This window comes from Chitinophagales bacterium (assembly GCA_013816805.1).
In the GTDB taxonomy this organism is placed as follows: domain Bacteria; phylum Bacteroidota; class Bacteroidia; order Chitinophagales; family UBA10324; genus MGR-bin340.
The window spans coordinates 258,015-373,357 of sequence record JACDDS010000001.1; the positions used below are offsets into that span (position 1 = coordinate 258,015).

Sequence of the window (115,343 nt, forward strand, 5' to 3'; positions counted from 1 at the left end):
GCACTATAACCTGGAAGTGTCCATCATTTGGGTTTGGATAAACGGCCACATTAAGGTCACCATTTTCCTTATTTTCAATTTCTTCACGACTATTGATCAGCGGAGATTCGAAACTCCATACCGGACCCAGCGGGGAACCTCCATAATAAATAGTGCCATCAGAAGGGCTGGGTAAATATTTCGATTTATCATAAATAACAGAACCTCCCCCTTCGTTAAAATGATATATGGCTACTGTTTTTGTATCCGGTCCGAATTCCACAGGAATTGGGGTGAAGTTGATATTGTAGCGAAGGTTTTTACAGATTCTCATTTCATCTATATATCCGTTGTAAGAAGGAAAGTTAGGCCCCACATCACTTTTGTTTGCGCCAATTACGAGATAGGGATCCGTTTCAGGGTAATCGGTTAGCCTGCGGTCACGGTATCCTATTTTACCTTTTGGCCCCATTCCCATTGCCTCCACGGTTCCGTTTACATATAATTTCACGATTCCAGTTGCAGCATTTCGCGTTACGGCAATATGGTGCCACTGATTATCTGCCACATTCGATTTGCCAATAACCGTAACACCCTGTTCACCCTGTGCTATGCCAAAAGCAATAACACGAGTTACTTCTGATCCCCCAGCATATGAACCAATTGACAAACCGTAGTCTCCATAATCGCCGGCCCCATGAACATTCCGATCTACAATAGTATTGCCCATAGCCCAATCTCCACCATTAGAAGCAGACGCTTTAACTTTTCCATTGTTATCCCGGTAATCGGCTTTCATCCAGAATTCTATCGTAAAATTTTTACTTACATCCACCGCATGGCTGGGATTATCGAGAGGTATCTTAATACGATCTGCCCCGGGTGCCTGGTATCCGTTTCCATAAAAACGTAAAGAATATTGCTGCGCAGAAGTAGAATGATTACCGCTCAATAAAAGACTAATTATCAAAAAAAAGGGAAGTGAGAATAGGTTTTTCATTGTGAATATTTAAAGATGAAATTACAATCTTTATTCGGGCTGCTAAAATGTTTTAAAGCACGAAAGTAATGTTTAGCGAAGCGGTGATTATAAAATTTTTTCACCGTATTGAATCCTTATTGAGGAGGATTATTTATTTGATTATGAATAGGAGGAATCTGCATCAGATATGCAAATACCGCCTTAACCTCAGTTTCAGAAAGTTGAGGGTAAGGAATCATCGGGTAACGAACCGGATGACCATCTGGTTTTTGTCCGAACCGTAAAGCGTTGATAAATTGTTCTTCCGTCCAACCCCCGATGCCCGTCTGCCTATCGGGTGTAAGGTTTGCCGAATACATTTTTTGCTTTTCATTATTTAATCCGACCATATTTCCACCGCCCATAAATCCGACGCTTTTTTCCGGTTCAGGAATGTTCATCGTTTTAAAATCCGCTGAATGACAGGGATAGCAATCGAGCATTCCGGTAACAATATAACGGCCCAGGACTACTTTATCAGACGTATCTGGTTTTGGGATAGCCACTGATGGATAGGGAAGTGGTTTGAAAACGGAGTTGGTAAGGAACTTTGCAAGCAAGGATGGTGCGCTGGCCGTATCCTGAACAGAAGCTGCCTGTACCCAGGGATCGTTTGAATGCAAAAAAGCGATAATGCTTTCTACATCATAATCGCTCATGTGCGGAAGCTTTGGCATCCACGGTGGAGCATAACCCCCATTGCGCTTTATGCCTGTGCGTAACAGCCACATCAGCTGTCCATCAGTCCAGCTACCAATGCCATAGTCCTTATCCTGCGTAATGTTTGCAGAATAAATGGTTCCAAACTGTTCTATACCTTCCGTCATATTTTTTCCGGAAAATTTATCTGTAACATCGTTGTAATGGCATTGCCTGCAAAGCATTTCTGACAGTCTTTTACCATTAGCAATTTTTGCCGAATCGCTTTGAACCTTTATACCCGGGTCTTTGGCTTCATAAGATGGAATGCCTTTTACTTCCAGATAACTTATAAAGGCAATAACCACAATCACTATAATAAAAAGTATGATTCCAAAAACTTTTAAAAACTTTTTCATGGCAGTTATTAATTATAATAAAATCAGTTGGTTTAAGTATGTCGCGAAAAATAGAAATATTTTTGTTTTGAAAGCAATAATTTATACAGTCAATTTGCAGGGTAGCACTTTTTTAAAATGGAAAATTCCCTGGAACAAAGTCCCGAAAAAAGAAAACTGTCGATCAGCATATTTATCCCGCTGATGTTTGTAGTGCTGCTGTGGCTTGTTTTTATTATTCAATGGAGTACCAGAGCTGATTTTTATAAGTATGGCATTTTACCCCGCCATGTGTCCGGTCTTGCAGGTATTGTTTTCACTCCTTTTATTCACGGCAGCTGGGATCATCTGTTTTCGAACTCTATACCACTTCTTATACTCGGCTCGGTGATGATTTATTTTTACAGAGATATTGCTTACAAGGTTTTCCTATGGATTTGGCTTGCAGATGGACTTGGTGTCTGGCTGTTTGCCCGTGAAGAATATCATATTGGCGCAAGCGGTTTGGTTTACGGAATGGTAGGTTTTGTTTTTTTTAGTGGAATTCTGCGGAGAAACCGGAAGCTGTTGGCATTATCGCTGGTTATTATTTTTTTATATGGCAGTATTATCTGGGGAATATTGCCCTTTCTTATTGATATTTCATGGGAAGCGCATCTATTCGGACTTCTGGCAGGAATATTTTTTTCTGTTTATTATTTGCACAGGGGACCTTCTGATGATCCCGTTCCGGAATGGATGGAAGAAGTTGATGAAGACCATGACCAGGAACATCCGCCCGATACTATTCAAATGAATACAGATTTTTTACCTGAAAAAGAAGAGAAAGATAATGAATTGTGATTTGAATAGCTCTGACAAGTTCAAACATTAAGTAATTTACAGACTGCTTACCATTTGAAGTATTACCACTGAATAAGATTGAGCAGCAGATATTATTGCTGTTCATCAATGTAGTCTACTGCGATTAATGTCTTTCTTGCACCAAAAAAGAATTTTATTTTTGCGCCACGCAAACTTTAGATGTTATCCCTTTCTCTTCTTATACCGCTACTGCCATTCATCGGCTTCCTTGTAAATGGGTTGGGTTTTAGAAGAATTTCTAAAGGCTTAGTCGCCAGCATTGGATGTGGCTCCATACTGGCATCCTTCATTATTGTTGCCGTTTTATTTGCTCAAACGTATTCATCTCCCGAAGTACAGAAAATTGATCTTTTCAACTGGATTGCAACAAGCAGCATAAATGTTTCTTTCTCATTCTGGATCGATCATCTGTCGCTCATTATGATGTTAATCATTACTGGTGTGGGCTTTCTTATCCATCTGTACTCTATAGGATATATGCACGAAGATGAAGGATACGGGAAATTCTTTTCTTACATGAACCTATTTATTTTTTTTATGCTGCTGCTTGTAATGGGAGCTAATTATGTAATCATGTTTATCGGCTGGGAAGGAGTTGGTTTATGTTCCTATTTGCTGATTGGGTTTTGGTGGAAAGATAAAAATTTTTCAGCGGCAGCAAATAAGGCATTTATTATGAACCGTATCGGTGACCTGGGCTTTATACTCGGCATTTTTTTAATGTTTAAGACTTTTGGTTCTTCGGATTTTGATATAATTTTTTCCTCGGTTGCCCCTTTCAGCTTAAATGATCCGGTAATAGTGTCGATTACCCTCTTATTGTTTGTGGGAGCCATTGGAAAAAGTGCGCAAATTCCACTATTCACATGGCTTCCTGATGCCATGGCGGGTCCTACACCCGTGAGTGCACTTATTCATGCAGCTACCATGGTAACGGCTGGAGTTTATATGGTGGTACGCTCCAATATTTTATATTCATTGGCACCATTCACTTTGGAAATAGTTTCAATTACCGGATTGCTGACTGCAATTCTAGGAGCTTTGATAGCTCTCACACAAAACGATATTAAAAAAGTACTGGCTTATTCTACGGTAAGCCAGCTGGGATATATGTTTGTAGCGCTTGGATCATCTGCATATTCTTCCGGTATTTTTCATGTGATGACTCATGCATTCTTTAAGGCATTATTATTTCTTGGCGCTGGAAGTGTGATTCATGCTTTGGGCGGAGAGCAAAATATTCGAAACATGGGTGGCTTAAAGAAATACCTTCCGGTTACTTCAGTAACATTTTTTATAGCCACTCTTGCCATTTCAGGATTTCCGCCGTTCTCAGGTTTTTTTTCGAAAGATGAAATCATCTTAATGTCTTATGCTAACAACCCTGTATTTTTTTATCTGCTTGTACTCACCAGCATTCTAACAGGAATTTATATGTTTCGTTTATATTTCCTGGTGTTTTGGGGAACATTCAGAGGTACCCCCCATCAGCACGATCATCTCCATGAATCGCCGCTTTCAATAATTGTTCCTTTAATGATTTTATCTTTTTTTTCAGTTTTTGCTGGGCTCCTGGGTTTACCGGAATTTATCACTGATCACCATTGGCTGAATACCTACCTCACTCCAGTTTTTTCTAACAATACTTATCTGATTAAAGAAGTACCCACTTCCACACTGGAATTCTTAACGATAATTTTTCTTGTATTGGCATTACTGTTAACCATCGCTGCTACTTACAATTTATATGTGAAGAAGAGGGTTGAAAGCTTGAATGAATCTCATTCTTTTTTTTACAAGCTTTCCTATAATAAGTTTTACGTAGATGAACTCTACCATGTTTTATTTGTACATCCTTTGCTTTCATTTTCAAAATTCTTCAGGAATTACATAGAAAATAATATTATTGATGGTTCTGTAAACGGAGCAGGAAATCTAACGGTTTATTTAAGCACGTGGATGAGAAAAATTCAAACAGGAAATATTGGACTATATGTAATAATGATGGTAGCAGGTATTGTGGCCATTCTGGTTTTCGGATTGTCTAAACTGTTTGCATTCTGATTCCATGACAGCTCTGTTAATTCTTGTCGCCCCCTTCATTTTGCTTCTGTCCATTTTGCTTGCTCCCGTATCTAAGAGCAGCCGCATTGCATTGATAGGATCATTAGTAATTCTAGCACTTATCATTCTGGCTTTAGTAGAATTCTATAAAAGTGACTTTTTATCGCTTTCTAAAGATGTAACCTGGATTCCATCACTTGGAATTTCCTTTAACATAGGCATAGACGGAATCAGCCTGATATTGGTATTGCTTACCGGAATATTATATCCATTCATAATTGCAACAACTTTAGGAAATAAAGTTAAAGACCCAAAGGCATTTTATTCTCTGATGATTCTTATGCAATTTGGATTGGTAGGCGTTTTTATTTCCAAAGATGCTTTTCTTTTTTATGTTTTTTATGAATTAACACTCGTTCCCATTTATTTTATTTGTGCAATATGGGGAGCAAAAAACAGCATTCCGGTTACACTAAAATTTTTTATTTACACCCTTGCCGGCAGTCTGTTGATGCTTGTCGCAATTCTTTACCTCTATTTTAAGACACCGGGTACTCACACATTTGATATAGCGTCTTTTTATACCCTGCAACTTTCTTCGACTGAGCAAAGCTGGATTTTCTGGGCGTTTTTTATAGCCTTTGCAATTAAAATTCCTGTATTTCCTTTTCACACATGGCAGCCGGATACCTACACGGTGTCACCCGCCGCAGGCACTATGCTCCTGGCAGGCATCATGTTGAAAATGGGTATTTACGGGCTTATACGTTTTGTACTTCCCATTGTACCAAATGCTGTTTTAGAATGGAGTAATCTATCAATAGCGCTTTGTATCATCGGTATTATATATGCATCTGTCATTGCTCTGCGACAAAACGACCTTAAAACATTAATTGCCTATTCTTCCATTGCCCATGTGGGCCTCATTACCGCCGGCGTGTTATCGGTTAATGTAAATGGAGTACAGGGTGCAATGATTCAAATGTTTAACCATGGGGTGAATGTGATTGCTTTACTTTTTATGGTAGACCTGATAGAACAAAAATATGGAACTCGATTGCTGAGTGAATTAAGTGGAGTAGCAGGTCAAATGAAAAAGGTGAGTGTTTTTTTTATAATTGTTCTTCTGGGGAGTGTGGGTTTACCACTTACCAACGGATTCATCGGAGAATTCCTTTTGCTTATGGGCATTTATTTTTATAATCCATGGGCTGCCGCTTTTGCAGGTCTCACACTCATACTCAGTGCTTGTTACATGTTACGCTTATATAAAAATGTTTTTCTTGGCGAAGTTGCTCCTGCATCAGGCACTTACCAGGATTTTTCAGTTATGAACGGCTGGATATTGGTTTCGCTGTGTTTACTTGTGATAGCAACAGGAATTTATCCTGCAATGCTCTTGAGTGTTTCAAGCACAGCAGTTCAGCATATTCTGGAAGTATTTGCAACCCATCAATCAGCATTAAGTACATTATGAATGTATTGATAGCGCTTACCGTTTTAGGGTTGTTATCCATGTTTAGTGGAGTCTTCAAAATCCGCCTTATAATATTACCTGTTACTGTTGTTGGATTAATAATTTCATTGGTGCTCAATGTTATTATGTGGAACACTAATCACTCGTATTTCAATAATATGATGTTAGTGGACAATTATGCTATTGCATTTAATGCTATTACCATAGTAACCGTTCTATTTATTGTACTGTTTTATCATCAGTTTCATTATAAAGAAGAAGTTCACTATTCAGAAGTTTTCGCAATAATTCTCTTTACTGCAGTGGGTGCGGTAATAATGTATTCATTTACCAATTTACTGATGCTATTTCTGGGTGTTGAAATATTATCCCTCAGCTTTTATGTACTTGCCGGATCGAAAAAAAGAGATCTGTTGTCCAACGAGGCATCGCTCAAATATTTTTTAATGGGCACATTTTCCACCGGTTTTTTATTGTTCGGTATCGCTATGCTGTATGGAGCTTCCGGTTCTTTTTCTCTGAATGAAATTGCCGCTTATGGAAAAGATGCCGCCGTTAAACCAAATACTTTTTTAATAGCCGGAATCTTACTGATAATGACAGGATTGCTTTTTAAAGTAGCAGCTGCACCTTTTCAATTCTGGACTCCTGATGTATACCAGGGTGCGCCCACACTGGTCACAGGCTACATGGCTACTACCGGCAAAATTGCTGCAGTAGCGGCCTTTCTTAGATTATTTGAATTAACCTTTCCTTCCCTTAAAGAAAATTATCAGGAGGTATTGTGGGCAATATCAGTGTTAACTATGCTGGTCGGAAATTTCATTGCTATTTATCAAAGGAATGTAAAGAGGATGCTTGCATATTCCAGTATTTCACACGCCGGATATATGCTTATTGCTTTAGTTACTCTTAATGCCAGCTCTAACAGTGCTATTCTTTTTTATTCCGTTTCCTATACACTTGCTTCACTTACAGCCTTTGTGATCATAAAGGTTATGGAGCAGAATAAAATGGGCGAAACTTATGATGCATTTAATGGCTTATCACGCTCTAATCCTTTGCTTTTATTTATCCTTGCCATAGCAATGCTCTCACTTGCGGGCATACCATTTACAGCCGGCTTTTTCGGTAAATTTTATATTTTTTATTCCGCAATCTCAGGAGGATGGATGTGGCTTGTTATAGTTGCAGTTATTAACTCTTTTATAAGTGTGTATTATTATTTCCGCCCTATACTGGCGGGGATTAAATTTCAGGAACCGGGCAAGCCTGTAATCATTTCGCCAACAATTAAAATTCTTTTGCTTACGCTTACATTTCTTACTCTTCTGTTTGGATTATTACCTGGGTTAATTTCAGGTATTATTTAATGTCTGTTGCTGCATTGTCTTAAGCTTGTAATTATAGATAGAAACTTTTTCTTCTTTTAAAATTATTACTATTTTGCTCTTTCACTAAATTTTGTGAGGCATCATTATATGGCAAACGGATTATTCGCACGTAAATCGATAAGTAAGATAATGGCGCAATCAGAAGGCAGCGCAAATGATTTTAAGCGTACGCTTGGCGTGGGTCATCTGGTTTTATTGGGAATAGGAGCCATTATTGGCGCAGGATTATTTGTGCGGACTGCAGCAGCAGCAGCAGAGCATGCCGGACCTGCAGTTACTTATTCTTATATAATTGCAGCAGTAGGCTGTTTGTTTGCAGGATTATGTTATGCAGAATTTGCTTCCACCATTCCCATTGCAGGTAGCGCTTATACCTATTCGTATGCGACACTAGGCGAATTTGTTGCCTGGATTATTGGATGGGAATTAATCCTGGAATACGGCCTTGGTGCGGCAACGGTTTCCATTGCATGGTCAGAATATCTAAATAAGTTTCTTGCAAATTTTGATATGAGGGTTCCTTATCAATGGTGCCATTCTCCATTTCTTATTTCTAATCTCAAAGCAGATGGAATTGAAGGAGTTCACGGGATAGCCAATCTGCCTTCGCTTGCAATCTTATTACTGTTAACAATGCTTCTCATTCGTGGAACACATGGCTCTGCCATAGTGAATGCATTGATAGTCATCCTTAAGGTTTCTATCGTTTGCCTTTTCATTTTGTTTGGATGGTCATTCATTAATTCCGCCAACCATACACCGTTTATTCCGCCTGCCGGCACTTACACTGATCCGCAGGGATCCTCGCATGCATTTGGAGGATTTATGGGAATTTTAGCAGGAGCGGGAACAGTGTTCTTCGCCTTCATCGGTTTCGACGCTGTGTCCACTGCGGCGCAGGAAGCAAAAAATCCAAAACGGGATATGCCAATGGGTATTCTTTTATCACTTGCAATATGCACTGTACTCTACATATTATTTTCCTTTGTACTCACAGGTGTTGCAACCACTGAAGATTTTAGAACTGCCGGAAAGGAAGCCTCAGTTACCTATGCAATTCAAACCTACATGCAGGGTTACGGATGGCTTGCAAATTTTGTTACTGTTGCGATTCTCGCCGGATTTTCTTCAGTGATCCTGGTGATGCTGCTTGGACAGTCAAGAGTTTTCTACTCTATGTCGCGTGATGGCCTGGTCCCGAAAATTTTTTCCGATGTACATCCGAAATACAAAACACCTTACAAATCAAACTGGATTTTCCTTTTATTCTGTGGATTGTTTGCTGCCTTCATTCCCGGTTCTCTCACCGGCGATCTTACGAGCATCGGCACCCTTTCAGCATTTCTGCTTGTTAGTGCAGGAGTATGGATTATGCGCGTTAGGCAACCTGAATTAAAACGTGCGTTCACAACACCCTTAGTTCCATTTGTTCCTATAATGGGAATCCTTGTTTGTGCCGCCATGATGTATGGGCTTGACAAACAAACCTGGGAGGGTTTTCTGGCGTGGACTGCAATTGGATTGGTGATCTATTTCTTATACAGCAGGCACCATAGCTTAGTGAGGAAAGACTTGATGAATGATAAATTATCATAAATGATCGCAGAATTTTTTTAGTTAGAGGAAATTTTATATTTGCAATTCACCAATATTAACCCCTTAAACCAATCACAATGCAGAAGACATCTAATAACTCCGGTTTATTTACCGGGATTGTTCTCGTAGGATCGTTTATAATAGCATGGCTCGTTTACGTTTTTGTATTAGGAAATCCTAATAATTTTATAGATAATAATCCTAATAACGCTCCTAAGGAAGGGAACTTTTTGGGGATAGTTTACAAGGGAGGTTTCATCGTTCCGTTTCTTATTACGATGCTACTGATGGTAATAACGGTATCCATCGAACGGTTTCTTACTATTGGAAAGGCAAAAGGTACAGGTAATGTAAATCAATTTGTGAAAAAGGTACAATACAATCTGTCAAATAACGATGTTGATGCGGCTGAAAAGGAATGCGATCGTCAAAAGGGTTCGGTTGCAAATGTGATTAAATCCGGTCTTAAAAAATACAGGGAAATGATGGGTGAGCGTACCATGGCTAAAGACCAGCGGTTATTGGCCATCCAGAAAGATGTGGAAGAAAGCACTGCATTGGAATTGCCTATGCTAGAAAGAAATTTACCTGTAATAGCTACTCTTGCTCCTCTTGGAACATTGACAGGTTTATTGGGAACTGTGTTTGGGATGATCCGGGCATTTGCTGCGCTGGCGCACGCTGGTGCTCCGGATGCTGTTCAGCTTTCTACCGGTATTTCTGAAGCGCTTATTAATACTGCTTTGGGTATTTTGACATCCAGCTTGGCAATAATAATGTATAATGTGTTTACCACTCGTATTGATAGCTTAACTTACGGAATTGATGAGGCCGGTTACAGCCTGCAACAAAATTTTGCATCTAAAAACAGTTAAGATAATTTACTATGCCTAAAGTTAAAGTTCCAAGAAAGAGCACCACAATTGATATGACACCTATGGTTGACATGGCATTTCTGCTGGTAACTTTTTTCATGCTTACTACTCAAATGCGACCGGAAGAACCTGTTACAATAAAAAAACCCTCTTCTATATCTACCATTATCATTCCTTCCAAGGATATAATGACAATTACGGTGAGCAGTGAAGGAAAGGCATTTTTCGATCTTTCCGGAAAATACTTCAGACAGACATTAATCCAAAAAATGGCGGAGGAATATAACACCTCCTTCACACAGGACGAGATTAATACTTTTGCAGTGCTTACCACTGTTGGCGTTCCTATGGCGCAGATGAAACAGTTTCTTGATCTTCGTCCGGAAGACCGAAAAAAAATAAAGCAGAGCGGTATTCCGATAGATTCAATGGGGGGCGAGTTGAGATACTGGATCGGCAATGCCAGAGCTGTTGACGCCAATGCAATCATCACCATACAAGGCGATCAGGATGCCAACGTTAAAGCTGTAAAGCAGGTAATTGCTACTCTTCAAAACCAGGATGTAAATCGCTTCAGTCTTATTACAGATAAAGAAACTCCTCCCACAGGATATATTGCTGACACAAAAAAAACTAAATAAAGCTATGGCAGAATTAGAAGGCAAATCGGAAAGTCATGGTAAAAAGAAAGGGGGCGCCAGAAGTAAGAAAATGTCCACTCGCATTGACATGACCCCTATGGTTGATCTTGCGTTTTTGCTGGTGACCTTTTTTATGCTTACAACTACTTTCAGTAAACCTACGGCTATGGAAGTGGTGATGCCGGACAAAAAAAAACCACAGGATACCTCGGAAACCAAAGTGAGGGAGTCAGAAGCAATGACCGTTATTATGGACAAAAACAACCGGATTTACTATTACTTCGGTATTACTAATCCACAGGTTCAAACTTCAAATTATTCGGCTAAGGGCATACGCCAGGCCTTGTTAGATAAAGATGCAGAAGTGCGGCAGGAGCAGGCCCATGTGGGCCGGGATCAGAATGGCGTGGTGGTGCTCATAAAGCCTACTAACCAGGCACGTTATCAAAACCTGGTAGACATTTTAGATGAAATGAAAATTGCGCACATAAAAAGATATGCTATTGTGGACGTAACTCCCGATGAGTTAACCATGCTTCCACAATCGCAATAAGTGTGGTACTTATGGAAAACCCTGATTATAGTCATCTAAACACTAAATAAAGAAGAATGGAATCCAGCAAAATATTAACCGCCGACCTTGATGATATTATTTTTGAAAACCGGAATAAAAATTACGGCGCTTATTTTTTAAGGAAAATATATAACCGCCACATCATGGTGGCAGGTATGACCACTCTTGCTGCCTTTATAATTGCCTTCAGCATTCCTTATATAAAAGCATTGCTTCATAAAGATGTGGTAGTAAAAAAACCAGTTACCACAGTAACAGAGCTGAGCGCGCCACCCCCTTTGGATAAAACAGAACCGCCACCACCTCCCCCAGATCTTCCTCCACCGCCTCCGAAAACTATTAAGTTTACACCCCCGGTTATTAAACCTGATGAACAAGTACCGCCCGACCAGGAGCCGCCACCTGTGGAAGAATTAAAGGAAGCAGAGCCTGCAGCTACAACCGTAGACCCTAATGCCAATGTAGATTTCAGCGCTGCTCCTCCTGAACAACAGGTTGTAGAAGAAAAGAAACCTGAGATTTTTATGTATGTTGAACAGATGCCGGAATTTCCCGGAGGTGTTCAGGAGCTGCAAAAATATCTTTCAAAAAACATCCGGTACCCTGCCGCCGCCCGTGAAAACGGGATTGAAGGGAAAGTTGTACTTCAGTTTGTGGTAAATGAGTCAGGAAATATTTCAGACATTCAAGTAGTAAGGGATATAGGGGGTGGCTGTGCAGATGAGGCTATAAGAGTAGTAAAGAACATGCCACCATGGAAAGCCGGGAAGCAAAACGGTAACCCTGTAAAAGTTTATTTTAAACTTCCTGTTACATTTAAACTTGGCACGGAATAAGTCAATCGAAGCATTCTATTGAACAATAAAATTCTTTTTGCCTTCCATCTCTTTATGGTGTTATTCTACATCGGGGTGGGAGGCATTTTTGTCTTTACCGATCTTTTCCCCGGCATCGCTTCTTTACCGAGGTATATTTTTGGAGGCCTCCTGCTTTTTTACGGATGCTATAGATTTTACCTGGTTTATAACCGGTATTACCGGCAAAACAACGGAGAATAAAATGAATATCTCACAACCTGTTGCTCATTGCTTATATCTTTTAGCAGTAATAATTCTACTTGCTTCCTGTAACAGGAATTCAAAAAACAGCCCAACGGATACACCTACGTCGGGTGAAATTTCTATCTCAGCAGATGAAACCTTTGAGCCGATTATTAGAAATGTAATAACAAACTTTCAAAGAGTTTATACCAATGCTAAAATAATCGCATCCTACAAGGCGGAAACGGAGGTAATCAATGATTTATTAAATGATAAATCCAGGGTAATTGTTATAGCCCGCCCTCTTAACAGTGATGAAATGAATTATTTCCATCAGCGTCAGTTTGAGCCTCGCCAAAACAAAATTGCTACGGATGCCGTATGTTTCATTATCAATACAAATAATCCTGATACCAACCTTAGCCAAAGTAAAGTGAGGGATATTATGAGCGGGAAGCAACGTTTATGGAGCGAAATAGATCCTAATTCTAGCCTAAAAGATATCAGTATTGTGTTTGACAATAATAGTTCGAGCATTGTGAGATATATTAAAGATTCGATCAACGGTAGTGGTCAACTCCCTTTAAACACATATGCAGCTGCTTCCAATGCTGCTGTTGTGGATTATGTTGAGAAAAACCCGGCTGCAATAGGAGTAATCGGAGTGAACTGGATAAGTCAAGGTGATGACAGCATTGCAAATAATTTTCTTCGACGCATAAAACCTGTTGCGATTGGATCCGCCAATCCATCAGATACCAATTTTTATAAACCATTTCAATATTATATAATGCAGCATCAATATCCTTTTTTGAGGGACGTTTATGTCATAAGCGGTGAACCAAGGATGGGGCTTGGAACAGGGTTTGCAAGTTATCTTGCATCAGATGAGGGCCAACGCATTATTCTTCGTTCAGGGTTAATGCCGGCAACACAACCTGTGAGAGTAATAGAATTAAGAAAAGGGTTTTAATTGATTACTAAATTATCAGAGAGATGAAAACATTTAAAGGGGGGGTCCTGATATTTCTGCTTGCTGTTTCCGCAGTTAAAGCACAAAGCCTGACAGATGGCATAAAAGCTATTGACTATGAAAATTATGCATCTGCCCGAAATATTTTTAAAAAGCTTATTGCACAGCAGCCATCGGAAGGAAAAAATTACTATTACCTGGGTCAGGCATATGATAATTTAGGAAAGCGAGATTCAGCACGTATGGCATATGATGCAGGAACAAAGGCTGATCCTAAATCTTTTTACAATTTTATAGGAATGGGAAGAACTTATCTGGATGATAACAATGTTCAAAAGGCAACTGAGTTTTTTGACAAAGCGAAGGGATTGTCTTCTTCCAAGGACCCTCTTTATTATACGCTCGTAGCCGACGCTTACGTCAATAGCGAGCATCCTAATAAGCAGGAGGGAATTAACCAGCTTAATAAGGCCATTGGCTATAATGATAAGGTTGCTGAAGTGTATTGGCAATTGGGACAGGCATATGAATCCCTGAACAGGGGAGGAGAAGCAGTATCTGCTTATGAACGAGCAGCCGAATTGAATCCTTCTTATGCCAAGGCCCATACCCGGATAGGTGTGATATGGAGACTTGCAAGAAATTATAACCAGTCGCTTGCAAGTCTTGAGAAAGCATTGCAGATAGATCCTAACTTTCCCCCGGCATACCGTCAATTAGCCGAATTATACTATAACACTGCTCAGTATGATAAGGCAAAAACTGCCTTCGAGAAATATCGTGATCTTGCTGATAAAGATGACAATACTCAATATCAATACGCACAATATCTTTTCCTGAGTAAAGACTATAAAGGTGCCATTTCCATACTGGATGAGTTGCGTAAACGCATTAATACTCCTGTTAGCTGGCGCTTATCTGCCTACTCAAATTATGAGTTGCAAAATTATGATATAGGTAAAAATCAACTGGATACATTTTTCAGGAAAACAGACACCTCAAAAATTCTTTCTCTGGATTATGAGTATTATGGAAAATTACTTGGTAAAACCGGAAATGATTCCCTTGCAATGCTAAACTTGAAAAAGGCAATAAGCATGGACACTTCCAAGTATGCGCTATATAATGAGATCGGAAACATCCTGTTGCAAAGTAAACAATATCACGAGGCGGCAGTTGCGTACCAAAGCAAAATTTCTGCATCGCCTAAAGATGCCACGCTTCAGGATTTCTTTAACGTAGGAAAATCGTACTATCTATCTAAAGAATTTCCACTGTCTGATACGGCTTTTGTAGGCATGACCAAATTAAATAAGGCCTGGCCTATAGGTTATGTGTGGCAGGCCCGGGTTATGACAAACTTAGATAACCCCGATTCAACTAAAGGACTGGCAGCACCTTTTTACCATATGACTATTGCCAAAACCATGCAATTGCCAGATACAAGTAAGTACAATAAAGAACTTCAGGAAGCATATAATTATCTTGCTCAGATTAATGCCGTTAAAGAAAATTATGGAGTATCGCTGTATTACTACCAAAATTATCTGAAGTATAATCCTTCAGATAGTTCTGATGCCGCAAAAAATATTGAAATAATAAAGAAGCAAATAAAAACCGCAACCAGCAGCTCTTCTCTTCCCATTGGTAAAAATGGTGATAGTACTGCAATTGAGGTTACCGTTAATGGAAGTAGTTTGGATTTTAGCTTTAATCCGGGTGCACCTGGTATTGTGGTTAATAATGAAGGGTATTTAAAATTATTTTCTTCAGCACCAGAAAGCGGAGCAGTTAGTAAAAGTATTTCAGCCAAAATAGGCGATCATTCTGCAAAGAAGATTGTAGTAACCGTCGATGCCTCGCAGTTGCAACCGCTCGTTATAGGGGCCTGGGCACTTAACCAATTTAATATTGTCCCTGATTATAAAGCAAAAATACTTATGCTGAGATAAGTTAAAAGCAGAATAACTAGTTTAAAAAGAGCCAAAAGTTTTCTTAATAATATCAGCACATTCCATAATCTGCTCTTCATTGATAACAAGAGGGGGGGCAAAGCGTATCTTATCGCCATGAGTAGGCTTGGCAAGTAATCCATTCTCTTTTAATGCGAGACAAAAATCCCAGGCATCTTTATCCTTTTTTGGCTTCACAACAATTGCATTTAGCAAACCTTTTCCGCGTACAGAAATAATGGTATCATTCTCGAAATTATTTAATTCCTCCCGGAATATATTTCCGAGGTAAAAGGCATTTTCGGAAAGCTTTTCATCTTTTAAGACCTCCAATGCTGCTATTGCAACCCTGCAAGCCAGAGGATTGCCCCCGTAGGTGGATCCATGCTCGCCAGGCTTGATGGTGAGCATGATTTCATCATCAGCCAGTACAGCAGAAATGGGAATGGTTCCACCTGATAATGCTTTTCCTAATATTAAAATATCTGGGCGAATGTCCTCATAGTCGCAGCATAACATCTTACCTGTACGTGCCAGGCCGGTTTGAATTTCATCTGCTATAAACAGCACATTCTTTTCCTTACATAAATTAAATGCATTTTGAAGATAGCCCTCATTGGGCACAATCACTCCTGCCTCACCCTGGATTGGCTCTACCAGAAACCCCGCAATGTTGGGATTCTCCAAAGCATTTTGAAGGGTATCTAAATCATTATACGGAATAATTATATAACCGGGCATATAGGGTCCAAAGCCTTCTGTAGACTGTCTATCTGTAGAAAAGGATATTACACCTGAGGTTCTGCCATGGAAATTATCAGCACATACAATAATTTTTGCCTCGTTGGAGGCAATGCCCTTGACCTGATATGCCCATTTTCTTGTTAGTTTTAAGGCAGTTTCCACCGCCTCAACACCAGTATTTATGGGTAAAACCTTATCGTAGCTGAACATGCGTGTAATGTACTGCTCATATTCACCCAATTGATTATTGTAAAAAGCCCGTGAAGTAAGAGTAAGTATTTGTGCCTGATCTGTTAATGCTTCTATAATTCGCGGGTGGCAGTGACCCTGATTTACTGCAGAATAGGCGGAAAGGAAATCATAATATCGCCTGCCTTCTGTATCCCAGACAAAAACGCCCTTTCCTTTTGATAACACCACTGGAAGCGGATGGTAATTGTGGGCTCCATATTTTTCTTCGAGCCCTATGTGATTTAAATGCTGGGTACTGATCATACAATCTCTTTTAGCTAAGTTAACTAACAAACTGCGCTTCACAGAACCCAATCAGTTATGAATGATTAGTATTTGTTAGATCATTGTTTCCAAAATAGAGGGGAAGCAGATCTTTAACTGAAAAAATCCAGTAGATTTTTCCCGATTCTCCCTGCAAAATTATTTCAATATTTCTATTGAAACGCTCTTCATATTCCAAAATGGTTTGCCGGCAAATTCCACAAGGGGCTACCGGTTTATCTATATGACTATTAATCCCACATGCTGTAACTGCAAGGGCCACTACTGCATTATTTGAATGTAAAGCAGAAGCAGCAGAAAGAGTGACCCTTTCGGCACAAAGGCCAACGGGATAGGAAGCATTTTCCTGATTACCTCCACTTACGATAGTTCCATTTTCCAGCAATACTGATGCCCCTACCTTAAAGCCAGAATAAGGTGCATACGCGTTACTAACGGCATTCTTTGATTGTACAAGCAACTCCTGAAGAGCATGGGGTAGCTCGGTAATATCGTCTATTTCCCTAAATGAAAAATGAAATTCCTTATCCTGAATCATGGTTAACTTAATACTTTTTATCGAATGTTATAAGCTTTTCAGTATCGTATTTTAAGTTAAAAACCATAAAACACTTTTCGTAACGGTTCAAAGTTATAGATAAGTAGTACATGTTATATACCGGTATACATTACCGAAGGCAGTTTCCTGCTACATTTGCACGAAATTTTTGTATGAAAAATATTCTCGTGCTGGGAGCCGGTCGTTCCTCGACCGTGCTAATTACCTACCTGCTTGACCATTCAATGGAATGGAATGCGAAAATTACGGTAGGAGATCTGTCATTGAAGTTAGCAGCATCTAAGGTAGGTAATCATCCAAACGGTAATGCCATTTATTTTAATGCTAATGACGAGAAGGGGAGAAAGGACATTATTCAAAACAAGGATATTATCGTATCACTGCTTCCCCCTGCTTTGCATTTAGCCGTTGCAAAAGATTGTATTGAGTTCAAAAAACAAATGGTTACAGCATCATATGTTACTCCGGAAATGCAAATGCTGGATAGTGCAGCAAAGGAGAATGGATTGTTATTTATGTGTGAAATGGGTCTTGATCCGGGCATTGATCATATGAGTGCTATGAAAATGATCCATAAGGTAAAAGATAATGAAGGAATTATTTCATCTTTTAAATCAGGAACAGGTGGATTGGTAGCGCCGGAATCCGATAATAATCCATGGCATTATAAAATCACATGGAACCCGCAAAATGTGGTGATGGCAGGAAAAGGTACAGCGCAATATCTTGAAAACGGAAAAAAGAAATTGGTACCCTATCATCGATTATTTACAGAAACAGGGAAATTTAAAATTAAAAATTATGGAAAATTTGAGTCGTATCCCAACCGTGATTCCCTGGCTTATATTTCTAAATATGAGTTAAATGGAATTAAAACACTGCTCAGAACTACGTTGCGTAAGCAAGGCTATAGTGCCGCATGGAATGCAGTAGTGCAATTAGGTTTAACGGATGACAGCTATAGTCTTCATGATCTGAATACTATCTCCTATGGAGAATGGCTATCAGGTTATCTTCCCGAAAACACAAAATGGAAAGATGCTCCATTGCAGGAACGGACAGCAAAATTTTTAGGTGTTAAGCAAGAAGGGAGAATTATAAAAAGGCTGAAATGGCTCGGATTATTCAGCCGTGAGAAAATACCTTTAAGTGAGGCTACTCCGGCCAAGGTGATGGAGGATTTAATCATTAAAAAATGGGCAATGCTGGACGATGAGAACGATATGATAGTGATGCGGCATGAATTGAAGTATTATTTACAGAAAAAAGAACATGAGCTGGTGAGTACAATGATTTTACCAGGTGAGAACTCCCACCGCACAGCGATGGCAAAAACAGTGGGATTGCCTCTTGGCATTATGGTTAAGCTTCTCATACAGCAGAAGATTGTATTAACCGGTGTTCACATTCCTGTAATGGCGGAAATTTATGAGCCTGTTTTGCAGGAATTGCAGGAATATGGAATAGAGTTTACTGAGAAGGAAACTTATTAAATACCTATTCAACTGCAAATTTAATTTACTTCCAGTTGTATCTATTGAAAACAACTTCTTAAATAATTTATTGAGATATGTTGTGCAGATGCCGCATTCGCCTGATTGTAATGAGGGTTTGAAGGATTGGCAAAAGCATGATCTTCATTGTATTCTTTAACAGTAAGTTTTTTACCTGCGGCCTGCATATTCTTTACAAATTCATCTTTCACTTTTTCATTGATCCACTGATCTTTATCAGCCCAGATAAATAGAACATCACTATTAAGTGTTTTCAACTTATTCACGTCATTGTCAGGCATTCCATAAAACATAATACATCCAGCTTCATGCCTGCCAGCAGCAAGAGCGCCCTGGAGGCTCCATCCTCCTCCCATACACCAGCCAATAGTTGCAATCTTTGAATCCTTGCCGGCATATAAAATTGCACCATCAATAATTGCCTTTACACGATTTTCATTTAGTCCATTCATTAGTTTTCCAGCTTCTTCGGCATCCGTTGCAACCTTACCGTCGTAAAGGTCAAGGGCTATTATATTCACATTTTTTAGAGAGTCTGAATATAAATCACTCATGCGCTTCACATAATCATTCAGTCCCCACCATTCATGAAAAACAAATAGATAACTATTGCTGGTGTTGCTTATGGCGGAAACAAGATAAGCATTGCCTGTTTTTCCATCGGGCGTAGAAAAGGTTATCATTCTTCCCCTGGCATTATAATCGAGTGGTATTGGTGATTCATGCGCACTTAAAAATTTCTGATCAGAACCGAACGATGCAAAACGCGAAGTAGCAGCAGGCAGGCTGCAACAGGATTTTTGCTGTGCATAACCGCTAACTGATACTAAAAAACTTACCGTAAACGCAATCCAGATTTGATACATAGGTTAAATGATTTAGTTAATATAGGGATATCATGTAAAAACATTGTTACATGTGGAACGCAAAAAAAAGCCAGCCTTAACAGTGGCTGGCTTTAAAATTATTAAAATAAATTTTAGTTCTTAATAATTCCGGAAGTTTGAATTCCTTCATTTGTAATTAATTTAATAAAATACATTCCAGGTGTTAAACTTCTTTCACCGGTACCTTTACCATTCCATAAAAAGTTATGGCTTCCTGCTGTATATGATCCTTTGTTTTGTGAAAACACTTCTTCCCCCATTATATTAACAACCGAAAATTTAACATCCGAAGTATTAGTGATATTAAATTGAATGGTTGTGACCTCGCTGAAAGGGTTTGGAGAAGCAATAATATTAAAACGAGAGGTAGAATTTACGCTGGAAACACCGGTAGCGATATCCGCAATGTGCAAAATTTCTCCGGTTATTAAAGAGGTGACATAAAATCCACCTTCACCATCAGTTACCATTCCGGCAGAGGGACCAAAGCCCTGTACAATAGTGTGGTTACCGCCACTATCAATACGGATAATTTGAGCGGAACCTGGTATCGGGTTAAAACTGGTATCATATAATCCAAATTGAAGAACGTACACTTTACCAGTAATAGAATCAACCTGCATGTCCACTACTTGGGTCAGGTTGCTCGCATACGTTGAAGTATCTCCATTTTCATTTAAATTAACTACACTCGCTATGCCGGGTACGAAAGGGAATCCTGTTAAATAACTCAGATAAAAGCCTCCGGCCGGATTCCATTTAATAACGGTTGGAACCGGATCAATAAAAGGAGGAAACGGAGTATAATTATTAGGAATAGGGTCAAACACTGCAACAACAGAAATGGAATCATTTTGATCCACTTTCAGAACAGCATTTGCTGCTGCATCAGAAACAAATATATTCCCGGCAGAATCCCAGGCAACATCAAAAGGATTCGTATCTGTAAATCCATTCTTAATTAAAAATTCACCAATATGAATTACACTGCGTGCATCCGCTACTGTTTTTGGTGAGTCAACACCGGGAGTCCATCCTTTAAAATCGAAATATAACAGGGATGCGGCGTTTACATCATTACCCCCGCCAGACACTACTAATACCCGGCCGTCCGGTAAAAAATAGCTGCGCCAGGTGCCATCTGTTTCTCCTACTGCAGTATCCTTAAATGAGGGTAAACCAGTAATGGCGGTAAAGACTTTCCCGCTTGTTTTTACGAGGGAAACCCTGCTATCATTGTTCCCTGTACCAGGTTCGTTTATCCAAAGGTTACCTTTTAAATCTCTTGTAATGCCAATAGGGGAATTGAACCCCGAAGCAAGTGTGGTAATTGTTTGAGCCTTTGTATCATTAAATGAAACTGAGGCAATTAGAGCAAAAACTATAATTGTAAAAAAATTTGTTTTCATAGAATTGAGTTTGTTAAAAGAATGATTCCGTATGCAAATATGGGGCTAAAGAAAAATCATCCAATCATTTATTGCTATTTTTTTTATCACCTTAACTTTTAATTTTTGGGTAAATAGTCCAATTGTATTCTTTTACCGCAAACTGCCTTTGTGCATTAATAATTACGGAATCATTGAACAGTTGCATTGGAAACAAACAAACAGCAATATTTCAAATGACGAACTTTTAGCTATATAAGCCTGGCTTATTATGAAAAGAAAAAAGAAAATAATAGTAGCACCATTAAATTGGGGATTAGGCCATGCATCACGCTGTATACCTGTTATTCGCGAATTGCTAAAGCAGGAAGTGAATGTTCTAATAGCCGGAAATGGCGGTTCATTGCTTTTGTTACAGAAAGAATTCCCATCACTAAGGTGTATTTTATTACCAGGACATACCACCCGGTATCCTGTTACTGGTCATTTAGTGTGGAACCTAATTTTTCAGCTTCCTCAAATTATTTTGTCTGGGATACGTGAACATCGTGCGATAAAAAGAATAATAAGAGACGAAGATATTGATGCCATAATTTCCGATAATCGCTATGGTTTATATTCCGATAAAATTCCGTGCATCTTAATAATTCACCAGGTTTTTTTAATGGCTCCCAAAGGTTTTAAATGGCTTGGAAAACCTGCAAACCGAATTAACCAATACCTTATTAATAAATTTTACTGCTGCTGGATTCCTGATTATGAGGGAGAAGAAAATCTTTCCGGAGATCTTGGTCATAGTAGTTTTCTACCAAAGAGTACTAATTATATAGGACCTATAAGCCGTCTGAGTTTTTACCAGACAAAAAAGAAACGGGACGTGCTTATTTTGCTCTCCGGCCCCGAGCCGCAACGATCCTTTATCGAAAAAATACTTACCCAAAAAATTCTGGAATTGATAAATAATTCATCCGGAATCACCTTTAAATTCCTTATGGTAAGGGGGATACCTGAAAGGAATGAAACCATTGAATTGCATCCAAATTTCAGCAAAGTGGATTTTATGAATTCAGGATTATTGAATGAGGCCATTCTTTCTTCAGAGGTTGTAATAACGCGCCCTGGATACAGCACTGTTATGGATATAGCTGCATTACAGAAAAAAGCAATTTTTATTCCCACGCCGGATCAAGCAGAACAGGAATATTTATCCGAATATTATTTTCAGAAAAAATTATATTATTCTGAATCTCAGAGTGAGATTGACCTGAAGAGAGCTTTGGAGAATTATAATAATTTCTCCGGTTTTAAAAAGGTTAATGATAAACCACTGCTTAAGAATCAAATACAATGGCTACTGGAGCAGCTTGATTAATCTATAGATCTGGTTTATGGCTCTCAGAGATGATCAATCCCGAACAGGAGCGTGTTCCAGATGAATTTTTTCCTGAAAAAAAACTTTTGTTGTTTGCTCAAAGGAATCTGTGAAATCCGATACAAAAAAACGGTGTGAACCTTTGTTTCTGTTACTTAATAAGTCCTTTTCTTCTAATAACCTTTTTATGTTTTCCGCCACCAAAACGGTTGACTCAAATATTTTTATCCGGTGGTTAAAGAATGAAGAAACCTCTTTTTCTATTAAAGGGTAGTGCGTACAAGCTAATACCATTGCCTGGATATTACTGAAGTCAGGATACGCGAGATAAGAATTAATAATTGCCTGGCTGATGCTGTTATTATAAAAGCCGGCTTCAATCATAGAAGCCAGAAGGGCAGTTGCAAGAGGTACAACCTCCAGGTCTGGTCGTGAAATCTTTAGCTTCTGTTCATACACCCCGGATTTAATAGTCCCTTTAGTACCTATAATCCCCACTTTTGTTAACGATTTATCTGCCGTAATGGATTCCACCACGGGATCAATAACATTCAATACGGGCACCCTCTCACCAACATGGGATTTTACTGCATCAAATGCGGCAGCAGAAGCAGTGTTACAGGCGATCAGGATGACTTTGCAGTTTTGTTCCAGTAAAAAATCACTGATACGGGTGGAGTAGTGCTGTATGGCTTCGGAAGATTTATCTCCATAGGGCAGATGTGCAGTATCACCGAAATAAATGATCTGCTCTCCGGGCAACTGCTTTAAAACAGCATTGGCGACCGTTAAGCCGCCAATGCCAGAATCAAATATTCCAATTGGATTAGAGTTCAAATGAACGTTTGCATTTTACTATCACCTGATCTAATTATTTTAAACCTAATTTTTTCTTAACCAGAGTCATTAAATCATCCGTATCCGGAAAATAGACTACCGCACCCGCACTGGTATCAAACACATAGCTGTAATTATTGTCTTTAGCCACCTGTTTAATAGTGTCTTCAGCCTTTTTCAATATAGGTGCATAGATTTCCTGCTTTTTGGTTTGCAGTTTGTCCTGAGCGGTCTGTTGAAAATCCTGGATGCGACCTTGAAGATCCTGAATCTCGGATTGCTTTACCTCCTTAACTGCATCAGTCCATGATTGCCCGCTTTTTTGAAAATCCTGAACCTTTTGCTGATATTCAGTTAACATGGTTTGATTCTGGTCTTCCAGGGTTTTCTGATACCCTTGCAAAGAAGAATCTGCTTTTTTTACTTCCGGCATTGCAGCTAATAAGTCAGCCGAATTAATATGTCCCAGTTTTGGCGTTTGAGCCTGGCAAGAGATAGCTCCTGACAGAAGCATTGCCATAAAAAGATAAGAAAGAAACTTCATTTTTTTTCAGATTTGATTTTATAGGTTAAAAGAACTTCCCTGATACTCACTCATTTAAAGTGCGCAAAAATATAATTTTTTAATTACTCATCTCAATTCCCCTTCGGTGGTGTGTTTTTTGGAGGTGGATTTTTCGGTGGGGTTGGATTGGTAGTATTATTTTGGGGGGTAGTTTGTGGAAGAGTATTGTTTTGATCTGTTGCAGATGGGTTATAAGAAGGATTGCCATTTACAGGCGTACCTGACGGATTAACAGTTGAATTAATCTGATCGGTATTTTCGTTAACTGGGGTCGGTTGCGTTTCCTTTGTACCTGGTTTGCCGGTTGATTTGGTATTGCTTTCGTTGGAAGTATTGTGCTTATCTCCTCTATTATTCGCTGAATAGCCTAATGACTGAAGTACCTGATCACTGATGTTCAATTTTGAACTGGCAAAAAGAACCACAGTACCACTTGATTTATCAAGAACAAAATCATAAGATTTAGTATTGGCAATTTTTTGAATGGCATCATAAACTCTATCCTGAACGGGTTGAATAAGCTCCTGTCTTTTTTTAAAAAGATCACCCTGGTATCCGAAACGATGTCTTTGCAGATCTTTCGCTGCTTTTTCCTTATTATCGATTTCTTTTTGCCGCTCCTGTTTCATATCATCGGTGAGTAAAACTTCTTCTGCCTGCAATGATTTGTACAGCTTATCGATCTCTATGTACTTGTCATCAATCTCTTTCTGCCAGACGCCTGCAATATCATCGAGTTGCTTCTGAGCATTACTGTATTCAGGAATATTTTTCAAAACATAATCAATATCAACATAAGCAAGACGTTGCGCAAAGAGGGAGCAGGCACTAAGCAACAGTATCAGGCATATTGACAAAATTTTTTTCATAATATCTCAGTTAACGGTTGGATAGTCAATTTTGTATCCAAAAAGAATAAATTTTAGCTGTTAAATATTATTCCGGTTCGAATCCAAGAACGATATTAAAGGCCCCCTTTATCGGATTACCCGGCCCTGGATCTAATCCCCATCCATAATCAAATCCAACAATCCCAAAAATCGGAAGAAACACACGTACTCCAAATCCTGCAGCGCGCCGTAAATTAAACGGATCATAAGATCGAAAGTTGTACCAGCCATTTCCTGCCTCAAGCCATAAGGTTCCATAAATAAATGCGCTTGGGTTAGTGCTGAAAGGATACCTGAGTTCCAGCGTGTATTTATTATATATGGCAGCATTGCTTATGTATGCGTTATCGTACCCGCGCTGGCCGATAACATCGATGCCCGTGAACGTGTTTTCGGGAATCCCGTTTCCTCCAATTTTAAACCGCTCAAAGCTGGTGAGCCCTATTTGTGAATTATAATAGCCCAGATAGCCACCTTTAGCCTGGGCCCTTAATACGAACTTACCAAACGGATTATTGTACCATTCCGCCTGGAAATTCCATTTGTGAAACTCCACCCAGCGGTATTTTTCCTCGACATTAACGGTTGAATAATTTTTATTGCTGAAAAGAGAATAAGGAGGAGTTACTGCAAGGCTTATGTTAAAGTTTGATCCCCATTTTGGAAAAGTAAAATCGGGGCCTTCACTATTCCTTCCAAACGTTTCCTTTAGATAGATCTCATGAGCATTTCCGGTATTAAAGGCAAAGTCGAACTGCGTATAATTCTTTAAGTTATAATTCTGAGCAGTAAGCGTAGATACCAGTGTAAAGTAATCATCAGGCCAATGCAATTGCTTCCCTAAACCCAGGCTGCCGCCTATGGCTACAATCTGACCGTAGCGAATGTCTTCTCTCGAATAACCATTCGTATACCTTTCACCGAAAATTCCAACGTTAAATGAATTCGGTTTTTTACCACCCAGCCACGGTTCCGTAAAGCTCACGCTTAAGGACTGCGATGTTTTTCCGGTTGATTGAGCGCGTATCGAAAAGACCTGGCCATCGCCGGAAGGTAGTGGCCTCCAGGCATCTGGTTTAAATATACTTCCGATGGAGAAGTTCGTAAACCGGATGCCGATAGATCCGATTACGCCATAACCCGGACTGAAGCCAGCCGATAATTCTACCTGGTCTGATGGTTTTTCCTGAACCGAATAGACCATATCTACCGTTCCTGATTCCGGATGAGGTAAGGGATTAATTCCAATTTTTTCAGGATCAAAAAATCCAAGTGTAGCAATTTCGCGCTGGGTTCGAATTACATCTGCACGGCTGAATTTTTCACCGGGAACTGTTCTGATTACTCTTCGTACTACATGCTCATGTGTTTTCGTATTTCCTTCAATGGTAACATTATCGATGGTAGCCTGAGGGCCTTCATAAATACGCATTTCAAGATCAATAGAATCGCCTGTAACTCCCACTTCAACCGGGTTAACCTGGAAAAAAAGATATCCATCGTCCTGGTATAAGGAGGATACATCGCTTCCATTGGGATCTCCATTGAGGCGTTTTTGGAGGTAACTTTCATCATAAACATCTCCTTTATGCACGCGCAGCACAGAGTCAAGACGTGAGGCCGCATACTTGGTATTACCACTCCATGTGATATTGTGGAAATAATATTTGTTCCCTTCAAACAAATTGATTTCTATTTTTAAATTCCCGGTAGAGGGGTTTTCATATACGGTGTCTGACACAATGTGCGCATCCCGGTAACCCTTTGAAGCATAATAGGTCAGAATTTTTTCTTTATCAGTTTCGTATTCTTTAGCCTTATACTTTGAGACGGTGAAAATCGAATACCATGGATTTTCTTTTGTTTTTTTCATTAAGCGATGCAACTTCCCGGTACTAACCGCCTTATTGCCGGTGAAATCAATATTATCAATTTTTACACGGTTTCCCTTATCAATGAAAATGACAAAAAGCATACTGTTCTGTTGAGAGCTATCGGGCACCGCTTCTACTGTTACCTTCGAATGCAAAAAACCTTTATCGTTATAAAAGCCTTTGATCGTATTAATGGTGTTTACCTTTACATTATCTGTCAGGACTTTCCCCTTATTTAATTTTATTTTATCCCTGAGATCATCCTGTTCAGATTTCTTTATTCCCCTGAATGTAAAGCCAGAAAGCCTTGGACGCTCCTCAAGCTTAATGTTGATATAGATATTACTTCCTTCGAATCTTTCAGCAAAAATTTTTACATCGGCAAAAAGATCTTGCTTCCATAAATTTTGAATGGCTTTGCTTATTTGTGAACCCGGGATATCTATTTTATCACCCACCTTTAAACCGGATAATGCTATTAAAATATCTTTGTCAAGGTATTGAGTGCCCGTAACAGTAATACCTGCAAGAGTGTATTCTTTTGGGTTCGAATAATCGACTGTTACGGAATCACCGGTTGCCGGATGAGTGAGTGGAGAATCAATTCCTGCAGTATTTATAGCGGGAGAATCAACTGCTGAAGAATTAAGTGGTAAAGAATCAACAGGATTGGTTTGAGCAGAAACGGTCAAACCAATATTGGTTAAAAATGCAAGTAATATTAATCTTAAAAATAGCATCATTTTAGTTGTACCTGTTCACCTGTTTTTCCAAAACGGCGTTCCCTTTTTTGAAATTCAATCAGTGCCTCATGTAAATCTTCTTTCCTGAAATCGGGCCATAAAACGGGCGTAAAATATAGTTCTGAATATGCTAATTGCCATAGCAGATAATTGCTTAAACGCTGCTCCCCGCTTGTACGTATCATTAATTCCGGATCCGGAAAATCTTTTGTATCCAAATAATGGATTACAGTTTCTTCATTTATGGTTTCAGGGTGAACTTTCCCAAGCTTCACATCAAATGCAATTTTCTTCATTGCCTGAGTTATCTCCCACCTTGAACTATAGTTAAGGGCAATGATCAGGGTGAGACCTGAATTATTTTTTGATTCTTCCATTGCCAGGTTCAATTCATTATAACATTTCTGAGGAAGAGAATCAATATCACCAATAGTCTTCAACCGAACATTGTTATTCATTAAGGTATTAATCTCTTTGGAAATGGTTTCCACCATCAGCTCCATTAATGCATCAACTTCATATTTTGGCCGTGCCCAATTTTCTGTCGAAAAAGCATATAGAGTTAAATATTGTATGCCCATCTCTGCACTGCCTTCCGTGGCTGCGCGTACGGCTTCGACTCCATGCTGATGCCCAAAGATGCGTTGCTCCCCGTGCCGTTTAGCCCAGCGTCCATTACCATCCATAATTATGGCAACGTGTTTTGGTAAACGTTCTTTATCAATGTACTCAATCAGCGACATGAGGGCTAAATATTCAGGGTGCAAGTTAGCAAGTATCAAAGATTTTAATGGCAGAATCTTACTAACGACCCTCGGGAGACGGACATTTCGAGGGATTAAGTGTATAAAAAATTCCAATACCTATAAATAAATAATTATCATTCTTTGAGACATCGCCTCTCATTTTTCCTGGGACTCCAATAGGGTTATCAATCACTTCTACTGAAGGGTCTGCAAGATGGGCCGCTACAGGGCCTCCTTCATGCAAAAGTACCGCCGGATCAGCGTAGACACCGCTTACATCATCAAGGTAATCTGTGGAAGTTTTTCTCACGGCGGCTTCTAATTGCAAACCTAAGGAATGCTGCAAGCGGTACTTAAAGCCACCACCTACAATAAAAGTGCTGCTGACACGGTGGTAAGGTGTAATAGCCGGGTATTCAGGGTACCCTTGTCCTTCCGTACCTAAATTTTGCAGGTGATACACAACACCCTGATATTTTACGGATGGATTAAAGTAAAATCCACCAAAGCCAGCCATAACGTAAGGCGTAAAAGGATGCCTGTAATCATTGGTGTTAAATTGCAGAAAATTGAATTCGAAACCAGCACTGGTCTCCAGAATGGGGGAGAAAAAGCTCAAATTCCTGTTACGCTCATAATAATTTTCAGAATAATTATCACTGGCCCATATTCTGCCCCCTCCAAGATTTGCTCTTACGGAGATACGGTCATCAATATTATAACGATAAAAAATTCCTCCTGCAGGATTTATAAACCGAAAATTGGTAGAAGTATTTAAATCGCCAAAATAATTTGCACTACCTATCCATGCTCCGAGATCCTGTTGCTGAGCCAACAATTTATACGAAAAAACCAAAAGAAAGCAGCAGGTAATTAAAATAATTTTATTCAATTGCACAGTGAAGATGTGAGGATGAAATAGTTAAATGGAAATATGGACCGATAACGCACGAACCGTGCATTTATTTTTAATCAGGATAGCAATTATCAGGGTAGTAGAACAGCAGCAAACCTATTTTCTTGCATCGGCGCCCCACATTAATTTTCTGCGGATAGTGTCAAGAAACGGATGATCACTTAAACGAACAAGAGAGATGATATGGTCGCTTTTTTTAACTGCAAGCTGATAAGAGCTGTCAATAGGCTCCGTTCGGGAATCGAGAGTGCAAAGAAATTTTTCAAAGCGACCTTCAATTTCAAAAGAGATGACACTGGAATCAGATACTACCATAGGCCGCACATTCAGGTTATGTGGTGCTATGGGAGTGATTACAAAGTTTTCAGAAGTAGGCATTATAATAGGTCCTCCGCAGCTTAGGGAGTAAGCGGTCGATCCCGTTGGAGTGGAAATAATTAAACCGTCTGCCCAATATGAATTCAGCAGCTCACCATTTATATAGGTATGAATGGTGATCATGGCAGAGGTATCCTTTTTATGAATGGTGATATCATTCAGGGCATAGGGCACATCACTAAAAAGTGGCTTGTTTGATTCCAGCTCTACCATTGTTCTTTTATCAAGCACATACGATCCTTTTTCTATGGCATCTATTGCAGCTTCAATATTTTCTTTGCCAATATTGGCCAGAAAACCGAGGCGACCAATGTTTATCCCCATTACAGGTATCATATGGTGCCTGACAAAACATATCGTGTCAAGCAAAGTACCATCACCACCGAGGGAAAACATGTAATCAACAGTATTCTCAATATCCTCATGCGATGAAAAAGTGCTTATACCCGACCTGGTCTTTATTTGTTTCCAGACACTCTCAAAAAAATCTTTATAAATAAAGACGCCGATTTTTCTTTTGGATAGTGTGTCCAGAATTTTCTGCAGCACAGGCATATCCGCCTCCTTGATGTTACGGCAATAAAGCGCGATGTTCATTTTATATTGAAAAAATTAACAATTCTAAATTCTTTTTTTATACAAGATATATTATCAATTTTTTTAAAATTCCAACCCTGAGTTTATGGCTTTAGAAAAAAGAATAGGCATGCAGAAACAAACCCTTCTCGCCAAGTCCATTAACCGAATATTCTACACGTAAGGTAGTATCATAAATAAAATGAAAGTCTAACCCTATTCCTCCACTAAAAAGTAAGGTATTGTTTAATTTATTTTCACCATTCAGAAACTTATTTCTCACATATCCTGCATTAAGAAATGCACGCGTATAAATGGTAAGCGGAATTTCGGAATTGTTATAAAAAATACTCTTTCCGGGAACAGGCAAATTGATCTTAAATAGTTGATTTTTCAGATCCAACTTGGTGTAACCATACTGAGGGCCGTCTATTACATAGTATTCATACCCTGGTAAATATTCACTTTTATATCCAATTCCGCGCTCTAAATTGAGCGGCTGCAAACCGGGAAATGAAATTTTTAATTTATTGTGGGATGACATATACCATTTTTTACCCAGTGGAAAGTATTTGTTATAGATTCCGGTAACTGAAAATATATTCACATCATCGAGAAGCCCCAAGCCGAATTTCTCTAATGAAACTTCAGAATAACTTCCTGAAAGAGGGTAGGCTACAATATCCCGAAAATCCCGGATAAATGTGGCTCTGGCATAGAGGTATTGTTGGCCGGATCGCGCTCCCAGGAAATAGTCAGGATTTAGATGCGTGATGGTGTCATTTATTGAATTATTGAAATAGCCTAGTGAAAAAATGGATTTATAGTTAAAACGTGGATTATGAAATAGATCAACCTGCAGCTTTAACGATCTTCGCTGAAACAGGTCTATATTTTCATAGATCAGTTCTCTGTTTGCAGAATCCTGGTAAGTAATATTCCGGGTTTGATTAAAAGCGCCTACAAATCGAAAACCATTTTTTTGCTTTTGGTCAAAATAAGGAACATTGTATTGCAGATCAAATGTGCGGGCAAACCCGAAAAGGGCAGTTAGGGAGAGATCTTCATCTCTGCCCCGAAAATTTTGCTGCAGGAACTTTACGCCAAGCTGCAGCCACTTTAGCTGGTGATCATGATCCACCCACCACACATTAAAATTCCGGTCGTATAAATGAATAACTGGTACAGGAAAAATATACCACCGCTCGGTTACAATTACTACGATATCAGCTGTTTGATCTTTCCAATTTTTTATATTCAGAACCACTGTATTAAACAATCCTATATTCAGCAAGTGGTTTTTACTTATCTCCATTTCTTTCATTAATCCGTCAAACTGTATGGTATCACCTTGCCTGAATGTTAATTGCCTTTCTATAACCTGGGGTTTAGTCCGGTGATTTCCTTCAATCAATATCTGATTGATAATAAGATAATTTCCGGCAATAGAATCTGTAGTATTTCCAGGACTGATCTGAGCAGCAGCTACAGCTATATTAAAAACAAAGAGGACGCAGATTAAAAATTGGTTGTAAAATACACTGAGTAAACAGGCGGGAAAAAATCGTTGCCGCAGCAAATCAATCCATCTTTTATAGGTTAAGAAACATCAGATATTAAGATAGTTCATAAGTGCATCATAGCGGTCTTTGATGTTATCGAAGTATTCAGGTTCCTGGAAGGTCTCCTTTACTTTGTAGTTATGACGGTTAAATGAAGCTATAAGCGGCTGCAGATCGGTCTGATTGACTTTAAGGGTTAATTCCATTTTGTTGGAATCAAAATTTGATCCTGCAAATACACTGAGAATTTTAATATGGTCCGATTCTACAATACGCGCAATTTCGGCTAATGAATAATCTTTAATATTTAATTCGAGCACGATGATGCCTCCCGGTTCGAGGATATCCGTCTCGGTCGCTATACAGTCAAGCAGCATCTCACGGGTTATGGATCCAAGATAATTTTCTTCACTATCTATAACAGGTACTGCTGAAAGCTTAAATTCCGTTGCCACTTTAAGCACTTCGAATAAATGCTCATGATCCCGAATAAAAGGGCGAATAAAGGAGAGTGGTAAGCTCCCTATTGGAGCATCCTCTCCATGTACATTTAAAATATCATCTTCGGAGATTAAGCCCAAAAGCTGCTGTTCATTAACTATAGGAAGGTGCATTATGTGCAGCTCGCTCATGATACGCAAAGCTTTTGAACCGTTATCCGACGTTTTCAGCGGGGGAATGGTATTGGATAAAAGATCAATAGCTTTCATCAGGCAACAACATTTAATTTTTGAAGAAACTCATCCAGTAGTAGATTAAACTCTTCGGGTTTTTCCATCATTGGTGCATGTCCGCATTCATCCACCATTATAAATTCAGAGTTTGACAAAAGCTTATGAAATTCTTCGCCTACAAAGGGTGGCGTGATCTGGTCCTGTTTTCCCCAAATTAATAAAACAGGCATGATAAGTTTATGCAGCTGACCTCCTAAATTTTCCCGCATTGCAGACTTGGCCATGGAAATAACTCTTATAGCTTTCAGCCTGTTATTGCAAATGTCATATACTTCATCCACCAATTCTTTAGATGCTGTTTTTGGATTATAGAAGGTATACTCAGTTTTATTTTTTATATACTCATAGTCACCTCGTTTAGGAAAGGAGCCACCCAGGGAATTTTCAAATAAACCGGAACTTCCTGTTAAAACCATTGCTTTAACTTTATCAGGTTCTTCAAGTGCGTATAACTGTGCAATATGCCCCCCTAAAGAATTTCCCAGTATTATCATTGACTCGTAATCACGGTAGTTAACAAACCGTTCTACATGACGAACCAAACCCTTTACGGTTGCATCAAGGATAGGCATTTCATAAATTGGCAATAATGGAATTACTACTTTATACCTGGTATGGAACTGTTGAAGTATACCTTTAAAATTACTTAAGGCACCAAACAAGCCATGTAACAGCATGAGCACTTCCCCTTCCCCTTCCTCAATAAATTTGAACTTTCCGTCCTCTTTTACTGTAACTTCCATGCTTGAAAGTGTGAAATATGATGATGCTAAAATAAGTTTTTTATTCAGAAATGCTTGTCGATTGTCTTGGTGAAAAGGCCTTTATTTTATTCCGGTTATAGTTCCGAAGCATTTGAAATATGCGTTTAATGCAGCCAAACATAACTGTTAAAGAACTCAGGAATTGCAGAATTTTATAGTAAAAATTAAATCAGAGACTTATTATTTCGGAATACTTTCAAAAAATTTTTGGAGGTTATACAGCAGGTCTTTAATTGCAGGAAGCATTAAAGATATTTGATCCAATACAAGCGGAGCAACGGGCGCTGCAGAAGCATATACTTTTGATTGCATTTTTACTGAAGGTGAAATCCATCCTGCCTGATTTATAAACCAGATAAGTATACTGAATATAAAAGTGTAAACCAATAACTTTAAAATCACGCCACAGATTTTGTTTATCAGGCCCATATGAGCGATTTCTATAATTTTTTCAAGCATTTTTCCTATAAGGTTTATTATTAGCGCAATCAGAATAAAGACCAATAAGAAGGAAACAATTGGAACGAATTCACTATTCCATTTAAACTGCTGATGCAAATATTCAGAGGCGATACCACTGAATTTTAAAGCTCCAATTACCCCCAAAATCCAGGCTAATAAACTAAAAATGGAAATAATTAATCCTTGTGTCCATCCTTTGTAAATAGCCCAAAGCACAAAAAATAAATAAACGATATCAATCCACATCAGTCAGTTTGAAAGAGGCTTTTTAAAATTTAAACGGAAAGCTTGCGGCAGCAGTATCTGGCTAATATGTTATGCACCTATTCAGTAAGTAATTGTTTTACAATTACCGATATGGTTTTGCCGTCAGCTTTCCCTGCCAGTTCCTTATTGGCTATCCCCATTACTTTCCCTATATCCCGTGATGTTTTTGCTTCTGCAACAGCTATAATTTTTTTCAAAATAATTGTCAGTTCCTCATTGTTAATTTGCTGCGGAAGATAACGTTCGATTACTTCAATTTCCTCGCTTTCTTTTTTTGCAAGATCTTCCCGCTTTTCTCTGTCATAAATTTCAAGCGAATCTTTACGTTGCTTCACCAGCTTCTGAAGCAATTTAATTCCTGTTTCTTCATTTATTTCTTTAGAGCTGTCTTTCTCAGTTTTCGCCAGTAAAATGGCTGATTTTATGGCACGTACTCCCCTAAGAGCAGCTTCATCCTTTTTTAGCATGGCCTGCCTGAGATCGTTGTTAATTCTCTCTTCCAGATTCATAGCATCATTTTTTGGCAAATATAAAATTGAGAATCTTTAAATGCAGGATAAGGACTGATTATACCGGAAGCAATGGTGTGAATTATCAATTACCTGATAGTATCTTCTTATCGGAACAGTTGCAGCTATTTGATTTCTTCGTAATCAATGTATTTTCCTTCATTCTTCCCAAATTGTGAAGGTTTGCTTTCGACATTTTCGGCCGGATTGTCCGCTTTGGGTTTTTGTTTGGAAAAGGATGAAGTTCCGGATTTTCTTCGAATGCCGAATAATCCTGGCCATACGAAACGAATAGCTAAAAGAATAAGTAAAATATCGATAAAGGGAATATCAAAAATTCGAAACATCGGGGATAAAATTGATGTTCCAAAATTAGATAAATTGTAATAAACGTCTTTTCAATTGCTGCTATAATACTTTGGGGTTGTACTATCTGCTTAAATACATGCTTTTTTCTTTATACATGGTTCTGAAAAAAGGATCATAAAGATCCTTAATAAAACGGATGGCTTCCCCTGTGGACTTCATCTCTGGTCCCAGCTCTTTATTAACATTTGGAAATTTATCGAAAGAAAATACGGGTTCTTTAATGGCGTAGCCTGTGAGCTTGCGATCGAACTTGAAGTCTTTTAATTTCTTTACACCAATCATAATTTTAGTAGCTATATTCAGATAAGGTATCTGGTAGGCTTTCGCTATGAACGGTGTAGTGCGCGATGCCCGGGGGTTTGCTTCGATAACGTACACTTTCCCTTTTTTAATAGCATATTGTATATTAATCAGGCCCCGGATATTGAGCGCAAAGGCAATTTTTTCAGCATGCTCCAGCATTTTATCGATAATCTCATAGGTAAGGTTAAAAGGTGGCAACACGGCACTGGAATCACCAGAGTGAATTCCGGCAGGTTCAATGTGTTCCATTACGCCCATGATATGCACCTGCTCGCCATCACAAATGGCATCGATCTCTGCTTCTTCAGCGCGATCAAGGAAGTGATCTATCAGGATTTTATTACCCGGCATGTGCTTCAATAATTTTAATACTGCCGATTCCAGCTCTTCATCGTTAATTACGATTCTCATTCGCTGGCCTCCCAAAACATAAGAGGGACGAACCAGTACCGGGTACCCGACACGGTGAGCTACTTCAACTGCTTGATCCACAGTAAGTGCCACTCCGTATTCCGGATAAGGAATTTCCAGTCTTTTTAAAAGATCAGAAAATAACCCACGGTCTTCAGCGATATCCATATCCGGAAAATCGGTTCCGATAATTTTTATTCCTTTTTCATACAGCCGCTTCGCCAGCTTCAGAGCAGTTTGCCCGCCAAGCTGAACAATTACTCCTTCCGGTTTTTCATGCTGAATAATTTCCCACAAGTGCTCCCAAAAAACAGGCTCGAAATAAAGCTTATCAGCAATGTCGAAATCAGTGGAAACAGTTTCCGGATTGCAGTTGATCATAATGGATTCATATCCCATTTCCCGTATGGCCAGAAGGCCGTGTACGCAGCAATAATCGAATTCGATTCCCTGACCAATCCTATTAGGCCCGGAACCAAGTACAATTATTTTTTTTCTGTCTGAAACCACACTTTCGTTTTCCAGATCAAACGATGAATAATAATAAGGGGTCTGTGCGCCGAATTCTGCCGCACAGGTGTCTACCAGCTTATAGCTGCGTATCACCCCTAACTTTTCTCGGGCTTCCCGCACTTCCTCCTCAGTTACATTGCCCAACAAATAGGCGAGCTGAGCATCTGAATACCCTTTTTGTTTTAATTCAAGCATAAATTCCCCTGGAATATTTTCCAGGGTATATTTTCTAATCCTCTTTTCAGTTTCAACCAGTTCCTGGATTTGCTCTAAAAACCATGGATCTATCCTGGTCCACTTATATATAGTTTTTATAGAAACCCCTAATGTAAGCGCGTCTTTTATACGGAATATACGATCCCACGATGCATGCTTCAGCTTGTCCAGTATTTCCTCACTACGCTTCCAGTATTTTCCATCCGCACCCAAACCAATAGAATCATTTTCCAATGATTGACACGCTTTCTGAAGTGCTTCAATAAATGTTCTTCCTATACCCATCACTTCGCCAACAGATTTCATCTGTAAGCCCAAAGTCTCATCGGCACCCTGAAACTTATCAAAATTCCACCGCGGAATTTTAACAATCACATAATCGAGGGCAGGTTCAAAGTATGCAGAGGTTGTTCCTGTAATTTGATTTCTCAATTCATCGAGATGATAGCCAATTGCCAGCTTAGCCGCAATTTTTGCTATCGGATAGCCGGTTGCCTTAGAGGCAAGGGCGGAAGACCTTGATACACGTGGATTTATTTCTACGGCAATGATCTCTTCTGTTTCCGGGTTCTGAGCAAACTGCACGTTACAACCACCGGCAAAATTCCCAAGAGAGCGCATCATTTGCATTGCCATATTCCTCATTCGCTGAAAACCCGTGTCACTCAACGTCATTGCCGGGGCAACCGTTATAGAGTCTCCGGTATGAATACCCATCGGATCTACGTTTTCCACCGTACAAATGATAGCGACATTATCTGCTGCATCACGAAGTAATTCCAGTTCAAATTCTTTCCATCCTATAACTGCCTTTTCAATTAACACTTCATGAACCGGAGAAGCAATTAATCCTCTTTCAAGAAGGTCTTCAAAATCTTCTTTGCGGTGAACAATTGCGGCACCAGTACCTCCAAGGGTATAAGAGGGACGAATTACTAATGGAAATCCTATTCCCTGGGCAATTTCTTTTCCTTCCAGCAATGAATTAGCCACTTTAGACGGGGCCACGCTTATATTAATTTCATTCATCAGCTGCCGAAAGATCTCCCTGTTTTCTGCCCGGTCAATGGCAACTATGTCAACGCCTATCATCTGCACTCCAAATTGAGCCCAGATGCCTAATTCATCCGCTTCTTTCGCAAGGTTCAGGGCAGTTTGACCACCCATGGTTGGAAGCACGGCATTCACTTTCCTCCCTGCTTCCATTTGTTCTTCCAGAATTTGAACTATTGAGTGTACATTCAGCGGTAACAAATACACGTAATCCGCTGTAATGGGATCCGTCATAATGGTTGCTGGGTTCGAATTAATCAGCGAAATGGTAATTCCTTCTTCCCGCAGTGAGCGTGCCGCCTGCGACCCTGAATAGTCGAACTCACAGGCCTGACCGATTATAATAGGCCCGGAGCCAATGATTAATACGTGTTGAATAGAATTATCGCGTGGCATCTATACAGTAGAGCAGTGTTCGGTGTAAATGACCTTTACAAGGTAAAAAGAAGCCGCCATTGCTTTTGGCGCCGGCGGCCGAATGCAAAAATAACAAACCAATAAAAAGAATTCAGTCGCAGTGCGCAATTTATTTGGATCACTATAAAATGGTTTAGATAAAAGTTAGGTCAGTTCTTTGTAAATCATTTGTGATAAATATGTTAAAATTTTGAAATCGGAACAGTGTTTGTATTTTTACATTAAAATTATTTCGTTTGCGATGAAAACTTTTACAATCCTATTTTTTTTGGTTCTGTCAATACTTGGATTACATGCTCAATCTGTCCTTAGCATAGAACCTAATTCATTCAATCTTGAAATTGCGCTCGATAATAGAAGCACAGCCTCTTCTTATGTTTTTAATAATTCTTCTGTCACCAGAACTCTCCGCTGGGTAAGAATAGTAGAAGGTGCACCCTTAGCCTGGTCCTCTTATGTTTGTGATAAAAATAATTGTTACCTGGACAGCACTAATACTCAAACTTTTGAATTAAGCGGAAATGGCCGTGGGTTGCTGGAGTTAACTGTTACTCCAAATGGAACAGAAGGTACAGGAAATTACCGGGTGCTTGTTTATGATATTAAGGATAGCGCAGCAGTAAATGCGATTCTAACAGTTGGAGCAGTTTCTAATAATACCACCGGAATAAATAATCCCAAGACTAAAGGAATATCCATTTTTCCGATACCTGCAAAGGATGTCTTAAATGTTTCATTTGATGTAGCTTATAATGTAAGCAGTATCCAGGTTTATAATATGGTAGGGCAAAAACTTAAAACCGTTGCTGTATCTTCCTCCAGCAAAACAGTTGCTATTCCTGTAAGTGCTTTAAATAAAGGGATGTATTTTATCCATATTTTAAGTAATGGGAAGGATATTGCTACTCAAACTTTCACAAAAGAATAATTGGATTGTAAGTAAATAAAACCAAGCATTCATTATTCTTCCCGATCTCTATTCTATTTCGAAAGTTCTTTAAGTTTATTTTCGAGCTCATATTCATCTCCGTCTACATATCCGGAATGTTCGTAAACAATATTTCCTTCCTTATCGGCAATCACTGTAAAAGGAACATTTTGAAAGCTTAAAGCTCGGCGGAGGTCCTGGTTAACATCCAATAAAACCGGGTAATCCCACCCCGAGCCATTTACAGTCGGTTTTACTTTAGTAGTATTGCGGGCATCATCGATAGAAACTGCTACCAGCACCATGTTGTATTTCTTTTGCCAATCAGAATACACCTTGCTGATGTTTGTTAATTCTTTTTTACACGGAACACACCAGGTAGCCCAAAAGTCAAATACTACAATTTTCCCATCCTTCGTGAACTCGCTTATGTCTACTTTATTTCCATCCAGATCAGAGAGCCTCAGAGCAGGAAGTCTTTTATTTTGTGAAAACAGAAAAATAACCTGTAGCATAAGAACAGAAAACAGAGCAATTCTTTTGAGGTTCAGCATTAATTTTTATTAGTTTAATTTTTATTGAGTTCAAATAAAATTTTCAAGCTGCAGTAATCATTCCACAACAGGATCCATCTTTATCATTTCTTTTGTTAGCAATATCTTTAACCAAATTTCCACGGATGAAAAGAAGATTTACACTTCTTTTTTACTTAATATTATTTTCTGCAGAAGCCTTCTCTCAAGGGACACTTAGCGGTGACCTTCAAACCAATCTGAATATTTTTCAACGCGATTCCTCTATCGGCGCTTTTAATACGCCTCAATATGATAATTATTTTACAGGATTAGAAACTTGGTTGAATGTCAATTATAATATATTGGGCTTTACCACGGGAGTGCGTTTGGATATTTATCACAACTCAAATTTGATAGATCCGAACAAAGCCTATTCCGGCGCTGGTATTGGATATTTTTACCTTCAGAAGAGTATAGGAGATTTGACCATTACCGGCGGATATTTTTATGAGCAATTCGGAAGCGGCATTGTTTATCGCGCCTATGAAGAACGGGGCCTGGGAATAGATTATGCAACATTTGGACTTAACCTTCGATACCGTATTAATGACCGCTGGACATTGAAAGGTATTGCAGGGCAGGAGAAAAATTTATTCTCCCGGTATAATCCTGTAATCAAGGGAATAGACGGGGAAGGTGAAATCGATTTCAGTAATCACATTAAGCTGTATCCCGGTGTATCTTTTTTAAACAGAACTATGGATCAGCAATCCATTGATTTTGTAGTGAATACAATTAACAGCTACGATTCCTCTGATCGTTTTATTCCGAAATACAATGCATATGCTTTTTCGGGATACTTTACACTTAATATCAACGATTTCAGCTGGTATGCCGAAGTAGCAGCGAAGACACATGAGGCTATTCTTGATGCAGGCAACATGCTCACTGACAAGTCAGGCAATGTGGAATATTCTTCTATTTCATTTTCCCGAAAAGGCATTGGCTTAACAGGCCAGTTCAAGCGAACCAAAAATTATGTGTTGCGTACCTCACCAAATGAGATTCAAAATAATGGAGTTCTGAATTTTATTCCTCCTATGTCGCGCCAAAATTCCTTACGATTGCCTGCGCGTTATTCACCTCAAACACAATATCTCGGAGAGCTTGCCTTCCAGCTTGATGCAACCGTTACTCCCAGAAAGGGGTACCTGTTCGAGCTAAATTATTCAGATATAAGAGGCTTAGACGGGAAGAATTTCTGGAAAGAACTTATTCTGCAGCTGGACAATTCCCACCCTGAAAAAATAGAATATGTTGCAGGTATCCAGTATGTGTTTTACAACTGGCAAATTTACCGCAGTGAGCCCAAGCCTAACCTTAACGCTATTTGTCCCTTTATAGAATTTACTTATAAAATTGACCAAAAAAGATCCATCCGGACTGAATTACAATACCAAAATACCAGGCAAGATTTTGGATCCTGGTTGTATGCATTGCTGGAATATAACATTGCGTCTAAGTGGTCGATCTCAGCTTCGGACATGTACAACATAGATCCTAATAGAGAGGAAACTAATCAGAAAAACCATTACTATAATTTTTTTGCTTCTTACACAAGAAATGCGAATAGGTTTTCATTGTCGTATGTAAGACAGGTGGCAGGAATTAATTGTACCGGCGGAGTTTGCCGCTACGAGCCGGCATTCAGCGGAATTAAGTTTGCACTAACATCAAGCTTTTAAAAAGAAATCTATGTGCCGTATTCACGGGATAATTGGAGTCCTGATCAGCATTTTTATTCTTTCATGTCAGGAAATAGGACCTGGTATAAATATTGAAAATTCAAATAATAATGCTGATTCCACCGAAAAAAAGGTACTGATTGAAAATTTTACAGGAGTGCAATGTGTAAATTGTCCACAAGGCGATACATTAATAGAAAACCTGATTCAACAGTATCCGGGTCGTGTAGAGGTAATAGATATTCACGCGGGACCTTTGGCAGAGCCTGTTATCTTATCTGATCCCGATCTCCGGACACCGTACAGCGATCTTCTCAACACGCTCATTGGCCCTTTTCCATTTCAACCGGCGGCATCTATTGATAGAAAGCTGTTTGAAATTTCTCCCGGTGATTTTGAAAGAATTATAAGCAGGAATTACTGGGCACCTTTTGTGCAACAGGAATTGGACAGTGTAGCGCAGGTTAGTATAGATGTTGTTCCGCATTTCGATACCATATCCAGGCTGCTAACTGTTACCCTGAATGTTAAATTTTTAAATGAGGTTCCTGATAATATTAATGCATCAGTTTCAATTACTGAAAGCAAAGTGATAACATCTCAATTGAATCAGCAGCAGGTGATTCCAGATTACATTCACAACAATGTATTGCGTACTATGTTAACACCCTATAATGGAGAAATTATTGATGGAACTAAAACAGCCGGCACCATATGGTCAAAACAATTTTCAATTATTTTGCCGGATGTTTGGAACGCAGACAATTGCCGTCTCATTGCTTTCGTTTCCAAATCAGCAGGAGTCTACGATGTATTACAGGTAAACGGCATGTTAATTAAGTAAACCAAATATATGAACAGAGCGGAATTTTTAAAGCAGTTGGGATTAGCTTCTTCGGCTATCGTATTCCTTAATCAAATAGGAGGTTGTAAAAAAACGGATACAACCATTCCGGTAGTTGATTTTACCATCGATCTTACAGATCCTCAATATTCAGCATTACAGAATTTAGGAGGTTTTATTTACAGAGATAATGTTATAGTTGCACATACTCCTATTAATGGTTATGTTGCCTTATCACAGATTTGCACTCATGAAGCGTGTACGGTTCAGTTCGAAGTTGCCCAAAATGATTTTCTGTGTCCTTGCCATGACAGCCATTTTGATTTAATAGGAAATGTAACATCAGGTCCTGCACCATTGCCTTTATTTAAATTTAATACGCAGCTTACCGGTACCTTATTAAGGGTTTATTCTGTGTGAGCTGAGAATGAGATTAAGAACCAATTACAGTGCCTTTTCGGATTTGTATTTCAGATCCCGTTGCAAGAAAAGCTGATACTGGTTTTTCTTTGGTCAAAAATTCAAATTCATCACCGTATAATAATTTAAAATCACAATAAACGGAGTAGCGACTAATGCAATGGATTCTCCATCCGGGATGTTCGACCTGGTATTCTGTAGTCTTTTTTTCATTCAATCGATTGTAACCCCAGTAATGTTCGCTAATAAATTCTTCTTCGCTTCCGGAAACAACGTCACAAGCAGCAGATTCACTTTCCGCCTCCAGGTGATTCCAATGCCGCGGAATTTCCACTCTTACCGGATATTCATATTATTACCAGCTTCAACTATATGCCTCATAGGTAAAAAAATATAATTTTCCCCGTAAATCATATTAGCTGCAATAGCAATGGCAGCTTTAGGAACAATTTCCTTAGCAAACACAACCCCGCGTTTCCATTGATCATTTTTTTTTCGGCGTACATAAAAGCGAAGATTTACTTCATCAAAATTTACGTGAAAAGGAATTTTAAAACCCATAACCCGTGTTTGTAGAAATTGAAATCCTACGATACTTACATAACATTGATCTTTCCAAAAATCCAGTTCAGTACCGGCTGGCACGTATTTCTTTAATGCAAAAGGATTAATTAAATAATTTGCAAAAATCAGATTTTTCCATGCTGCCTGCAGAAAAAGTTTTTGCGGAATCATATTTTTAAGTTGATCCGTAAAACAAAAAAGCAAAACAATAGTTGCATTGATTTATCTTCTATGCTTTTTCAATTCTAATTATTTCGTGGCTGGTAATCTGTTTAAAGGAAATTTTTATCTTTAATTAAGAAATAGAAAAGTATCATGAATTACATAGAATTTCTTTTTAAAGCGATATTATTAATGGTGATTATTAATCTTTCATGCGGCTGTTTTGTTTTTAAAAAAAAGTGCGCTACTTGTCCTTCATTTTCATACAAAACAGTAATCGAAGACACTGTGCATTATAAAAGTTACCGCAATTTTCCATAGGTAAACAATAAACACGATTTAGCGTATTTGTAAAATTGGTAACTTGCGCTGTTGTAATAATTAAACAAAAATCTAACCTTGCCCGACCTTATTCCTTTGAGCAGGCTTAAAGAAGGAGACGTTGGCATCGTAGTGTCCCTGAGCGGGGGTGATCTTTCATTAAAATTAATGGAGATGGGATTTTTACCCGGAGAATTAATTAGCATAGATAAAATTGCACCGTTAGGTGATCCTCTTTCCGTTAAAATCGGCACTTACAGGCTCAGTTTGAGAAAAGAGGAAGCAAAGGAGGTGATGGTTAGAAGAATGACCTCCCTATGAGGAGAATACAGGTGTGAAGAAACCAATAAAAATTGCTTTAGTTGGGAATCCGAACAGCGGAAAATCGTCGTTGTTTAATGCTCTTACAGGCCTGCGCCAAAAGGTTGGAAATTTCGCCGGTGTAACTGTAGATAAAAAAACCGGCATACTTCGCATAAGCAAAGATTTGGTTGCAGAAGTAATTGATCTTCCTGGAACTTACAGCTTATATCCCCGGCGGATCGATGAATTTATTACCTTCGATGTACTACTGAACTCCGATAATGAATCGCATCCCGATATCATTCTTATTGTAGCGGATGCTTCTAACTTGAAGCGTAATTTACTTTTCTGCTCCCAGATCACCGATCTCAACATTCCTACCATTGTAGCGCTCAATATGATGGATGTTGCAAAAAAAAATGGGTTGGTGATTGATGTAAATGAGTTGTCGACATCCCTTGGCGTGCCAATAATACCGGTAAATGCAAGGGAAAATAAGGGTATTCAGGAATTAAAGCGTGCCCTGCAATTGCCCATTCCAGCACCCAGGCAAAACTTTATTGATATACATAGTCAATGTCCTGAAATTATTGACGGGATAAAGATGATAACAGCGGCCAGCAGCGATTATATGGCGTTTCAGATTGCCTGTCATTATATAAACATTTTTTGTTTTAATGCAGAACAGAAGGGCAAGATTAAGTACCTGCTGGAGAATAAACATTTCTCCGCCGCCAAAATCCAGGGAGAAGAGATACTTAACCGGTACGAAAAGATAAACCCTATAATTGAAAAAAGCATATCGCAGGATAAAAGCAAACAACAAGCTATTGACCGGACTTCAAGAATTGACAATATATTATTGCATCCTGTTTTTGGATATCTTATTTTTTTATTAATATTTTTTATAGTCTTTCAGGCCATTTTTTCGTGGGCGCAATATCCCATGGATGCTATAGATACTGCTTTCAGCGGATTACGTAACCTGGTACATCAGATCCTGCCCGATAATTTTTTAACCAGTCTTATTTCTGATGGTATCCTGGCGGGAATAGGAGGGATTGTCGTCTTCGTTCCGCAGATCATGCTGTTGTTTGGATTTATATCCATTTTGGAAGATTCCGGATATATGGCGCGAGTAAGCTTTTTAATGGATCGCATGATGCGGAAAGTAGGCTTAAATGGAAAGTCTACCGTGCCTCTTATGAGTGGAATGGCATGTGCAGTGCCGGCTATCATGTCCACCAGGAATATTGATAACTGGAAAGACCGGATTATTACTATTATGGTAACTCCCTTAATGAGTTGTTCGGCCCGCCTTCCTGTTTACACCTTACTGATAGGCTTCATTGTTCCTGATCATAAATTATGGGGTATTATGAATATGAAAGGTATTGCAATGCTTGGCTTATATGTGCTCGGCTGGGTTATGGCAATTCTTGCCGCATGGGTGATGAAGCTAATTATTAAAGCAAGAGAGAAGAGCTATTACCTTATGGAGTTGCCCATTTACCGCTGGCCACGCTGGGGAAATGTAGGCATCACCATGTTTGATAAAGCAAAAGTGTTTGTAACGGATGCAGGAAAAGTCATAATTACCATTTCTATTATACTTTGGTTTCTGGCCTCTTTCGGTCCGGGGAATTCCATGAAAGAGGTCGACAAAAAATATGCAGATATACAATTACAATCAAAGCCTGCGCAGTATAGAGATGATGATAAACAGGCGGAAAAACTTTCTGTATCGTTTGCCGGCCGTATAGGGAAGTTTATAGAACCTGCGATTCGTCCATTGGGTTTTGACTGGAAAATAGGCATCTCATTAATAACCTCTTTTGCTGCAAGAGAAGTTTTTGTTGGAACCATGTCAACCATTTATAGCGTGGGGTCTGATAAAGGTGCAAACTTTGAAACTATTAGAGAGCGAATGCGTGATGAAGTAGACCCAAAGACAGGAAGGCATGTGTATACCGCCGCTACAGCCTTTTCATTAATGATCTTTTTCGCTTTTGCTATGCAATGCATGAGCACAGTGGCTGTAGTGAAACGCGAAACCATGTCGTGGAAATGGCCTATCATTCAAATCGTATATATGACGGGTCTGGCTTACATTTCAAGCCTGGTGGTATACCAGGTTTTTAAGTAAAATATTTCGCAAAAAGAATAAATGCTGAACATTTATTGATCCAGGTTTCATTTTTTATCCAAAGGTTTTAATTCGTTGGGTATAATTTAAAATGGAAGCGGAAGAAAAGCTCTCCCGCTTCATGGTGTCATAGTATTATACTATAGGGCTTAGTCGCTTGCCTTTCTTAATCCTTAATTTGTATTTATTTTTTAAATCTTAACGTATGGATAATATTATTGGCAATAGTTTTTCCTTGTGTAATACCTACATCTATAGAGGGTTGATAATGGATGCCTGCATACAACCTTGAATTAGCTGCATCTTCTGCTAATGCTCTGAAAGAAGTGAATGCTCTGGGGGCGTAACCTAAATAATCATAGGTGTGATCCGTAAAGCTGTAATTATCACCAAAGATTTGTGTAAGCACAACTGCATTTGCAACCGATAAAACCGCATGTGCAGAGGAATATTCCGGATGCGCAGGTGTAGTGAGAAGAGGAAGCCAGGTGGTATGCCCCAATACGGTTGTAATATAGGTAATAGGGCGAACCAGGTTAAAATTATATTTGGTTTGCCAGCAACTGATAGCTGCATCAAACACACTAATGCTGCAAAGCGCATAGGCAGCAGCAGCCTTATCAAGAGCAGGTTTTTCGGTTACAAACAGCTGTTCCAGAATACTTAAGTAATGGCCAGGAGTAGTAACACCGGGACCCACATCTCTCCAATACAAAGCCTGATCTGTCTGTGCAGCTGTAAGGGTCTGAGAGACGTCGTAAACCTGTTTTACCATGTTATAAAAAGCAGAATTCGGATCTTCCGAATAAGGAATCGGAGCACCAGGTTGTGCGTTATCACCACTGCCGGAAACCATAACACGCAGGTTGCCCCAGTATGGCTCGCTTGCTGGGGCAAAAGACGGTGCTGTTGGAACCCATAAACCAGGCCCAACCGGGGGAGTATAAGGATCAGCGGCATGTAAATAACCATCCGTTTCCGACCAGTCGAAAACTGCTTGGGCAACGGATCTTCCAAATGCGATAGAGCGATTAATCGTGGCCGTATCTTCGGCTGCGCTGTACTCTATGCTTAACACATTTTCCAGGGAATCAATAGAAGTGATGTTTTGAGCACTGGTAGCTGGATACATTTTTTTAAGAATGGAAGCCATAGCAGCATTCGCTGAACTGGGCCAGTAGTATTTTAAGCTGGAAATTGCTTCTGGCATAGCCGGCATATTCGTCAGCTGACCAACAAATGATTTGTAAAAAGGCATACCAGGTAAAACTGACTGGTACAATGTGATGCCGCTATAGGCATATGGACGGCAAAATGCTACATTGGCTATGCCGGTAGCTGTTTTCATAATCTGCAGTTGCATATTCATCCAGGAAATGGCAACATCTGCAGGGTATTTGTCAGTATGTGAGCCCTGAGCCATTTTTGACTCAGTTACGGTTGATGAAGGAGCAATAACATCTCCTTCTTTTTTACATCCTGTTAGGATGACCAATGTTACTCCAATAAGGAACAACGATGCACTCCAAAGGATTTTCATATTGTTTTTTGGTATTTGAGAGTATGGAAATATTTCCGGACATAAAGATCGTATCCCAGTGAAGCCTTGTCAATAACATAAACATGTGGTATTTACTTTAGATGGAAAAAAAAACTAACCTGTTTATGTGGGTGGAATATTCTAGTTGATTTTACAGGCAAGAAAAACATAGAAGAATTTATTTCATAACCGACAGCCGAATTGTTTCACTGTCATTCGCTGTCTGCGTTTTCAACAAGTAAATCCCTGCATTTACTTCATTTCCGTTTTGATCTGTTGTATCCCATTGCAGTTGATGAGTGCCTGCTTGCATGATTTCATTCACGAGTGTTTTCACTAATCTTCCTGTGACATCATAAATTTTCAGAGAGACATTTTCAGATTTACTGATAGTGCAAAAGATGGAAGTTGCATTTGAAAACGGATTGGGATAAATCTTCAATAATTCATTTTGAGTTGCTGCTTCACCCGGTTCACCCAATTTGCAGTTAACCGTTACTTTTATTTTTGATGAAGTGTCGGAGCAACTATTCAGATTGTCAGTCACGATTACTTTATAGCTACCTTCTTTGGTTGCTGTGTAAGAGGAAGCTGTGGCACCCGAAACATTCTTCTTGCCCTTCTTCCATTGATAAGATAAGTCAGTTCCGGAGTTAGCAGAAGAAAGAACGACACTTCCACTCTGGCAAAAAGTGGTGGGACCATTTGCAGTAATCACAGCTTGTGGCGGACAGGTTTGTCCGGCAAGAATGGATTGATTGGGAATGCTATTATAGGCGTAATCTTTAATCGTAAAAGAAGTACCGGTAACAAGATTCACACTCAAACTTGCCCAACCAAAGAAATTTTGATTACCAATTATCAGTTTCAAACCTAAATACCTGTCTGAAGTCGTACTCCAATTTCCATAATAGGTGTAGCCAGTCACATTTTGGAAGTCAGCTTCACGTAATGTTGAACCTGTGTTCCAATATGGAACAGAAAAGGGCGAGATACTGTCGTTATGTTGCATCGCTAACGGGTATTTTTTATCGCACGCAACTGCATTACTAAATGGAGTTATTTCTACCAAAGACGTTGTATTTCTGCCACCTCCCTGTGAAGACCAAGAGCCAATGATTTTAAAATCATTAATACCATCATTATTTAAATCCAGGAGAAAAGAATCACTGCAATCAATAGTTTGAAAATTTGCGCAAGTTTAGTTGCATCCGGATTCACATCGGTATAAACAATTTGTGCTTTTGATAACTGAGATAAAGTGCTAACCGCAATGATCAAAATACCGTTGAGAAATCGTGTTGAGGTTTTCATTTTGTTTAAGTTTTTAGTATTAGATATTAAGAAGTCAGAAGCAAGTAGAAAATTTTCTTCTGAATGTTGACTACTGACTACTTTTTTTTATTTTACCACACTCAACCGAATCGTTTCATTTTCATTCCCTGTCTGCATTCTTAATAAATAAATTCCTGCAGGTTCAATATTTCCATTTTGATCAGTTGAATTCCATTCCAGTTCATGCTTGCCTGTATTTATAATTTCATCAGCAAGAACTTTTACAACTCTTCCGCTTAGATCATAAATATTCAATGAGATTTTCTCTGCCTGGGAAAGCGTGAAAGAAATGGTTGTTGATTGAGAAAAAGGATTTGGAAATACTTGAACTATTGATTTACTCTCAACACTTTCATTGAGGTTACGGAATTGTAAATCAGGATTGAAAAGTTGTGCAATCCAATTAATGCTGAGAGGTGTCGTACTTCCATATTGTCCAATGAGCCAACACTCGCCCGGATTATTGTACCTCCTGCAAATTCCGGAGTAGTCACCCCAGTAAGAATTTATAGTATCGTTACCTGCTTTTACTAGTTTCAAAGGACTTGTCTTGAAGTTGCTGTTCATGTAAATTGAGGCAGTGCCTGGAAAAATATGCTTGCCTGTATATGGAACATTCATGATAAGACTATTGTCTCCCATACCTTTACCCGCATACGCGATGGAAGGAAATGAAAGAAATAAGTTGCTGTAACCAATGGTTTGCGCAGTTACAATCGTGGCAGCAGGTGATCGGGAAATGCGGCCAAGATAAATTCCTGCTTTGCCATTTACATTGGTATTCTGGCAAAATTGAATCAAGCCATTTTCATAAAAGGCACTCATTACAAAGTCATCGTACTCTGCATTAACGTCGGTCAGGTAGAGATTCCCCGGTTGCTTTGAAAAACCGGCGGGTAGATAATCAAGGTTAGAATGAAAAGCGCCGTAAGTCTTTAATATTGCACTTCCTGAAGCAATCGTGTTACTGACTTCCAGCACAAAAAATGAATCTGCCTCATTGCCGGTTTCGTCAGCCATCATAAAATACATTTTAGGTCCATAAGTAGTCGAGCCGCCGGAGGCTGGCACAACACTTCCCAATGTAATTCCGGTAAGCGGCACATTAAATATTTGGGAGGTTATTGTAGACGCACCAGCGTAGCCTGCATTCTTATCTTCCTGCAGAATTAAAGAGTGAGTTAGATTTCCATCCTGGTCAAAACGCAACATAGTAACAAACGCTTCATCATTGGTCATTCCCAGTTGAGGATAATCCACTGTTGAGCCATCATTTAATAATGAGTCAGGGAAGTAATAAAAATTCCAACCGTCTATAGGATCATTTGATTTTGAAAACGCTGTTAATGTTCCAAGAGTGTAAATTGAAGTATCGAGATCCCAGTATCCATACATAGCAATGAAAACAAAACGGTCTTGTTTCGGATCATACATTACGCGCACATCAATTAATCCTAAACAGAAATTGTATAATGAGTCATAAAAATTAGAGCACCTGTTTCATCGAAATAGTAGATCCAACTGTTGGATATAGCAACAATTTTTCCACCATTGGAAGTGGCAATATTTCCCTCCGCTGTCCGAAAGAATGGGAATTGTTTATTCGCGTCAAAGTTGGTACCAAGAACAGGTCGAGGTGGCTGATTCATTAATCTTTCATCCGGATTATCATCCTCATTATAACAAGCATCGCTGTTAATAGCTGCGGAGTTTCGTTGAATATGATTTGTTCTTCTTTCATTGAGCGTTTCAAACCCTTTATTTTGTTTCGTTGGATGATTGGCGATGCGATTTCGAACATCATTGATATCGGCCTTCGGAATTTGAAAGGTTGCAGAAGGATAAATGGTGGTGGTTTGTGCGTTCGCAAATTGATTGAAGACCCCCAAATGAAGAAAGAATATACTTAGCGCAAGGATTAAGATGCAATTAAGTGTCAAAAAATTTGTTCTCATTATTGTTGTTTGATTGTGTGAAAAAATAAGTAGAATAATTAAGTGTCCAAGGTCGGTTGGTAATAGGTGTTTGTCAATAACGTAAACATGTTGTTTTCAATCAAATTTTAGATTAAAATCACCTGTTTATGCTGATGCAAGGGATAGCTGGAAGAAGTACCTTTGAAAATGAATGAAGAGAAAAATTACGTCGTTTTTTAAGGCCCCCTTTTGCACTCTATACTTCTGCTGCACGGTATTGACTTTCCCCGCAGGCGCACAAAGGGACAGCTTCCCTTTTAAGCACATTGAGAACATTACAACTGAAAATGGGCTGTTATCTAACCATGCTTACAGCGTCATTCAGGATAGGAAAGAATTTCTATGGTTTCTTACCTTCAACGGACTTCAGCGTTATGATGGTTATACTTTCAAGTCGTATCCTTATCAGATCTCAGACTCCAATTCAATCGTGTCTGATTGGTTCAATGGAGCGGCAATACTGAAGGACGACATCATATGGATACCTTCCGCCTCACACGGGTTCTATGCCTTTGACATTGATATAGAAAAATATACACGCTATCACCATCAACCTAATAACTCCAATTCTCTCATTGTTGATCAAACATCAGATCTTGCAGTTGACAGAAACGGAAGAGTTTGGATAGCTACCTCGGGCGGATTGAATTGTTTTGATCCATCCACAAAGAAGTTCACCGCTTATATGCATCGCGATAGAGATGGTCAAACCATCAGTAATAATAATGTAAAGAGTATTTGTCTTGATGATTCCAATCACTTGTGGATTATTACGGCATCAGCCGATGTGGACTTGTTCGACCCCATCACTAATAAGATAATCCGGCATTTTAATATTGAAACAAAAGCTATGACAGAAGATGGACTTAGTATTGCACGCAAAGGCAGAAATGGAAACGTGTGGATTGGAACATTTGATAATGGCTTCTACGGCTATAACATTTACACGGGACGGGTGCTTCATTACACTCACAACCTTTCTGATCCTTTTTCACTCAGCTTCGATCGGGTTTACAATGTATTCGAAGATCATTCAGGGAATTTGTGGATTGGTTCGAATGTCGGCAACGGATTAAATTATTATGATCTTGTTTCGGGAAAATTTTACCGTACAAATTTTTCTTCAAAACTTTCAAATTCATCATTGTTTGTGAACTCCGTCAGCGAAGACAATAGTGGAAGAATCTGGTTAACAACGGGAGGCAAAGGAATTTTTGCAATTGATCTGCGATACAAAAAATTTCACCTCATTCAGCATGATGCGCTCAATAAGAATTCACTTCCATCGAATTTCGCAACTGCGCTCTTACAGATCAATGATACCATCATCCTTCTTGCCGCTGAGCAAGGTGTAATTTCATTCAATACCAAAACAAAATCTACAGTCCAATTTGAAGTTATAGAGAATGGAATGAATATTCTTCGTGTAGTTCCAGATATTTGGTCAATGTATCAAGACACCAGGAAAACAATTTGGTTTTGCACTAATGATGGGTTGATCTCTTATGATCCAAAAACAAGAATTCATCATTGGTATAAGAATATTGCGAATGATTCCACCTCCTTGAGCTTTAATTCCTGTTCATCAATTATCGAAGATGATAAGGGCAGATACTGGTGCAGTACAGATGGAGGAGGACTCGATGCCTTTGATCCTGCTTCGGGAAAATTCCGTGCATTCAAAGTTCATCCCTCTGTAAACTCTATCAGCACAAATAATGTCCAGCAAGTGAATAAAGGTCCATCCGGCGCTCTTTATCTGCAGAGTTGGGGAGGAGGATTTATGATTTTCAATCCGGACAGCGAAACATTCAAAATCTATCGGCACAATGCAAATGATTCCACAACAATCAGCAATGATATGGTTCAGGGCTATTTTCACACCCAATATGGTTATTTGTTGATTCCAACCTTCGGAGGAGGACTCAATGCATTTGATGAGTCTACAGCTAAGTTCAGGGCGTTCACTGTAAAAGATGGGCTTCCGAGTAATGTGGTTGGAAATCTTGTGATGGATGATAACGGAAAAGTGTGGCTTACTTCTGATCACGGCATAAGCAGTTTCACACTACCTGAAAATCCATTCGATCCCCAGTGTAAAATCAATTTTCGTAACTATGATGCAAGCGATGGAATCACAAGCAATTCCATGATCTTATTCTCGCCATTCAAAGACACTCAGGGGAGAATTTATTTTCCTAAAACTGATGCCGGATTTTTCTATTTCGATCCGCAGGAACTCAAAGACAATCTTCATATCCCACCGGTTTACATCACTGACTTCAAACTCTTTAATCACTCCCTAACACGAGGTGACAACACGCATCTTTTGTCACAAGCCATAGAGAACACAAGAGAAATTAATCTCACTTACAAACAGAATGTAATTGCCTTTAGCTTCGCTGCACTCAACTACATTCATCCTGAAAAAAATCAGTACGCCTATAAACTCAATGGCTTCGATAAGGATTGGATTTACTCCTATGCTTCAGAACGCTTTATTAACTACACAAATCTGGATCCCGGTTCTTACACGTTTGAAGTAAAAGGAAGTAATAATGACGGTGTTTGGAATCCAACACCCGCATTGATTCAGATTATCATTACGCCACCGTTCTGGAAAACTATTTGGTTCAGAACCTTGATGGGGATCGGCGGTGCAAGTTTGATTTACGGAATCTATCGTTATCGGCTTCAGGAAGTGATTCGTGTTCAAAACATCCGCAATAAAATTGCAAGTGACCTTCATGATGAGATTGGCTCTACACTCAACAGCATTTCTATTTACAGTGAAGTGGTTAAGAAAAAAACAGGACAGGAAATTCCGGAGTTGAATCTGATTGGTGAGAGTGCCCGCAAAGTAATTGATGCTATGAGCGATATTGTATGGACGATTAACCCTGAGAATGATTCATTCGAAAAAATCATCTTTCGCATGCGTTCACTTACACATTCGCTTATGAAAGCTAGGAGGATTGAGTACACCTTCAGGGCGGATGAAAACTTAAATGAATTGAAGCTGCCAATGATAACCAGAAAAAATTTTTACCTCATATTTAAGGAAGCAATTAATAACCTGGTAAAATATTCAGAAGCCAGTCGTGCTTCTATTATTCTGAGCGCTTTAGATCATGAAATAGAGCTGTTGATTCGCGATAATGGAATCGGATTCGATGTAAATAATCCGGCACGTGGAAACGGATTAATGAACATGGATCGGCGCGCGAATGAAATCAAAGCTTCTTTGAATGTTGAATCAACCCCAACAAAAGGAACAACTATCCAGTTACTACTTCATAAAAAATTACAAGCATGAGCATTCGTGTAACTCTATTCGATGACAATAAAAGTCTGTGCGACAGTTTGTTTCAATTAATCAATGGTTCGCCAGGATTCAGGTGTGCGGGTGCATTTCCAAACTGCAATGAATTACTGAACGATATAAGGAAATCAAAACCGGACGTGGTGCTGATGGATATTGAAATGCCAGGCATGTCAGGCATTGAGGCAGTAAAGCTGATAAAAGAAAATTTTCCCGAGATAAAAATTTTAATGGAAACTATTTTCGAAGATGATGAAAAAATATTTGCGTCCGTTTGCAGCGGAGCAGAAGGCTATATATTGAAGAATACACCTCCGGCGGAAATTCTTGATGCAATTCAGGAAGTGTACGCAGGTGGCGCTCCGATGACACCAAGTATTGCTACTAAAGTATTGAAAATGTTTAAATCGCAAAATGTTTTAAAAAAGAGTGTGCCCTCCGACCTTTCCCATAGGGAAAAAGAAATCCTCACCTGCCTGGTGGAAGGAATGAGCTACAAAATGATCGGGGATCATTGCTCTATCAGCATTGATACGGTCGGCGGTCATATTCGAAATATCTACAAAAAACTTCAGGTGCATTCAAAATCGGAGGCTGTAGTGAAAGCTATTAGAGGAAAGATCGTGTGACAAAAAATAACCTTACAGGTTGGAGAAGCTGTAAGATTAATGCTTAGAAAATTATTTGGTTACACTTAGCCGAATCGTTTCGCTTTGATTTGCTGTCTGCATTTTCAAAAAATAAATCCAGAAGGTACTTGATGTCCACTTTCATCTGTTGCATTCCATTGCAATTGATGAGTACCCGCAGTCATGATTTCATTAGCAAGGATTTTAATGGTTGTTTCTGATACATTATAAATGATGATAGAAGTTTTTTCCGTTTGAGAAAGCGAAAATGAAACAGTGGCCAGATTTTGAATAACATTTGGGGGAACAACTACCGAAGCAAATCTCTCTACGTACTGAATACCTGTTGCAAGCGAGATGGTGTCTCCTGCGAGAATAGATTGATTGGGAATAGTGTTATAGGCAAAACCAGTAGATGAACAAGAAGCAGATAATGGAATTGTAGCTGCTGATACATACAATTGAATCCATCCATAGTAGGATTGATTAGCGAGAACTATTTTAAGAGGTAAGTAATGTTCAACTTCATTTACCCAGCCAATACAGTCGCTACCGTTGCAACGTCTTAAATCCGTCAGCTCTTTCTGCCAAGGTAAATCGCCATTAATTATACTGTCAGGTGTTGAAAGGGTATCAAAAGAAAAAAAAGATCCATGTTTTCCCGACGCAGTCACATAGGCGAAAGGAGGAATCTCGTAATGGGCAATGACGTGACCGGGTATAGTTGAAATATCAATTGTCAGATCAGAAACTCCATCCTTATTTACATCTATGTTAACATGTTGATTGCAGTAACCACTACAAGATATGCTGAATCCATCTTGGTGATAAATAATCTGGGCATCTGTAACAGACAAGAAAAACATTCCAATCACAATCGGAATGAAAGCGATTTGCTCTTTGAGTAATTGTTGGTTCATTTTATTAAGGTTTAAAAATTTAAAAAAGAAAAATCTGTTCATCACAATTCATGGTAATAAAGAGTCCTAAAGGTTATTATATTACGGACACCCGAATGGTTTTAGCCTGATCTGCAGTTTTCACACGGAACAAGTAAATTCCGGCGCTCAATGCATTTCCACTTTCATCTGTTGCATCCCATGGCAATTGGTGAGTGCCGGCAGTCATGATTTCATTAGCAAGGGTTGTCACTAGTCTTCCTGTTACATCATAAATCTTCAGAGAAACATTTTGTGATTGAAGGAGCGAAAATGAAATAATAGTCGATTGAGAAAAAGGGTTTGGATAAATGGTTAATGATAGTGGACTTGCATTTGCCACCACCGATGTTACTGATACCGGAGAAAGTTTAACCACCCATACTTGAGCATTACTGTCATTATCCTGATTAAATCCTTCTCCGGTATAATTGGTTGAATCAGTCATGCCAGCTATAGTCAGACTTCCATTCCGGTTCATTACAGCAGCAGATAAGTTTTGATAACCTATTCCACCAAAGAAGTTAGAACCGGAAATATTTCCGTCGCTATCCATTTTCACCATCCATAGGTCCGTTGGATTGATAGAATCTATCGTACTGCCTATACAATCGTAATCGACTGACCGGGTTCCGCTGGTTATGATTAAATCTCCGTTCGCCTGTTCAAACGCTGCATTGTGGATTGCCTCATCTCCAGTGCCTCCGTAGGTGCGCGACCAAATCAGATTTCCCGCCGTGCTTATTTTAGCAATCCACCAATCATACGTGTCAGTAATTCCATCAAATCCATAGACATGTGGAATATCTCCACCAGCCATTGTAGTTAAACCTGCGCCTATATAATCGCCACTGCTTAACTGCATAATGTTTTCAAAACCATCGTAGCCCGGACCTCCAAAAGCCTTTTCCCACTGAATGTTTCCGTCAATATCAAGTTTTACTAACCATGCATCACCATATCCATCATTTACTGTTCCGTGATATCCCGTTACCTCGCCATCATCTGACTCAGTGTAGGTAGAAAGCATATAGCCACCTTCCAAACTTTGAATAATGCTGGTGAGGTGATAATCGTTTTCACCAGATGAACCACCGTAACATTTTTGCCAGATGATATTTCCGTTTTGATCCAACTTGACAACCCAGGCATCGGCGCCACCGTGACCTCCGCTTACATCTCCATCATTCGCCCCGACAGTTCCTGCAATAACATAATTACCATATTGATCCTGAATGAAGGTTCCTAAATCGTCGTAACTACTGCTGCCTAAAGTTTTTTCCCATTCAATATTTCCTGCACCATCCAATTTAAAAATGTCAATGTCACCATTTCCATGATTGCCACTAATATCTCCATCGTTAGATTCTGTATAGCCACCAACCAAAACACCACCGTCTGCAGTAGCAATTATATTTTTGCCAAAGTCATCAGCACTTCCTCCTAAACATTTTTGCCATTGAAGATTTCCGGTGGCGTCAATCTTTGCCACCCACATGTCAGTGCCATTGCCACCATGATATCCTGACACATCACCATCGTTGCTATAAGTCATTGCAGTAAAAACATAACCGCCATCCTGTGTCGCGGCGATGGTGTTACCCATATAATCGTTGTACTCAACTGCGGAACCACCATATTCTTTCTGCCATTCAATGCTGAACGGTTGAGTTTGCGCGGTTGCAAATTGAATGTAGCAATTGATTACGATTATTGAAATGCAGTTCAGTAATTTGATTTTGCTTTTCATCTTGTTTTGGGTTTAGAAGAAAATTTAACGAAACAAAGATCGCTTCGCGAATAGCCTGTGTCAATAGCTGAATCAGGTTGAATTACACAACCACAAACAACCAATTTGAGGGGTATAAGAATTTTAAAACAACCTCTATCTTCGTTTAATGAAAGGGGTTGTAAGACAAATATCCGCGTTGCCCTCTGACTCCCTAAAGGGAAAACCTCTCACAACAATTGCAGAGGGGTTCCTCCTTCAGGAGGTCAGGAGGCTGCAAGAGCAAGTTGCTACTACGGATCTTTTTCGTACGCCAATGAAATGGAATACTGAAGTGCAAATATTTTTCAGAGCGCTCATTTATATCGTAATGCTTCTGCATTTTTCAAAATCATTCGCACAGCCATCAACTTTTCCATTTCAGCATATAGATCATCTTACAAGGCAAAATGGGCTTTCAAACAATAATGTATTTAAGATCATTCAGGATAAAAATGGGTTTATGTGGTTTCTCACCTATGATGGCTTAAACCGTTACGACGGCTATACCTTCAAAATATATCGCTACAGTCCTGAGCATGCCGATTACATCATGCAGGGCTGGTTCTCCGACATGGTGCAGGATAGCAGTGGCATCATCTGGATGGATGACACCAATGCGGGAGTGTATGCTTTTGATCCTATAAAAGAAAAATTTATTCATTACGTGCACAATCCGAAAGATGAAAATTCGCTTTGTGATGACATTAATTTTGGACTAACAGAAGTGCGAAATGGACGCATCTGGATTCCAACAGAAAATGGATTGGATGAACTTAGCACTCGAACCGGAATATTCAAACATTATCATCACATTGCCGCAGATTCTTCTTCCATCAGCAGCAATTTCGTAAGCAGCACCTGCATGGATGAAGACGGAAACTTGTGGGTGGTTACTGCAGCCGCGGGTATTGATTATTTTAATCCTGCAACGGGAAAGGTGACGCAGCACTTTAATTATGGATCCAATACCCTAATGATACCAGATGCAAATGCTGAAATTTACAGAGTTAACACAGGCAGAAACGGAAACATCTGGATCAATAGCCGCAACAACGGAATTTTTTACTACAACACCCGAACAAAATCAGTAAAACATTTGGCGGTGAACCAAAAAAATGCCGACTGGAACACCGGTGCGGGCATAGTTAATACTTATGAAGACAGTAATAGCAATCTTTGGATGGTTAATCCTAACGGAGGAATTATGTATTATGAAAGCATCAACAGAAAATACTTTCATCTCGATTCTGTTCCGGCGCTTTCAACTCAGATCGGAAGAGTAAATTGTTTTTATGAAGACCGAAGTGGAAGAATCTGGATCGGTTCAGACAATGGAGCATTTGCCCTGGATGCAAAAGGGAAAAAATTCAATCATTATTTTCATGATGCTGATAATAGAAATTCTATAGCTGACAATTATGTTTTTTCAATCTATCGTGATAGTCGGGGACAGCTTTACGTTGGGGGAGGTGGTCTCAATTTAATGGATGACAAATTTAGAAAATTCAGGCATTTGCAATTGCTTGAAAATGGGAAAAGCATTTTCGAGAATAATATGGTATGGCAGATTCGCGAAGACAGCAAAGGAATATTATGGTTTGCAACCGGAAACGGTTTGGTAAAATATGATCCGGCTACGGGAAAACATATCCGGTACTCTTACAATGTTAACGACAGCACCTCAGTGAGTGCGCAATCAGTCACGGGGATTATTGAGGATCGCAAAGGAAGATATTGGTGTACCACTTTCGGTGGTGGCTTTGATGCATTCGATCCTGCAACCGGCAAATTCAGAGCGTTTGAAGAGGGTACAGGAAAAAAAATTGTGAGTACGAATAGTTTGGGAAACTTGTTTGAGGACTCCCATGGCATCCTCTACATGGGTAGTTGGAATGGTGGCTTAGTCACCTTTAATCCGGACAGTGAAACATTTAAGATTTACCGGCATGATTTTAAAAATCCATCGTCACTCAGTTGTGATATTGTTTTTGATTTTCTGGAATCGAGAAATGGAATAGTTTGGGTTTGCACCCTTGGCGGAGGTTTGAATGCCTTCAACCCATCCAATGGAAAATGCAGATCTTTTACTACAAAAGATGGTCTTGCTGATAATGCCGTGAACAATATTGTTGAAGACGGTAATGGGAATTTCTGGCTTGGCACTGCGAATGGAATCAGTTGCTTTACGCCGCCGGCAAATCCTTTTGATTCATCCAATAAATTTCACATTCGCAATTATGATGAAAGTGACGGACTGCCGGAGAAACAAATGAATGGCTTCGATTCATTCAAAGATGATGACGGAACGATTTACATCGGAACAGAAACGGCGGGATTGATCAGCTTTAAACCCGATGAGTTAGAAAACAATGATTTTGTACCACCGGTTTACATCACTGATTTGAAACTTTTCAACAAAACGGTTTTGCCAAAAGCTGCTGATTCTGTTTTAAAGTCCCCTGCTGAATTCACCAACGAGATTAAACTTTCGTACAAACAGAACGTAATCTCCTTCGAGTTTGCTGCACTCAATTATTTCCATCCTGAAAAAAATCAATACGCATACAAGCTTGATGGCTTTGATAAGGATTGGATTTACACCGATGCTTCGAAACGTTTTGCCGATTATACCAGCCTGGATGCAGGTGAATATATTTTCGAGGTAAAGGGAAGCAACAACGATGGCGTTTGGAATAACTCTCCTGCAATGATGCAACTCATCATCACACCACCCTACTGGCAAACGTGGTGGTTCAGAGCGGGGATGGTCGTCGTCATCGCGATTGCAATCTACGGCTTGTATCGTTTTCGCTTGAGCCAGGTGATTCGATTACAACAAATCAGGAATAGGATTGCTCATGATTTACACGATGACATCGGTTCTACGCTGAACAGCATTTCTGTTTACAGCGAGTTAATTAAGAAAGACCCATTACAGCAGACTTATGCGCTAAATATGATCGGAGCAAGCTCGCGAAAAGTGATCGATGCCATGGGCGACATTGTGTGGGCTATCAATCCCGAAAACGACAGCATCGATAAAATCATTCTGCGTATGCGGGCGCTGTCGTATAACCTGCTGCGCGCGAAAAAAATTGAATACACGTTCCGCGCTGATGAAGAAATGGGTAATGTAAAGCTCTCCATGGAAAAGCGGCGGAACTTGTTTCTCATATTTAAGGAAGTGCTCAACAACGTGATCAAATATTCAGAGGCAAAGCGGTCTGAAATTCGCTTAACACATAATAATGGGACACTGAGGTTGCTTATCAGGGATGATGGCATCGGTTTCGATCCGGCAGTCAAATACAATGGTAACGGATTGAACAGCATCAGAAAAAGAGCACAGGAAATGCATGCGAAGCTAAACATTCAATCCGGTGAGGGTATCGGGACGAGTGTGGAATTAATTGTGAAGGCATGAAGTTGTCTTCGCTGCCTCCTAACCTCATAAAGGAGGAACCACTCCCGCTGCCGGATGTGCGCAGGGGTTCTCCCTTCAGGGAGTTAGAGGGTAACGTAGGCGAGCGAGAGAATAATTTGAAAAATGCCATGAAAGAGATTAGAGTCGCCATATTCGAAGATAATCAGAACTTGCGGGAGGGATTATTCAATCTCATCAAAGCAAGCGAGGGATTCACGTGTGCAGGAGCATTCGCCAATTGCGAGCGTGTGATCGAGAACATTGAAGAGACATTGCCTGATGTGGTACTGATGGATATTCAGCTTCCGGGGATCAGCGGTATCGATGCTGTGAAGATGATCAGGGAAAAATTTCCCGATATCAGGATACTGATGGAAACCATTTTTGAAGAAGATGAAAAAATTTTCCAGTCCATCTGCAATGGCGCCCAGGGATATATTTTGAAAAATACTCCACCTGATGATATACTGGCTTCCATAAAAGAAATTCATGAAGGCGGTGCACCGATGACGCCGATCATTGCGAGCAAAGTGCTGAAGATGTTTAAATACAATTTAGCAGGAGAAACGCAGGATGAATTCAATCTTACTTCCCGCGAGAAGGAAATGTTAAAATGCCTTGTTGACGGTATGAGCTACAAGTTGATTGCAGACAGCTGCTTCATCAGCATTGACACCGTGAACGGACACCTCAAGAATATCTACAAAAAACTTCAGGTGCATTCAAAATCGGAGGCTGTAGTGAAAGCAATTAGAGGGAAGATTGTGTGACAAAAAATAACTTTACAGGTTGGAGAAGCTGTAAGGTTATTGCTTAGAAAATTATTTGGTTACACTTAACCGAATCGTTTCGCTTTGATCTGCTGTTTGCATTTTCAAAAAATAAATTCCCGCACTTACTGGATTTCCGTTTTCATCAGTTGTATTCCATTGCAGTTGATGATTTGTTATCCTTATTGTTTTAGAAATTTATCTTCAAAATTTTGGTCTGAAGTTTTCACTGTTATAAGATACATCCCCATAGGCAATTGGCTCACATCAACTGGAGTATTGAGGCGAGAGTCTTGGGCATTGAGTTTTTCCGAATAAACTATTTGACCAAGAAGATTTGTGATTTGTAATTCCGCTTTTTCTTTCAATGAAAATGAAAGTGTGATTTTATCGAAAGCAGGATTAGGGCTAAGCTTCATAAAATTTGAAAATGCGTTTTCAGAAATGCCCAATAGTAATACACTATAGCAAATAGAAGTATCCGTGCATCCGTTTTGAATGATTTGTACTGCATAACTTCCGCTTTGTGTTGCTGTAAAGCTTTGATCGGTTGCTCCTGGAATCGGAAGCATCGTGTTACAATCAATCCATTGATAGGAAGCATTCGTTGCATTGGCTTTTATGGTGTTGTCCTGAAGAGTTACCGAAATGATAACTGTTTTGACAGTAACCGGTACAGTAGCATACTCACTACAACTATTTGCGGTATCACGAATCTCAACCGTATAGTTTGTGAGTTGCGTCGGACTTACAACAATGCTTGCCGTAGTTTCGCCTGTGTTCCATAAATACGAAATTCCACCCGTAGCAGTAAGGGTTGTGCTATCACCAGCACAAACAGAGCTATTTCCATCAATACTTATAGGAAAACTACAGGTAGTTTCTCCCGCAAGAATGGATGAATCAGGAACGCTATTAAATGCATAATCCTTTACTGTGAAATTAATTGCATTAGTACCGATATCTAAGCGAATCCATCCGTAAAACACTTGTGAGCCGGCATGAAGCCTCAGAGCAATATATTTATTGGTTCTACCATGATGCCAATGACCCGAATAGGTGGACACCCACAAATAAAAACCCAGGTAATGATTATAAGTGCAAAAAGTAGCTTCTGATGTTGCTATATTTTGGTTCGCATTGATTTTCCAGAGGTATGCCCTGTTATCGATTAACGAAGCCGGGTAAACAACAGCAGGTAATTCATCGGTAAAATCACATCCCACTTCATTTGAATTAAAGGATGTAATTCTTATATAACGATTTATACCATAAAATAGCCCGCATTTGGTATTTGTTTGGGACGTTGTGTAAGTGAGATCAAAATCATTGATGCCATCATTATTCAAATCCAAATGATACAATGAACCATTCGTATTAAATGTTTGGTCCGGATTCACATCTGTATAAACAATCTGCGCATTTGCAAACTGAAAGAAGCAACTGAGTGCGAGAATCAGAATGCTGTTGATTAAAAGTGTATTTGTTTTCATAGGTTAGAATTTGTATTAAGAAGGCAGTAGTCAGTGTCTCTTATTCTGACTACTGGCTACTCTTTTTTATTTTACCACCGACAATTGAATCGTTTCCGTTTGATTCGCTGTATGCATTTTCAAAAAATAAATTCCGGCACTTACTGCATTTCCATTTACATCAATTGCATCCCATTGTAGTTGATGAGTGCCTTCATTTATAATTTTATTGGCAAGAATTTTTATCACTCTTCCAGTTACATCATAAATAATGATCGAAGTTTTTTCAGTTGCGGGAAGAGAAAAGGAAATAATAGTAGAGTTAAAGAACGGATTAGGATAAGTTAGGATTTCCGACTGTTGAGTATAGTTAAATATACCTGTCGATTTGCCACAACTATCTCCTGCATGTATTGGCATATTGGCCACACTATTGTAAGCATAATCCTTGATTGTAACACTCGAACCATTAAATCCAAGGCTAAAGCGTACCCATCCGTATAAAGTATCATTGCCCGATTTTATTCTTATTCCAAAATATTTATCTGTGACCCCATAGTAAGAACCATAGTATGAAACCATGCAGGTGGGACTTGGTAAGCCGCCGCAAATATAGGCAGCGCTTGCAAATATCTGCTCCGTACTTTCATTCCAATTGACAGAACCATCATTGATAGGCTCACCAGAGTCAATTACTCTTACATTCAAGCTTTGCGGTATACCCTCAATCGCATTGCCAACTTCCGGACTAATTATAGAAGTATAGTTGGTATCTCCCAAACAGCATGAACCTGCTATAGTTTCATTATGACTAAGAAGGAAGTCAGTAACCCCATCATTGTTCAAATCAAGCTTGTAAGTTTCACCGTTATTGTTCAGGTTCACATCAGGATCAACATCAGTGCAAACAATTTGCAGATCGCTTGGGGGGATGAAATAAACAGCTTTACTAACTGAACTGCATTGGAATGAATCGGTTGCAATCACCGTGTAATAACCTACTTGAGGAGGAGTATAACATTGATTCGTTGCTCCAAGAATATTAACATCATTGAGTTGCCATTGATAGACCAGGTTAGCCGAAGTGCATAATTCATTAGCGCTCACTGAAACAGTAGGAAAAGAACATGCTCCGAGCTTGACTACCCAGTAATCATACGTTCCGTGATTCCCGCTTACATCATCATCATTTGAGAAAGACGCTCCTGCTATGGAGTAGCCATTATCACTCGTTTGAATAATTGAGAAACATTCGTCAGTAGTTGTTCCACCAATACATTTTTGCCATTGTATATTCCCAATAGAATCAATCTTCACAAACCAATAATCATCATCTCCATGATTGCCGGATACATTATCATTATTGGACTGCGTATATCCTCCAACGGCATATCCTCCTTCTGACGTTTTAATTAATGAATTTGCAACATCATACCCACTCCCTCCAAAGTTTTTCTGCCATAGGAGGTCTCCGATACTATCAAGTTCTACAACCCAATAATCGCTTGCACCATAATTAGCCGTTACATTACCGTCATTCGAATTAGTTGTTCCTGCAACAATGTAATTTCCATTGTTAATTACAATTGATGTTGCGTAATCACCAGAACTTCCTCCAAGTGATTTCTGCCATTGAATATTCCCAATGTTATCAATCTTCACAATCCAGTAGTCTATGTCTCCATTATTGCCGGTCACATCACCATCGCTGGATGAGGAAGAGCCGGTGAAAATATAACCATAATCATTCGTTTGTATAATTGAATTTGCAAAATCGTCCTCACTTCCTCCAAAACATTTTTGCCACTCGATTTCTCCCACGCTGTCTATCCTCACGATCCAGCAATCTGCGTTACTGCCATCATAGCCGTGAAGTCCAGTTACATCTCCATCATTCGATTCAGTTCCACCTGCTATTATAAACCCACCGTCGCTAGTCTGAATAACAGATTGAGCAAAATCACTGTAACTTCCACCGAGCGACTTCTGCCATTGAATATTGCCCGTAGAATCCAACTTCACAATCCAATAATCTTCCGATCCGTACGATCCATGATTGCCAGTTACATCTCCATCATTTGATGAGGAAGTACCCGCGACAATATAACCACCATCCGTTGTTTGCCGAAGGGAAGAAGCATGTTCATCGCCACTCCCACCAAGGCATTTCTGCCACTGAATAGCTCCGTAGTTATCTAACTTCACAATCCAATAATCGCCGGAGTAAGATCCGCCATGGTTGCCCGTCACATTTCCATCATAAGAATTTGAATTTCCTGCTACGGCATATCCACCATCTGTTGTCTGTATAATTGAATAGGCCCAATCATAACCATAACCACCCAGAGATTTCTCCCATTGTATTGTTGGCACTTGTGCATTGGCAAATCGGATAAAGCAGCTAAGGACAATAATAAAAATACTGAGAGGTAATCTTGTTGAACTTTTCATCGTAATAATTTTTTGTAGTTAAAGGTTTTAGCATTAAAAGATAGTAGCCTGTAGTCTTTTTGTGCCACTGCTGGCTTCTGACTACTTTTTTATTTCATCACACTTAATTGGATCGTTTCGCTTTGATCCGCTGTTTGCATTTTCAAAAAATAAATTCCATCACTTACTGTGTTCCCATTTACATCGATTGCATTCCATTGCAATTGATGAGCACCTTCATCCATTATTTCATTAACAAGTGTTGTTACTAATCTTCCCGTTACGTCATAAATTTTCAGCGAGACGTTTTCTGATTGAGCAAGTGTAAATGAAATGGTAGTTGAATTTGAAAATGGATTCGGATAAATTTTCAGTGATTTGCTTTGAGCAACTGTTTCAACAGGGTCCGTTAAGCGGCAATCAACGGTTACTTTTATTTTTGATGAAGTAGCTGAGCAAAGATTGAAATCATCACTCACAATTACTTTGTAGCTGCCGGCTTTGTGTGCAGTGTAAGATGATGTTGTAGCTCCTGAAATATTTTTCTTTCCCTTTTGCCATTGATACGATAGGCCGGTTCCCGTATTAGCAGAAGAAAGAACAACACTTCCACCCTTACAAAAAGTAGTAGAACCATTTGCAGTGATAGCAGCTTGTGGCGGACAGGTTTGTCCGGTGAGAATCGATTGTTTCGGAACAGCGTTGTAAGCATAATCCATAATAAAGAAATATCCAGCAACGATATCAACCCTCAAACTTGCCCAACCATAATATGTTGAAGAGTTGACCTTAACTTTCAGACCTAAATACTTATCCGTGTTACCTGAACCCCAATCCCCAGTTAAAATGCCGGCAGCAAAGCACTTACCAAAGGAGCAAAGTGCTGTTACAGAGTATTGACCCATCGTGTCCTTCTGGCTCGACCACGACAGTGACTTTGAATCTATTAATGTGCCCAAGTCAAGTGCGGAACTACCAACGTTAGAGCCGACTTGATTGTTTGAAAGCGGCTGAATTGACAGGATATGAGTTGTTCCTGTTGCACTGCCACAAGTACCGCAAGAGACTGTTTTTGTGCTTGAGGTCCATGTAATTGTGAAATCATTAATGCCATCGTTGTTCAAATCGAGATTGTAAGTTCCGGTTATAATTGAATCAGGATTTACATTGCTGTAAACAATTTGTGCTTTTGCAAACTGTCCGAAGGACTCCGACAGGAGAAAAATTGCGCTGAGAGCAAGAATCAAAATGCTATTCGGTAAAAATGTTTTCATTCTATTGCGGTTTATTTATTAGTCGTTAAAAAATAGCTTCTATTAGCATGTGTGATGACCGGGCTTATAACAAGTTGCCTGACCATGAACTTTATGACAAGTAGTACGTGTGGCTAGACAGGTAAATAATGTTTGGCAGCCCTGGCCGCATTAAGGAGTTTCTGAAAGTACTGTTCCTCCAACCTGTCGATTCATTTCCGATGAAGTAAGATTGGATATGGACATTTTGTTAAGCTGCAATTTTTTGATTTGCTTTTTCATTGTTTTTAGTTTTTAAATATTAAGAAGTCAGTATTCAGAAGACAGTTCTCAGTTGGAAAATCTCTTCTGACTTCTGTCTCCTGACTATTTTTTATTTCACCACCATCAACTTTTCTGTCTGTGAAAAATCTTGTGATTGAATTTTTAGGAGGTATATCCCTGCGCTCACCGCATCTCCGTTTTCATCACGCGCATCCCAGGTGAAAGTATATGTGCCCCCGCTCATTGCATCTTGCGCAAGTGTGCGAATTAATCTTCCGTCCACATCAAAAATTTTCAGCGAAACATTTTCTGATTGCGGAAGAGAAAATGAAATAGTAGTTGATTGGGTGAATGGGTTCGGTGAATTATTCAGTGCGGTTATTAACGTGACGTCGTTTTTGCTCTTTTTCATTTCAACACACGGCGCAAATTTTACCAGCCAGGTATCATAATCACCATGGTTATTTTCTACATCACCGTCTGTGGAAGCTGTCACGCAGTCAATAATCAGTTTACCATTCCCAATTTCAACGCCTGAAAGTGCATCGTCCTCATCACTGCCGCCAAAGATGGTTTGCCATTGCTTGGCTCCATTAAGATCCATTTTAATAGCTATAGCATCGAGAGTTGGATTTACATAGGACGTTCCGGTAGTCCCTAATGCTACTACGCCTTCGTCAGAAGTTGCAAATATTCCGTATGCCGTTACCTCTGGATTTCCCGTAAAACTTTTATTCCAGATAATACTGCCGGTACCGGAATTAATTTTCACTATCCAGGCAACGAATAAACCATTGTTTCCGGTTACGTCGCCATCATCAGAATTGCTTCCATTGGCAATCACTATATTTCCATCCTGAGTCCGTGCTAATGCATTTTGAAATTCATCACCTGAACCGCCCAGCGATTCAGACCATTGAATATTCCCGTTCTTATCCAGTTTCACTACCCATGAATCCTGCCCGCCATGGTTATGGCTTACATCACCATCACTGCTTAATGTAGTACCGGAGAAGATATAGCCTCCGCTAACAAGTGCCAAGCCGGAAGCATCATCATAGGCGCTGCCACCATAAGTGTGCTGCGAGAAAATTTTTCCAACGGATGAAATTTTCACAATCCATGCATCGTAATCACCATGATTGTTCGTGACTTCGCCATCAGTGGAGTTAGTGAATGCAGAAAAAATATACCCGCCCACTGAATTTTGAAGGATAGCTCCTCCGGAACCGTTATCATCTCCGCTGCCACCGTAGCATTTCTGCCATTGTATGGTACCTGAAGCATCTACCTTAATAACCAGGACATCCTGGCCCCCGTGATTGCCGCTGATATCTCCATCGTTGCTATAGGTATACCCTTTAGCAATAAAGCCACCGTCGTCAGTTTCCAGCACACTGAAAAATTCATCTTCGGCAGTTCCTCCATACGTATGTTTCCATATGATTGCCCCCGATAAGCTGTATTTAACAAGAAAGGCATCAGAACCATTGCCAGGCGGAACATTAAAATCACCATCGGTAGAATTGGTAATCCCGCAAAGAACGTAACCATCAGACACTTTAATCATGTTATCAGATTCATCATAGCCGCTGCCACCGAGTGTTCTCTGTTTAGTGAGGCAAGTTGCTTGTGCATCTGCAAATTGGAAGCAGCAACTTAGCGTGATAAACAAAATGCTGTTGAGTAAAAATTTTTGTGTTTTCATACTGATTGTTTTTTAAGTGAAAAAATAGATTGCAGTTTACGATGACAAAGGTCCCTCCATTACACACTGCTTCGCAATAGCATACTTGTGTTGAAGTGAGCCCGTTTATTGATTGATGAAGAAGGAATACCACATACTTGTGTGGGTACAAGGCTATATGAATGGGCTTATCTTTGATTGATCTAATTGGTCAATGTGAGAAGGTTAAAACCATGGGTAAAGAGGATCTCTGCTTTCATCCTGATAGCTATCGTAATGAACGAGATGGCAAACCTTTGCCAATCGCAAAGTGTAAATATCCCCCCGCTTAAATTTGATCACATCACCACGGAATCAGGGCTCTCTAATAATGCCGTGTTCAGGATCATACAAGACAAAAATGGATTTTTGTGGTTCCTTACCTTCAATGGCCTCGATCGCTATGATGGCTGCTCGTTTAAGAATTACAGTTACTCTCCCGAACACTCGGATTATATCATGCCGGGTTGGTTTATCAGCATGGAAGAAGATAGTAGCGGTATGTTCTGGATTGGCGACGGCAATGCAGGCATATATTCTTTCAATCCCATTGCTGAAAAATTCACGCGCTACATTCATCAGCCGGGCAATGAGAATTCTTTGAGCGATGATCAGATTCTTAGTATTGTGATCAGGAAAAACGGCCATATCTGGATACCCACCATACAGGGCCTCGATGAATTAAACCCTCACACCGGAATTTTCAAACATTACTTACACAAGCAAGGTGATTCCACTTCCATCAGTAATAACTGTGTGGTCAGCATTTGTGAAGATGAAGAAAATAATTTGTGGTTGATGACGGCATCGCCAGGCGTAGATTATTTCAATCCCGGGACTGGTAAGGTGATGAATCATTTTATTTACGGTTCCGCTTCTTTAGTCACCAGTGATCTTAATTCAGGAACATTCGCAATCAATCAAGGTAAAAACGGAAACATTTGGATTGGAAGCCGCGACAACGGCCTTTTTTGTTATAATACGCGTACAAAAAATGTGAATCATTTTTTACATCATGAAAATGATTCATTCTCGATTTCCGACAATGCTGTTTCGAATACGTTTGAAGACAAGGAAGGAAACTATTGGATTGGAATGTTTAATGGTGGTCTGGATTATTACGATCACACGTCGGAAAAATTTTCTCACTTCAATGAAATAAAATATCTTTCGTCGTCTCTTGGCGGAGTGCACCAGGTTCTTGAAGATCCCAGTCATAAAATATGGATTGCATGCGATAATGGAATTTTTACTGTTGATCCTCAGAATAAAAAATTTCAACGTTATCAACATTCAGATGACGATTCGTATTCTCTATCTAATAATTTCGTCAGTTCCTTTTACCGCAGCAGCCAGGGACAATTTTATGTTGGAACAGCCAACTTAGATCTGGCTGATGATTCATTAAAAAAATTTGATCGTTTTTCTTTATTGGAAAACGGAAAAAATATCCAGGACAATAGTGGTGTTTGGAACATTTATGAGGATAGAAAAAGGGTTCTCTGGTTTGCCACCGGCAATGGTTTAGCATCTTAATCCTGTTACCAAAGTGCATCATTGGTACCTTTACGATTCTCGCGATTCCAACACTGTAAGTGCGCAGAGTGTAACTGGCATTATTGAAGACCGTAAGGGGAGATACTGGTGCACTACATGGGGAGGCGGGTTTGACGCATTTGATCCTCGCAGCGGGAAATTCCGGTCGTTCAAGGTTCATGCTGGTACGAACTCCATCAGTACAAATCTTGTGGGTGGATTGTTTGAAGACTCACGAGGTATTTTATATATGGGAAGCGACAACGGAGGATTGATAACCTTTGATCCTGATAGTGAGAAATTCAAGGTTTACCGGCACGATGCAAATGATCCATCTTCCATCAGTTGCGATTTTGTTGAGGGAAGTTTTGCTGAAACAAAATCAACGGCCCCGGATCATTCCGGTAGCTTCATCTGGCTTACAACTAATGGAGGAGGCATAAATGCGTTTGATCCTTTAACAGGCAAGTTCAGAGCATTTACTACCAGGGATGGGTTAAGCACCAATGATGTGGTAACAATTGTAAAAGATAACAATGGAGATTACTGGCTCGGAATATTCAAGGGCATCAGTTGCTTCACCCCTCCAAAAGATCCGTTTGATCCAAATTGTAAAATTCATTTTCGCAACTATGATGTGAGTGATGGATTACCTGCCGACGACATAAACAATTTCGCAACCTACAAAGACATCGATGGAAGAATTTTTTTCGGCACGTACCGGCAAGGCATGTTTTGTTTTTACCCTCAGGATCTGAAAGACAACGAGTACCTGCCTCCGGTGTTTATCACTGACTTCAGACTGTTCAATCAATCCGTGATTGCAAATGATTCCACCCGGCTTTTATCATCTCCGATTGAAGACACCAAACAGATAGAACTTTCTTATCGGCAGAATGTTATCTCTTTCACTTTCGCCTCACTCAATTACATTCACCCCGAAAAAAATCAGTACGCCTACAAGCTCGATGGTTTTGATAGAGACTGGACTTACACTGATGCTTCGAAACGCTTTGCCAATTATACCAATCTCAATGCAGGCGAATATACTTTCGAAGTAAAAGGAAGCAACAATGATGGTGTATGGAATGAAACACCGACCACCCTTCATCTCATCATCACCCCGCCATACTGGCAAACGTGGTGGTTCAGAATGCTGCTGATTAGCTTGATCGGTGGAATTATTTATGCACTCGTCCGCAATCGGATGAATCAGGTTGTAAAGCTGCAGCGAATCAGGAATAAAATTGCAAGTGACCTTCATGATGATGTTGGATCTACATTAAGTAGTATTTCTATTTTTAGTGAATTGGCAAAGCAGCAATCAAAGGAGGTAAGTCCGCTGCTCGATCAAATAGGAGAGCATTCGCGAAAAATGCTCGATACTATGGCGGACATTGTATGGACGATCAATCCTGAGAATGATAATTTTGAAAAAATAATCTTGCGTATGCGCTCATTCGCGTACAATCTCCTTGGTGCAAAAAATATAGCTTTCGAATTCGATGCCGATGAATCTATCAACAAGCTGAAGTTGCCAATGGAGGTTCGCAAAAATCTGTTCCTCATCTTTAAAGAAGCGGCAAATAATATGGCAAAGTATTCCGAAGCGAGCCGCGCACTCTTCTCTGTTAAATATTCCAATCACCAGATAAAATTTATGATTCGGGATAATGGGAATGGATTTGATGAAGCCACCATAGAAAGAGGCAATGGATTGAATAATATGAAGCGTCGCGCAAAAGAAATCGGTGCTCAATTATTGATTGAATCGGGAGTCGGCAGCGGAACAAGTGTCGAATTAATTTTACAAACCTAAGCAGTGGCATTGTCATTCCGAAAAAAAATGTACAGCAATATGTCAGTTTCTCGAAGCATTTTTCTCAGTGATGATCACACCATGCCCTAAACTTTAAACAGTGGATATCAACGTTACCATATTTGAAGACAATGACAGCTTGCGTGAGGGATTATTTCAACTGATCAATGGTTCTATAGGATACAAATGTGTTGGCGCTTACCCTGATTGTGATCATATAATAAGAAGAATCGAAAATCATTTTCCGGACGTGGTTTTGATGGACATCGAGCTGCCGGGTATTTCGGGTATCGAAGCCGTGAAAATTCTGAAGGAAAAATACCCGGTTTTAAAAATTTTAATGCAGACAATTTTTGAGGAAGACAACAATATTTTTAATTCTATTTGTGCAGGCGCGTCCGGATATATTTTAAAAAATACCCCACCAGCACGTATTCTTGAATCTATTCGTGAAATTTATGAAGGCGGTTCCCCTATGACGCCCTCTATTGCCAATAAAGTGCTTCAGATGGTGCAAAGCAGGTCACCGGTATTTGATTCGAAATCTTTCCAGCTGACAGATCGCGAGAAGGAGGTGCTTACCTGCCTGGTAAAAGGCATGAGCTATAAACTGATTGCCGATGCTTGTTTTATCAGCGTGGACACAGTGCGCGGGCACATCAAGAATATCTATGAGAAACTGCAGGTGCATTCGAAAAGTGAAGCGGTGGCGAAGGCAATAAGAGGGAAGATTGTGTGAGGCTTCTTTTGAGTAGGGGCTGGGGTGAGGTCAGGGGCAATGGCAAAAGCATCGTGAGGGAAGATTGTTTGATGAAAAATAACCTCACAAGATTTAGAAAATCTGTAAGGCTAATTCCTAAAAACTATCTCATCAGATTCAAACAAATAGTTTCACTTTTATTTGCTGTTTGTAGCTTCAGCAAATAAATTCCGTTACCTACATCATTTCCGTTTTGATCAGTTGCATCCCATTGCAGCTCATGTGTACCTGTGTTTATAACTTCATCAGCCAGAATTTTCACAATCCTTCCGGTTAAATCATAAATGAGGATTGATGTTTTCTCTGATACAGATGTTGAAAATGAAATACGGGTTACATGCTGAAAGGTATTGGGTGAAACAGCAATGGAAGAGAAGATTTTAATTTGATGAATATCTGTTATAACCGCGCCTGTATCTCCTGCAAGAATGGACTGATTCGGAATACTGTTATAGGCATAATCGAAAAGTGTAATACTGAACGGATCAGCAACTTTTATTTTTACCCAGCCATAATAATAATAACCTTTCCAATTAAGGCGTAGTGCAGCATAGGAAGTGCTTTGACTCCAGAAGCCAATCGGAGGAGGGCATTGACAGCCGAACTGGTGCGTAAAACAACTACGTGAATACAAGTCGCTACCATCTGTCCAAAATAAGGTGCTATCTATTACATTCAATTCAAGTTTTTTTACACCTTCGCCTGTTTCCCCTATTGAATCTACCACTTCATTTAGTGTATCTCCAAGTGATACACTGAAGTTTGTACCATTACAACCTGTAGCTTTTGCTAAGTTGAAGTTAAAATCTACTGTTCCATCATTATTTAAATCCAAGGGATAAATTCCGGTTGCACTCAATTTAAAATCAGGCGTCACATTAGTATACACGATCTGCCCTCTTACTATTTGAAAAAAGAAACTGAGTGCAATAATCAAAATGCAGTTGAATAAAATAGTTTTTGTTGTCATGATTAAAGTTTTAGTATTAAGAAGTCAAAAGCCGTTATTCAGTAAAAAGTAGTTCTCTCCAATGATGATTACTTTTTTATTTCATCACCGACAAACGAATCGTTTCACTCTCATTCACTGTCTGCATTTTCAAAAAATAAATTCCATCGCTTGCTTCATTTCCATTTTCATCAATTGCATTCCATTGGATTTGATGAATGCCCGCACTCATGGTTTCATTTGCAAGAATTTTTATTATCCTTCCGGTAACATCATAAATGATAATAGAAGTTTTTTCAGTTTGAGGCAGTGAAAAGGAAATGCGGGTTATATGCTTAAATCCATTTGGTGAAACAATAAGGGAAGTGAAATTTTTTATATAATGTATGTTGGTTGCAATTGATCCGGTATCTCCGGCAAGAATGAATTGATTGGGAATGCTGTTGTAGGCGTAATCATAAATAGTGAATTTGCCAATACTGATAACTATATTCAATCGTGCCCACCCGTAAAAATATTGACTTCCAATTTTAAATTTCAATGCCAGATAACCATCAGACGATGTACCCCAGGCGCCGTTTGGTGGTCCACAAAGACCAGTGGCTCGGTTATGGATTTCTTTCTCCAGATTCAGATGTGTAATTGATGTCCATGTAAGGTTGCTATCAATTACCTGATTAAGATTCAACTTTGTTTTTTCTGAATTAAGCGGATTTAAATTGAGCGAAACCAGACTTATTTTAGGACAAAGTATTCCATCTTGAGCAATCAGAAAATCCGCGATTCCATCATTGTTTAAATCCAAATTGTAAGAGCCAGCATAATATGATTGATCAGGGTTTACATCTGTATAAATAATTTGCGCTTTTGCAAATTGGCTGAGTAACTCCAATTGGAGAAAAATGGAGCACAGTGCAATAATCAAAATATAATTGCATAATCGCGTTGAAGGTTTCATTTTGGTTTTTTTACGAAATAAAGATCGCTTCTTAAACAACTTTTGTCAATACCAGAAAGGGGTTTCTTTTTTAATTAAAACGCCAATTATCCCCCCAGTTTCTGGGGTGCAAAACTGTCTTATTAAGTGGTAGATTTGATTCAGTATGAGCGATAATTCATGGATTAAATGTTGGGGTTTTTTTTCTGCTGCATTTCTTTTTTCAATGCACTCATATCCTCAATTATCAGTAGCTCCGCAGTTTGATTTCCGGCAGATCATTGCAGATCAAGGGTTGTCAAGTAATGCGCTATGCTCCATGTTACAGGATAAAAATGGGTTTCTCTGGTTCCTCACTCGCCAGGGGCTCGATCGATACGATGGCTATACCTTTAAAAAATATTGCTATAGCATGGACCATCCCGATTATCTCGTCTCGGGCGATTATGATGATATGGTGCAGGATAGCCAGGGCATCATTTGGATTGGAGCTAATGAAACTGGTGTCTGGAGCTTTGATCCCGTGGCTGAAAGTTTCAAACATTATCTGCATGAACCCGGTAATTCCAATTCGGTGAGCGATGATGGAACTACTTCAATAACGGTTGACAAAAAAGGAAAGGTGTGGATCGCCAATTACAAGGGATTGGATGAACTGGATCCACGGACCGAAAATTTCAAACATTTCTATCACCTTAACGGGGACAGCAGTACCATCAGCAATAGTTTTGTAAAGCGCATCTGCACTGATGACGACGACAACCTTTGGATTGTTACAGCAGCACCGGGAATAGATTATTTCAATTCGCTCACAGGCAAAATGATTCATCATTTTAATTACGGTTCCACTGAATTCAGCACAGACAAAGCGTGTAGCGTGAGTTCTGGAAAGAACAATAACATCTGGATCGGCAGCACAATGCCAGCAGAGCCGCATTTTATTTGCATCATTCGGATCACACCATTCGATTAGAAGTTCGCGACAATGGAAACGGCTTCAGCACTGAGCACATAAATAGAGGTAACGGAATTATAAACATGAAAAAGCGCGCTGAGGAAATCAAGGCTACGTTTATGATTGAATCGAAGCCCGGAGAAGGAACAACCGTTAATTTGAATTTTAAAGCAGGCTAAAAATGAACATTAAGGTCGCCCTTTTCGAAGATAATGATCGGTTACGTAAAGGACTTCAGCTATTGATTGACGGATCAAAGGGATTTAGGTGCGTAGGTGCATTTCCAAATTGCAGTAATCTTATTGAAAACATACGTGAATTAAATCCTGACGTGGTACTGATGGATATCCAGATGCCGGGAATCAGCGGCATTGATGGTGTAAGGATGATCAAAGAAAATTTTCCAGAGATAAAAATATTGATGCAAACGATTTTCGAAGAAGATGAAAAAATATTTGCTTCTATATGCAATGGCGCCGAGGGCTATATTTTGAAAAATACCCCACCGGCTTTGTTGCTCCAATCCCTTCGGGAACTCTATGATGGCGGCGCGGAAATTCTGGAGGCAATAAGAGAAATTCATGAAGGCGGAAGCCCCATGACACCATCCGTTGCTAACCGTGTTTTGAAGATGGTAAAAAATAAATCTATTGAATTATATCCTGATTCATTCGATCTCACCAGGCGTGAGACAGAGATTTTATCGGGTCTTGTGAAAGGCATGAGCTACAAAATGATTTCCGATGCCTGCACCATTAGCATGGACACAGTTAGCATGCATATAAAAAATATATACAGGAAACTGCAGGTGCATTCAAAATCAGAGGCAGTAGTGAAGGCGATCAGAGGTAAAATTGTATAAAAATTGCATCTAAGTTTTAAATTGAAGTAGTAATAGCTTTACAAAAAAGAATTGTGTAAAAAATATTCAATTTCATATCTTCAATAGATGAAGCTGAAAATTTTTTGTTCCCTATTAATCCTTAATGTCACGGTACACAAAACTGCTTACTGTCAGCAGCAGCCTTATCATCCTCTGCGAATCACAAATGCTATTACGCTGGATGGAAAATTAGATGACCCCGCCTGGAATCGCGCTGATGTGGAAAATGATTTCATGCAGACAGATCCAAACCCCGGTGCAGATCCCTCTGAAAAAACCGAAATGCGTATCTTGTATAATGATGAATACATGTATGTGGGTTTCCGTTGCTATGAAAGTGAGCCCGACAAAATCATCCGGTTAGGATTGGAGCGGGATTTTTCTCTGGGAAGTGATGATGGAACTTCCTTTCTTATAGATACTTACCACGATAAAAGTTCGGCAGTGGTTTTTGCTACTAATACACTAGATGCAAGATGGGATACACAAATTTCCAATGATGCCCTTACCGAAAATGATTCCTATAACACTTTCTGGGATGTCGCTTCACATATTGATTCACTGGGTTATACGACTGTATACCGGATTCCTTTTTCATCGTTGCGGTTTGAATCAGCATCAATTGTAACCATGGGCTTTCGTGTAGCCCGCTATGTAAAGCGTAAAAGCGAATTAACCACTTTTCCAAAGCTTGATCCTAAAACTCAAAATGGATGGATCAATGTTTCCTATGCAAGGGATATGGTGTTATATAACCTGAAAAGCAGGAAGCCATTCTATATCACCCCTTATATTATTGCTAATTATTCCGAAGAAAACCAGCTGAACGAAACAGGGACCGGCTATACTAAAAATTCTGAGCTGATTACACAGAAAAACTTTGTAGACAATAAAGCATTCGATAAAATTTTAAGTAATATAGGAGTAGATGTCAAGTATGGATTAAGCAAAAATTTTACCCTCGATCTTTCACTTAATACTGATTTTGCACAGGCTGAAGTGGATGACCGTATTATTAATTTAAGCAGGTTCGAAGTAAATCTGCCTGAGAAAAGAAGTTTTTTTCTCGAGTCAGCGCATTACCTGAGCTATGGTTTTCCTTCGGGAAATGAGCTTTTCATATCACGAACCATTGGAAATGAAAATGGTGTGATCGTTCCTATTATTGCAGGTGCAAGGGTTACCGGAAAAAGCAATGGATGGCAGATAGGAATGCTGGATATGCAGACAAAAGGAATTGGGGCTGAAGCTGTTGCCCCGCATAATTTTTTTGTCTTCAGAACCAGGAAGGATATTGATTCGCTGGGAAGCTTTATAGGCGGCATCTTTACTAATAGAATCAATACAGATTCAAGCCATTTATCGAACCAAATAATAGGGTTAGACTTTGTTAAAAGATTAAATCAGCAATTGGCAATTGAAGGCGGAATAGCAAGCACATTAATAAATTTTAATTTTCATCCGCGCACAGATATTTATTACCAGGCAGGCATATTTAAGAATGTTAATGAGGGGTTTAATTTTGCGGCTTATTTTGATGTGGTCGGGAAAAACTTCTATCCGGTTACAGGGTATCTGGATGAAAATAACTATGCTTCATTCACCGGAAACCTGGGATATCAATATACCGCTAAGCCGCAGAGCCTTGCTGAATACTGGTATATTAACATGCACAATAGTTACCGGCTGAAGCTCTCTTCAGGAAGCCGTGAAATACTATCTACCAATATTTTTCCGGGAATAACATTTAAGAATGGGGCAGATATCAATTTTTCTTTGTTTGAATATACCATTGACTCGCTTTCCTATAATTGGTTTTTGAATGATCGGAATGCAATTGCTGCCGGGGTTTATAAAATGTTTAATAATACCATTAACCTTAGTTCTCCACAACAATCGAAATATAATGCAGATGTAACAATGACTTATGGTGGCTTTTATGGTGGTAAACGATTTTATTTTTCACCCAACATTCGCTATTCCTTCAATAAGCATTTCAATGTAGGAATAACATACGAATACAATCACATTCTATTTAAAAAATACTTATATGATGCGGTGCATACTACTTTTGAAAGCAATTTAGTCCGGTTAAACATTGCATATCTGATCTCAATAAAATTCTCCTTAAAAGTTTATACACAGTACGATGATCTTAGCCATTCCCTAAGCAGTAATCTTCGCTTTCGCTACAATCCTGAAGAAGGTACGGATCTCTTCCTCGTGATTAACCAGGGATTAAATACTGCACGGAATCGTTTAGATCCCCATTTGCCCATTGTAAATTCTCAGGCAATAACCATTAAGTTTTTGAAGACGTTTGGTATTTAACAGTTATAGGCTGTTATCCCTTCGAGAAAAAATGCGATCAGTTAGCATGTTTTCTCAATGACTATAGAATAGATATTTAAAATGTACACTTTGTGATGAAGAACTACGCAATTATTCAGAAGTTTTGCCATTCTTCCTTCCAAGCATCAATAGTTCCTGCACTTCCACTTCGGTCACATATTTTTTTGTTCCGGCTTTGTCAAGATAGCTGCGGCTGATTAATTTACCTTCTATAGCCACTTCGCTCCCCTTATCGAGGTATTTTTCTGCAATCTCAGCCACTTTGCCCCATAACACCAGGTTGTGCCACTGCGTGTCTACCATTTTTTCACCTTTTGCATTTCGATAGTTTTCACTGGTGGCGAGAGAAAGTCGCATCCATTTTTTACCGGCTTCTGTAGTACGTATTTCAGGATTTATTCCCAGGTTTCCAATTAACTGCACTTTGTTTTTCATTGTGTTCATGTTATAAAATTTAAGGTTAAAGATTGTTAGCAATAATTATTAATAGTGCAAAAATGTCTTGCGGAAGATCTTAAAGCCGGTTAATATTCGCTTAGGTACAGATATAATTGCTTGTAAGTATTTGCAAATGCAAAAATGTTTACCTTAGATTATAAAGTCCTAATGACGCATGCCCTATTTTCCATTTCAGTAAAAAAGATAATATGCCACCTATAGCCGATCGTGCTTGTCTTACCTGCGGAACATCTATAAAGGGCCGAACAGATAAAAAGTTTTGTGATGATTACTGTCGCAACAGTTACCACAACAAGCTGAATAGCGATGACAATAATTATGTACGAAACGTAAATAATGTGTTGAGACGGAATCGCAGAATATTGGAAGAAATAATTCCTGATGGAGCGGAGACTGCAAAAGCATCGAAATTGAAATTGCTATAGAAAGGATTTCAATTCCGGTATTATACTAATACATACACCAATAAAAAGGGAACAGTGTATTATTTCTGCTATGAATACGGTTATTTGCCTCTTGAAGGAGAGTGGTATTTTATTGTAAAGAGAAAGGAACGCTAATCAGTATATCATTGCTGATGGACCCATCATAAAGAAATTTATCAAGATTCATTCTTTATTCTTTGAATCCATCCAAATGGTTACAGGCCCATCATTTACGAGCTCCACTAACATCATCGCTCCAAATACCCCTGTACTTATTTTTTTACCAAAATCATGCTCCAGCTGATTCAAAAATTTTTCGTAGAGAGGGATGGCAATCACTGTGGTTGCGGCACGAATATATGATGGCCGATTGCCTTTTTTCGTGGAGGCATGCAGCGTGAACTGGCTCACGACTAATATTTCTTTATTCAATTCCTTTACAGACAAATTCATAATCCCATTCTCATCATCAAAAATCCTGAGATTAATGGTTTTGTTCGTAAGCCACAAAATATCTTCATCTTTATCATTTTCTGCTATACCCAAGAAAACCAATAAGCCGGCTTCGATTTGTGAATGAATTTTCCCGTCAATTAATACAGAAGCTTGTTTTACCCTCTGGATGAGTATGCGCATAATAGTTTAATACGTGGAGGCCGGCAAAAAAACCCTGTATACTTTTAAACGGTAAAGTATTATTGTAATAAAGGCTCGTTAAGGACGGTCTTTTTTCTTAGCTCAAAATTTTTACCGAGGTATACTTTTCTAACCTGCTCATCCGCTGCTAATTCCTCTGCAGTACCCTGTTTTAGTATCTTTCCCTCAAACAATAGATACGCACGGTCCGTTATAGATAGCGTTTCCTGAACATTGTGATCTGTAATCAGGATACCAATATTTCTGAATTTCAATTTTGAAACAATACTTTGGATATCTTCAACGGCAATAGGATCAATACCGGCAAAAGGCTCATCCAGTAAAATAAATTTTGGATCTACCGACAAGGCACGTGCGATCTCAGTCCTTCTTCGTTCGCCTCCCGATAGCAGATCGCCACGGTTTTTTCTTACGTGGGCTAATCCGAATTCCTCCAGCAATGATTCCAATTTCATTTTTTGTTCTTTTCTTGAAAGTTTTGTCATTTCAAGAACCGCCGAAATATTATCCTCGACACTTAATTTGCGGAATATGCTTGCCTCCTGGGGAAGATAGCCAATACCTTTTTTCGATCTTTTGTACATGGGCAGACGTGTAATGTCCATATCGTTTAGAAAAATCTTACCCTCATCCGGCCTCACAAGACCAACTGTCATATAAAAGGTGGTTGTTTTCCCCGCACCATTTGGACCCAGTAAGCCCACAATTTCACCTTGCTGCACTTGTACAGAAACATGATCCACCACATGGCGACCACGGTAAATTTTAACAAGATTTTCTGTTCGAAGGAGCATTCAGGATTGCAAATTTATGGAAATGAAGTTACTGTATTGGAATAAGTAAAAGGATACTTAAGTTTTTGCTTATTTGATACATTGATCACATATTTATCTATTTCTATTACCGGAAAAATTTTGAAATAATGAAAAAAAGCCCCTAATCGCCGCTACGGTGGCATTTCTTTCTGCAGCAGCTTCACCACTGGTAAAAGCAGGAGTGACCGGTGTTAAATGAAATTTTGAATTAATAAATATCGGTGATGGGAATTATAGTCAAGATAACAGCCATTGGAATTAAGGATTATCTATCCAGTCAAATAATGGTCGATGGTTTATAAGATATCACATTACCGGCCATTACATGGAATCAATCCGACATAAATCTTCAGGAGGTAGTTATTATATGCACAAAATACATTTACCCTTCCAATGAATTTCACCCTTGAATTAAGCGGGTTCATAGCTCCCCGTATTTGAGGTGGCCCGTTTGCTACAAACTCGAATTGGTCTCTCGATGCGGGAATTCAGAAAAAGATCTTTAAAAAACTTGCAACATTAAAATTTGCAGTAAGCGATATCTTCCATACGCTACCCTGACGGGCAGAAAATAAATTTGGAGGGTTTTATCTTTTCAGCAGCGGCGAATGGGAAGGCCGTGAACTTCGCATCACCTTCACGTATCGTTTGGGTAACATCCAGCTGAAAGCGGAAGACAGCATCAGACAGGAAACCTGGACGAAATGAAACGGGTAGGAAATGGCCATTAATATGCCATATAGAATCTTTCAATAAGTTGGTTAGAATTTATCTTTTTTAGGTTCTTCGAAATCCAATGGCTTTGGATACGGGACCTGTTGCTGAGTGGCGGTAAAAACATTTTCCACATACCTCCATTTTCCATTTTTCCATTCAAATCCTTCATAAGATCCATCAGGAACATATTTTTCATGGATTCCTTCCTCACCATGGTTTTCCGGTACTAAATGGTCGAAGATAATAATGTGATGATCCTCATCATAATTGAGCGATACTTTTGCATCATTTTTATATTCGATAATAAATCGCTTAGCAACTGCAGGATATTCATTTTTGCTGAACTGAAATACAGGTGCTCCAAATTGGGGGCTTCCATTCTCATCAAACCACAATATCTCAATAAGCTTTTTCTTACTTTTTAAAGTATTCTGATTCCAGCCAAAAAGAGTGTAATAAGTTTTAGAGCCGGATTTTACCTTAACCATTTTATAGTAAAGTGCACCATACCATTTCTGTGCGGAAGTAATAGTATCTGATGGTTGTTGTATGTGTTCCGAATAATCAAAAAAAGGAAATAAAACAGTTTTGTTTTTATCATTCATTTGAATTACTCCGTAATACCGGTAGGTTCTTTCTGTCAAAGGTAATGCCCAGCAAAAAATACGAAAGTGTCGATCGTCAGGATAGAGAATTGAAATGCGCTTTAAAGAATCAAAACTATACTGGAAAGATTCGCTTTGATTTAAGGACTGCACAAGCATTTTTATAAAGTCGAAACCGGCATGCAGCCTTTTTTCAGCCGTTTTTCCATCTATCAGTGAATCACTTAATATGCGGAGTGAATCTTCATACTGCCGCATTTGCACATTAAGGCTATTGGTTTGGGCAAAAGAGAGATCCGCAGTGGAGGAAAATATTATTGCAATAGTTCCCAGGATAAAAAAATGCTTCAATTCAATTCAGGTTAGAAAATCTGAAAACGAAGAGATTCAGATTAATGTATAAGCAGTAAAGGAAATAACTTGTTAATTCACATTTTCCAATACTATAGCCGATGCACCGCCACCTCCGTTACATATTCCGGCCACGCCGATTCGTTTTCCTTTTTGCTTTAATGCATTTGTAAGTGTAATAGTGATACGAGCGCCTGAACAACCAATAGGATGACCTAATGCAACGGCGCCACCATAAATATTCACGCACTCAGGATCCAGATTAAGCAAGCGGTTGTTAACTATTGAAACTACTGAAAAGGCTTCATTAATCTCGGCTATTTCAGCATCGTCCATTTCTAAACCTGCCTGGTGCATGGCTTTAGGCATTGCCTTGGAAGGTGTAGTGGTGAACCACGATGGATCCTGGGAAGCATCCGCAAAACCGATAATTTTTGCAAGCGGTTTTAATCCAAGCTGTTTTGCTTTTAAACCGCTCATCAGAATCACTGCTGCCCCGCCATCATTGATCTTCGATGCATTAGCTGCTGTAATAGTTCCATCCTTTTGAAAAGCCGGTTTTAAGGAAGCCAATTTGTCGAATTTTATTTTTTTATACTCTTCATCCTCCTTTACCAATATCTTTTCTTTTCCTGCAGTTACTTCCACAGGCACTATTTCCTCATTATAAACCCCCGTTTCATACGCCTTTGCTGCCCGCTTATAAGATTCCACCGCGTAGGCGTCCTGTTCTTCACGGGTAACTTTATATTCCTTTGCGCAAATTTCCCCGGCTGTACCCATTGCAAAGTCACTATAGGGGTCCCATAATCCATCGCGGATTATTCCATCGATGATCTGACCGTGGCCGTACCGGTATCCGCTACGTGCCTTTTCCAGGTAATAAGGAGTGTTCGACATGCTCTCCATTCCGCCTGCCACCACAATATCATTTATTCCAAGTAAAATTGATTGTGCACCAAGCATTATTGCTTTCATTCCGGATGCACATACCTTATTTATAGTAGTGCAGGGTGTACTTGTTGGTATGCCGGCAAATATGGACGCTTGCTGTGCAGGAGCCTGTCCAACATTTGCGCTCAAAACATTCCCCATATACACTTCCTGAACCTGGTCAGGCTCTATCTTTGTACGTTCCATAGCGGCTTTAATGGCTATAGCGCCCAGTTGAGGTGCAGTGACACTTGCAATCATTCCACCCAGGCTCCCTATTGGAGTGCGGGCAATGGACATAATATATACTTCATTAGCGCTGTTCATGAATCTATTGATTTAGGCTCAAATTTAGAGCACTTACTGTTGCAAACAAATGTGATAGGTATTAATTCCGGATTTTAATATCAGGTTTTAACATAAAAGGTTAAAAATTGCTTTCGATTATAATAATTTATTCTTTATCAGAAACTTAATCTTCATCGTATTTTTTTCTTGGCAGGAAGTAATAGCTTCGTATCTTTAAACAAAAATATTAGAGATGAAAAAAATACTTACACTATTTGCATTGGCAGCTGCTTTATTTAGCATTAGTATGACAGAACAAGACAGTATACCGAAGCCACCGCTTCAAAGAACAGGTGCACCGGGAGAAACTTATTGTACGGATTGCCATGGTGGCACTGCTCTAAACGGGGGCCCGGGTGGAATGACTCTAACATCCAGTGGAAACAATAAATATGTACCAGGTAAAAGCTATACCATAACAGTCACCGTTTTTGATGCTTCTGAATCTGCGCGGGGCGGTTTTGAAACAACAATTCTTGACGATAAAAAAAACCTGCCTGCCGGTACATGTAAAGTTACCGACCATGATGCTACTCTTCTTCGGAATGATAAAAATAATGGAAGGGTGTACATGAGCAACTACCAGGGCGTTCCATACGAAACATGGTCTTATAAATGGACGGCACCTGCTACTGATATTGGAACCATTACCATCTATTGTGCTACTAATGCATCCAATGATGATTTTACTCCTATGGGAGATCATATCTATTCCGGCAAGCTAACCCTTACTCCAAAGATTATTTCTAGATTAGGTGCTGATGTGGATGACAAAGGATTTTCTGTTTATCCCACTGTTATTCATCAGCAGTTAACGGCCGATTTTTCTAACGATGAATCCGGCAATGTTCAGATTGCTTTATTTAACTTACAGGGACAGCAACAGGAAGTTCTCTATAGTTCGAATGATGATGCCGGTAATTATGAACAAACTCTTTCTTTGAAAAATCAATATACTCCCGGTGTTTATTTTATTGCACTGCAGCAGGGAGGATCCACCCAGGTGCAAAAAGTGATGATCCAATAAAAGGTAGAAAAACTATTACATCAGCCGCTGGAATTCCTTCAAAAGGATAACTTTCAGCGGCTGATTTTTTTACTAGCAATGATGTGAAATTTCAATCCAAATAGCCATTGGCAGTAGATTAAGCTGGCTTATCCAGAGTAATTACTTCTTGCGGGTGAATATATTTTGTTAAGGTTCTTATGGCAAATAAGAGACTGAATAAGGTAAGGATTGATCCGGCAAGAAACGGTGCTCCGGGAAAGTAAACAGGCGCATTGCCACTGGTAAACCATGCAAAAAGATTTGTCATTAGCAGAGGCCCAACAATAGAAGTTAAGCTTAATACGCTTGTTAAGCCACCCTGCAGTTCCCCTTGTTCGTTAGGAGGTACCTGTGAAGACATAATTCCCTGTAAGGCAGGGCCAGCAATGCCTCCAAGACAATAAGGAACTAAAAAAACAAACATCATCCAGCTTTTTGATGCAAATGCAAAGAGCAAAAAACCGATGCCATACATGGCAAGGCCCACATACACGGAACGCTTTTGCCCAAGCCTGGGTATCACGATTCGTATCAATCCTCCCTGTACAAGAGCATACATAAATCCCACTACGCCTAAGGAATAACCGACCATGGCAGTTGTCCATTGGAATTGCTGCATCGTGAAATAGGTCCATGTGCTTTGTACCGCGAAAGCTGCTATGTAGATGCATAGCAGGGATTCGACTAATCCGGCTACTACAGGGTATTTCTTAAGCTGAAATAGGGAGCCGATAGGGTTGGAGCGTTTCCAATTAAAGATCCGGCGGTGGTCTTTACTAAGCGATTCAGGTAAAATAAAGTATCCGTAGAGCCAGTTCAATAATGCAAGACCGGCAGCAGCAAAGAATGGAATTCGTGAACCATATTGACCAAGTAAGCCGCCAACGACCGGACCTATAATAAATCCCAATCCAAAAGCCACTCCGATCATTCCGAAATTTTGTGCACGCTTTTCAGGAGGGCTAATGTCAGCAATATAGGCAGATGCCGTGGTAAAGCTTGCTCCGCTGATTCCTGAAAGGATGCGCCCAAGAAAAAGCCATCCGATAGTAGGAGCAAAGGCTAAAATGAGGTAATCGATTCCAAGGCCAAAGAGGGAAAGTAAAAGCACCGGACGTCTTCCATATTGATCACTCAGATTCCCCAGTACAGGTGAAAAGAGAAACTGCATAATAGAAAATGAAAACATCAGCCAGCCGCCATACCGTGATGCATCACTGAGCGTACCATGAATCATTTCCGTTATCAGCTTTGGCAATACCGGTATAATAATTCCGAAACCGGTAACATCAATAAGCAGTGTAATGAAAATAAAACTTAATGCGGCTTGTCTTTTAGCAGTCATAAAATGTTATTAATTGACTATAGTGAGCTTCGTTTTTAAAATTTTGAGGGTCGAAACTAAAAAGTTTTTTTAGGAAAGATTTATTTAATTCTTAGAATATCCCGATGGAAAATTTATTACGACTACTTTTCTTTTAAAAATCTGCCCTTCTCTTTTTCCATTCCTTAAATTTATTCCTGAAAATATTTTGCATGGCGAAACATCAGCTTAAACCATTTACGATTTACTGCGGTGATAATCTTAAAATGCTCAATGAGATTCCCAACGAGAGTGTAGATTTGATTTACATCGATCCACCATTCAATAGCAACCGCAACTACGAAGTCTTTTGGGGAGATGCACAGGAAAAGCGTGCCTTTAATGATCGTTTCGGAGATGCGCAGGCATACATTACATATATGCGTCCACGAGTGAATGAACTCTATCGCGTGCTAAAGAAAACCGGAAGCTTTTATTATCACTGCGACTGGCATGCATCCCATTACGTAAAGGTGATGCTGGATGAAATTTTTGGAGCAAACTTTTTTCAGAATGAAATTATTTGGAAGAGAACAAGTAGTCACAATGATGCCAAAAATCGTTTTGGAAATTTAAATGATTCAATTTTTTTTTATTCTAAAGGCAATAATTTTTTCTTTAATCGAAAATATCAACCTTATGATAAAGATTATATAAGGACTTTCTATAAATATGTTGAAGAGAATGGAAGAAAATTTCAATCAGTAGATTCACGAAGCCCCAATCCGAGACCTAATCTTATGTATGATTATAAAGGATATAAACCTCATCCAAATGGTTGGGCTGTATCTTTAGAAAAAATGAAAGAGATGGATGAAAAAGGCTTAATAATTTTTCCTAAAAAGCAAGGCGGAAGAATACGATTCAAAAAATATTTAGATGAAATGCATGGATTGTCTTTAGGAAATATTTGGGATGATATTAAACCATTGCAAGGCCAAGAAAAAGAAAGGTTAGGATACCCTACTCAAAAACCTATTTCGCTTTTAGAACGAATCATAGAAGCGAGCAGTAATAAAGGAGATTTAGTTCTTGATGCTTTTTGTGGGTGCGGAACTACACTTGTAGCAGCACAAAAGCTCAATCGTAAATGGATCGGAATTGACATTTCTCCCACCGCTTGCCGTGTAATGTCCCAACGGCTGTGGGATATCTTTAAATTGGATGAAGGAAAAGATTTTTCGGTGGAAGATTTACCGCACACAGAAGAGGAGCTCCGCAAGATTCCCCACTTTGAATTTGAAAATTGGGCAGTGATTGCACTCGGCGGTATTCCCAATAAAACCAAAGTGGGAGATTTTGGCATCGATGGTAAGCTCTATCCTATTAGCTTGGAAAAGAAGAAAAAAACAGGGAGCGATTTGTTTGGTGAATCCGATATTTACTATCCCATTCAGGTAAAGCAAAAAGACAAAGCAAGCCGGCCCGACATTGATAGTTTCGTCGCCGCTATGATTCGTGACGGAAGAAGAAAAGGGTACTTTATCTCTTTTGATTTTACCAAAGATGCTGTTGACGAGTTAAAGCGACTGGATAAGAAAGGAGAGATGGAGATAATACCAATTTCCGTGAAAGAATTATTGAGGAGAGAAACGTTTGGGGTGTTTGATTAAAAAAATAATGATATTATAAAGTAACAGTAGTAATACAGCTTCTTATAATAACGGAATGGAATATGAAGCATTTATTTGTCGGGCTTTTAAATGCGAAAAAGAAGCACGGCATGGTGCTGATTCCAGTTTCATGTGTTGTTTTTGTGCGTTTAGCGATGCTGCCGCAAACAGCAGTCCGAGGACGATTATAAACTTTTTCCTTTTTTTGATTTGGTTTTTTTGATGAACTAAAAAAAATTATTCGCAATGGTTCTTGAAGAAATTCTGATTAGCACAAGCGAACCTTGCCCGAAAATTCTCTGCTGCATTCACGCGAGCGAGTATTTCAGGTGGATTCTTTTATACTTCTGATTGTGTCCAAATGTGATTGAATAAGGGGTAGATATTCTTTGGCAAAAGCTTTTACCTGCGGGTCTTCCGTTTCTGTTGCCTTATTAAAAATACCTACGTCCCTTTTATGATCAATGATCATCATCCTCATCAATTTTTTATCGAAGTTTTCATCGTGCTTTTCCTTTAAATTTTTTAATCCCCGCATTTTTTTATCGCTGATGGCAGATGGTAATTCAACCTGTTTTGCCTTAGCAATCTTTCTGATTTTTTCTAAGAGCATTGTTTGGTCAGCTACCATCAACTTGCCGTACTTGCGAATTTCCGGCGTGGTGCCGCGTTCGCCTGCAAGTCTACCTTCTTCGGTATCCATCATCCGGGCATCGGCGGATTCAATTAAAAACTTAGCTATCGCATCATGGTTTTGAATCTCAACTTTTGACAACCCTGACAGCATTAGAGAGAAAAGAAAAAAAGATGTTTGCATGTTTCGAGTTTAGTATTTAACATTATCTCTAAAAAGAATTACCACTAAAACACTGAGATTATCAATATCCCCTAAGTTTTTCTTAGTGCAGCTAAAGTGTTTTCAATGTCTTAGTGGTTTTGTTTCAGGCTTTGAATTGTTAGTCAATTTAAAAATACATTTATTGAAGAGTTAGAACTCTATTCAACCGTATTCACTTGTTCATGTCATCTTCATCCATCATTTTCATGTTCCCGCTCATATTAACGCATTCCCCTTCCTTCAGCATCATTTTCTCGCCGCCTTTTTTCATGTAGTGCCCATCGGTCATTACTACGGTGCCATTTTTCATGGTCATGTCTTTTTCCATCATCATCATCTTACCGTCTTTCATCATCATCATCTTACCGTCTTTCATCATTACACAGTTGTGCATGTCCATATCCATGTCTTTATCTGCCATCATCATTTTGCCTTCCATGGTAACGCACTCACCGTTTTTCAACATCATTTTCTCACCGCCTTTTTTCATGTAATGACCATCAGTCATTACCATAGTGCCATTCTCCATGGTCATGTCCTTTTCCATGGTCATCATCTTTCCGTCTCTCATCATCACCATCTTTCCGTCTTTCATCATCACGCAGTTGTGCATGTTCATATCCATGTCTTTATCTGCCATCATCATTGTGCCTTCCATGGTAACGCACTCCCCATTCTTTAACATCATTTTCTCACCCCCTTTTTTCATGTAATGACCATCCGTCATAACCATGGTGCCATTCTCCATGGTCATGTCTTTATCCATGGTCATCATCTTACCGTCCTTCATCATCATCATCTTTCCGTCTTTCATCATCACGCAATCATGCATGTCTGATTTGGTTGATGATGGCATTGAGGGATTGTTTTGCGCCTGAGCAGCAAAAGCAAATGTGAAAGCAATTGCAATTACAATTAGTTTTTTCATTGTTTTGGTTTTTTGGTTTTTAATTATTTTAAAGATTATTTGAAGTCATCCTAAATCTTCTCCGAAAGAGATAAGCAGGAATGATATTTTTATTCAGCCATTTACCTGACCCTTTTTATGCAATGAGATTGACTTTTTCGATTTGTGACGGAGTTGAAAACAATTCAGATGCTTTTGCTTTTAGTGCAATGGCAACTGCTCCTGTGAGATGTGCATCACGTCCTTTCTCATCATTCAAGGTATCGAAAATGTCGTATTTGCCATCGGTTGTTTTAAATGCGAACCATTGATTTGTTTTTGGTTCTTGTTGAACAAGTTCTAATCCGCTTTTGAGAAATTGTTCTACATCAGATTCCTTTCCTGCCTTTGCCTGCAGAGTTAATGACAATGATAATTTTTCCATTTAATTTTTTGTTTTGAATTGATTTTAATTATTGATTATTGATGATTGCCACAGATTCACAGGTCATGGATAATTGTTAAAATTTTTTTGTATACCTATGGCAATAAGGACTTCCTCCACCATTGGTATAATATTGCTGGTGCTTGTCTTCTGCTTTCCAGAAGGGTCCGGCTTTAGTTATTTCAGTAACTACCTTATGCCCTTTACTTTTGAGTGTCATAATTAATTTTTCAGCAATTTGTTTTTGCTCTTCACTCAGATAAAAAATAGCAGACCGGTATTGTGTTCCGATATCCGGTCCCTGACCATTTTCCTGACCAGGATCATGAGTTTCAAAAAATAATTTTGCTAATTCTTCATAGGACACCTGGGAGGGATCGAAGATTACTTCCACAGTTTCTGCATGGCCCGTAGTGCCGGTGCATACTTCGTAATAAGTAGCATAATTCTTATGCCCTCCAGTGTAGCCAACTATGGTTTCCAGGACTCCTTTGGCATGCTGAAAATAATATTCTGTACCCCAAAAACAGCCTGATGCAAAGAGGGCTCTTTCAGTCTTTACTGTGGTGTCGTTCATTTTTCGGCAGGTATAAACTTTAAGGAAATAGAATTAACACAATGCCTCGTGTTCTTTGCTGTGAAACGTTCTCCTTTAAAGACATGACCCAAATGTGCATCACAAGCTGTGCAAACAATTTCTATTCGTCTTCCATCTGCATCCGGTAAATGTTTAACGGCACCAGGTATCTCATCATCGAAGCTGGGCCAGCCACAATGGGAATCAAATTTATCATTGGAGTGATAGAGGGGAGTGTTGCATCTGCGGCATACATAAGTGCCCGCTTGCTTATTGTCATTGTATTCACCGGTGCCGGGTCGTTCGGTTCCTTTATGAACGATTACTCTTTCTTCTTCCGGTGTTAGTTTGTTGAATTGCATTGATAGTGCTGTTTAATTTTGTGCGCTAATTTTTTTAATACATTTTAAAATCCTGCAAGCCCCTGCGGTGAGGTATAGGGTATTTCGATTTTGTCTTCTTCTTTAAGTTTTCCATCATCAGTTATTTTATAGCTGATTAGTATAGAAGCATTCGGATATATCTGATAGAAATATTTGCCGTCAGGACTTATCCAACTGTCGTTTGGTCCGCTTGAGACAACCATATCGAGCGCTTTAAACTTTCCATCTCCGGGCACCACATCAGCAGCAGGGTCTTGCATCACAGTTATATTTCCGTTTTCTATTTTAAAGCCTGACACATAGCTATATCCGAATACTGTTGCAAATACCTGTTTATTATCAGGGGTGATGGCTACCCAGCACAATTCCGATGGCATTCCAATCTTCTGATCAATCTTAACCACGGGTGAGCAGGATACTTTTCCTGATTCATTAATTGTGCACATGGCAATACCACCGGCAGCGGCATAACCGTTTATAAATTTAGTGTTGCTTCCATGCAGAAAGGCAATATCAAATGCAGCAGCTCCTCCTGCCTCAGTAAAATCAGCTTTCCCGAGGCTACCATCTTTATTTACAGGAAAGATAACCAGCCCGTCCTTGTCATTCATATTTGCAACAGCGAGATCGGGAGTGCGGTCTGGTTTCATGCCGGGTCGCTTATCAAATAATATATCAGTCATTAGAAATTTGCTATCGGGTGTAAGCACAATCTCTGTTGGTATCCTGTCTGTTTTATCTGTGGTGTTTACGGAGTAACTGTCTTCCTTGCGCGTAAGCATTCCATCTTTAACCGAAAAGCAATGAATATGGTCGGGTCCGAAAGAATGACATACGTACAAAGTCTTTGAGCTTTCTGCATACGCCAAACTTTTCGCTGTACCGCTTTTGCCGCTTACTTTTTGACCCGTTGGTTTTACATCCGTTAATTTAAGCGAGCCATCGTCAGCCACATTAAAACAGGAAACAGAATTATCTCCGCCATTGGTTGCAAATAACAATTTGTGGTCTGCACTCATAATTACACTCTTAACTCCTTCAAAGGCATTAGGCTCGCCATCATGCCCAGTGATGGGTTTAAAAGTTCCGGAACCTGCACCGCCTGTGGAAACACGCCCTTTTTCCTTTAGCTTACCGTCTCCGGTTTTATAGCAGATGATTTCGTTCTTTACTCCGTTGGTTTGCATATATAAATTTCCTCCGTTCATCATCTTACCTGATTGCGCCATTGCAAAGCTTGCAAAACCTATAGTAGTAACTAATATCGCAATTAGTATAAACTTCAATTTTTTCTGTTTCATAAATTTGAATTTAAGATCGTCTGATTATTTTGAACTATGCTTTTTTGAATGGAATTGGTTTAACGAACTCACTTTTTATTTCCGTTTCAAGAACGGGCATCAAGACCTTTTAAAAATTCGATTACATCGTTTCTTTCTTTTTCATCCTTAAAATAAAAGGTATGAGGTTCATCTTTCCTCTGTCAGGATTTAATAATTCGTCCAAGCTTTTAACTGAGCCATTATGCAAAAAACATGGTTGTCCGGTTAAGATCTAACAACATGGCAGAGCAACACCGCGTGGTTCACCTGTTTGCTGCGCTTAGTTACTCATTACTGCATCCTGTTTAATCTCTATTCTTTTTAAATCTGTTGATGCCGGTCCATTAATTACTTTTCCTTCAGTAGTAAAGCGCGAACCATGAAGCGGGCAATCAAATGATTTCTCTTCAGCGTTCCATTGCAGGATGCCTCCGAGGTGCGGGCAAACTGCGGTGCAGGCATGAAGATTATTTTGCTCATCGCGATAAACCGCCATTTTTTTTAATCCTGAAGAAATTATTCCTCCTTGGCCCGGTTTTAATTCCTGTGCTTCTTTTACATCTCCTGCCGTAAACCAATCAGAAAGTTGCGCCACCATGTTTCCTGCTTCGTGTAAATAATCACCGGCAGTTTTCATGGTGATGCGTGAAGGGCTGTATAAATCTACCCACTGATTTTCTTTTCCAGTAATGATGTCAGTTAAAATAATTCCTCCGAGAGTGCCATGCGTCATTCCATTTCCTGAATCACCTGTTATGATGTAAATGTTTTCGTTACCAGGATTTTTACCGATGAAAGCCATTGAATCTATCGGCTCCATAACCTGACCTGACCATTTGTAGGCAACACCTCCCATTGAAGGAAATCTTTTTTTAGTCCATTCAATCAGTTTAATATACCGATCTTCTTCGCGAATATTTTCATCGTCCGCTTGTCCCACTTTGTGGTCTTCCCCACCGGAAATCAGAAGGTCGAAATTGTTATCGTATTCTTCTAACCTCACATAATGATAAGGAGCGCAAATCCATTTAGAATCCTGGTTGCCGGTATCCCACCATAATGAATAAGGTAATTTTCCTTTGGGAATTTTTGCCGCAATTACATAAGTACGATATGGCCACTGCTTGGTGTGCATGGTTACCCTATCGTTAACGGGCGTATTGGTGGCAACAATTATATGATTAGCTTTTATTTCGTATCCGTTTGCTTTTGCTCCTTTTTTAGTAATTTCTTCCGCTTTTGTTTCGGTATATATTTTTCCTCCCATGCCAATAATTGCATCTGCTAAACCCCTGAGATATTTCATGATATGAAACTGTCCTTGTTCAGGAAATTTGATGCACCATTTTCCTTCTTCTGATTCTAATGCGGGAACTTGTTCTAACATTTCTGTGAGCAACCCTGCGTTTTTTGTTGCTGCATATTCTTTTTCCAGAGTTTCTTTTTTATCGCTTCCGCTTAAAAATAAATATCCGGGAACTCTTTTAAAATTGCAATCAATGTTTTCGTGTTTAACTGTATTCGCTATAAACTGAATTGCTTCCATGTGACTGTTGGCGGCAAGCATTGCTTTTTCTTTTCCGAATATTTTTTCAAGTTCAAAATAACGGTCGTCCAATGCGCATGTAATGTGTGCTGTAGTTCTGCCTGTTTCTCCGCTGCCGATGTAACCGTCTTCAACTAATATTATTTTGCGACCTGATTTTAACAAACAGTATGCTGTGGTTAATCCCGCTATGCCGCCACCAACAATTAAAACATCGGTATCAGTATCTTGTTGAAGCTTTTCAAAAACAATCGGGTCAGCGGATGCAATCCAAAAAGATTTATTTTCTCCCGAAGTAATATTGCTGTCTATAGGTTCTGAATCTGATGCTTGCATAATAAGATCTGTTTTAAGCTAATTTCCCATTGTTATTTTGTTCTTAATTTGATTTTGCGCTTCATTTTTTTTGTGCTTTCCTTTTACAACTTTCTACTCACCCCACTTATTTCCCGCAGTAATGCAGGAAGAGGGAAGACTTCTGCGACAATTGTTTCATAACATTTATTATAATTAAAAATGTAACAGGCTCTTATTATTTTTTAGCAGCAACACTTCTTGCACTTTTGAAATCAGTAATCAGCCAGGCAATAAATACCACAAATGCGAAACACAGGTAAAATATTTTAGAGGCTGACCCTTCAATTGAACCGAGATAAAATGCAATGCCAACAAGCGTAACTGCAACAATTATTTCAATGATGCCATGAATTTTAAAAGGAATGATCTTGAAAACCCCCAGCTCAAAATCGGTACACAGCGTGAGAATTAAATGGATGAAAGCTATTACGTAAGTAAATGTGGAAGTAATGCTGCCCAATGAAAACAGGGTGGGTGATAACAATAAGAGAACCACCAGCGCATAATCCAGCATACCGTGGGTCTTTGAATTTATTTTCATAGTGTGTGATTTTTCGGATGTTGCTATTTTAATTTCTCCAATTCAGGAAATTTTGTTTGAATTGTTTGATTGATTATTCGTGTGGTCTACAAGGTAGTTTAGCTTTTTGTATCTGTTCGTTTATTTTTGGGGATAAATTATTTGTGGTGTCCAGGTTCTCTAAAATTTTTTTGTATAGCTATGACAATAAGGATTGCCTCCACCTTTAGTATAGTATTGCTGGTGCTTGCCTTCTGCTTTCCAGAAACTGTCCGCTTTTGTTAGTTCCGTAACTACCTCATGCCCTTTATCTTTTAATGTCCTTATTAATTTTTCGGCAGTTTGTTTTTGTTCATCATTCTGATAAAAGATAGCGGAACGGTATTGGCTGCCTATATCAGGACCCTGCCTGTTTTTTTGTGCAGGATTATGTGTTTCAAAAAAAAGTTTTACTAATTCTTCGTATGATGTGAATGAAGGATCGAAAGTTATCTCCACTGCTTCTGCGTGACCAGTATTGCCTGAACATACTTCATAGTATGTTGCGTTGTCTAAATGTCCTCCGGTATAACCTACTGTTGTTTCAACCACTCCTTTTGCTTTTGAAAATAATATCCAGTTCCCCAAAAGCAACCTGATGCAAAAATTGCGCGTTCCGTTTTTACTGCTGTTGTCATTTTATTTCGGGTATAAATTTTAGTGAAATGGAATTAACGCAATGTCTTGTGTTTTTTGGCGTAAATCTTTCGCCTTCAAAAACGTGGCCTAAGTGTGCCTCGCATGTTGCGCAAACTATTTCTGTTCTGCTTCCATCGGCATCGGGCAAATGTTTTACTGCCCCTTTTATTTCATCATCAAAGCTGGGCCATCCGCAGTGCGAATCAAACTTATCATCAGAGCGATAGAGTGGAGTATTGCATCTGCGGCATACATAATTGCCGGCTTGCTTATTGTCATTGTATTCACCGGTTCCGGGCCGTTCGGTTCCTTTATGAACGATTACTTTTTCTTCTTCTGGTGTTAATTCATTGAATTGCATTAATGTGTTTTCTTAAATATTGTGTGATTTATTTTAATGAACTCACTTGTTTATTGCCGTTGCCGGTATCAAGACCTTTTAAAAATTCGATTACATCGTTTCTTTCTTTTTCATGTTCAAAATAGAAGGCATGGGGTGCATCTTTTCCTCTGTCGGGATTTAATAATTCGTCTAAGCTTTTAACCGAGCCGTTATGCAGAAACATGGTTGTGCGGTTAAGGTCGAGCAGCAGGGGCAGGGCAACACCGCGCGGTTCACCGTGGTCACTTGCGTCCACTATTATCATTTTATCATCATAATCACCGGGTGAGTTTATCACTTCACTTTCCTTAGGATCTCCGCGCTTGATATCGGTTTGAACGGGGGCATACCCCTTCCACACTGTTTTTAAATCTATGAGTTTGGCATCAACCGCTATACCCTGATTTACGTTGTGGCAACTTGTACAATTAGAGCGGAACAACTCGCGACCGCGCGATGCCATTTCGGAATTAACTTTTTTTCCTGCCGGTGCCTGCAGGGAGAAAATATAAGCAGTCATATCTTTCAGCTTTTGATTGTCCACTCTTCTGCCCACAGCGTTATGCGGTTCACCGGGCTTACCAGCCATGTCTGCATTCACAAAAGGGTATCCTTTAACACCGGTTTCTGCAAGAATCTTTTTATAGTTATCATGAATCTTAACTCCGGCTGCGCCTGCTCTCATATACAAAAACTCACGTCCTTCATCTGTTGCAATCGTGCTCATGTCTAAATTAGAAGTATAAGATGAATTGGCGATATCTTCTGCCAGCGCATTTTGTCCTGAAGAGCTGTATGGAGCAGCAAGGTCTTGCCGGAAAAGAGGAACATTCTTAACGGGATTACCAATGCCATCCTGGGTTTCGTCAAACGTGCCCACAGGATAATTATCTATATTGGTTAGGTAAGCATCCACTTCAGCCTCAGTTGAATTTACCTCAATGCCTTTCGCAGCTCTACCAACAGTTTTGCCATCCATGCTTAATTGCAGGTTGGCATAATAAGCTCTTGAATTAGCAGCAGTGGCTAATAGTTTTCCTACATTGAGCGTGAGCGGAGCAAGCCCGTCCATGCGTTTGCCTGCACTTCCTCCATCAGGCATATTAAAAGCTGAAGCATCGGTAACGGTGTGGCATAATGCACAACTCAAACCTACCATATCGCCTTTGGTTATATCTAACTTATTATCCTTGTTGCTGTCTTTTGCCACCATGCCAATAATTGCATTTGTGTTGATGAGCATTGCTGTTGTTTTCGGATTATTAAGAAGCGGTGCATTTTGCATTGACAGGTCAGTTTTAAATTCTGTTTCCAACGCTTTTCTAAGAGTCGGCTCCACTGCTTCCATATCTATATGCACACCCAATTCCAACAGCATTTTCGGAGTTACTTTTTTCTCTTCCATTCCCTGCTGCATGCGCATGGCATTAAACCAAAACGCTTCGTTGCCGAAAGTTTCAAACCGGAACACTTCGCGACCTCTGGCGGCATCACCTAAAGGTTGAGGTTCCGGTTGCTGCGCATTGGCTGGACCATCGCTAACCATGGCTGTCTCTTTTGATTTTTTGTTGCCGGAAGAATTGCAGGAGTTCAGAAACAAATTTGTTCCTATTGCCAGTACGCATACAGAAAATATTCCAAGCGCTATCTTATGGTGAATCATATTAAGAGTGTTTTAGAATTACGTTGCTACTATGCCTGATAGAATTATTCTTGTGGTAGTTGTAATGTTGTTTTATTTTGTTTAATAAAAATTTAAAACCGGAAGCGCAAAATGAATGCTGTGCTTCCGGCTTATTATTTACTTTTTTATGCTGCCCGTTTCCATCATTTCTGCTTTCCTTTTCTCACTCATTTTTGTAGCTTTCATCATGTCGTCCTCTGTTATAATTGAAGATGGTTTATCTGCATAGGCCGTGTTTCCGCTCGCAGCACCAAATTGCAATTTCTGCATATTGGCAGGCTTGCCACAATTTATTAATGAACAACTATCAGTTTGCGCATGGACGCTCCTTTTTCAGTAATGGACCTTACCATATAGATCCCTGATGCCAATACACTGGTCGGGATAATATAGGTAGACGTTCCAACGCCACGCTTCCCATTATAAAGATTCTTCACTATCCTTCCACACTCATCGAGAAGGGTCAAGGTCACTTCCGAAGGAGAGTCCATGTTAAGATTAATTGTGGCTTCGGTATTTGCCGGGCTTGGCATAAGTTGGCTCAGCTGATTTTTATTTTCGGCAGAGAGCTCATCGATGCCAACGCTTAACGTGGTCACCATCCACACTTTACCGGTATTCGATTCGTAGATATCAAGCCCGGGTTCCAATACACCAAGGTCAACGATCAACAAAGTATCCCCCATAAAAATAGTGGAGACCGGTTTGTTCATTTTTTCCGGCACGAAAAGTTCATCTGCGGTAGAACCTGAATTTACAACAAAGTCTGATTTCTCACCAGTGATATGGTCAAAACGTGAGACCTTATAACCGGTAAACGTAAATGCACCTGTTTGCGGTGCAAAAGATCCAGACTCGGTAACAAACAAATTGTTTTCGAACCCGAATTGAGCACTGGTGGACGGGGCAAAACCAGTTACAGAAACGAACTGTCCCACTGTCGCAAAAGCATCCTTGACATTAAGGGAATTGGCGAAGCTTTGTGCGAACAAGGGCTCTGCACAATCAGTAGAATCTAAAACTGGTGAATTGCAGAACATGGCATCTGCTACACTCAAAGGCTCCTTGGTTACCGGATCGTGAAAATAATCAGGCCATCCGAAAAACTCCACATCACCACCTACCGTAATCTCAAACATATCGTCATAGTCATTGCTGATGGGGCGGTTTCCTTGAATTACGTAAGTATCAGGGTTAAGTGGGTCATTAGGATCACCGGCCTGTCCACGTATATCCGACCCATTATTGGAAATGAACAATCGACTGGAGTCACTTGCGTCAAATGCAATTCCGAAGGGATTCCTAAACCCCCAACATTCGAGTACAAGTGAACCCGCTACATCAGCAGCCGATGGATTGAAAGAATATACTGAACCTACACCAGCGATTATCCCATCCTGAGGATTGGTTGGTGTAGCCGCGGCAACCACATACTCGCTTGTTTCTTCACCCGTATCAAATGCACGGTATGCTGCAGTTACTGCGTTTGAATCTGGATCTAAAGAAGTTGGTACGAGGGCTGTAAAGCCATTGGGTGCGAAGGTGATGTCCACAGGCGCTATGTCCCTAAAGCCAGGCGCATCTTCTACCCATTTAGGTACGTTGTCCGCACCAACCACACCTGAATTAGTGGCTGAACCAATGCTTACATATCCTCTTCCGTTCGGTGCGAAAGCGATGGTATTAGTTTGGTGGTCACCAGCAGAAGGTAAATTTGCAATTACCGTTTGAAATGTGCCTGCCGGATCCGCCGGATCAAAATGAGAAACAGCACCGAGAAGCCAGTCATTGGCACCCACTTGCCTGTGGGAGATCCAAATTAGACCATCTTTAAAAGTAATGTCTGTAAAAGGAGGCATTAGCATACCGGGAGGTAGCATGGCGGGGGTTAAAATAACGGTCGCCATGCCGGGCGTAGCTCCGTTGAGCGTTACTTCCTTAACTGTTGGATCAACACCCGGAAAACCCGCCTCGGTAACCCAAATTTTACCGTTTCCAACGGTAATATTACTGGGATAATTTAGCCCGTCAATTCCGAGCTCGATGTTATAACCTTGTGAGATCATAACACCGGGTACATTGTCGTCCGGGACTAAATTTTGCGAAATGCCTAATAAGGGTAGGAGCATAAATGCAGCCGCCATATTAATAAATATTGCGTATTTTTTTTTCATTGCTATTGCTATTGCAAATGCGGTTAAGTAGATTATTTTTTTCATTTTATTTTTTTAAATTGTTAGAAATAATTTTGGTTATTTTTTTTAGGAAGAAATTGCAATGGTGCTAATTCGCTACTAAATGCGGTAATTGATTTTTTTGATTTTCAACTATTTTATTTTTGCTAAAAACATTTTAATAGATTTTAGTTTTAGTTTAGTTTTTCCCCATGTCTTTCATCATTTCTTTTTTCATCATTTCATTCATTTTTTTTGCTTTCATCATGATATAGGGGTGTATTGCAGCGACGGCAGACATACGTTCCGTTTTCTTTGATATTGTTGTACTCACCCGTGAAAGGCTGCTCTGTTCCTTTCCGAACAATTACTCTTTCTTCTTCTGGCGTTAATTTATTGTATTCCATTTTACGTTCTTCAGATTTAACTGTGTTACATTTTTAAAATTCAAACGAGTTTATTATTTATGTTAGCAGCCATTAAAGCTTCACCTGCTGTCCACACTGCAGCGCCCAGCAGCAGAATGTCTTTTGCCAGAAACTGACCCGGATTGGGCGAAAGAAAAGGAAACCCATAATCAGGCTGCCATACACCGGGAGTTGATAACAAAAAAGTTAGTGTAATAAGAAACATAATAATAGCACCCATGCTGCCAATGGCTGACAGCTTCGGCGCGAACCGTCTGGTAGCAATTAAAATTCCCAATGTAATTTCAATCACGCCCAGCAGTGCAGAGAAGCTCTGCACACTCATTGAGTTGGAAAGCCACGACAAAAGCGGGCTGTTTGAAGCCAGCCCATTAACACCTTCAGCCTCGTAGGCGGTGAACTTTAACATGCCTACCCATAGCAAAACAATTACAAGACCGTAACGAAGAACATCAGTTCCAAGCCGTTCAAGTTTTGCTCCCCTCTCACTGGGAATTATTGTTGTCATGATTATTTTTTTATTTAAAACTTTTATGAGGGTTGGGATTGTATATGGGTGGTTAACGGGCATCGTCAGGTACAAAAACAATTGGACAATTAATTATTATGCCAGGTCCGCCAGCAGGGCCCGCAACGTTAATACCTCCAAGAGATGCATTTCGCACACCCATGCCTCCCGGTAGTAAAAAACCGTCAGCATAAAGCTCAATAATATTAATAGGTGCAATTATTTCGTGTTTATCGGTTTTAACTCTGGTTTGCATTCCTGCTGCAATTGCTGAATCGGTCCACATTACCGGTGTTGCGTCCCAAAAAGGGCTGTAAGCAGCGGCATCACAAAAAGCACTGGGATCACTTGCATCCTGACACCCTGCCTGTTCCTGAAAAATGTTCAGCGGATCACCTTCTCCCGCTACGGCTGAACGAAGACCCTGGCGGTTTGGATTGTCAACACCCATTGGGCCATTAATCACCGGGATTATAGCTTCACGTGCTGACCGAAAGGATTTGTCATCACCGGGATTGGGCGCTGCATTCATATTGGGCGCAAAGGTGTTATCTTCAAGGGCTGCAAGGTCATTATCAGATGTTTCCGTGCTGGTATACAAAATCGAGAAACCTTCATAAAATCCTTTCGTAAGCTGTATTTTAACGGTCATGTTTACCTTATCCATGCTTATCACTTTATCATGAACTCCTGTACTGTTTGCTATGTGAGCAGCATCGTATAATATTTTTCCATCAAACGTAACGAGAGGGCTGTAAGCAGCATCTCCAACAGAACCTGGTTCAGAAGCAGGATCAAGAGGAAACAAGTCAGGACCGGGCACTAATTTATTAACTGGTGAAAAATCTACATTACCGGCAAATTTTAGTATGGGAAAATCATGTGGGTTTTTTGCTCCGCCGGTTACTACTGTTGCTGTTTGCACCGCCACGGTACCCATAGCATGTATTAGTTTCGGAGACCAGTTTAATCCAAGCTCAATAGCTTTATCTACGTCGTTAGATTCTGTAATGACGTAAAAAACATCACCCCCGTTTGCATCTTGTCCGCGATACATTGGAAAAACGCCGGTGGCATTTATAGTATCTATTTCAGTGACACTTGCCATATTGTTCGGGGTACTCTTTAACTCGTTGTCGGAAATCAACGAATCTTTTTTGCAGCTTACGATTATAATCGTTAAGGCGACAAGGAATATTAATTTTTTCATGAATTATATTTTAAAATGTTAGAAATACTTTTGAGCTATTTAAAAATTGTGTTAGGCAAAATCCCACTAAGAATTGTCTTTCAATTTCTTTGCCTGATCAAGATGCATGGCTACATGCTGGCGGGTATCGGTTATATGTTGTTTTAATGCCTCATTCTTTGCTGTTTTTAAAAGTTGATTATCTATCATGTCCAATGCTTCTGTATGACCTTTAATCATAGCATCTAAATATGCTGTTTCAAAGTCTTTGCCATCCAATGGAATTAATGTCGCTAATTCACCTGCTCCTTTTTTCATTACAGCATCCACTGCTTTTGTAATGCTTGGGGTTGTGTTAATGCTCTGACCCAGTTGTGCGGTCTTCATCATATTAGCGCCATGCTCAGTTTGCAGCATTTTTGCATAGTCCATTACAGGCCCGCTTATTTTCTTTTTCTGGGCTTCTGCCGCAGCTAATATTTCGTTTACGTTTACGGCATTTACAAAGGCAAGTACCTCCGCATCGGTGCCTTCTGTGTTAGGTACATCACGCATAGCAGCACCAGGAATAATAGGCTTGTCAGGGAAAAGCACATTATCCGTTGGGGGTGTAAACTGAAGCTGATCTACATAAGCGGGATGCTTGCCACCAAAATCAGCGACAACATTTTCACCAAAGGCCTGGCGTGCCTGCGCAACCGTTTTTGTTCCGTTGATGATGTCGCGGGCAAGGTTAAGGGTAAGAACATTGTGTCCTTCCAAATCGCAACGGGCCGACATTTCGCCTTGTGTTTTATTGATAGTCATACTGGCATCAAAAGCCACCAGGTCATCAATTTTATCAATGGGCACATTGTAAGAAACGGTGTTTTCCAGAAAGTCCATGTGCGGCGCAGGAAAATCGTGTGGAATTTCTTTTTTGGTTACCATGATGCGCTTGTACGGACCAGCGTTATGCCATATAATTGCTTCGGATGAAACCTCTGCCGGCGCTCCGTATTTGGCGGTCATTTCTTTTACAGCAAGCCTGGGTCGCTCCGGCCAGTCCGAAACATCTACAGCATCTTTTTTGCCGTTCATAGCAGCGTTATTTTGCTGGTTATTCACCGTGTCCTTATCCGTCATCTTATGGTCCGATGCGGAAGGATTACAGCTTGCCAGAATACTTAATCCTGCAAGGATTGTTAGCGCAATAGTTTTATTAATTGTTTTCATTTTTATATGTAATTGGATTCTTAAAAAAGTAAAGAAGGTAGTTGCTGAATAATATTGTAAGAAAAATTTATAGTGTTACGAATGGTTAATCCAGGATGTTCATCTTATTAAGGCAGCAAAGAAACCACAATGGCGCTAAAGAGTTATCACAAAAGCATCACGATTTTATGCTTTTTATTAAGATCAATTAAGGTTCATGCTAATAAATTAATAACGAGCTACCTTATCACCGATACGCTCTATTGTTAAATATATTTTTAAATCTATGGAGTAATTTTCAGCCAAAAATTAATTAATTTTATAAACAGGTAAGCTAAAGCTGAATGAACTTCCGCTCTTTTCAGTGCTCGTCAATTGAAGTGAAGAATGATGTAATTCCAGGATTTTTTTTGCAATAGTTAATCCGAGGCCGGCACTGTCCTTTAAATCTATAAAATTATCTGTGGTACGGTAGTTACGTGTAAAGATCTTTTCCTTTTCATTTTCAGGTATACCAATTCCGGAGTCAGTTATGATAATTTCTACATGGTGATCGTATCTAAGAGTCTTAATCTTTACATGACCACCTTCGGGAGTAAACTTTATTGCATTATCAATCAGGTTTTGCATTACGCGCTCAATTAATGAAACATCTGCGTATACCGGAGGAAGATCTTTAGAGAGATATGTTTCGAGTGTAATATTTTTCTCTTTCGCAATTAACTGGTATTTATTATTCATATCATTTGCCAGTTCGCTAATTGAAAATGGTTCCTTTTTTGGTTCTACTTGATTGGCTTCCAACTTTGATAGTTCAAAAAGTTCATTTACAAGCTTTTCTAATTTCCGGGAATTTTGCAAAATGGTATTTATGTACCGGTTGCGATCAGAATCGGTAAGGGTAAGCTGTTTCATTTGCAGGGTTTCGGCATAACCCTGTATCACCGAAACCGGAGTTTTTAAATCATGCGAAATGTTGGCTATAAGCTCACGCCTCAGCATTTCTATAGCGTTTACTTTATTAATATTTTCAGTTAAGATATCTGCCATTTGATTGTAGATATCTGCAAGCTGTTTTACGTCTCCCTTTGATCGGACATTTACGCGTGCACTCAAATCGCCTTCTTTAAACCGTTGCATCACTTCGAATACATTTCTGTAATTTTTGGTAATAATCCGGATAAGAATTAAGCCAATGATAAGTGTGGCAAGCAGCGTTAATACGATACTTTTAATTCCAATTTTAATTAAATAATTACGTGACAGCAATTTCAGGACTGCATCATATTCTTCGCTGGTGAGCACTGCGTAAATGTATCCTGTTATAATATGGTCTCTTAAAACAGGAGCAGCAGAAAAGACTTTCTTTTGACCAGGGTGACGCGGATCATCGCCCGTCGTATATTCTGTACCTCCTGTAAGAATAAATCTCTTAATGGGGTCAAGACTTATTTTTTCCAGAATAATTTTTTTATTTGGAGCATAGTACGAAATGATATTTCCATCAATATCCAGCAGGTAAACCTCAAGGCTTGGATTTATAGCCATCAGCTTGTGAAACGTTTCTTCCAGCAGGGCTTTATTTATTTTTCCATTCTCGTACGGATTGGATTGTTCTGCAATATGCGTCGCAATTTTACGGTTTAGCAACTGGTTTACTTCTTCATAATGGATTCGGGATGTTTGTATAGTAATATAGATGTAAGCGATACCCGTAATGATCAGCAGTAATGAAAAGATTGCCGCTATTCGCCAATATAAACCTGTAAGAGGGTTTGGTTGGAAATTATTTTTTTGCATCAATAGGTTGTATTTCATCATTAAAACGATAACCTATACCCCAGGTAGTTAAAATAAAGCTTGGGTTTGACATATCTGATTCAATTTTTGCTCTAAGCCTGCTGATGTGAGAGTTTACGGTATGCTCGTAACCGGTGAATTCATAACCCCAAACTGCATTCAGCAATGCTTCCCTTGAATAGCTTTTTCCGGGATTTGATATAAATAAATATAAAAGATCAAATTCCCTGGGTGTAAGATCTATCTTGGTTCCCTTCACCAATACTTTTCGTTTATCAGCATCAATAGTAATATCACCGGCAGATATAAGTTTGTTTGCATTTGAGCGGATGTGATAGTTAATTTCTTCTCTTCGCAAAATAGCTTTTACCCGTGCAATGAGTTCACGGATACTGAAAGGTTTGGTAAGGTAATCATCAGCTCCTGATTCCAATCCTATTATTTTATCGATCTCTTCGGAGCGGGCCGTAAGCATTAAAATTGGTGATGCATTATTTTCAGCCCTTAGCTTTCTGCAAATCTCCATACCGTCCATGTCCGGCAGCATAACGTCTAAAATAATCAGGTCAAAAGGCTTTTTCATCGCATGTAACATTCCATTTTTACCTGTGGTTGCCTTAGTAACTTCACAATGAATGTCTTTCAGATGTATTTCCAGCAGCTCAATAATATTTTCATCGTCTTCAATAATTAATATGTTCTTCATAAGCTTCGTTTGATTTTAATCTTATTTATGAAAAAAACTAAATCCTTTTTTTAACCAGGGCTGAAATGTAACCTTACAAAATTAAGAAAGGATGCTATTTTAAAAGCATCCTTCTTCAATATCGAACTGCATCGATAAATTTACAGACTGCAATTATTTATTCATCATCTTGTCTAAGTTTTTATCATGATATTCTGCATTGTCTTCGCTGCTAAAATTTAATTTTTGAGTGTAAGCAGGCTTTTCACCTTTCATAACCATCATGATTGTTTTACCATAAAATTCCCTTGCTTCTTCTACAGTTTTTTCGCCCATAATTACGTCGTATGCAAGATTTAAAGCAAGCATATTATTAGCTTCCTTGTCGCAACGCGCAGATAATTCTCCCTGTGTTCTGTCAACAACCACGCTGCCGTCAAAGGCTGCAAGCTCATCGAATTTAGACGGGTCAACTTTATAGCTAAGAAATTGTTGCATTACATCCATGTGCGTTACCGGAAAATTGTGGGCTACTTCTTTTTTATATACAATTGTTTTCATCCAGGGTCCATTATTATACCACATCATCGCATTCTCAGTCATTTCATTAGGCTTACCATATTTATCCATCATTTCCTTTGCGGCCATTTGAGAAGCTTCTGGCCACGATTTCATGTTATCCATCATCATCATGTCCATTTTCTTGTCGTCGTTCATGTTGTTTTGTGCTATTACACTAGTTGTACAGAAGAACACAGTTAATACTGCGAGGATCAGAAATTTAATTTTTGATTTCATTGTTTTATTCTTAATTGAATTGAATTTTTTTTTATCCTATAATGCCAAAACTAGTTTTTAAAGGTTATAGAAGTATCACGAAAAGAATGAATAAGTATGTTACCTCACGTTACTTTTCAAAACCTTTTAATCCCAGGTAAGCTTGCTGTTCACTTATCATTCTTCCGATGTAGGTACAGCGTAAGGAGATCCTCCAATCTCTGTTAATGCTCCGTTTGCTCCAACTTTGAATAGTTATGGTATGTGTGTGAAATGCGCCGGATACATATAAATATCCGTCAGGTGTTTCATACATATCTTTTGTATCACCGGGAGGCAATCCGCCACCTCTTTCAAAATAATTAGGATTCAATGATGCGGATAAAAGCCCATCACTTCCAATATTAAACACACTCACTATAATTAGAAGTAAAGCTTGCTGTAACAAATGTTGATGATCATTTCTGGGTCCTGTAAGAAAATTTTGAATCCTGGCTGCTGTATTTCCACCATGAACCGTAAGGACTGTTATCTTCTTTGGAAGAATGTAAATTGAAGTTGGCCATATAGAAATACTGATCATTGGACCTCCATGAGGAGCAAATTTATTCGAAAAGTATTGCGTAAGAATCACCGGAATGATAACATATATCAATTATTACTTAAATTATTTTAGATAAGTTTTGGAATCTATAAGAAGAGGTTTGAGAGGAAAAGAATATATGTTTTCAGTTGTATGATTTAAAAGCATTGGATTTGCTGAAGTGTAAGCCTGTTCAACAAGGCTTTTAACCTGTTTAGCATATTTTATTTTCGGGGCACCTGCTAATGCATGAATTTTAATGTTCTTTTTTGTCTTTAAATAGGATGCAGGTTATTATAACTGCAAATTTTTTTTAATCATCTTTATTTGACAATCTTAATAATGAAAACCATCTCAACTTCTTTTTTCTCAATACTTATTTTTCTATTCTACTTCACTGATACCTATGCTCAATGGCAACAAACTTCAGGACCCGCCGGAGGGGTTACTACTGCATTGTATGCAAAAGGTGATACCCTTTTCTGTGGAAATTTTGAGCATTATACACTTACTAATCAGGGCGGAAATGCCGGAACCTTATACAGAAGCACGGACCATGGTCAGCATTGGTACACAGATAGCTCAAATTTTATAGGTGAGCCGCTTTCCTTTACACACAAAGGCTCGACTGTCTTTGTCTCTACATCTACAGATGGTATTTTCAAAAGCACCGATAATGGAACCACATGGAATTCTCTTAGTGGTACCAATTCAATTTCACCCGGCACGCTATTAACTGTTAGCGGGGTAATCTATGTCGGTACACTTAACGGCGTTTATAAATCTACTGACAATGGAAACACTTTTATTAATGCTTCTGTTGGCTTACCTGATTATCCTGGTATATTAAACTTGGCTGCCCTAGGCACAACCCTATATGCATCCGTAAGTAGCATAAATGGAAATGGTATTTATAAATCTACCAACAATGCCGCTACCTGGCAAGCTGTTAATAATGGGTTGCCTGTAACTGAGTGGGCAATCAACGGTGGCCTGGCTACCAATGCCACCACTGTGTTTGCTTCTTTTGCAAACGGCGTTTACAAAAGCACCAATTCAGGGGCAAGCTGGACTTTATCAAACGATGGATTCACAGGACAGGTTTTTGCGTTAGGTGATACTATATTCGCTTCAGTGCTTGACCCTTATTGGGAACTATATAAGAGTTCAAATGACGGGGCAACCTGGACACCCTCGAGTTCAGGAATACCTCCCAGTGAAGAACCAGGCATACTGGTGAACATCGGCAGAGAAATTTATGCAGGTACAAGTTTATATGGAAGTGTTTACAGAACGATTGATATGGGCTCTTCGTGGCAACCTTCGAACATAGGTTTGGCCGAGGTGGATGTAAAAACGATTTTTCCATCCGGAAATACTATTTTTTCAGGAAGTTTAAGTAATGCAGGAGTGCATGCTTCCTCAGATGGCGGAAATACGTGGATACCTTCAGGTAATGGTTTACCGGATGATTATAGAACAGTAACTTCTTTTACCCAAAATTCATCGTACTTATTTACCGGTATGCTCTTCAGAGGTGTTTACCGAAGCAGCAATAATGGGAATTCATGGTCTCCGTCAACAACTGGCTTAACGGTCTTCGGATTATATATTGATTGCCTTACCACTCAGGGAACAGATGTTTATGCAGGCACCTATGATGGAGTTTTTAGATCTACAGATAATGGAAACCATTGGACTATTGCAAGTCCCATAATCGGGAGCAGCAGGCCTGAGGTAACTACAATTGTATCTATCGCGGGAGTTTTAGTAGCCGGTACTCCAATAAACGGTATTTACAGATCAACGAATAATGGCGCTACATGGACTTCGGTTAATGGAGGCATACCGGTTGCCAGCCCCATTCACCAGATTATAGTAAGAGGAACAGATCTGATTGCCGGTACAGGGGCCGGAATCTATATCAGCAGTGATAATGGAATTACATGGACTGCCAAAAACAATGGACTTCCTAACATTCACAATGCACGCACGGTGGCTGCAAAAGGTGACACGTTAGTCACTTCGATCTACGACCAAAACTATTTTGTAGCGGTAGGAAATTTCATTAGCTACAACAATGGGGCGAGCTGGTCCGGTTTTAATGCAGGAATGGATCTTTTTGCTGTAAGATATCTCGCTATTAGCAACAATATTGTCTTTGCAGGAACTGAAAACGAATCCATATGGAAAAATGAACTTTCGCCGTCGGCATCAGGCACCCTTCATGTTGCTTCTCAGAATGTAACTCATTTGCAGGCCAGCAACGGAAAATTTTTTGGAAACGATAAAGTAAAGGTAGTTGACAATAATAATCAACCTGTTGGAGGAGTAACGGTTAATGCCACCTATTCAGGCCCCAGCTCAGGAAGCGCAACAGGAATAACCAACAATAACGGCATTGTTAAATTAAAGACTACAAAAATTGCAAATCCTGTAGGAGCCTGGTGTTTTACAATAACCAATCTTGTAAAAAATGGATATGCCTATGATGCAAGCAAAAATGTAAGTACAACGGCCTGTGATCCATCAGGATTTAAAGAATTTTCCGGTGATCAGGAGTCTTTGCGGGCAGATAAAATTTCTATAGCACCTAATCCTGTGGCGGGAAATAATGCTAATATTACCTATGCTTTATCTTCAACTGGTAATGTATTCTTAAAAATATTCGATGCGAGGGGATTGATGGTAAAAAAGATTCAGTTAGGTGATGAAAGTATTGGAATACATCAGTTTGTATTGAATGGTATAGATCAGATGCAGGTAGGGATTTATTTAATAGTTTTAGAAGAAAATTCAAATGTGATCGTACAAGGTCGTTTTATGGTAGTGAAGTAAATTTCATTCTTAAAATTTTTTAAAACCGTCTTGGTAAGGCGGTTTTAATTTGCTGCAGGGGATAGCTATCACAATAGGTACTTTAAAATATATAGAGGCAGATTGAATAGTTCATGGCTGCGCTTTACTTTGATTCTCTCTGTTCTTTGAAAACCCGCATTATCTTATTATGGTCAAATGCCAATTGCATATTTGAATATTTGATGGTTTTGATTATTTCCTCTGTATCTGATCCGGCTTGAAGAGTACCTCCTGTTGGACGTGCGTAATAGGTAATGGAAACAGCATGTCCTCTTGGATCACGGTTGGGTTCCGAGAAAACACCTACTATATTTAATAACTCTACTTCAAGGCCGGTTTCTTCCATCACTTCCCGCTTTGCTGCATCTTCCACAGTTTCTCCATACTCAACATGTCCGCCCGGAAGTCCCCATTCTCCTTTAAACGGGGAATATTTCCTTTTACCGAGAATAATTTCTCTATCCGGAAATTCAATGATTACGTCAACACAAAGAGTAGGCTTGTCATTTTTCATAAAATAATAATGGCATTAAAAAATCAAAATAATAGATTGCTTTGCATTCACTGATGCTGGCCGCAGTGAACTCAAAAATTCACTATCTTATTTATTGTTGTCAACTATTTTACCATTTTTCTCAGTGTTTTTAAATTTTTCATATCCCAACCATCTTCAGTTTTATTTTCTATCACTTTGGGTATATGAGGGAAATTTTTCATTATATATTTAAATGGCACTAATCCTATTTTACCTTTCCCAATATGTTCATGGCGATCAAGATGACTCCGTAATTCACCTTTGCTGTCGTTTAAGTGAAAGGCATTCAGGTTTTTTAAGCCGCATATTTTATCGAAAGAACCGAGCGTCTCCTCGATACCGGCTTGTGTTCTTATATCGTATCCGGCTGCAAAAGCATGGCAGGTATCGAAACAAAACCCAATGCGGCTGCTTCCCACATTTTCATAAATGAATTTCAGGTTTTCAAAAGTACCTCCTACGCTTGAACCCTGCGCTGCAGTGTTTTCGAGTGCAATTATTACCTTGCTTTTATGAGTAGCCTGAAGCACCTGCTTTATACCTGCAGCGATTTTTAGCATGGCTTCTTCTTTAGATTGTGTACCTGCAGTGCCGGGATGCATAACACAAAAAGACAGCTTTAGCTCTGTGCATCGTATTACTTCTTCCGTTAAAGCTTGCAATGTTTTTTCAAGAATAACCTGGTTGGCCGACCCGGGATTTAAAAGATAAGAGCAATGAGAGAAGATTGTTTTCACTTTTGATTGTTTCCATACGAAAGAAAATTTTCTTTTCTCTTCTTTCGAAACAGGCCTTGCTTTCCACTGACGCTGATTGCGCGTGAAAAGTTGAAAAGTATCAATATTTAACCTTGCTGCTTCACTGAATGCATTTTCTAAACCACCCGCTACCGAACAATGTATTCCCAGAAGCATAAGTCTTAAAGAATATTAATTGCAGGATAAATATTCCAGGTGAATTATTATTTTCCTGTAAATATTGCCGGACGTTTTTCTAAAAAAGCAGCAGTTCCTTCCTTAAAATCTGCTGTGTCTGCACAGAGGCTGAATTCATTCACTTCAAAATTAAAGCCATCCACATTTTTTGCAGAAAAAGCGTTAGTGCAGGCAATGATTTGCGTTACAACCCGTGGAGGTTTTGTTTTTATTTTATCAAGAATGGATTTGCATTTTGGCAATAACTCTTCCTGCGTTGTTACGTAATTCACCAGCCCGCACTTAAGAGCGGTTTCTGCATTTATTGTGTCAGCGGTTAACAGCATTTCTATTCCTTTGCCTATTCCGGTGTAGCGTAATAATCGTTGTGTTCCTCCGTAACCCGGAATAGTTCCAAGGTTAATTTCCGGCTGTCCAAACTTTGCATTTTCACTTGCAATCCGTATGTGGCAGGCCATGGCTAGCTCGCATCCTCCACCAAGTGCAAAGCCATTTACTGCAGCAATTACAGGTTTAACTGCTTGTTCAATTTTGTTAAAAACACGATGCCCGTTTGAGGACATCTCCCTTGCCTGCTCTATTGTAAAGTTTGAAAATTCAGAAATATCTGCACCTGCAACAAAGGCCTTTATTCCTGATCCGGTAAGTATTACGCCTCTTATTTCTTTGTTATAATTCACTTCATCAAAAACTGAGTCAAGCTCATCAATTACTTTTCGGTTCAGCGCATTTAGCTTATCCGGGCGATTGATGGTGATCGTTAATATGCTATCGTTAAGCTGGGTCAGCAGGTATTGAAATTCCATATTCTTATTATTAAAAGTCTCTGTGTGTTGTTACATATCCGGTTATATAACTAACTATATCATGTGTTGAAGTACCGGGTGGAAATAGTTTTCCTACACCAGAGTCATTTAAAATTTTCATGTCCTCATCCGGAATAATTCCACCACCTGTAACCAATACATCCGTCATATCTTTTTCTTTAAGCATTTGCATTATTTTGGGAAAAACAGTCATATGTGCTCCTGATAAAATGGATATTCCAATCACATCCACATCTTCCTGCAAGGCTGCATTAACCACCATTTCCGGGGTTTGCCGAAGACCTGTATAAATAACTTCCATGCCTGCATCACGAAGCGACGAAGCAATAACTTTGGCGCCCCGGTCATGGCCATCCAGGCCTACCTTAGCAACTAATACCCTTATAGGTCTCATTTCTCCGTCTTTCTTTTCTTTCTAATACCTGTTGAAGGTGCATTCTTTTTTTCTTTCCATTCATCTTCATCTAGTTTTTTGTCCACAACATTCCGGTCTAAAAAATCATTTAGCTTATCCACTGAAATATTGCTGATGATCTCGCCAAATTCGTTTACATGAATATCCAATCCTTTTAATTCTGGATTTACCTGCGCCTCTTCTTTTTTCAATTTTCTTTTTTTCATTGTGAAATTTTTACAAGAGAAATAATCCTAACCCTTTTCGGTGCGATAAATTGATTTATTGAATATTTCTATTGCCTTCTGTATTCTTACAATAGTTTCCTCTTTACCCAGCAGCGAAATCAATTCGAATACCGCAGGCCCGTTTTTTATTCCAATAAGCATAATCCTGAGAAGAGGAAGAATATCTCCTGCCTTTAGATCATTTTCTTCGAGAAGCGCAGTTAAGAACTTTTCGGTCCCTGCTAAGCTGAAATCATTATGGGATGAAAGAGCATCCAGGAGTATTTCAAATTTAATACCACTGCTGTTATTCCATTTTTTACTGATAACAGATTCATCAAATGACTCAGGTGCTTCAAAGAAGAAATACCCGTTCTCCCAAAATTCTGAAATAAATGTGCATCTATTTTTTAACACCCCGCATACCTTTTCAGAATAATCAGCAGTTGCAGTTATATGTTTTTCTTCAAGGATCTTTTCAAAAGCAGAAGCAAGGTCTTTTGAGTCCTTCTTCTTCATATACTCGTGGTTAAAATATTTCGCTTTTTCAAAGTCGAATTTTGCACCCGCTTTATGTACGCGCTCAATTGAAAATTCACCGATCATTTCTTCCAGAGTCATAACTTCTTTATGGCTTGGAGGATTCCAACCCAGTAATGCGATCATATTCACAAAGGCATCAGAAAAAAAACCACGTTCGCGAAAGCCGGTTGATTCTTCGCCTGTTTGCGGATCTTTCCAATTCAGAGGAAATACTGGAAATCCTAACCTGTCACCATCGCGTTTGCTAAGCTTTCCGTTACCGTCCGGCCGCAGAAGCAACGGCAGATGTGCAAATTCCGGCATCTCTTTTTTCCATCCTAAAAATTGATACAGGAGCCAATGAAGTGGTGCTGACGGGAGCCATTCCTCTCCACGGATGACGTGGGTTATTTTCATTAAATAATCATCCACCACATTAGCAAGGTGGTAAGTTGGCATACCATCACTTTTGTATAATACCTTATCATCCATCTGGTTGGTACTTACAATTACTTCCGAGCGAATTAAATCACTAAAATGCACTTCTTCATTCGGTGGAATTTTTATGCGTATAACGTAATGATCTCCGCTCTCCACTCTTGTTTTTGTCTCTTCCGAAGACATGGTAAGAGAATTTTTCATTGCCTCACGTGTGGTAGAATCGTACTGAATTGTCTGGCTGCCTGTGGTTTTCAATCGCTGTCGCATGTCTTCCAATTCTTCCGGTGTGTCGAAAGCGTAATATGCATTTCCGCTATTCAATAACTGTTCAGCGTATTTGAGGTAGATGTTTTTTCTTTCTGATTGACGATAAGGACCATATCTGCCTCCTATATCCGGGCCTTCATTATGTTGAATGCCGCACCATTGTAAAGCTTCCAAAATGTATTGCTCTGCACCTTGCACAAATCGCGATTGGTCAGTGTCTTCAATGCGGATAATGAATGAGCCATTATTTTTTTTTGCAAAAAGAAAATTATATAAAGCAGTTCGTACCCCTCCTATATGAAGAGGCCCTGTGGGACTTGGGGCAAACCGGACGCGAACGGGTTGATCGCTCATAACGGGCAAAAATAATTTAATTATTAATGGTCTATAGCTGTATTAAGAACGCAGACCTGGTGCAATCTGTGCTTTTCAAATACCAGCAAAGTATTCATTCTTAATAAAGGATTGTATCTCCTGCAAAAAATGTTAAACCTGTAGCTATAAGTGCTTCAGGGTTAAAGAATGCAATATTGAGCATACTGAATCGTCTTACACCTTAACGCTTGTATAATGGGAATGTATTTTATAAAGACTCCTGAAATATTAAAAAAAATTTATCCCCGTCAGATTTGGAGTTATCCTGAATCAAAAAAAACGCTTTATTTAACCTTTGATGATGGACCCACACCGTCTATTTCTGAATCGACTTTGAAAGAATTAAAAAAATTTTCTGCAAAGGCTACCTTCTTTTTAGTAGGGCAGAATGCTGAAAAAAACCCGGACCTTGTATCAAGAATAAAAAGTGAAGGCCATACTATCGGCAACCATACTTACAAACATCTGAATGGTTGGACTACAAACACCAATACCTATATCAGGGATATTCTTAAATGTGATAAGATTATCGGGAGTAATTTATTCCGGCCGCCTTATGGGAGAATAACCAAGGCTCAAACTTCTATTATGCTGCATCGCTATCGGGTGATTATGTGGGACGTCCTCAGTGGCGATTTCGACCCGGGAATCTCAAAAAACCGCTGTTTAAAAAATGTCCTTGAAAATACAGAACCAGGGTCAATTATCGTCTTTCACGATAGTATAAAAGCTGCAGATCGTATGCAATATGCATTGCCCCGCGTCCTGGAATATTATTCCGAAAAGGGATTCCGGTTTTCATCTTTACAGTTGAATTAATTCCCCTTAACTGATATCAGGATAAGTTAAATGGACTTCATCGATACACATACGCATCTCTATCTTCCTGAATTTGACCATGATCGGGATGAGATGGTACAGCGGGCAATAGACTCGGGGGTACAAAAATTTTTCCTTCCAAATATTGATAGCTCCACTATTCAATCATTATTCGCTCTTGCAGCAGAAAACCCGGATCGTTTTTTCCCCATGGTAGGATTACACCCCTGTTCTGTGAAAGAGAACTGGAGTACAGAAATTTTAATAATTAAAGAAACCTTATTTAAACTT

The 115,343-nt window shown here is 39.4% G+C and carries 100 protein-coding genes and 5 pseudogenes (2 of these 105 cut by a window edge); 36 read left to right on the forward strand and 69 right to left on the reverse strand.

What is annotated here, in order from left to right; all coding sequences use genetic code 11:
- Window positions 1–979, reverse strand: the 5' portion of a protein-coding gene (locus tag H0W62_01195; protein MBA3647161.1) for a T9SS type A sorting domain-containing protein. Its footprint begins 179 nt before the window's first position; the window shows 979 of its 1,158 coding nt (coding positions 1–979); the start codon lies at window positions 977–979; its stop codon lies off the left edge, out of view.
- A gap of 116 nt (window positions 980–1,095) precedes the next feature.
- Window positions 1,096–2,058, reverse strand: coding sequence for a c-type cytochrome (locus H0W62_01200; protein MBA3647162.1), 963 nt, complete (start codon window positions 2,056–2,058; stop codon window positions 1,096–1,098).
- Window positions 2,059–2,175: 117 nt separating this feature from the next.
- Between H0W62_01200 and H0W62_01205 the strand changes: the two genes are divergently transcribed.
- The 11 genes from H0W62_01205 (at window position 2,176) to H0W62_01255 (ending at window position 15,487) form a co-directional block, all read left to right on the forward strand.
- On the forward strand, window positions 2,176–2,880 hold the full coding sequence (locus tag H0W62_01205; GenBank protein MBA3647163.1) for a rhomboid family intramembrane serine protease: 705 nt from the start codon (window positions 2,176–2,178) through the stop codon (window positions 2,878–2,880).
- A 180-nt stretch (window positions 2,881–3,060) separates the two neighbouring features.
- On the forward strand, window positions 3,061–4,965 hold the full coding sequence (gene nuoL, locus H0W62_01210) for an NADH-quinone oxidoreductase subunit L (protein MBA3647164.1): 1,905 nt from the start codon (window positions 3,061–3,063) through the stop codon (window positions 4,963–4,965).
- A gap of 4 nt (window positions 4,966–4,969) precedes the next feature.
- Window positions 4,970–6,442 carry an NADH-quinone oxidoreductase subunit M gene (locus H0W62_01215; protein MBA3647165.1) on the forward strand — a complete coding sequence of 491 codons (1,473 nt, stop codon included), beginning with the start codon at window positions 4,970–4,972 and terminating at the stop codon, window positions 6,440–6,442.
- On the forward strand, window positions 6,439–7,815 hold the full coding sequence (locus H0W62_01220; GenBank protein MBA3647166.1) for an NADH-quinone oxidoreductase subunit N: 1,377 nt from the start codon (window positions 6,439–6,441) through the stop codon (window positions 7,813–7,815). Before H0W62_01215 ends, H0W62_01220 begins: the two co-directional genes overlap by 4 nt.
- 108 nt (window positions 7,816–7,923) lie before the next feature.
- The gene (locus H0W62_01225) at window positions 7,924–9,432 is read left to right on the forward strand and encodes an amino acid permease (GenBank protein ID MBA3647167.1); all 1,509 of its coding nucleotides are present in this window, start codon (window positions 7,924–7,926) and stop codon (window positions 9,430–9,432) included.
- 77 nt (window positions 9,433–9,509) lie between these two features.
- Entirely contained in the window at window positions 9,510–10,307 is a 798-nt protein-coding gene (locus H0W62_01230; GenBank protein ID MBA3647168.1) for a MotA/TolQ/ExbB proton channel family protein, read from the forward strand.
- Between the two features lie 11 nt (window positions 10,308–10,318).
- Window positions 10,319–10,948, forward strand: a complete 630-nt coding sequence (locus H0W62_01235; GenBank protein MBA3647169.1) for a biopolymer transporter ExbD — start codon at window positions 10,319–10,321, stop codon at window positions 10,946–10,948.
- Between the two features lie 4 nt (window positions 10,949–10,952).
- On the forward strand, window positions 10,953–11,501 hold the full coding sequence (locus tag H0W62_01240; protein ID MBA3647170.1) for a biopolymer transporter ExbD: 549 nt from the start codon (window positions 10,953–10,955) through the stop codon (window positions 11,499–11,501).
- A 56-nt stretch (window positions 11,502–11,557) separates the two neighbouring features.
- A complete protein-coding gene (locus H0W62_01245; protein ID MBA3647171.1) occupies window positions 11,558–12,358 on the forward strand; it encodes an energy transducer TonB in 801 nt (266 codons plus the stop codon).
- Window positions 12,359–12,581: 223 nt separating this feature from the next.
- Window positions 12,582–13,535 carry a substrate-binding domain-containing protein gene (locus H0W62_01250; protein MBA3647172.1) on the forward strand — a complete coding sequence of 318 codons (954 nt, stop codon included), beginning with the start codon at window positions 12,582–12,584 and terminating at the stop codon, window positions 13,533–13,535.
- A gap of 23 nt (window positions 13,536–13,558) precedes the next feature.
- On the forward strand, window positions 13,559–15,487 hold the full coding sequence (locus H0W62_01255) for a tetratricopeptide repeat protein (protein MBA3647173.1): 1,929 nt from the start codon (window positions 13,559–13,561) through the stop codon (window positions 15,485–15,487).
- Between the two features lie 21 nt (window positions 15,488–15,508).
- Here the strand turns inward: H0W62_01255 and rocD are convergent, their stop codons facing one another.
- Both rocD and H0W62_01265 read right to left on the reverse strand, forming a co-directional pair.
- On the reverse strand, window positions 15,509–16,726 hold the full coding sequence (gene rocD, locus H0W62_01260; protein MBA3647174.1) for an ornithine--oxo-acid transaminase: 1,218 nt from the start codon (window positions 16,724–16,726) through the stop codon (window positions 15,509–15,511).
- Between the two features lie 55 nt (window positions 16,727–16,781).
- Entirely contained in the window at window positions 16,782–17,285 is a 504-nt protein-coding gene (locus tag H0W62_01265; GenBank protein ID MBA3647175.1) for a cytidine deaminase, read from the reverse strand.
- Window positions 17,286–17,458: 173 nt separating this feature from the next.
- Between H0W62_01265 and H0W62_01270 the strand changes: the two genes are divergently transcribed.
- On the forward strand, window positions 17,459–18,799 hold the full coding sequence (locus H0W62_01270) for a saccharopine dehydrogenase NADP-binding domain-containing protein (GenBank protein ID MBA3647176.1): 1,341 nt from the start codon (window positions 17,459–17,461) through the stop codon (window positions 18,797–18,799).
- A gap of 41 nt (window positions 18,800–18,840) precedes the next feature.
- Here H0W62_01270 and H0W62_01275 read toward each other — a convergent pair whose 3' ends face one another.
- Together H0W62_01275 and H0W62_01280 are read right to left on the reverse strand one after the other, a co-directional pair.
- Window positions 18,841–19,686 (reverse strand): dienelactone hydrolase family protein, encoded by an 846-nt coding sequence (locus H0W62_01275; protein ID MBA3647177.1) that lies wholly within the window; start codon window positions 19,684–19,686, stop codon window positions 18,841–18,843.
- 113 nt (window positions 19,687–19,799) lie between these two features.
- Window positions 19,800–21,116 (reverse strand): ScyD/ScyE family protein, encoded by a 1,317-nt coding sequence (locus tag H0W62_01280; GenBank protein ID MBA3647178.1) that lies wholly within the window; start codon window positions 21,114–21,116, stop codon window positions 19,800–19,802.
- Between the two features lie 250 nt (window positions 21,117–21,366).
- Here H0W62_01280 and H0W62_01285 point away from each other — a divergent pair, with 250 nt between their 5' ends.
- Entirely contained in the window at window positions 21,367–22,467 is a 1,101-nt protein-coding gene (locus H0W62_01285) for a glycosyltransferase (protein MBA3647179.1), read from the forward strand.
- A gap of 33 nt (window positions 22,468–22,500) precedes the next feature.
- On the opposite strand, the gene murI is transcribed toward H0W62_01285, so the two are convergent.
- The 14 genes from murI to carB form a co-directional block, all read right to left on the reverse strand.
- On the reverse strand, window positions 22,501–23,304 hold the full coding sequence (gene murI / locus H0W62_01290) for a glutamate racemase (GenBank protein MBA3647180.1): 804 nt from the start codon (window positions 23,302–23,304) through the stop codon (window positions 22,501–22,503).
- Between the two features lie 34 nt (window positions 23,305–23,338).
- Window positions 23,339–23,848: an OmpH family outer membrane protein gene (locus H0W62_01295; protein MBA3647181.1), complete on the reverse strand. Its 510-nt coding sequence runs from the start codon at window positions 23,846–23,848 to the stop codon at window positions 23,339–23,341.
- Between the two features lie 92 nt (window positions 23,849–23,940).
- Window positions 23,941–24,738, reverse strand: a complete 798-nt coding sequence (locus tag H0W62_01300; GenBank protein ID MBA3647182.1) for an OmpH family outer membrane protein — start codon at window positions 24,736–24,738, stop codon at window positions 23,941–23,943.
- Between the two features lie 67 nt (window positions 24,739–24,805).
- The gene (gene bamA / locus H0W62_01305) at window positions 24,806–27,376 is read right to left on the reverse strand and encodes an outer membrane protein assembly factor BamA (GenBank protein MBA3647183.1); all 2,571 of its coding nucleotides are present in this window, start codon (window positions 27,374–27,376) and stop codon (window positions 24,806–24,808) included.
- Entirely contained in the window at window positions 27,373–28,119 is a 747-nt protein-coding gene (locus H0W62_01310; protein ID MBA3647184.1) for an isoprenyl transferase, read from the reverse strand. The genes bamA and H0W62_01310 overlap by 4 nt, the downstream gene beginning before the upstream one ends.
- A 61-nt stretch (window positions 28,120–28,180) precedes the next feature.
- A complete protein-coding gene (locus H0W62_01315) occupies window positions 28,181–28,957 on the reverse strand; it encodes a hypothetical protein (GenBank protein ID MBA3647185.1) in 777 nt (258 codons plus the stop codon).
- Between the two features lie 177 nt (window positions 28,958–29,134).
- Window positions 29,135–30,013 carry an NAD kinase gene (locus H0W62_01320; protein MBA3647186.1) on the reverse strand — a complete coding sequence of 293 codons (879 nt, stop codon included), beginning with the start codon at window positions 30,011–30,013 and terminating at the stop codon, window positions 29,135–29,137.
- Between the two features lie 91 nt (window positions 30,014–30,104).
- Complete coding sequence (locus tag H0W62_01325) at window positions 30,105–31,571, reverse strand: BamA/TamA family outer membrane protein (GenBank protein ID MBA3647187.1); 1,467 nt, start codon at window positions 31,569–31,571, stop codon at window positions 30,105–30,107.
- Between the two features lie 30 nt (window positions 31,572–31,601).
- Window positions 31,602–32,264, reverse strand: a complete 663-nt coding sequence (locus H0W62_01330; GenBank protein ID MBA3647188.1) for a CBS domain-containing protein — start codon at window positions 32,262–32,264, stop codon at window positions 31,602–31,604.
- Window positions 32,264–33,031: an alpha/beta hydrolase gene (locus H0W62_01335; protein ID MBA3647189.1), complete on the reverse strand. Its 768-nt coding sequence runs from the start codon at window positions 33,029–33,031 to the stop codon at window positions 32,264–32,266. The genes H0W62_01330 and H0W62_01335 overlap by 1 nt, the downstream gene beginning before the upstream one ends.
- Window positions 33,032–33,232: 201 nt before the next feature.
- Entirely contained in the window at window positions 33,233–33,760 is a 528-nt protein-coding gene (locus tag H0W62_01340) for a CvpA family protein (protein ID MBA3647190.1), read from the reverse strand.
- Window positions 33,761–33,837: 77 nt separating this feature from the next.
- On the reverse strand, window positions 33,838–34,290 hold the full coding sequence (locus H0W62_01345) for a GatB/YqeY domain-containing protein (GenBank protein ID MBA3647191.1): 453 nt from the start codon (window positions 34,288–34,290) through the stop codon (window positions 33,838–33,840).
- Window positions 34,291–34,415: 125 nt separating this feature from the next.
- Window positions 34,416–34,637, reverse strand: coding sequence for a hypothetical protein (locus H0W62_01350; GenBank protein ID MBA3647192.1), 222 nt, complete (start codon window positions 34,635–34,637; stop codon window positions 34,416–34,418).
- Between the two features lie 82 nt (window positions 34,638–34,719).
- Window positions 34,720–37,551, reverse strand: coding sequence for a carbamoyl-phosphate synthase large subunit (gene carB / locus H0W62_01355; protein ID MBA3647193.1), 2,832 nt, complete (start codon window positions 37,549–37,551; stop codon window positions 34,720–34,722).
- A 262-nt stretch (window positions 37,552–37,813) separates the two neighbouring features.
- Between carB and H0W62_01360 the strand changes: the two genes are divergently transcribed.
- Window positions 37,814–38,500 (forward strand): T9SS type A sorting domain-containing protein, encoded by a 687-nt coding sequence (locus H0W62_01360; GenBank protein MBA3647194.1) that lies wholly within the window; start codon window positions 37,814–37,816, stop codon window positions 38,498–38,500.
- A 53-nt stretch (window positions 38,501–38,553) separates the two neighbouring features.
- Here the strand turns inward: H0W62_01360 and H0W62_01365 are convergent, their stop codons facing one another.
- Window positions 38,554–39,015, reverse strand: coding sequence for a TlpA family protein disulfide reductase (locus tag H0W62_01365; protein MBA3647195.1), 462 nt, complete (start codon window positions 39,013–39,015; stop codon window positions 38,554–38,556).
- Between the two features lie 164 nt (window positions 39,016–39,179).
- On the opposite strand from H0W62_01365, the gene H0W62_01370 reads away from it, so the two are divergent.
- Genes H0W62_01370 through H0W62_01380 form a run of 3 tightly spaced genes read left to right on the forward strand, consistent with a single transcriptional unit; the run spans window position 39,180 to window position 42,024 of the window.
- Entirely contained in the window at window positions 39,180–40,760 is a 1,581-nt protein-coding gene (locus H0W62_01370; GenBank protein MBA3647196.1) for a hypothetical protein, read from the forward strand.
- Between the two features lie 10 nt (window positions 40,761–40,770).
- Window positions 40,771–41,604 carry an Omp28-related outer membrane protein gene (locus H0W62_01375; GenBank protein MBA3647197.1) on the forward strand — a complete coding sequence of 278 codons (834 nt, stop codon included), beginning with the start codon at window positions 40,771–40,773 and terminating at the stop codon, window positions 41,602–41,604.
- Window positions 41,605–41,613: 9 nt separating this feature from the next.
- Entirely contained in the window at window positions 41,614–42,024 is a 411-nt protein-coding gene (locus H0W62_01380; GenBank protein MBA3647198.1) for a Rieske 2Fe-2S domain-containing protein, read from the forward strand.
- A 13-nt stretch (window positions 42,025–42,037) separates the two neighbouring features.
- On the opposite strand, the pseudogene H0W62_01385 reads toward H0W62_01380, so the two are convergent.
- Window positions 42,038–42,759: pseudogene (locus H0W62_01385) on the reverse strand (DUF2071 domain-containing protein).
- Between the two features lie 402 nt (window positions 42,760–43,161).
- Between H0W62_01385 and H0W62_01390 the strand changes: the two are divergent.
- Together H0W62_01390 and feoB are read left to right on the forward strand one after the other, a co-directional pair.
- Entirely contained in the window at window positions 43,162–43,392 is a 231-nt protein-coding gene (locus tag H0W62_01390; protein ID MBA3647199.1) for a ferrous iron transport protein A, read from the forward strand.
- 13 nt (window positions 43,393–43,405) lie between these two features.
- Window positions 43,406–45,520: a ferrous iron transport protein B gene (feoB, locus tag H0W62_01395; protein ID MBA3647200.1), complete on the forward strand. Its 2,115-nt coding sequence runs from the start codon at window positions 43,406–43,408 to the stop codon at window positions 45,518–45,520.
- Between the two features lie 184 nt (window positions 45,521–45,704).
- Here the strand turns inward: feoB and H0W62_01400 are convergent, their stop codons facing one another.
- The 5 genes from H0W62_01400 to H0W62_01420 all read right to left on the reverse strand — a co-directional run bounded on the left by H0W62_01400 (window position 45,705) and on the right by H0W62_01420 (window position 50,350).
- Complete coding sequence (locus H0W62_01400; protein ID MBA3647201.1) at window positions 45,705–47,060, reverse strand: vanadium-dependent haloperoxidase; 1,356 nt, start codon at window positions 47,058–47,060, stop codon at window positions 45,705–45,707.
- Between the two features lie 178 nt (window positions 47,061–47,238).
- Window positions 47,239–48,132, reverse strand: coding sequence for a T9SS type A sorting domain-containing protein (locus tag H0W62_01405; protein ID MBA3647202.1), 894 nt, complete (start codon window positions 48,130–48,132; stop codon window positions 47,239–47,241).
- 74 nt (window positions 48,133–48,206) lie between these two features.
- Window positions 48,207–48,374, reverse strand: coding sequence for a hypothetical protein (locus tag H0W62_01410; protein MBA3647203.1), 168 nt, complete (start codon window positions 48,372–48,374; stop codon window positions 48,207–48,209).
- An 87-nt stretch (window positions 48,375–48,461) separates the two neighbouring features.
- Window positions 48,462–49,829: a T9SS type A sorting domain-containing protein gene (locus tag H0W62_01415; GenBank protein ID MBA3647204.1), complete on the reverse strand. Its 1,368-nt coding sequence runs from the start codon at window positions 49,827–49,829 to the stop codon at window positions 48,462–48,464.
- 20 nt (window positions 49,830–49,849) lie between these two features.
- Window positions 49,850–50,350 carry a hypothetical protein gene (locus tag H0W62_01420; protein ID MBA3647205.1) on the reverse strand — a complete coding sequence of 167 codons (501 nt, stop codon included), beginning with the start codon at window positions 50,348–50,350 and terminating at the stop codon, window positions 49,850–49,852.
- A gap of 172 nt (window positions 50,351–50,522) precedes the next feature.
- Here H0W62_01420 and H0W62_01425 point away from each other — a divergent pair, with 172 nt between their 5' ends.
- Entirely contained in the window at window positions 50,523–53,687 is a 3,165-nt protein-coding gene (locus H0W62_01425; protein MBA3647206.1) for a hypothetical protein, read from the forward strand.
- A complete protein-coding gene (locus H0W62_01430; GenBank protein MBA3647207.1) occupies window positions 53,684–54,322 on the forward strand; it encodes a response regulator transcription factor in 639 nt (212 codons plus the stop codon). The genes H0W62_01425 and H0W62_01430 overlap by 4 nt, the downstream gene beginning before the upstream one ends.
- A gap of 104 nt (window positions 54,323–54,426) precedes the next feature.
- Here H0W62_01430 and H0W62_01435 read toward each other — a convergent pair whose 3' ends face one another.
- Together H0W62_01435 and H0W62_01440 are read right to left on the reverse strand one after the other, a co-directional pair.
- Complete coding sequence (locus tag H0W62_01435) at window positions 54,427–55,242, reverse strand: hypothetical protein (protein MBA3647208.1); 816 nt, start codon at window positions 55,240–55,242, stop codon at window positions 54,427–54,429.
- A gap of 76 nt (window positions 55,243–55,318) precedes the next feature.
- Entirely contained in the window at window positions 55,319–57,010 is a 1,692-nt protein-coding gene (locus tag H0W62_01440; protein MBA3647209.1) for a T9SS type A sorting domain-containing protein, read from the reverse strand.
- Between the two features lie 148 nt (window positions 57,011–57,158).
- Between H0W62_01440 and H0W62_01445 the strand changes: the two genes are divergently transcribed.
- Both H0W62_01445 and H0W62_01450 read left to right on the forward strand, forming a co-directional pair.
- Complete coding sequence (locus H0W62_01445; GenBank protein ID MBA3647210.1) at window positions 57,159–60,455, forward strand: hypothetical protein; 3,297 nt, start codon at window positions 57,159–57,161, stop codon at window positions 60,453–60,455.
- A gap of 128 nt (window positions 60,456–60,583) precedes the next feature.
- The gene (locus H0W62_01450) at window positions 60,584–61,225 is read left to right on the forward strand and encodes a response regulator transcription factor (GenBank protein ID MBA3647211.1); all 642 of its coding nucleotides are present in this window, start codon (window positions 60,584–60,586) and stop codon (window positions 61,223–61,225) included.
- Window positions 61,226–61,407: 182 nt separating this feature from the next.
- Here H0W62_01450 and H0W62_01455 read toward each other — a convergent pair whose 3' ends face one another.
- The 5 genes from H0W62_01455 to H0W62_01475 form a co-directional block, all read right to left on the reverse strand.
- Window positions 61,408–62,718 carry a T9SS type A sorting domain-containing protein gene (locus H0W62_01455; protein ID MBA3647212.1) on the reverse strand — a complete coding sequence of 437 codons (1,311 nt, stop codon included), beginning with the start codon at window positions 62,716–62,718 and terminating at the stop codon, window positions 61,408–61,410.
- Between the two features lie 66 nt (window positions 62,719–62,784).
- Window positions 62,785–65,148: a T9SS type A sorting domain-containing protein gene (locus H0W62_01460; GenBank protein MBA3647213.1), complete on the reverse strand. Its 2,364-nt coding sequence runs from the start codon at window positions 65,146–65,148 to the stop codon at window positions 62,785–62,787.
- An 89-nt stretch (window positions 65,149–65,237) separates the two neighbouring features.
- A complete protein-coding gene (locus H0W62_01465; GenBank protein MBA3647214.1) occupies window positions 65,238–66,401 on the reverse strand; it encodes a T9SS type A sorting domain-containing protein in 1,164 nt (387 codons plus the stop codon).
- A 150-nt stretch (window positions 66,402–66,551) separates the two neighbouring features.
- Complete coding sequence (locus tag H0W62_01470; GenBank protein MBA3647215.1) at window positions 66,552–66,662, reverse strand: rSAM-modified peptide; 111 nt, start codon at window positions 66,660–66,662, stop codon at window positions 66,552–66,554.
- A gap of 91 nt (window positions 66,663–66,753) precedes the next feature.
- Window positions 66,754–68,352, reverse strand: coding sequence for a T9SS type A sorting domain-containing protein (locus H0W62_01475; GenBank protein MBA3647216.1), 1,599 nt, complete (start codon window positions 68,350–68,352; stop codon window positions 66,754–66,756).
- Window positions 68,353–68,547: 195 nt separating this feature from the next.
- Between H0W62_01475 and H0W62_01480 the strand changes: the two genes are divergently transcribed.
- The 3 genes from H0W62_01480 to H0W62_01490 all read left to right on the forward strand — a co-directional run bounded on the left by H0W62_01480 (window position 68,548) and on the right by H0W62_01490 (window position 72,464).
- On the forward strand, window positions 68,548–69,906 hold the full coding sequence (locus H0W62_01480; GenBank protein ID MBA3647217.1) for a hypothetical protein: 1,359 nt from the start codon (window positions 68,548–68,550) through the stop codon (window positions 69,904–69,906).
- A gap of 13 nt (window positions 69,907–69,919) precedes the next feature.
- Window positions 69,920–71,725, forward strand: a complete 1,806-nt coding sequence (locus H0W62_01485) for a hypothetical protein (GenBank protein ID MBA3647218.1) — start codon at window positions 69,920–69,922, stop codon at window positions 71,723–71,725.
- A 100-nt stretch (window positions 71,726–71,825) separates the two neighbouring features.
- Complete coding sequence (locus tag H0W62_01490) at window positions 71,826–72,464, forward strand: response regulator transcription factor (GenBank protein ID MBA3647219.1); 639 nt, start codon at window positions 71,826–71,828, stop codon at window positions 72,462–72,464.
- A gap of 124 nt (window positions 72,465–72,588) precedes the next feature.
- Here the strand turns inward: H0W62_01490 and H0W62_01495 are convergent, their stop codons facing one another.
- On the reverse strand, window positions 72,589–73,455 hold the full coding sequence (locus H0W62_01495) for a T9SS type A sorting domain-containing protein (GenBank protein MBA3647220.1): 867 nt from the start codon (window positions 73,453–73,455) through the stop codon (window positions 72,589–72,591).
- Between the two features lie 76 nt (window positions 73,456–73,531).
- Window positions 73,532–74,392 (reverse strand): T9SS type A sorting domain-containing protein, encoded by an 861-nt coding sequence (locus H0W62_01500; GenBank protein MBA3647221.1) that lies wholly within the window; start codon window positions 74,390–74,392, stop codon window positions 73,532–73,534.
- A gap of 205 nt (window positions 74,393–74,597) precedes the next feature.
- Here H0W62_01500 and H0W62_01505 point away from each other — a divergent pair, with 205 nt between their 5' ends.
- The 3 genes from H0W62_01505 to H0W62_01515 all read left to right on the forward strand — a co-directional run bounded on the left by H0W62_01505 (window position 74,598) and on the right by H0W62_01515 (window position 78,540).
- Window positions 74,598–75,344, forward strand: coding sequence for a hypothetical protein (locus H0W62_01505; GenBank protein MBA3647222.1), 747 nt, complete (start codon window positions 74,598–74,600; stop codon window positions 75,342–75,344).
- Window positions 75,345–75,507: 163 nt separating this feature from the next.
- Complete coding sequence (locus tag H0W62_01510; GenBank protein MBA3647223.1) at window positions 75,508–76,188, forward strand: response regulator transcription factor; 681 nt, start codon at window positions 75,508–75,510, stop codon at window positions 76,186–76,188.
- A gap of 87 nt (window positions 76,189–76,275) precedes the next feature.
- Window positions 76,276–78,540, forward strand: coding sequence for a carbohydrate binding family 9 domain-containing protein (locus H0W62_01515; GenBank protein ID MBA3647224.1), 2,265 nt, complete (start codon window positions 76,276–76,278; stop codon window positions 78,538–78,540).
- Window positions 78,541–78,651: 111 nt separating this feature from the next.
- Here the strand turns inward: H0W62_01515 and ssb are convergent, their stop codons facing one another.
- Window positions 78,652–79,005 (reverse strand): single-stranded DNA-binding protein, encoded by a 354-nt coding sequence (gene ssb, locus H0W62_01520; GenBank protein MBA3647225.1) that lies wholly within the window; start codon window positions 79,003–79,005, stop codon window positions 78,652–78,654.
- 203 nt (window positions 79,006–79,208) lie between these two features.
- Between ssb and H0W62_01525 the strand changes: the two are divergent.
- Window positions 79,209–79,580 (forward strand): annotated as a pseudogene (locus tag H0W62_01525) (hypothetical protein).
- A 48-nt stretch (window positions 79,581–79,628) separates the two neighbouring features.
- Here the strand turns inward: H0W62_01525 and H0W62_01530 are convergent.
- A complete protein-coding gene (locus H0W62_01530; GenBank protein ID MBA3647226.1) occupies window positions 79,629–80,081 on the reverse strand; it encodes a D-tyrosyl-tRNA(Tyr) deacylase in 453 nt (150 codons plus the stop codon).
- A 59-nt stretch (window positions 80,082–80,140) separates the two neighbouring features.
- Complete coding sequence (lptB, locus tag H0W62_01535; GenBank protein ID MBA3647227.1) at window positions 80,141–80,896, reverse strand: LPS export ABC transporter ATP-binding protein; 756 nt, start codon at window positions 80,894–80,896, stop codon at window positions 80,141–80,143.
- 474 nt (window positions 80,897–81,370) lie between these two features.
- On the opposite strand from lptB, the pseudogene H0W62_01540 reads away from it, so the two are divergent.
- A pseudogene (locus tag H0W62_01540) lies at window positions 81,371–81,478 on the forward strand (hypothetical protein).
- 200 nt (window positions 81,479–81,678) lie between these two features.
- Here the strand turns inward: H0W62_01540 and H0W62_01545 are convergent.
- Together H0W62_01545 and H0W62_01550 are read right to left on the reverse strand one after the other, a co-directional pair.
- Entirely contained in the window at window positions 81,679–82,590 is a 912-nt protein-coding gene (locus H0W62_01545) for a hypothetical protein (protein ID MBA3647228.1), read from the reverse strand.
- A gap of 72 nt (window positions 82,591–82,662) precedes the next feature.
- Window positions 82,663–83,850 carry an acetyl-CoA C-acyltransferase gene (locus H0W62_01550; GenBank protein MBA3647229.1) on the reverse strand — a complete coding sequence of 396 codons (1,188 nt, stop codon included), beginning with the start codon at window positions 83,848–83,850 and terminating at the stop codon, window positions 82,663–82,665.
- 214 nt (window positions 83,851–84,064) lie between these two features.
- Here H0W62_01550 and H0W62_01555 point away from each other — a divergent pair, with 214 nt between their 5' ends.
- Window positions 84,065–84,898 carry a T9SS type A sorting domain-containing protein gene (locus H0W62_01555; GenBank protein ID MBA3647230.1) on the forward strand — a complete coding sequence of 278 codons (834 nt, stop codon included), beginning with the start codon at window positions 84,065–84,067 and terminating at the stop codon, window positions 84,896–84,898.
- A gap of 118 nt (window positions 84,899–85,016) precedes the next feature.
- Here H0W62_01555 and H0W62_01560 read toward each other — a convergent pair whose 3' ends face one another.
- Window positions 85,017–86,264: a TCR/Tet family MFS transporter gene (locus H0W62_01560; protein MBA3647231.1), complete on the reverse strand. Its 1,248-nt coding sequence runs from the start codon at window positions 86,262–86,264 to the stop codon at window positions 85,017–85,019.
- A gap of 191 nt (window positions 86,265–86,455) precedes the next feature.
- Here H0W62_01560 and H0W62_01565 point away from each other — a divergent pair, with 191 nt between their 5' ends.
- Window positions 86,456–87,895 carry a restriction endonuclease gene (locus tag H0W62_01565; protein MBA3647232.1) on the forward strand — a complete coding sequence of 480 codons (1,440 nt, stop codon included), beginning with the start codon at window positions 86,456–86,458 and terminating at the stop codon, window positions 87,893–87,895.
- Between the two features lie 325 nt (window positions 87,896–88,220).
- On the opposite strand, the gene H0W62_01570 is transcribed toward H0W62_01565, so the two are convergent.
- The 21 genes and pseudogenes from H0W62_01570 to H0W62_01670 form a co-directional block, all read right to left on the reverse strand.
- Window positions 88,221–88,712 (reverse strand): DUF4142 domain-containing protein, encoded by a 492-nt coding sequence (locus H0W62_01570; protein MBA3647233.1) that lies wholly within the window; start codon window positions 88,710–88,712, stop codon window positions 88,221–88,223.
- 193 nt (window positions 88,713–88,905) lie between these two features.
- On the reverse strand, window positions 88,906–89,661 hold the full coding sequence (locus tag H0W62_01575; GenBank protein MBA3647234.1) for a hypothetical protein: 756 nt from the start codon (window positions 89,659–89,661) through the stop codon (window positions 88,906–88,908).
- Between the two features lie 115 nt (window positions 89,662–89,776).
- Complete coding sequence (locus H0W62_01580) at window positions 89,777–90,064, reverse strand: antibiotic biosynthesis monooxygenase (GenBank protein MBA3647235.1); 288 nt, start codon at window positions 90,062–90,064, stop codon at window positions 89,777–89,779.
- 76 nt (window positions 90,065–90,140) lie between these two features.
- Window positions 90,141–90,641, reverse strand: a complete 501-nt coding sequence (gene msrA / locus H0W62_01585) for a peptide-methionine (S)-S-oxide reductase MsrA (GenBank protein MBA3647236.1) — start codon at window positions 90,639–90,641, stop codon at window positions 90,141–90,143.
- Window positions 90,638–91,003: a methionine-R-sulfoxide reductase gene (locus tag H0W62_01590; GenBank protein ID MBA3647237.1), complete on the reverse strand. Its 366-nt coding sequence runs from the start codon at window positions 91,001–91,003 to the stop codon at window positions 90,638–90,640. The genes msrA (H0W62_01585) and H0W62_01590 overlap by 4 nt, the downstream gene beginning before the upstream one ends.
- 44 nt (window positions 91,004–91,047) lie before the next feature.
- Window positions 91,048–92,253 (reverse strand): hypothetical protein, encoded by a 1,206-nt coding sequence (locus H0W62_01595; protein ID MBA3647238.1) that lies wholly within the window; start codon window positions 92,251–92,253, stop codon window positions 91,048–91,050.
- Window positions 92,254–92,626: 373 nt separating this feature from the next.
- Window positions 92,627–94,228, reverse strand: a complete 1,602-nt coding sequence (locus tag H0W62_01600) for an FAD-dependent oxidoreductase (protein MBA3647239.1) — start codon at window positions 94,226–94,228, stop codon at window positions 92,627–92,629.
- Window positions 94,229–94,424: 196 nt separating this feature from the next.
- Window positions 94,425–94,790 (reverse strand): hypothetical protein, encoded by a 366-nt coding sequence (locus H0W62_01605; GenBank protein ID MBA3647240.1) that lies wholly within the window; start codon window positions 94,788–94,790, stop codon window positions 94,425–94,427.
- A 159-nt stretch (window positions 94,791–94,949) separates the two neighbouring features.
- Window positions 94,950–95,446, reverse strand: a pseudogene (msrA, locus tag H0W62_01610) (peptide-methionine (S)-S-oxide reductase MsrA).
- Entirely contained in the window at window positions 95,443–95,808 is a 366-nt protein-coding gene (locus H0W62_01615; GenBank protein MBA3647241.1) for a methionine-R-sulfoxide reductase, read from the reverse strand. The pseudogene msrA (H0W62_01610) and the gene H0W62_01615 overlap by 4 nt, the downstream one beginning before the upstream one ends.
- A 28-nt stretch (window positions 95,809–95,836) precedes the next feature.
- Window positions 95,837–97,375 carry a hypothetical protein gene (locus H0W62_01620; GenBank protein ID MBA3647242.1) on the reverse strand — a complete coding sequence of 513 codons (1,539 nt, stop codon included), beginning with the start codon at window positions 97,373–97,375 and terminating at the stop codon, window positions 95,837–95,839.
- Window positions 97,376–97,630: 255 nt separating this feature from the next.
- Window positions 97,631–97,783: a hypothetical protein gene (locus H0W62_01625; GenBank protein MBA3647243.1), complete on the reverse strand. Its 153-nt coding sequence runs from the start codon at window positions 97,781–97,783 to the stop codon at window positions 97,631–97,633.
- 23 nt (window positions 97,784–97,806) lie between these two features.
- Window positions 97,807–99,642 (reverse strand): T9SS type A sorting domain-containing protein, encoded by a 1,836-nt coding sequence (locus tag H0W62_01630; protein ID MBA3647244.1) that lies wholly within the window; start codon window positions 99,640–99,642, stop codon window positions 97,807–97,809.
- A 299-nt stretch (window positions 99,643–99,941) separates the two neighbouring features.
- Window positions 99,942–100,094, reverse strand: a pseudogene (locus tag H0W62_01635) (peptide-methionine (R)-S-oxide reductase).
- Window positions 100,095–100,134: 40 nt separating this feature from the next.
- The gene (locus H0W62_01640) at window positions 100,135–100,623 is read right to left on the reverse strand and encodes a DUF417 family protein (GenBank protein MBA3647245.1); all 489 of its coding nucleotides are present in this window, start codon (window positions 100,621–100,623) and stop codon (window positions 100,135–100,137) included.
- A gap of 52 nt (window positions 100,624–100,675) precedes the next feature.
- Complete coding sequence (locus H0W62_01645; protein ID MBA3647246.1) at window positions 100,676–101,833, reverse strand: hypothetical protein; 1,158 nt, start codon at window positions 101,831–101,833, stop codon at window positions 100,676–100,678.
- Between the two features lie 66 nt (window positions 101,834–101,899).
- A complete protein-coding gene (locus H0W62_01650) occupies window positions 101,900–103,027 on the reverse strand; it encodes a DUF4142 domain-containing protein (protein ID MBA3647247.1) in 1,128 nt (375 codons plus the stop codon).
- Between the two features lie 288 nt (window positions 103,028–103,315).
- Complete coding sequence (locus H0W62_01655; GenBank protein MBA3647248.1) at window positions 103,316–104,806, reverse strand: HAMP domain-containing histidine kinase; 1,491 nt, start codon at window positions 104,804–104,806, stop codon at window positions 103,316–103,318.
- Entirely contained in the window at window positions 104,793–105,512 is a 720-nt protein-coding gene (locus H0W62_01660) for a response regulator transcription factor (GenBank protein MBA3647249.1), read from the reverse strand. The genes H0W62_01655 and H0W62_01660 overlap by 14 nt, the downstream gene beginning before the upstream one ends.
- 153 nt (window positions 105,513–105,665) lie before the next feature.
- On the reverse strand, window positions 105,666–106,289 hold the full coding sequence (locus tag H0W62_01665) for a hypothetical protein (GenBank protein MBA3647250.1): 624 nt from the start codon (window positions 106,287–106,289) through the stop codon (window positions 105,666–105,668).
- Between the two features lie 109 nt (window positions 106,290–106,398).
- Window positions 106,399–106,923, reverse strand: coding sequence for a hypothetical protein (locus H0W62_01670; protein ID MBA3647251.1), 525 nt, complete (start codon window positions 106,921–106,923; stop codon window positions 106,399–106,401).
- Window positions 106,924–107,193: 270 nt separating this feature from the next.
- Here H0W62_01670 and H0W62_01675 point away from each other — a divergent pair, with 270 nt between their 5' ends.
- A complete protein-coding gene (locus tag H0W62_01675) occupies window positions 107,194–109,689 on the forward strand; it encodes a T9SS type A sorting domain-containing protein (protein ID MBA3647252.1) in 2,496 nt (831 codons plus the stop codon).
- Window positions 109,690–109,813: 124 nt separating this feature from the next.
- Here H0W62_01675 and H0W62_01680 read toward each other — a convergent pair whose 3' ends face one another.
- The 6 genes from H0W62_01680 to H0W62_01705 form a co-directional block, all read right to left on the reverse strand.
- Window positions 109,814–110,224 (reverse strand): NUDIX hydrolase, encoded by a 411-nt coding sequence (locus H0W62_01680; protein ID MBA3647253.1) that lies wholly within the window; start codon window positions 110,222–110,224, stop codon window positions 109,814–109,816.
- A gap of 104 nt (window positions 110,225–110,328) precedes the next feature.
- Window positions 110,329–111,159: a deoxyribonuclease IV gene (locus H0W62_01685; GenBank protein ID MBA3647254.1), complete on the reverse strand. Its 831-nt coding sequence runs from the start codon at window positions 111,157–111,159 to the stop codon at window positions 110,329–110,331.
- 47 nt (window positions 111,160–111,206) lie between these two features.
- On the reverse strand, window positions 111,207–111,986 hold the full coding sequence (locus tag H0W62_01690) for an enoyl-CoA hydratase/isomerase family protein (GenBank protein ID MBA3647255.1): 780 nt from the start codon (window positions 111,984–111,986) through the stop codon (window positions 111,207–111,209).
- Between the two features lie 10 nt (window positions 111,987–111,996).
- A complete protein-coding gene (locus H0W62_01695; GenBank protein ID MBA3647256.1) occupies window positions 111,997–112,401 on the reverse strand; it encodes a cobalamin B12-binding domain-containing protein in 405 nt (134 codons plus the stop codon).
- On the reverse strand, window positions 112,398–112,628 hold the full coding sequence (locus H0W62_01700) for a hypothetical protein (GenBank protein ID MBA3647257.1): 231 nt from the start codon (window positions 112,626–112,628) through the stop codon (window positions 112,398–112,400). The genes H0W62_01695 and H0W62_01700 overlap by 4 nt, the downstream gene beginning before the upstream one ends.
- Before the next feature lie 27 nt (window positions 112,629–112,655).
- Entirely contained in the window at window positions 112,656–114,212 is a 1,557-nt protein-coding gene (locus tag H0W62_01705) for a glutamate--tRNA ligase (protein ID MBA3647258.1), read from the reverse strand.
- A gap of 222 nt (window positions 114,213–114,434) precedes the next feature.
- On the opposite strand from H0W62_01705, the gene H0W62_01710 reads away from it, so the two are divergent.
- Window positions 114,435–115,052, forward strand: a complete 618-nt coding sequence (locus H0W62_01710; GenBank protein ID MBA3647259.1) for a polysaccharide deacetylase family protein — start codon at window positions 114,435–114,437, stop codon at window positions 115,050–115,052.
- Window positions 115,053–115,082: 30 nt separating this feature from the next.
- Window positions 115,083–115,343: the beginning of a TatD family hydrolase gene (locus H0W62_01715; GenBank protein ID MBA3647260.1), read on the forward strand. It continues 516 nt past the right edge of the window; only the first 261 of its 777 coding nucleotides appear in the window; it begins with the start codon at window positions 115,083–115,085; its stop codon lies off the right edge, out of view.

Excerpts from the sequence above, each read along its gene's own strand:
- H0W62_01640 (MBA3647245.1), bottom strand. The coding sequence starts at position 100,623 with ATGACAACAATAATTCCCAGTGAGAGGGGAGCAAAACTTGAACGGCTT.
- H0W62_01375 (MBA3647197.1), top strand. The coding sequence starts at position 40,771 with ATGTGCCGTATTCACGGGATAATTGGAGTCCTGATCAGCATTTTTATT.
- H0W62_01685 (MBA3647254.1), bottom strand. The coding sequence starts at position 111,159 with ATGCTTCTGGGAATACATTGTTCGGTAGCGGGTGGTTTAGAAAATGCA.
- H0W62_01530 (MBA3647226.1), bottom strand. The coding sequence starts at position 80,081 with ATGCGCATACTCATCCAGAGGGTAAAACAAGCTTCTGTATTAATTGAC.
- H0W62_01410 (MBA3647203.1), bottom strand. The coding sequence starts at position 48,374 with ATGAAAACCTCAACACGATTTCTCAACGGTATTTTGATCATTGCGGTT.
- H0W62_01220 (MBA3647166.1), top strand. The coding sequence starts at position 6,439 with ATGAATGTATTGATAGCGCTTACCGTTTTAGGGTTGTTATCCATGTTT.
- H0W62_01470 (MBA3647215.1), bottom strand. The coding sequence starts at position 66,662 with ATGAAAAAGCAAATCAAAAAATTGCAGCTTAACAAAATGTCCATATCC.
- H0W62_01580 (MBA3647235.1), bottom strand. The coding sequence starts at position 90,064 with ATGGAAAAATTATCATTGTCATTAACTCTGCAGGCAAAGGCAGGAAAG.
- H0W62_01565 (MBA3647232.1), top strand. The coding sequence starts at position 86,456 with ATGGCGAAACATCAGCTTAAACCATTTACGATTTACTGCGGTGATAAT.
- H0W62_01380 (MBA3647198.1), top strand. The coding sequence starts at position 41,614 with ATGAACAGAGCGGAATTTTTAAAGCAGTTGGGATTAGCTTCTTCGGCT.
- H0W62_01420 (MBA3647205.1), bottom strand. The coding sequence starts at position 50,350 with ATGAGAACAAATTTTTTGACACTTAATTGCATCTTAATCCTTGCGCTA.
- msrA (MBA3647236.1), bottom strand. The coding sequence starts at position 90,641 with ATGAACGACACCACAGTAAAGACTGAAAGAGCCCTCTTTGCATCAGGC.
- H0W62_01505 (MBA3647222.1), top strand. The coding sequence starts at position 74,598 with ATGCACTCATATCCTCAATTATCAGTAGCTCCGCAGTTTGATTTCCGG.
- H0W62_01625 (MBA3647243.1), bottom strand. The coding sequence starts at position 97,783 with ATGCAGAAATTGCAATTTGGTGCTGCGAGCGGAAACACGGCCTATGCA.
- H0W62_01285 (MBA3647179.1), top strand. The coding sequence starts at position 21,367 with ATGAAAAGAAAAAAGAAAATAATAGTAGCACCATTAAATTGGGGATTA.
- H0W62_01560 (MBA3647231.1), bottom strand. The coding sequence starts at position 86,264 with ATGACTGCTAAAAGACAAGCCGCATTAAGTTTTATTTTCATTACACTG.
- H0W62_01550 (MBA3647229.1), bottom strand. The coding sequence starts at position 83,850 with ATGAACAGCGCTAATGAAGTATATATTATGTCCATTGCCCGCACTCCA.
- H0W62_01225 (MBA3647167.1), top strand. The coding sequence starts at position 7,924 with ATGGCAAACGGATTATTCGCACGTAAATCGATAAGTAAGATAATGGCG.
- H0W62_01675 (MBA3647252.1), top strand. The coding sequence starts at position 107,194 with ATGAAAACCATCTCAACTTCTTTTTTCTCAATACTTATTTTTCTATTC.
- H0W62_01295 (MBA3647181.1), bottom strand. The coding sequence starts at position 23,848 with ATGAAGTTTCTTTCTTATCTTTTTATGGCAATGCTTCTGTCAGGAGCT.
- H0W62_01300 (MBA3647182.1), bottom strand. The coding sequence starts at position 24,738 with ATGAAAAAAATTTTGTCAATATGCCTGATACTGTTGCTTAGTGCCTGC.
- H0W62_01620 (MBA3647242.1), bottom strand. The coding sequence starts at position 97,375 with ATGGTTAGCGATGGTCCAGCCAATGCGCAGCAACCGGAACCTCAACCT.
- H0W62_01280 (MBA3647178.1), bottom strand. The coding sequence starts at position 21,116 with ATGAAAACAAATTTTTTTACAATTATAGTTTTTGCTCTAATTGCCTCA.
- H0W62_01645 (MBA3647246.1), bottom strand. The coding sequence starts at position 101,833 with ATGAAAAAATTAATATTCCTTGTCGCCTTAACGATTATAATCGTAAGC.
- H0W62_01235 (MBA3647169.1), top strand. The coding sequence starts at position 10,319 with ATGCCTAAAGTTAAAGTTCCAAGAAAGAGCACCACAATTGATATGACA.
- H0W62_01425 (MBA3647206.1), top strand. The coding sequence starts at position 50,523 with ATGAAGAGAAAAATTACGTCGTTTTTTAAGGCCCCCTTTTGCACTCTA.
- H0W62_01500 (MBA3647221.1), bottom strand. The coding sequence starts at position 74,392 with ATGAAACCTTCAACGCGATTATGCAATTATATTTTGATTATTGCACTG.
- H0W62_01440 (MBA3647209.1), bottom strand. The coding sequence starts at position 57,010 with ATGAAAAGCAAAATCAAATTACTGAACTGCATTTCAATAATCGTAATC.
- H0W62_01605 (MBA3647240.1), bottom strand. The coding sequence starts at position 94,790 with ATGAAAATAAATTCAAAGACCCACGGTATGCTGGATTATGCGCTGGTG.
- H0W62_01460 (MBA3647213.1), bottom strand. The coding sequence starts at position 65,148 with ATGAAAAGTTCAACAAGATTACCTCTCAGTATTTTTATTATTGTCCTT.
- H0W62_01250 (MBA3647172.1), top strand. The coding sequence starts at position 12,582 with ATGAATATCTCACAACCTGTTGCTCATTGCTTATATCTTTTAGCAGTA.
- carB (MBA3647193.1), bottom strand. The coding sequence starts at position 37,551 with ATGCCACGCGATAATTCTATTCAACACGTATTAATCATTGGCTCCGGG.
- H0W62_01275 (MBA3647177.1), bottom strand. The coding sequence starts at position 19,686 with ATGTATCAAATCTGGATTGCGTTTACGGTAAGTTTTTTAGTATCAGTT.
- H0W62_01650 (MBA3647247.1), bottom strand. The coding sequence starts at position 103,027 with ATGAAAACAATTAATAAAACTATTGCGCTAACAATCCTTGCAGGATTA.
- H0W62_01665 (MBA3647250.1), bottom strand. The coding sequence starts at position 106,289 with ATGAAATCAAAAATTAAATTTCTGATCCTCGCAGTATTAACTGTGTTC.
- H0W62_01455 (MBA3647212.1), bottom strand. The coding sequence starts at position 62,718 with ATGAAAACAAATACACTTTTAATCAACAGCATTCTGATTCTCGCACTC.
- rocD (MBA3647174.1), bottom strand. The coding sequence starts at position 16,726 with ATGATCAGTACCCAGCATTTAAATCACATAGGGCTCGAAGAAAAATAT.
- H0W62_01400 (MBA3647201.1), bottom strand. The coding sequence starts at position 47,060 with ATGAAAATCCTTTGGAGTGCATCGTTGTTCCTTATTGGAGTAACATTG.
- H0W62_01205 (MBA3647163.1), top strand. The coding sequence starts at position 2,176 with ATGGAAAATTCCCTGGAACAAAGTCCCGAAAAAAGAAAACTGTCGATC.
- H0W62_01690 (MBA3647255.1), bottom strand. The coding sequence starts at position 111,986 with ATGGAATTTCAATACCTGCTGACCCAGCTTAACGATAGCATATTAACG.
- H0W62_01475 (MBA3647216.1), bottom strand. The coding sequence starts at position 68,352 with ATGAAAACACAAAAATTTTTACTCAACAGCATTTTGTTTATCACGCTA.
- H0W62_01370 (MBA3647196.1), top strand. The coding sequence starts at position 39,180 with ATGAAAAGAAGATTTACACTTCTTTTTTACTTAATATTATTTTCTGCA.
- H0W62_01435 (MBA3647208.1), bottom strand. The coding sequence starts at position 55,242 with ATGAACCAACAATTACTCAAAGAGCAAATCGCTTTCATTCCGATTGTG.
- H0W62_01655 (MBA3647248.1), bottom strand. The coding sequence starts at position 104,806 with ATGCAAAAAAATAATTTCCAACCAAACCCTCTTACAGGTTTATATTGG.
- H0W62_01570 (MBA3647233.1), bottom strand. The coding sequence starts at position 88,712 with ATGCAAACATCTTTTTTTCTTTTCTCTCTAATGCTGTCAGGGTTGTCA.
- H0W62_01240 (MBA3647170.1), top strand. The coding sequence starts at position 10,953 with ATGGCAGAATTAGAAGGCAAATCGGAAAGTCATGGTAAAAAGAAAGGG.
- H0W62_01575 (MBA3647234.1), bottom strand. The coding sequence starts at position 89,661 with ATGAAAAAACTAATTGTAATTGCAATTGCTTTCACATTTGCTTTTGCT.
- H0W62_01340 (MBA3647190.1), bottom strand. The coding sequence starts at position 33,760 with ATGTGGATTGATATCGTTTATTTATTTTTTGTGCTTTGGGCTATTTAC.
- H0W62_01510 (MBA3647223.1), top strand. The coding sequence starts at position 75,508 with ATGAACATTAAGGTCGCCCTTTTCGAAGATAATGATCGGTTACGTAAA.
- H0W62_01360 (MBA3647194.1), top strand. The coding sequence starts at position 37,814 with ATGAAAACTTTTACAATCCTATTTTTTTTGGTTCTGTCAATACTTGGA.
- H0W62_01330 (MBA3647188.1), bottom strand. The coding sequence starts at position 32,264 with ATGAAAGCTATTGATCTTTTATCCAATACCATTCCCCCGCTGAAAACG.
- H0W62_01245 (MBA3647171.1), top strand. The coding sequence starts at position 11,558 with ATGGAATCCAGCAAAATATTAACCGCCGACCTTGATGATATTATTTTT.
- H0W62_01710 (MBA3647259.1), top strand. The coding sequence starts at position 114,435 with ATGTATTTTATAAAGACTCCTGAAATATTAAAAAAAATTTATCCCCGT.
- H0W62_01465 (MBA3647214.1), bottom strand. The coding sequence starts at position 66,401 with ATGAAAACATTTTTACCGAATAGCATTTTGATTCTTGCTCTCAGCGCA.
- H0W62_01515 (MBA3647224.1), top strand. The coding sequence starts at position 76,276 with ATGAAGCTGAAAATTTTTTGTTCCCTATTAATCCTTAATGTCACGGTA.
- H0W62_01615 (MBA3647241.1), bottom strand. The coding sequence starts at position 95,808 with ATGCAATTCAATGAATTAACACCAGAAGAAGAAAAAGTAATCGTTCAT.
- H0W62_01365 (MBA3647195.1), bottom strand. The coding sequence starts at position 39,015 with ATGCTACAGGTTATTTTTCTGTTTTCACAAAATAAAAGACTTCCTGCT.
- H0W62_01630 (MBA3647244.1), bottom strand. The coding sequence starts at position 99,642 with ATGCTCCTACCCTTATTAGGCATTTCGCAAAATTTAGTCCCGGACGAC.
- H0W62_01590 (MBA3647237.1), bottom strand. The coding sequence starts at position 91,003 with ATGCAATTCAACAAACTAACACCGGAAGAAGAAAGAGTAATCGTTCAT.
- nuoL (MBA3647164.1), top strand. The coding sequence starts at position 3,061 with ATGTTATCCCTTTCTCTTCTTATACCGCTACTGCCATTCATCGGCTTC.
- H0W62_01200 (MBA3647162.1), bottom strand. The coding sequence starts at position 2,058 with ATGAAAAAGTTTTTAAAAGTTTTTGGAATCATACTTTTTATTATAGTG.
- H0W62_01595 (MBA3647238.1), bottom strand. The coding sequence starts at position 92,253 with ATGGCGCAATCAGGTAAGATGATGAACGGAGGAAATTTATATATGCAA.
- H0W62_01215 (MBA3647165.1), top strand. The coding sequence starts at position 4,970 with ATGACAGCTCTGTTAATTCTTGTCGCCCCCTTCATTTTGCTTCTGTCC.
- H0W62_01430 (MBA3647207.1), top strand. The coding sequence starts at position 53,684 with ATGAGCATTCGTGTAACTCTATTCGATGACAATAAAAGTCTGTGCGAC.
- H0W62_01335 (MBA3647189.1), bottom strand. The coding sequence starts at position 33,031 with ATGGAAGTTACAGTAAAAGAGGACGGAAAGTTCAAATTTATTGAGGAA.
- H0W62_01660 (MBA3647249.1), bottom strand. The coding sequence starts at position 105,512 with ATGAAGAACATATTAATTATTGAAGACGATGAAAATATTATTGAGCTG.
- H0W62_01600 (MBA3647239.1), bottom strand. The coding sequence starts at position 94,228 with ATGCAAGCATCAGATTCAGAACCTATAGACAGCAATATTACTTCGGGA.
- H0W62_01705 (MBA3647258.1), bottom strand. The coding sequence starts at position 114,212 with ATGAGCGATCAACCCGTTCGCGTCCGGTTTGCCCCAAGTCCCACAGGG.
- H0W62_01555 (MBA3647230.1), top strand. The coding sequence starts at position 84,065 with ATGAAAAAAATACTTACACTATTTGCATTGGCAGCTGCTTTATTTAGC.
- H0W62_01450 (MBA3647211.1), top strand. The coding sequence starts at position 60,584 with ATGAAAGAGATTAGAGTCGCCATATTCGAAGATAATCAGAACTTGCGG.
- H0W62_01695 (MBA3647256.1), bottom strand. The coding sequence starts at position 112,401 with ATGAGACCTATAAGGGTATTAGTTGCTAAGGTAGGCCTGGATGGCCAT.
- H0W62_01265 (MBA3647175.1), bottom strand. The coding sequence starts at position 17,285 with ATGATTCAGGATAAGGAATTTCATTTTTCATTTAGGGAAATAGACGAT.
- lptB (MBA3647227.1), bottom strand. The coding sequence starts at position 80,896 with ATGCTCCTTCGAACAGAAAATCTTGTTAAAATTTACCGTGGTCGCCAT.
- H0W62_01680 (MBA3647253.1), bottom strand. The coding sequence starts at position 110,224 with ATGAAAAATGACAAGCCTACTCTTTGTGTTGACGTAATCATTGAATTT.
- H0W62_01700 (MBA3647257.1), bottom strand. The coding sequence starts at position 112,628 with ATGAAAAAAAGAAAATTGAAAAAAGAAGAGGCGCAGGTAAATCCAGAA.
- ssb (MBA3647225.1), bottom strand. The coding sequence starts at position 79,005 with ATGAACACAATGAAAAACAAAGTGCAGTTAATTGGAAACCTGGGAATA.
- H0W62_01445 (MBA3647210.1), top strand. The coding sequence starts at position 57,159 with ATGAAAGGGGTTGTAAGACAAATATCCGCGTTGCCCTCTGACTCCCTA.
- H0W62_01415 (MBA3647204.1), bottom strand. The coding sequence starts at position 49,829 with ATGTATGATCCGAAACAAGACCGTTTTGTTTTCATTGCTATGTATGGA.
- H0W62_01310 (MBA3647184.1), bottom strand. The coding sequence starts at position 28,119 with ATGTCGCTGATTGAGTACATTGATAAAGAACGTTTACCAAAACACGTT.
- H0W62_01270 (MBA3647176.1), top strand. The coding sequence starts at position 17,459 with ATGAAAAATATTCTCGTGCTGGGAGCCGGTCGTTCCTCGACCGTGCTA.
- bamA (MBA3647183.1), bottom strand. The coding sequence starts at position 27,376 with ATGATGCTATTTTTAAGATTAATATTACTTGCATTTTTAACCAATATT.
- H0W62_01495 (MBA3647220.1), bottom strand. The coding sequence starts at position 73,455 with ATGACAACAAAAACTATTTTATTCAACTGCATTTTGATTATTGCACTC.
- H0W62_01345 (MBA3647191.1), bottom strand. The coding sequence starts at position 34,290 with ATGAATCTGGAAGAGAGAATTAACAACGATCTCAGGCAGGCCATGCTA.
- H0W62_01255 (MBA3647173.1), top strand. The coding sequence starts at position 13,559 with ATGAAAACATTTAAAGGGGGGGTCCTGATATTTCTGCTTGCTGTTTCC.
- H0W62_01320 (MBA3647186.1), bottom strand. The coding sequence starts at position 30,013 with ATGAACATCGCGCTTTATTGCCGTAACATCAAGGAGGCGGATATGCCT.
- H0W62_01230 (MBA3647168.1), top strand. The coding sequence starts at position 9,510 with ATGCAGAAGACATCTAATAACTCCGGTTTATTTACCGGGATTGTTCTC.
- H0W62_01350 (MBA3647192.1), bottom strand. The coding sequence starts at position 34,637 with ATGTTTCGAATTTTTGATATTCCCTTTATCGATATTTTACTTATTCTT.